This window comes from Parasaccharibacter sp. TMW2.1890 (assembly GCF_023337645.1).
Taxonomy (GTDB): domain Bacteria; phylum Pseudomonadota; class Alphaproteobacteria; order Acetobacterales; family Acetobacteraceae; genus Bombella; species Bombella apis.
The window spans coordinates 55464-170806 of sequence record NZ_NWUV01000003.1 but is presented as its reverse complement, the minus strand read 5'-3'; the positions used below and the strand labels follow the sequence as shown (position 1 = coordinate 170806).

The 115343-nt window shown below is 60.3% G+C and carries 104 protein-coding genes, 3 tRNA genes and 1 riboswitch (2 of these 108 cut by a window edge); of the genes, 51 read left to right on the top strand and 56 right to left on the bottom strand.

The window, feature by feature from the left end; translation table 11 throughout:
- Positions 1–700, bottom strand: the 5' portion of a protein-coding gene (locus tag CPA54_RS07450) for a creatininase family protein (RefSeq protein ID WP_408902150.1). It extends 191 nt beyond the left edge of the window; 700 of the gene's 891 nt are visible here — the first part of the coding sequence; the start codon lies at positions 698–700; its stop codon lies beyond the left edge, outside the window.
- A 130-nt stretch (positions 701–830) separates the two neighbouring features.
- Here CPA54_RS07450 and CPA54_RS07445 point away from each other — a divergent pair, with 130 nt between their 5' ends.
- Positions 831–1385 carry a DUF2721 domain-containing protein gene (locus tag CPA54_RS07445; RefSeq protein ID WP_227431483.1) on the top strand — a complete coding sequence of 185 codons (555 nt, stop codon included), beginning with the start codon at positions 831–833 and terminating at the stop codon, positions 1383–1385.
- On the opposite strand, the gene pstS is transcribed toward CPA54_RS07445, so the two are convergent.
- The gene (pstS, locus tag CPA54_RS07440) at positions 1336–2394 is read right to left on the bottom strand and encodes a phosphate ABC transporter substrate-binding protein PstS (RefSeq protein WP_408902149.1); all 1059 of its coding nucleotides are present in this window, start codon (positions 2392–2394) and stop codon (positions 1336–1338) included. The two genes, CPA54_RS07445 and pstS, sit on opposite strands and share 50 nt — an antisense overlap.
- A gap of 289 nt (positions 2395–2683) precedes the next feature.
- Here pstS and CPA54_RS07435 point away from each other — a divergent pair, with 289 nt between their 5' ends.
- The 7 genes from CPA54_RS07435 to CPA54_RS07405 all read left to right on the top strand — a co-directional run bounded on the left by CPA54_RS07435 (position 2684) and on the right by CPA54_RS07405 (position 11174).
- Positions 2684–4324, top strand: a complete 1641-nt coding sequence (locus CPA54_RS07435) for a hypothetical protein (RefSeq protein WP_249085977.1) — start codon at positions 2684–2686, stop codon at positions 4322–4324.
- 88 nt (positions 4325–4412) lie between these two features.
- Entirely contained in the window at positions 4413–5759 is a 1347-nt protein-coding gene (locus tag CPA54_RS07430) for a UDP-glucose/GDP-mannose dehydrogenase family protein (RefSeq protein ID WP_192848704.1), read from the top strand.
- Between the two features lie 153 nt (positions 5760–5912).
- On the top strand, positions 5913–7043 hold the full coding sequence (locus CPA54_RS07425) for a hypothetical protein (RefSeq protein WP_249085975.1): 1131 nt from the start codon (positions 5913–5915) through the stop codon (positions 7041–7043).
- A 25-nt stretch (positions 7044–7068) separates the two neighbouring features.
- Positions 7069–7854 carry an ABC transporter permease gene (locus tag CPA54_RS07420; protein WP_043559016.1) on the top strand — a complete coding sequence of 262 codons (786 nt, stop codon included), beginning with the start codon at positions 7069–7071 and terminating at the stop codon, positions 7852–7854.
- Positions 7854–8690: an ABC transporter ATP-binding protein gene (locus tag CPA54_RS07415; protein WP_249086038.1), complete on the top strand. Its 837-nt coding sequence runs from the start codon at positions 7854–7856 to the stop codon at positions 8688–8690. Before CPA54_RS07420 ends, CPA54_RS07415 begins: the two co-directional genes overlap by 1 nt.
- A gap of 1 nt (position 8691) precedes the next feature.
- On the top strand, positions 8692–10098 hold the full coding sequence (gene radA / locus CPA54_RS07410; RefSeq protein ID WP_043559018.1) for a DNA repair protein RadA: 1407 nt from the start codon (positions 8692–8694) through the stop codon (positions 10096–10098).
- Between the two features lie 83 nt (positions 10099–10181).
- Positions 10182–11174: an MIP/aquaporin family protein gene (locus CPA54_RS07405; protein WP_081562395.1), complete on the top strand. Its 993-nt coding sequence runs from the start codon at positions 10182–10184 to the stop codon at positions 11172–11174.
- A 33-nt stretch (positions 11175–11207) separates the two neighbouring features.
- On the opposite strand, the gene CPA54_RS07400 is transcribed toward CPA54_RS07405, so the two are convergent.
- Complete coding sequence (locus tag CPA54_RS07400) at positions 11208–11819, bottom strand: YigZ family protein (RefSeq protein ID WP_249086035.1); 612 nt, start codon at positions 11817–11819, stop codon at positions 11208–11210.
- A 342-nt stretch (positions 11820–12161) separates the two neighbouring features.
- Between CPA54_RS07400 and CPA54_RS07395 the strand changes: the two genes are divergently transcribed.
- From CPA54_RS07395 to CPA54_RS07385, 3 genes are all read left to right on the top strand, one after another.
- The gene (locus tag CPA54_RS07395) at positions 12162–14750 is read left to right on the top strand and encodes an MMPL family transporter (RefSeq protein ID WP_086431646.1); all 2589 of its coding nucleotides are present in this window, start codon (positions 12162–12164) and stop codon (positions 14748–14750) included.
- Positions 14751–15168: 418 nt separating this feature from the next.
- Entirely contained in the window at positions 15169–16887 is a 1719-nt protein-coding gene (locus CPA54_RS07390) for an alginate export family protein (protein WP_249085973.1), read from the top strand.
- A gap of 162 nt (positions 16888–17049) precedes the next feature.
- Entirely contained in the window at positions 17050–17544 is a 495-nt protein-coding gene (locus tag CPA54_RS07385; RefSeq protein ID WP_043559022.1) for a flavin reductase, read from the top strand.
- Positions 17545–17550: 6 nt separating this feature from the next.
- Here the strand turns inward: CPA54_RS07385 and CPA54_RS07380 are convergent, their stop codons facing one another.
- The 4 genes from CPA54_RS07380 to CPA54_RS07365 all read right to left on the bottom strand — a co-directional run bounded on the left by CPA54_RS07380 (position 17551) and on the right by CPA54_RS07365 (position 21171).
- The gene (locus tag CPA54_RS07380) at positions 17551–18840 is read right to left on the bottom strand and encodes an Nramp family divalent metal transporter (protein WP_081563321.1); all 1290 of its coding nucleotides are present in this window, start codon (positions 18838–18840) and stop codon (positions 17551–17553) included.
- A 56-nt stretch (positions 18841–18896) separates the two neighbouring features.
- Positions 18897–19145 carry a DUF3297 family protein gene (locus CPA54_RS07375; protein WP_043559024.1) on the bottom strand — a complete coding sequence of 83 codons (249 nt, stop codon included), beginning with the start codon at positions 19143–19145 and terminating at the stop codon, positions 18897–18899.
- A gap of 168 nt (positions 19146–19313) precedes the next feature.
- On the bottom strand, positions 19314–19784 hold the full coding sequence (locus CPA54_RS07370; RefSeq protein ID WP_086431576.1) for a RidA family protein: 471 nt from the start codon (positions 19782–19784) through the stop codon (positions 19314–19316).
- A 97-nt stretch (positions 19785–19881) separates the two neighbouring features.
- A complete protein-coding gene (locus CPA54_RS07365) occupies positions 19882–21171 on the bottom strand; it encodes an O-acetylhomoserine aminocarboxypropyltransferase/cysteine synthase family protein (RefSeq protein WP_249085971.1) in 1290 nt (429 codons plus the stop codon).
- Between the two features lie 235 nt (positions 21172–21406).
- On the opposite strand from CPA54_RS07365, the gene CPA54_RS07360 reads away from it, so the two are divergent.
- Complete coding sequence (locus tag CPA54_RS07360) at positions 21407–22183, top strand: alpha/beta fold hydrolase (protein WP_249085969.1); 777 nt, start codon at positions 21407–21409, stop codon at positions 22181–22183.
- Between the two features lie 82 nt (positions 22184–22265).
- Here CPA54_RS07360 and hisD read toward each other — a convergent pair whose 3' ends face one another.
- Genes hisD through gmk form a run of 3 tightly spaced genes read right to left on the bottom strand, consistent with a single transcriptional unit; the run spans position 22266 to position 24923 of the window.
- A complete protein-coding gene (gene hisD, locus CPA54_RS07355) occupies positions 22266–23558 on the bottom strand; it encodes a histidinol dehydrogenase (RefSeq protein ID WP_081562401.1) in 1293 nt (430 codons plus the stop codon).
- Positions 23558–24250, bottom strand: a complete 693-nt coding sequence (hisG, locus tag CPA54_RS07350; protein WP_043559032.1) for an ATP phosphoribosyltransferase — start codon at positions 24248–24250, stop codon at positions 23558–23560. Before hisG ends, hisD begins: the two co-directional genes overlap by 1 nt.
- Positions 24251–24299: 49 nt before the next feature.
- Positions 24300–24923, bottom strand: coding sequence for a guanylate kinase (gene gmk / locus CPA54_RS07345; protein ID WP_043559423.1), 624 nt, complete (start codon positions 24921–24923; stop codon positions 24300–24302).
- A 36-nt stretch (positions 24924–24959) separates the two neighbouring features.
- Between gmk and pqqA the strand changes: the two genes are divergently transcribed.
- The 6 genes from pqqA (at position 24960) to CPA54_RS07315 (ending at position 29496) form a co-directional block, all read left to right on the top strand.
- Positions 24960–25259: a pyrroloquinoline quinone precursor peptide PqqA gene (pqqA, locus tag CPA54_RS09220; RefSeq protein WP_332067212.1), complete on the top strand. Its 300-nt coding sequence runs from the start codon at positions 24960–24962 to the stop codon at positions 25257–25259.
- A gap of 167 nt (positions 25260–25426) precedes the next feature.
- Complete coding sequence (gene pqqB / locus CPA54_RS07335) at positions 25427–26344, top strand: pyrroloquinoline quinone biosynthesis protein PqqB (RefSeq protein ID WP_043559430.1); 918 nt, start codon at positions 25427–25429, stop codon at positions 26342–26344.
- Positions 26341–27072 (top strand): pyrroloquinoline-quinone synthase PqqC, encoded by a 732-nt coding sequence (pqqC, locus tag CPA54_RS07330; RefSeq protein ID WP_043559033.1) that lies wholly within the window; start codon positions 26341–26343, stop codon positions 27070–27072. The genes pqqB and pqqC overlap by 4 nt, the downstream gene beginning before the upstream one ends.
- A gap of 29 nt (positions 27073–27101) precedes the next feature.
- Positions 27102–27404 carry a pyrroloquinoline quinone biosynthesis peptide chaperone PqqD gene (pqqD, locus tag CPA54_RS07325; RefSeq protein WP_081562403.1) on the top strand — a complete coding sequence of 101 codons (303 nt, stop codon included), beginning with the start codon at positions 27102–27104 and terminating at the stop codon, positions 27402–27404.
- 20 nt (positions 27405–27424) lie between these two features.
- Entirely contained in the window at positions 27425–28531 is a 1107-nt protein-coding gene (gene pqqE, locus CPA54_RS07320; protein ID WP_081563322.1) for a pyrroloquinoline quinone biosynthesis protein PqqE, read from the top strand.
- 167 nt (positions 28532–28698) lie between these two features.
- Positions 28699–29496: a polyprenol monophosphomannose synthase gene (locus CPA54_RS07315; protein ID WP_081563323.1), complete on the top strand. Its 798-nt coding sequence runs from the start codon at positions 28699–28701 to the stop codon at positions 29494–29496.
- Between the two features lie 79 nt (positions 29497–29575).
- On the opposite strand, the gene rfbD is transcribed toward CPA54_RS07315, so the two are convergent.
- The 6 genes from rfbD to CPA54_RS07285 form a co-directional block, all read right to left on the bottom strand.
- On the bottom strand, positions 29576–30466 hold the full coding sequence (gene rfbD, locus CPA54_RS07310; protein ID WP_249085968.1) for a dTDP-4-dehydrorhamnose reductase: 891 nt from the start codon (positions 30464–30466) through the stop codon (positions 29576–29578).
- Positions 30467–30511: 45 nt separating this feature from the next.
- Complete coding sequence (gene rfbC / locus CPA54_RS07305) at positions 30512–31072, bottom strand: dTDP-4-dehydrorhamnose 3,5-epimerase (protein ID WP_081562405.1); 561 nt, start codon at positions 31070–31072, stop codon at positions 30512–30514.
- A 77-nt stretch (positions 31073–31149) separates the two neighbouring features.
- Positions 31150–32073 carry a glucose-1-phosphate thymidylyltransferase RfbA gene (gene rfbA / locus CPA54_RS07300; RefSeq protein WP_227449732.1) on the bottom strand — a complete coding sequence of 308 codons (924 nt, stop codon included), beginning with the start codon at positions 32071–32073 and terminating at the stop codon, positions 31150–31152.
- Positions 32070–33125 carry a dTDP-glucose 4,6-dehydratase gene (gene rfbB, locus CPA54_RS07295; protein ID WP_043559038.1) on the bottom strand — a complete coding sequence of 352 codons (1056 nt, stop codon included), beginning with the start codon at positions 33123–33125 and terminating at the stop codon, positions 32070–32072. The genes rfbA and rfbB overlap by 4 nt, the downstream gene beginning before the upstream one ends.
- Before the next feature lie 189 nt (positions 33126–33314).
- The gene (locus CPA54_RS07290) at positions 33315–34727 is read right to left on the bottom strand and encodes a mannose-1-phosphate guanylyltransferase/mannose-6-phosphate isomerase (RefSeq protein WP_081562406.1); all 1413 of its coding nucleotides are present in this window, start codon (positions 34725–34727) and stop codon (positions 33315–33317) included.
- A gap of 126 nt (positions 34728–34853) precedes the next feature.
- A complete protein-coding gene (locus CPA54_RS07285) occupies positions 34854–36203 on the bottom strand; it encodes a glycosyltransferase family 39 protein (protein ID WP_248461159.1) in 1350 nt (449 codons plus the stop codon).
- 285 nt (positions 36204–36488) lie between these two features.
- Between CPA54_RS07285 and CPA54_RS07280 the strand changes: the two genes are divergently transcribed.
- Positions 36489–37982, top strand: coding sequence for a glycosyltransferase family 39 protein (locus tag CPA54_RS07280; protein WP_249085967.1), 1494 nt, complete (start codon positions 36489–36491; stop codon positions 37980–37982).
- Between the two features lie 96 nt (positions 37983–38078).
- Here CPA54_RS07280 and CPA54_RS07275 read toward each other — a convergent pair whose 3' ends face one another.
- The 8 genes from CPA54_RS07275 to CPA54_RS07240 form a co-directional block, all read right to left on the bottom strand.
- Positions 38079–39491, bottom strand: coding sequence for a hypothetical protein (locus CPA54_RS07275; protein ID WP_081562409.1), 1413 nt, complete (start codon positions 39489–39491; stop codon positions 38079–38081).
- An 18-nt stretch (positions 39492–39509) separates the two neighbouring features.
- A complete protein-coding gene (locus CPA54_RS07270) occupies positions 39510–40451 on the bottom strand; it encodes a glycosyltransferase family 2 protein (protein ID WP_043559049.1) in 942 nt (313 codons plus the stop codon).
- Between the two features lie 269 nt (positions 40452–40720).
- On the bottom strand, positions 40721–41191 hold the full coding sequence (ribH, locus tag CPA54_RS07265; protein ID WP_043559053.1) for a 6,7-dimethyl-8-ribityllumazine synthase: 471 nt from the start codon (positions 41189–41191) through the stop codon (positions 40721–40723).
- 3 nt (positions 41192–41194) lie between these two features.
- The gene (locus CPA54_RS07260) at positions 41195–42439 is read right to left on the bottom strand and encodes a bifunctional 3,4-dihydroxy-2-butanone-4-phosphate synthase/GTP cyclohydrolase II (RefSeq protein WP_043559442.1); all 1245 of its coding nucleotides are present in this window, start codon (positions 42437–42439) and stop codon (positions 41195–41197) included.
- A gap of 5 nt (positions 42440–42444) precedes the next feature.
- A complete protein-coding gene (locus CPA54_RS07255; protein WP_081562410.1) occupies positions 42445–43095 on the bottom strand; it encodes a riboflavin synthase in 651 nt (216 codons plus the stop codon).
- 4 nt (positions 43096–43099) lie between these two features.
- Complete coding sequence (ribD, locus tag CPA54_RS07250) at positions 43100–44161, bottom strand: bifunctional diaminohydroxyphosphoribosylaminopyrimidine deaminase/5-amino-6-(5-phosphoribosylamino)uracil reductase RibD (RefSeq protein WP_249085965.1); 1062 nt, start codon at positions 44159–44161, stop codon at positions 43100–43102.
- A 92-nt stretch (positions 44162–44253) separates the two neighbouring features.
- Positions 44254–44405, bottom strand: a riboswitch (FMN riboswitch).
- A 110-nt stretch (positions 44406–44515) separates the two neighbouring features.
- Positions 44516–45040 carry a hypothetical protein gene (locus CPA54_RS07245; RefSeq protein ID WP_043559059.1) on the bottom strand — a complete coding sequence of 175 codons (525 nt, stop codon included), beginning with the start codon at positions 45038–45040 and terminating at the stop codon, positions 44516–44518.
- A gap of 98 nt (positions 45041–45138) precedes the next feature.
- Positions 45139–45882: a Crp/Fnr family transcriptional regulator gene (locus tag CPA54_RS07240; RefSeq protein ID WP_227449734.1), complete on the bottom strand. Its 744-nt coding sequence runs from the start codon at positions 45880–45882 to the stop codon at positions 45139–45141.
- A 263-nt stretch (positions 45883–46145) separates the two neighbouring features.
- Here CPA54_RS07240 and CPA54_RS07235 point away from each other — a divergent pair, with 263 nt between their 5' ends.
- The 4 genes from CPA54_RS07235 to CPA54_RS07220 all read left to right on the top strand — a co-directional run bounded on the left by CPA54_RS07235 (position 46146) and on the right by CPA54_RS07220 (position 53024).
- Complete coding sequence (locus CPA54_RS07235; protein ID WP_043559061.1) at positions 46146–47012, top strand: OmpW family protein; 867 nt, start codon at positions 46146–46148, stop codon at positions 47010–47012.
- A 226-nt stretch (positions 47013–47238) separates the two neighbouring features.
- Positions 47239–48354 (top strand): efflux RND transporter periplasmic adaptor subunit, encoded by a 1116-nt coding sequence (locus CPA54_RS07230; protein WP_193599749.1) that lies wholly within the window; start codon positions 47239–47241, stop codon positions 48352–48354.
- 16 nt (positions 48355–48370) lie between these two features.
- On the top strand, positions 48371–51463 hold the full coding sequence (locus tag CPA54_RS07225; protein ID WP_249085963.1) for an efflux RND transporter permease subunit: 3093 nt from the start codon (positions 48371–48373) through the stop codon (positions 51461–51463).
- 1 nt (position 51464) lies between these two features.
- Complete coding sequence (locus tag CPA54_RS07220) at positions 51465–53024, top strand: efflux transporter outer membrane subunit (RefSeq protein ID WP_227431479.1); 1560 nt, start codon at positions 51465–51467, stop codon at positions 53022–53024.
- 85 nt (positions 53025–53109) lie between these two features.
- On the opposite strand, the gene CPA54_RS07215 is transcribed toward CPA54_RS07220, so the two are convergent.
- The 5 genes from CPA54_RS07215 to CPA54_RS07195 form a co-directional block, all read right to left on the bottom strand.
- Positions 53110–53706 (bottom strand): histidine phosphatase family protein, encoded by a 597-nt coding sequence (locus tag CPA54_RS07215; RefSeq protein WP_043559071.1) that lies wholly within the window; start codon positions 53704–53706, stop codon positions 53110–53112.
- 89 nt (positions 53707–53795) lie between these two features.
- Positions 53796–54731 carry a ribose-phosphate pyrophosphokinase gene (locus CPA54_RS07210; RefSeq protein ID WP_249085961.1) on the bottom strand — a complete coding sequence of 312 codons (936 nt, stop codon included), beginning with the start codon at positions 54729–54731 and terminating at the stop codon, positions 53796–53798.
- 160 nt (positions 54732–54891) lie between these two features.
- Positions 54892–57129, bottom strand: coding sequence for a DnaJ domain-containing protein (locus CPA54_RS07205; protein WP_249085958.1), 2238 nt, complete (start codon positions 57127–57129; stop codon positions 54892–54894).
- Between the two features lie 225 nt (positions 57130–57354).
- Entirely contained in the window at positions 57355–58374 is a 1020-nt protein-coding gene (locus tag CPA54_RS07200) for a hypothetical protein (protein ID WP_193599751.1), read from the bottom strand.
- A gap of 119 nt (positions 58375–58493) precedes the next feature.
- Positions 58494–59657, bottom strand: a complete 1164-nt coding sequence (locus tag CPA54_RS07195) for an energy transducer TonB (protein ID WP_227449735.1) — start codon at positions 59655–59657, stop codon at positions 58494–58496.
- Between CPA54_RS07195 and CPA54_RS07190 the strand changes: the two genes are divergently transcribed.
- The 7 genes from CPA54_RS07190 (at position 59656) to CPA54_RS07160 (ending at position 63793) form a co-directional block, all read left to right on the top strand.
- Positions 59656–60315, top strand: coding sequence for a DNA-3-methyladenine glycosylase (locus CPA54_RS07190; protein ID WP_043559077.1), 660 nt, complete (start codon positions 59656–59658; stop codon positions 60313–60315). The genes CPA54_RS07195 and CPA54_RS07190 overlap by 2 nt on opposite strands.
- A 116-nt stretch (positions 60316–60431) precedes the next feature.
- Positions 60432–60650 carry a translation initiation factor IF-1 gene (gene infA / locus CPA54_RS07185; protein ID WP_043559458.1) on the top strand — a complete coding sequence of 73 codons (219 nt, stop codon included), beginning with the start codon at positions 60432–60434 and terminating at the stop codon, positions 60648–60650.
- A gap of 31 nt (positions 60651–60681) precedes the next feature.
- Positions 60682–61302, top strand: coding sequence for a Maf family nucleotide pyrophosphatase (locus tag CPA54_RS07180; protein WP_249085956.1), 621 nt, complete (start codon positions 60682–60684; stop codon positions 61300–61302).
- A 6-nt stretch (positions 61303–61308) separates the two neighbouring features.
- Positions 61309–62367: a ribonuclease E/G gene (locus tag CPA54_RS07175; RefSeq protein ID WP_249085955.1), complete on the top strand. Its 1059-nt coding sequence runs from the start codon at positions 61309–61311 to the stop codon at positions 62365–62367.
- Positions 62364–62561, top strand: coding sequence for a DNA gyrase inhibitor YacG (locus tag CPA54_RS07170; RefSeq protein WP_043559082.1), 198 nt, complete (start codon positions 62364–62366; stop codon positions 62559–62561). The genes CPA54_RS07175 and CPA54_RS07170 overlap by 4 nt, the downstream gene beginning before the upstream one ends.
- Before the next feature lie 131 nt (positions 62562–62692).
- Positions 62693–62768 (top strand) — tRNA-Phe (locus tag CPA54_RS07165).
- 164 nt (positions 62769–62932) lie between these two features.
- Entirely contained in the window at positions 62933–63793 is an 861-nt protein-coding gene (locus tag CPA54_RS07160; RefSeq protein WP_192848685.1) for an aldo/keto reductase, read from the top strand.
- A gap of 57 nt (positions 63794–63850) precedes the next feature.
- On the opposite strand, the gene CPA54_RS07155 is transcribed toward CPA54_RS07160, so the two are convergent.
- Positions 63851–65749 carry a glycoside hydrolase family 32 protein gene (locus tag CPA54_RS07155; protein WP_081562421.1) on the bottom strand — a complete coding sequence of 633 codons (1899 nt, stop codon included), beginning with the start codon at positions 65747–65749 and terminating at the stop codon, positions 63851–63853.
- A gap of 243 nt (positions 65750–65992) precedes the next feature.
- Between CPA54_RS07155 and CPA54_RS07150 the strand changes: the two genes are divergently transcribed.
- Both CPA54_RS07150 and CPA54_RS07145 read left to right on the top strand, forming a co-directional pair.
- A complete protein-coding gene (locus CPA54_RS07150) occupies positions 65993–66973 on the top strand; it encodes a bile acid:sodium symporter family protein (protein ID WP_043559087.1) in 981 nt (326 codons plus the stop codon).
- An 86-nt stretch (positions 66974–67059) separates the two neighbouring features.
- Positions 67060–67557, top strand: a complete 498-nt coding sequence (locus CPA54_RS07145) for a DUF892 family protein (protein WP_143539845.1) — start codon at positions 67060–67062, stop codon at positions 67555–67557.
- A 71-nt stretch (positions 67558–67628) separates the two neighbouring features.
- Here CPA54_RS07145 and htpG read toward each other — a convergent pair whose 3' ends face one another.
- The 6 genes from htpG to CPA54_RS07115 form a co-directional block, all read right to left on the bottom strand.
- Positions 67629–69503, bottom strand: a complete 1875-nt coding sequence (gene htpG / locus CPA54_RS07140; protein WP_086431594.1) for a molecular chaperone HtpG — start codon at positions 69501–69503, stop codon at positions 67629–67631.
- Between the two features lie 173 nt (positions 69504–69676).
- A complete protein-coding gene (locus CPA54_RS07135; RefSeq protein WP_249085953.1) occupies positions 69677–70474 on the bottom strand; it encodes an SDR family NAD(P)-dependent oxidoreductase in 798 nt (265 codons plus the stop codon).
- Between the two features lie 112 nt (positions 70475–70586).
- On the bottom strand, positions 70587–72332 hold the full coding sequence (locus CPA54_RS07130) for a Hint domain-containing protein (protein ID WP_249085951.1): 1746 nt from the start codon (positions 72330–72332) through the stop codon (positions 70587–70589).
- A gap of 282 nt (positions 72333–72614) precedes the next feature.
- Positions 72615–73394, bottom strand: a complete 780-nt coding sequence (locus tag CPA54_RS07125) for a copper resistance protein B (RefSeq protein ID WP_408734682.1) — start codon at positions 73392–73394, stop codon at positions 72615–72617.
- A gap of 161 nt (positions 73395–73555) precedes the next feature.
- Complete coding sequence (locus tag CPA54_RS07120) at positions 73556–75268, bottom strand: copper resistance system multicopper oxidase (protein WP_249085949.1); 1713 nt, start codon at positions 75266–75268, stop codon at positions 73556–73558.
- Between the two features lie 63 nt (positions 75269–75331).
- Positions 75332–75724: a hypothetical protein gene (locus CPA54_RS07115; RefSeq protein ID WP_249085946.1), complete on the bottom strand. Its 393-nt coding sequence runs from the start codon at positions 75722–75724 to the stop codon at positions 75332–75334.
- Between the two features lie 126 nt (positions 75725–75850).
- Here CPA54_RS07115 and CPA54_RS07110 point away from each other — a divergent pair, with 126 nt between their 5' ends.
- Entirely contained in the window at positions 75851–76060 is a 210-nt protein-coding gene (locus tag CPA54_RS07110; protein ID WP_249085944.1) for a heavy-metal-associated domain-containing protein, read from the top strand.
- Positions 76061–76146: 86 nt separating this feature from the next.
- Here CPA54_RS07110 and CPA54_RS07105 read toward each other — a convergent pair whose 3' ends face one another.
- Positions 76147–76449 carry a hypothetical protein gene (locus CPA54_RS07105; protein WP_152332652.1) on the bottom strand — a complete coding sequence of 101 codons (303 nt, stop codon included), beginning with the start codon at positions 76447–76449 and terminating at the stop codon, positions 76147–76149.
- A 346-nt stretch (positions 76450–76795) separates the two neighbouring features.
- Between CPA54_RS07105 and CPA54_RS07100 the strand changes: the two genes are divergently transcribed.
- Positions 76796–77206 (top strand): hypothetical protein, encoded by a 411-nt coding sequence (locus tag CPA54_RS07100; RefSeq protein WP_249085942.1) that lies wholly within the window; start codon positions 76796–76798, stop codon positions 77204–77206.
- 342 nt (positions 77207–77548) lie between these two features.
- Here the strand turns inward: CPA54_RS07100 and CPA54_RS09215 are convergent, their stop codons facing one another.
- Both CPA54_RS09215 and CPA54_RS07090 read right to left on the bottom strand, forming a co-directional pair.
- Positions 77549–79738, bottom strand: coding sequence for a peptidase domain-containing ABC transporter (locus CPA54_RS09215; protein WP_249085940.1), 2190 nt, complete (start codon positions 79736–79738; stop codon positions 77549–77551).
- Positions 79735–81135 (bottom strand): HlyD family efflux transporter periplasmic adaptor subunit, encoded by a 1401-nt coding sequence (locus tag CPA54_RS07090; RefSeq protein WP_081562429.1) that lies wholly within the window; start codon positions 81133–81135, stop codon positions 79735–79737. The genes CPA54_RS09215 and CPA54_RS07090 overlap by 4 nt, the downstream gene beginning before the upstream one ends.
- A 214-nt stretch (positions 81136–81349) precedes the next feature.
- Here CPA54_RS07090 and CPA54_RS07085 point away from each other — a divergent pair, with 214 nt between their 5' ends.
- Together CPA54_RS07085 and CPA54_RS07080 are read left to right on the top strand one after the other, a co-directional pair.
- Positions 81350–82693 (top strand): TolC family outer membrane protein, encoded by a 1344-nt coding sequence (locus CPA54_RS07085; RefSeq protein ID WP_043559475.1) that lies wholly within the window; start codon positions 81350–81352, stop codon positions 82691–82693.
- 87 nt (positions 82694–82780) lie between these two features.
- Positions 82781–84217, top strand: coding sequence for an MATE family efflux transporter (locus tag CPA54_RS07080; protein WP_081847677.1), 1437 nt, complete (start codon positions 82781–82783; stop codon positions 84215–84217).
- Here the strand turns inward: CPA54_RS07080 and CPA54_RS07075 are convergent.
- Positions 84214–86160, bottom strand: coding sequence for a prolyl oligopeptidase family serine peptidase (locus CPA54_RS07075; RefSeq protein WP_249085938.1), 1947 nt, complete (start codon positions 86158–86160; stop codon positions 84214–84216). The genes CPA54_RS07080 and CPA54_RS07075 overlap by 4 nt on opposite strands.
- Before the next feature lie 112 nt (positions 86161–86272).
- Here CPA54_RS07075 and CPA54_RS07070 point away from each other — a divergent pair, with 112 nt between their 5' ends.
- Complete coding sequence (locus CPA54_RS07070) at positions 86273–86977, top strand: DedA family protein (RefSeq protein ID WP_227449746.1); 705 nt, start codon at positions 86273–86275, stop codon at positions 86975–86977.
- 148 nt (positions 86978–87125) lie between these two features.
- Here the strand turns inward: CPA54_RS07070 and hemJ are convergent, their stop codons facing one another.
- From hemJ to hemE, 3 genes are all read right to left on the bottom strand, one after another.
- Positions 87126–87572 carry a protoporphyrinogen oxidase HemJ gene (hemJ, locus tag CPA54_RS07065; RefSeq protein WP_043559109.1) on the bottom strand — a complete coding sequence of 149 codons (447 nt, stop codon included), beginning with the start codon at positions 87570–87572 and terminating at the stop codon, positions 87126–87128.
- Positions 87573–87652: 80 nt separating this feature from the next.
- Positions 87653–88342, bottom strand: a complete 690-nt coding sequence (locus tag CPA54_RS07060; RefSeq protein WP_081562433.1) for an HAD family phosphatase — start codon at positions 88340–88342, stop codon at positions 87653–87655.
- Positions 88339–89376, bottom strand: a complete 1038-nt coding sequence (gene hemE, locus CPA54_RS07055) for a uroporphyrinogen decarboxylase (protein ID WP_043559114.1) — start codon at positions 89374–89376, stop codon at positions 88339–88341. The genes CPA54_RS07060 and hemE overlap by 4 nt, the downstream gene beginning before the upstream one ends.
- Positions 89377–89599: 223 nt before the next feature.
- Here hemE and CPA54_RS07050 point away from each other — a divergent pair, with 223 nt between their 5' ends.
- The 8 genes from CPA54_RS07050 to CPA54_RS07015 all read left to right on the top strand — a co-directional run bounded on the left by CPA54_RS07050 (position 89600) and on the right by CPA54_RS07015 (position 96200).
- Positions 89600–90190 carry a nucleoside triphosphate pyrophosphatase gene (locus CPA54_RS07050; RefSeq protein ID WP_081562434.1) on the top strand — a complete coding sequence of 197 codons (591 nt, stop codon included), beginning with the start codon at positions 89600–89602 and terminating at the stop codon, positions 90188–90190.
- A gap of 120 nt (positions 90191–90310) precedes the next feature.
- Positions 90311–90386 (top strand) — tRNA-Ala (locus CPA54_RS07045).
- 135 nt (positions 90387–90521) lie between these two features.
- A complete protein-coding gene (locus CPA54_RS07040; RefSeq protein ID WP_249085936.1) occupies positions 90522–92543 on the top strand; it encodes an FUSC family protein in 2022 nt (673 codons plus the stop codon).
- Positions 92537–92740, top strand: coding sequence for a DUF1656 domain-containing protein (locus CPA54_RS07035; RefSeq protein WP_043559119.1), 204 nt, complete (start codon positions 92537–92539; stop codon positions 92738–92740). The genes CPA54_RS07040 and CPA54_RS07035 overlap by 7 nt, the downstream gene beginning before the upstream one ends.
- 8 nt (positions 92741–92748) lie before the next feature.
- Complete coding sequence (locus CPA54_RS07030; protein WP_043559122.1) at positions 92749–93699, top strand: HlyD family secretion protein; 951 nt, start codon at positions 92749–92751, stop codon at positions 93697–93699.
- 89 nt (positions 93700–93788) lie between these two features.
- Positions 93789–94715: a metal ABC transporter solute-binding protein, Zn/Mn family gene (locus tag CPA54_RS07025; RefSeq protein WP_052348978.1), complete on the top strand. Its 927-nt coding sequence runs from the start codon at positions 93789–93791 to the stop codon at positions 94713–94715.
- Positions 94712–95371 (top strand): metal ABC transporter ATP-binding protein, encoded by a 660-nt coding sequence (locus tag CPA54_RS07020; protein WP_249085935.1) that lies wholly within the window; start codon positions 94712–94714, stop codon positions 95369–95371. The genes CPA54_RS07025 and CPA54_RS07020 overlap by 4 nt, the downstream gene beginning before the upstream one ends.
- The gene (locus CPA54_RS07015) at positions 95364–96200 is read left to right on the top strand and encodes a metal ABC transporter permease (protein WP_249085933.1); all 837 of its coding nucleotides are present in this window, start codon (positions 95364–95366) and stop codon (positions 96198–96200) included. The genes CPA54_RS07020 and CPA54_RS07015 overlap by 8 nt, the downstream gene beginning before the upstream one ends.
- Here the strand turns inward: CPA54_RS07015 and CPA54_RS07010 are convergent.
- The gene (locus CPA54_RS07010; protein ID WP_043559129.1) at positions 96187–96372 is read right to left on the bottom strand and encodes a hypothetical protein; all 186 of its coding nucleotides are present in this window, start codon (positions 96370–96372) and stop codon (positions 96187–96189) included. The genes CPA54_RS07015 and CPA54_RS07010 overlap by 14 nt on opposite strands.
- A 254-nt stretch (positions 96373–96626) precedes the next feature.
- On the opposite strand from CPA54_RS07010, the gene CPA54_RS07005 reads away from it, so the two are divergent.
- The 3 genes from CPA54_RS07005 to CPA54_RS06995 are packed head-to-tail and all read left to right on the top strand — an operon-like array spanning position 96627 to position 99578.
- A complete protein-coding gene (locus CPA54_RS07005; RefSeq protein WP_333645380.1) occupies positions 96627–97322 on the top strand; it encodes a histidine phosphatase family protein in 696 nt (231 codons plus the stop codon).
- Positions 97319–98686 (top strand): lipopolysaccharide biosynthesis protein, encoded by a 1368-nt coding sequence (locus tag CPA54_RS07000; RefSeq protein WP_052348979.1) that lies wholly within the window; start codon positions 97319–97321, stop codon positions 98684–98686. The genes CPA54_RS07005 and CPA54_RS07000 overlap by 4 nt, the downstream gene beginning before the upstream one ends.
- Complete coding sequence (locus CPA54_RS06995) at positions 98634–99578, top strand: hypothetical protein (RefSeq protein WP_143539955.1); 945 nt, start codon at positions 98634–98636, stop codon at positions 99576–99578. Before CPA54_RS07000 ends, CPA54_RS06995 begins: the two co-directional genes overlap by 53 nt.
- Before the next feature lie 54 nt (positions 99579–99632).
- Here CPA54_RS06995 and CPA54_RS06990 read toward each other — a convergent pair whose 3' ends face one another.
- The 9 genes from CPA54_RS06990 to mnmE all read right to left on the bottom strand — a co-directional run bounded on the left by CPA54_RS06990 (position 99633) and on the right by mnmE (position 107920).
- Positions 99633–101060 (bottom strand): hypothetical protein, encoded by a 1428-nt coding sequence (locus tag CPA54_RS06990; RefSeq protein WP_219811865.1) that lies wholly within the window; start codon positions 101058–101060, stop codon positions 99633–99635.
- 245 nt (positions 101061–101305) lie between these two features.
- Positions 101306–101719: a DUF805 domain-containing protein gene (locus CPA54_RS09265; protein WP_349815527.1), complete on the bottom strand. Its 414-nt coding sequence runs from the start codon at positions 101717–101719 to the stop codon at positions 101306–101308.
- A 164-nt stretch (positions 101720–101883) separates the two neighbouring features.
- Positions 101884–102234 (bottom strand): DUF3147 family protein, encoded by a 351-nt coding sequence (locus CPA54_RS06985; RefSeq protein ID WP_283163761.1) that lies wholly within the window; start codon positions 102232–102234, stop codon positions 101884–101886.
- A gap of 88 nt (positions 102235–102322) precedes the next feature.
- Positions 102323–102398 (bottom strand) — tRNA-Lys (locus CPA54_RS06980).
- An 80-nt stretch (positions 102399–102478) separates the two neighbouring features.
- A complete protein-coding gene (locus CPA54_RS06975; RefSeq protein WP_043559135.1) occupies positions 102479–103378 on the bottom strand; it encodes a ParB/RepB/Spo0J family partition protein in 900 nt (299 codons plus the stop codon).
- 5 nt (positions 103379–103383) lie between these two features.
- Complete coding sequence (locus tag CPA54_RS06970) at positions 103384–104184, bottom strand: ParA family protein (protein WP_373364558.1); 801 nt, start codon at positions 104182–104184, stop codon at positions 103384–103386.
- Positions 104168–104746, bottom strand: coding sequence for a 16S rRNA (guanine(527)-N(7))-methyltransferase RsmG (gene rsmG, locus CPA54_RS06965; protein WP_249086031.1), 579 nt, complete (start codon positions 104744–104746; stop codon positions 104168–104170). The genes CPA54_RS06970 and rsmG overlap by 17 nt, the downstream gene beginning before the upstream one ends.
- Complete coding sequence (gene mnmG, locus CPA54_RS06960; RefSeq protein ID WP_249085932.1) at positions 104746–106617, bottom strand: tRNA uridine-5-carboxymethylaminomethyl(34) synthesis enzyme MnmG; 1872 nt, start codon at positions 106615–106617, stop codon at positions 104746–104748. Before mnmG ends, rsmG begins: the two co-directional genes overlap by 1 nt.
- Before the next feature lie 10 nt (positions 106618–106627).
- Positions 106628–107920 carry a tRNA uridine-5-carboxymethylaminomethyl(34) synthesis GTPase MnmE gene (gene mnmE / locus CPA54_RS06955; RefSeq protein WP_249086029.1) on the bottom strand — a complete coding sequence of 431 codons (1293 nt, stop codon included), beginning with the start codon at positions 107918–107920 and terminating at the stop codon, positions 106628–106630.
- Between the two features lie 88 nt (positions 107921–108008).
- Here mnmE and CPA54_RS06950 point away from each other — a divergent pair, with 88 nt between their 5' ends.
- The 3 genes from CPA54_RS06950 to cydB all read left to right on the top strand — a co-directional run bounded on the left by CPA54_RS06950 (position 108009) and on the right by cydB (position 111146).
- A complete protein-coding gene (locus CPA54_RS06950) occupies positions 108009–108470 on the top strand; it encodes a methylated-DNA--[protein]-cysteine S-methyltransferase (RefSeq protein WP_103765676.1) in 462 nt (153 codons plus the stop codon).
- A 239-nt stretch (positions 108471–108709) separates the two neighbouring features.
- Entirely contained in the window at positions 108710–110125 is a 1416-nt protein-coding gene (locus tag CPA54_RS06945; RefSeq protein WP_249085931.1) for a cytochrome ubiquinol oxidase subunit I, read from the top strand.
- 1 nt (position 110126) lies between these two features.
- Entirely contained in the window at positions 110127–111146 is a 1020-nt protein-coding gene (cydB, locus tag CPA54_RS06940; protein WP_249085929.1) for a cytochrome d ubiquinol oxidase subunit II, read from the top strand.
- 228 nt (positions 111147–111374) lie between these two features.
- Here the strand turns inward: cydB and rho are convergent, their stop codons facing one another.
- The 3 genes from rho to CPA54_RS06925 form a co-directional block, all read right to left on the bottom strand.
- Positions 111375–112685: a transcription termination factor Rho gene (gene rho, locus CPA54_RS06935; protein ID WP_086431611.1), complete on the bottom strand. Its 1311-nt coding sequence runs from the start codon at positions 112683–112685 to the stop codon at positions 111375–111377.
- Between the two features lie 289 nt (positions 112686–112974).
- Positions 112975–114519, bottom strand: coding sequence for a GMC family oxidoreductase (locus tag CPA54_RS06930; protein ID WP_227431473.1), 1545 nt, complete (start codon positions 114517–114519; stop codon positions 112975–112977).
- Positions 114520–114956: 437 nt separating this feature from the next.
- Positions 114957–115343 carry the 3' portion of a gluconate 2-dehydrogenase subunit 3 family protein gene (locus tag CPA54_RS06925; protein ID WP_249085927.1) on the bottom strand. 240 nt of this gene lie beyond the right edge of the window, so only the last 387 of its 627 coding nucleotides appear in the window; its start codon lies beyond the right edge, outside the window — the gene reads right to left on this strand; it ends in the stop codon at positions 114957–114959.

Below are 115343 nucleotides of genomic sequence, written 5' to 3'. Positions count from 1 at the left end.
GGGATGTATCGCTTATGTCGGCATGTTTCCCCAAAGCCACACCATGGCCCTGTCGGCGCAGGTAATCTGCGTACTGTCCGGCCACGACGTCATAATAGGCTCCGACATACAGCACCCTTGCCGCCCCTTCACCAGCCCAGCGCCTGTTCAGCCTCTGTGCCAGGGCAGCCAGCTGGGCCTGATAACCGCCATGGTCCCCCAGCAGCACAATGGTGGTGAAGCCCTGCGCCCTTAGGCTTTCCGCCGCTCCTTCCACCAGCCCGGCAAAAACGGCTGGTGAAATGGAGAGTGTCCCGGCAAACCGCATGTGGCCTGTGCGGGGCCGGGTCGAGCCTTCCGGCACATAGGCCAGCACGGGGGCCACCAGGGTTTGCCCTACCCTGCGGGCAATCCTGTCCGCCAGAACACGGGCCCGCACATCATGCTTGCCTACTGCCATGTAAGGCCCGCTCTGCTCCGTACCACCAACCGGGATAATGACCGTTCTGGTCCCGGCTTTAAGGCCGGCGTCAATCTCCGTCCAGCTCTGGCAGGCCAGCTCCACCTGCCGGACCGCAGGCGGACAGGCCGGAGACACCCCCTCCGGCTCTTCTGCCATGGCCGAAGCCACCAGCCCGGCCAGGCAGGCCAGCAGGACCAGCGGTCGCAACCGGGACCAGCACGGATACCCGGCCACCACCTTCACAGTTCTGTTGCTCATCCAGCGCCCCTTGTGCATTATCACCCCACCCCCATGGCCCCGGTGTTCCGGATACGGGTCCTGCACAGGCCCATGGCCTGAGCGGACTTCATCCGGCATACTGTCCCGGCGTACAACCACCAGAACCGTCATGACCGTGCCCCTGCTGAACACCCTGCCCTTTCTTACCCAGATGAACAATATCGACGACGCCGCCCACATCATCCAGATGGCCCTGACCCCCGTCTTCATGCTCTCCGGCATCGGCACGCTGATCAACATCTTCAATACAAGGCTGGCCCGTGTCTCGGACCATCTGGACAATGTCAACCGTCTGCTGGCCGCCCCTCCTTCCGAGCAGGACCACCAGTACAGCTACGACACGCCGCAACGGCTGAAAACCCGCCAGAAACGCCTGACACGCCGCATTGTCGTGCTGGACCTTGCCATTATCCTCAACGGGCTGGGCGGGGCCATGACCTGTGGTGCGGCCATCGCCCTCTTTGTCGGCTCACTGGGAGATGCCACGACATCACTCTGGCTGCTGGCCCTCTTCGGCACTGCACTGGGCTGCACCGTGGCAGCCCTGCTGGCCTTTCTGGCCGATACGCTCCTCAGCTGGCATGGCCTGCGGCATGAAGGGCAGGTCTCCCTGCTTACTTCCCTGCTGCGCTCGAAGGCCAGCCACGCAAAACGGCATCACTGACCGAAGTTGGCAGCCCCACATAGCCCAGCCGGGCATTGATCTCTGCCCCATGGGCAAACCCCCAGCTGAAGAAGCGCTTCACACCCTGCCCCTCGGGCCGGTCCACGGCATCTTCCGGCACCAGAACATAGGTGGCTGACACGATGGGCCAACTCTCCGCCCCGGGCTGGTCCAGCAGATTGACGGCAAAATGGTCCTCCGCTTTCCATTCCGCTGCGGAAGCAGCGTCAATGAAGCCCTTCAGGGATGGCAGCACGAACCGCCCATCATGATTCTTCATCTGCACGATGCCCAGATGGTTCTGTGCGGCGTAGGCATATTCCACATAGCCGATGCTCCCTTCCGTCTGACGGACAAGGGCGGCAATGCCGTCATTGCCCCGTGCTCCAGCACCGCCAGCCCACTCCACAAGGGTCCCTGCGCCGATACGGGCCTCCCACTCCGGTGATGTCCGGGAAAGGTAGGATGTGAACACATAGGTCGTCCCGGCACCATCGGCCCGATGCACGGCCACAACTCCCATATCCGGCAACGTCACCCCGGGATTGAGAGCCTGGATGCGGGGGTCGTCCCAATCCGTGATGCGACCATCATACAGGGCTGCCAGTGTCGGACCGTCCAGCCGCAATGCCCCGGCGGGAACACCGGGCAGATTGACCACCAGCACCACACCACTCATGACGGTCGGAAACTGGTAGAGGTGCGTCTCTGCCAGACGGTTCGGGCTCATCGGCTTGTCGGATGCTCCAAAATCCACCGTACGTTCCACGACCTGATCCTGCCCGGCGCTGGAACCGACCGTCTGATAATTGACCTGAAGCCCTGCCTGTTCTCCCGCCGGAACGCTCCAGCTCTGATAGACGGGGGCAGCAAAGCTGGACCCTGCGCCCGTTATCTCCACATCCTCCGCACGGGCCACCCCGGCCAGGGCTGACGAAATGGGCAGCACCAGCATGAAGGCCCTGCCGCAGTTCTTCCAGCGGAGAAGACGTTTATCTGTCGGACGCATAAATCCCTCGGCACACGCAATGATCACCTGTCTGCCGTTATAGCTTCGCCGACGCTTCAGACAATAAAAATATACCAGAAGACAAAGAAAAGTCTTTTTTGACACAAAAAAATGAGTAAATAGACATGAAGGCATGTGATGACTGCGGGAGATTTTCGTGAAACTGACAAAAAAATGTAATATAAATCCCTTTCATTACAGTTTTATGACAGTAATATTTCTGTCATACAGTGCATCACACTTCGCATCATCTGCCCATGCCGCCGGCACCAATGATGCAATTGCCCTGATGGAAAAACAGATACACGCCATGCAGGCCCAGCTCGAAGCCATGAAGCAGAAACAGGCTGCCGAGAATCGGCGTGTCCGTGCTGAACTGGCCCGCCAGAGAGAACTGATTGAGGCCGACCCTTATGCCCCCCGGGAAAGGCTGCTTGGCCCGGCAGCCGCAGCGGGGCATCTGGCGTCCTCCCGGACCAGGCATGACGATGTATTCGGCCTTGGTGACAATGCCATCCTGCCCCCTTCCCGCACGGCCGGTACCCCCTATGGCGAGCTGACAGCCATTCCACCCGCCCATCCAGACCTTTACAGCCCGCTGCGCCGGGGGCAGCTCCAGATTGGCGGTATCCGCCTGACTCTGGGGGGATATCTGGAGGCCGCAGGCGTCTGGCGCTCCCGCAACAGTGCTGCCGATATTGCCAGTGCCTATAACGGCATTCCCTGGCATAACCAGCCTGCCTCCCACATGAGCGAATTCCACCAGACAGAGCGGCAGAGCCGACTGGCCCTGCTGGCAGAAGGGATGCTGACCCGGAAACTGGTAGCCGATGCCTATGTGGAGACGGATTTCCAGGGTTCCGGCTCATCATCCAACTCCCGCCAGTCAAACTCCTACGTCCTGCGTGCCCGTGTCGTTTATGGTGAACTGAAGAACCACGAAGATGGCTGGTACCTGCTGGGTGGGCAGAGCTGGTCTCTCATCACGCTCTACAACAAGGGCCTGCTGGCCCGTGACGAACAGACCCCCATGGTCATCGAGGCCCAATACGTCCCCGGCTTCAACTGGACACGCAACGCCCAGTTCCGTGCTGTCAAAACCTTCGGCAAGGAGGAACGTTACGCTGCCGGCCTGTCCATCGAAAACCCCAGTGCCGTCCCGGCTGGTGTATCTCCCTGCTCCAACGCTGCCAGACACTGCACCACGACCGACCGGCTGACCGGCACGAACGTCAACAACCCTTCCACCTACTACACGACCGACCCGGCACCGGACCTCATCGCCAAGATCGCTGCCGACCCCGGCTGGGGCCATTACGAACTTACTGGCGTCATGCGCTTCTTCCGGGACCGGACCAGCACGCTGGGAGGAGGAAGCAACCATACCCGCATCGCCGGTGGAGGCGGGGGCGGCATGGTCCTGCCCCTCATCAACAGGAAACTGTATTTCCAGGCCTCCGGCCTTGTCGGCACGGGCCTGGGCCGCTACGGCACGTCCAACATGCCGGATTATACCTACGGGCGTAACGGTGCCGTCACACCTCTGCCGGAAGCCAACCTGCTGCTCGGCCTCTATGGCAACCCTCTCAAGACCCTGAAACTCTATTCCTATGCCGGGGCAGAAACTGTCCTCAGCCGCCGTTCCTTTGATGAAGATGGCAGCCATTACGGCTATGGCAACCGTGGTTTCGACATGCGGGGCTGCTTTACAGAACTCGCCACCAACTGTGCTGCCTCCGGCAACATCCGCACAGTGGCGCAGGCAACCGGGGGGTTCTGGTACACGGCCGCCAAGGGTGATTATGGCACCCTGCTGGTGGGGGGGCAGTATTCCCACACCCATGTGCAGGCCTTCTCCGGCGTGGGGGGCAAACCCAAAAGCGACGCCGACATGGTCCTGATGTCCCTCCGCTACCAGCCCTTCAATTGAGGAGTGATGTGTTTCCCCTAGCCAGCACCGCCTGCACCTGACAGAAACAGAATGATCGTTCCATTCTTTCCAGCCCGAAGGAGACCCCATGCACATCACCATGATTGGCGGCGGTTACGTCGGGCTGGTATCAGGGGCCTGCCTGGCGGCCTTCGGGGCGAATGTAACTGTCATCGAGCATGATCCTGCACGGCTGGACCGCCTGAAAACCGGAACCATGCCCATCTATGAACCCGGGCTTGAAGAGCTGGTTGCCGCACAGCGGCAGGCGGGACGGCTGGCCTTTTCTGGTGATCTGGCCACCGCCCTCCAGAAAAGCCGGGCCGTCTTCATCGCTGTGGGAACACCCACCCGCCGGGGCAGCGGCCATGCTGACCTGAGTTACGTCCATGCCGCCGCACGGGCCATTGCCACCCATGCCCCTGACGGCCTGCTGATCGTCACGAAATCCACCGTCCCGGTCGGGACAGGGCGGCAGGTCGCCGCCATCGTGCGGCAGGCCCGGCCCGACCTGACCTTTCACATCGCCTCCAATCCCGAATTCCTGCGGGAAGGCCACGCCATTGCCGACTTCATGCAGCCGGACCGCGTCATCATCGGGCTGGAAGAACAGCTGGGCGCTCCCTCCACCGCCCGCACCCTGCTGGAAACACTTTACGCCCCCCTGTCCGGGCCAGAGGGCCGTCTGCTCTTCATGGGGCTGGAAAGTGCGGAACTGACAAAATACGCCGCCAATGCTTTCCTCGCCATGAAGGTCACTTTCGCCAACGAGATGGCCGATCTCTGCGAGGCCACGGGCGGGCAGATCACCGACGTGACCCGGGGCATGGGGATGGACCCCCGCATCGGCCCCCATTTTCTCACACCGGGGCCAGGCTATGGTGGTTCCTGCTTCCCCAAAGATACGCAGGCTCTGGCAACCTCCGCACGACAGGCCGGAACCCCCACGCAGCTCATCGAAACCACCATCGCAGCCAATGAGGCCCGCAAACGCCGCCTTGCCGAGCGCATCCTTGCTCTAGCCGGGGGTGACATCACACGCTGTACCATCGCCGTACTGGGGCTCACCTTCAAGGCCCATACGGACGACATGCGGCAGGCCCCAGCCCTGACCATCCTCCCCCTGCTGCACGAGGCCGGTGCCACGCTGCGGGCCCATGACCCGCAGGGCATGGAGACAGCCTGCACCCTGCTGCCAAAAGGCATCACCTACACCGCCACCCCTCTTCAGGCCGCCGAGGGGGCTGACATGCTGCTGGTCCTGACAGAATGGCCCACCTTTGCCGCTCTCACCCCGGACCAGCTCGCCCCCCGGATGCGTGGCAGGCTCGTGCTGGACTACCGGCAGATATGGCGGAAAGATGAATGGCTGGAAGCCGGCTTCCATTATCACTGTCTGGGCAGCGCCCCCCTGCCGCCACATACCTGCCCATAAAGCGGGCTATCCTCATGCGGTCAGGCTGCCTATAATGGTAACCATCAATGACGGAATCATGAACGGGGGCAGGCTGACAGGGCCTGCGCCCTGTCCGTTTCCGCAGGCGGTACAATCCTGCCATCTCTTGTAGCCGGGAGTTCCTGAGTGAACATGCGTAACGTCCAGACCTGTCTTTCCCTGTTGCTCGGGTGCGGCATGTGCCTTGGTGCCATGCTGGGTGGAACCCTGATGGCCAGCAGCGCTCTGGCAGCCGATGTGCGCACTCCCCTCCATGCGGACGAGCTGGACCTCAGCGTGCCCTGTGCGCAGGTCCATATCCGGGCTGATGCCGCCCTGAAAGACAGCGTGGTGGTCGAAGAGGCTACCGGCCTCACCCCGGATATCCAGACAACCCGGGACGGGACGGAAAGCCATATCCGCCTCGCCCTGCACAACTGCCCAAAGGGCGGACGGCTGACCCTGCACCTCTCCAGCGACACGGCGCTGACATTGCATGACAGCCCACAGGCCCACATCATCATCAGTGGCACACTCACCACGCTGGAAAGCAATCTGGATGATGCGTCCCTTCAGGTGGACCGTGTGGAATCGCTGGACATGTCCATCTCCGGCACGACACAGGCCCACATCCACCAGCTGAACCGTGCAGCACAGCTCAATGCCACAGGGGGGAGCCACCTTGAGGTGGATACCGCCCTTCTCTCCGCCTTTTCGGCCCAGATGTCCGACAGCAGCCATCTTTCCATTACCGAAGGGCAGATTGACAGCCTGACACTGAATGCCTCCCAGCAGGCAGATGCCTCCATCATGGCCACGGTCAACAATGCCAGCATCACCACCAGCGATGCTGCCAGCGTCACGCTCAGCAAGGTGACAGGCACCGTGCAGGATGGGGGAACAAAGCACATCACCCACGCCAGCCCGCCAGAGGCCACCCCGACAAAACAGGCCGCAGGACCGGCACCTGCCGCCCAGCCCCCCCAGCCGGATGGCCAGGCACAGGGGCTGAACAATCCTGCCGTTCCCCATGTACCGAAGCAGGCTGCCGGAACATCCACCCCTCCTGCTGGAACAGCAGCCGGACAGACGGCGGGGACACCCGTCCGGCCCGCAGTGCCCGCTGTTGCGCCCCCCGCCACACCGGCAGCAACACCCCCTGCGTCCAGCCCCGTTCCACAGGCCCCCACCCCCGCACCACCGGCATCAGCTACATCCCAGCCTGCCCCACAGGCGCCGCAGGCAGGCACCCCGGCAGGGCCGCAGAACACACCATCGCAGTGACCGGCAGAGAACAAAGGCAGACCGTGTGAGAGCTCTATCCCTTCCCTTCATCTTTCTTGGCCGTGGCATACTGGGAGGCCTGCACCATGCCGGGGCCCTCAGCCTGTTCGCCCTGCGGGGGCTGGGAGGCATTTTCCGCCTGCCCGTTTACGGGCAGGTCATTCTGTCCTGCCTAGTCGAGATCGGCTTTCTCTCGCTACCTGTCGTGGCCCTGACAGCCATATTTTCCGGTGCCGTCATCGCTTTGCAGTCCTATAGCGGCTTCAGCCAGTACCATGCCCAGAATGCCGTCGGTGGCATCGTGGTCATGTCCATCACGAAAGAGCTGGGGCCAGTTCTGGCAGGCCTCATGGTGGCTGGCCGCATCGGGGCAGCCATTGCGGCACAGATCGGCTCCATGAGGGTCACAGACCAGATTGACGCCCTGAACACACTGGCAACCGATCCAATCAAATATCTCGTCACGCCCCGCCTGGTGGCAGGTATCCTGGCCCTGCCGTTCCTCGTCCTGATCGCCGACATCCTGGGCGTTGCCGGGGGCTTCATCGTTGCAGTGGGGAAGCTTGGCTTCAGCCCCGCACTCTACATTCATGCCACCCATGCCTCCCTGCACAGCCATGACGTACTGGTCGGACTGCTGAAGGCGGCTGTCTTTGGATTTCTCATCACCCTGCTGGGCTGTTACGAAGGCTACAACAGCCGGGGTGGAGCCGAGGGTGTCGGCCGGGCGGCGACAGCAACCGTCGTCGCCTCCTCCATCCTGATTCTCGCCTTTGACTACCTGCTGACGGATCTCTTCTTTACCGCATGATGACGTCTTCCTCCTCTTCCCAGACGGCAGCACCGTCTGGCCAGCCCCGCCTCCGCATCCGTGGCCTGAGAAAATCCTTCGGAGACCGGACAATCCTCAACGGGATTGATCTGGATGTGCCAGCCGGGAAATCCACAGTCATCATCGGAGGATCCGGCAACGGAAAATCCCTGCTGTTACGCTGCATCCTGGGATTGATCGAGCCTGATGAAGGCACCATCGAGATTGATGGCGAGAACATCATCGGTGCCTCGCGCAGCCGACGTGAAACCCTGCTGAAACGAATCGGAATGCTGTTCCAGAATGCTGCGCTGTTTGACAGCATGAGCGTGATGGACAACGTCCTTTTCGGTCTCACTGCCAAGAGCCATGGCCGGCGCCGTGATCGGGCCACGCAGGAGAAGGAAGCCCTGCGCCTGCTGGAACAGGTCGGGCTGGGACCGCATGTGGCTCCGCTCAACCCGGCGGAGCTCTCCGGCGGCATGCAGAAACGTGTCGGACTGGCCCGTGCCCTGGCCGGACAACCGGACATCCTCTTCTTCGATGAACCCACGACCGGGCTGGACCCCATCATGTCCGCCGTAATCGATGGTCTCATCAGCAGCTGCGTCACCCAGCGGGGGGCCACGGCGCTGACCATCACCCATGACATGACCTCCGTCACCCGCATCGGCGACCATGCCGCCATGCTCTACGGGGGGAAGATCATCTGGCAGGGGCCGGCCAATACGCTGATGCACAGTGGCAATCCGATTGTCGATCAGTTCACCCACGGGCGGCTGGACGGCCCGATCCCCACCAGTGGCATGACGGCCAACCCTGCGGAAAAACGCTGACATGGCCCGGAAACCTGCCAGCCTGTTCGTCTGCCAGAACTGCCAGGCCCAATACCCCAAATGGACAGGCCGCTGCGAACAGTGCGGCGAGTGGAACACTCTGGAGGAAGAAACCAGAACCGCCACCCCCAGCCGTAGCGCCACCACACGAAAAGGTGCGGGCCTGAAAACGACACGGCTGGATGGCAAGGCCACCCCTCCGGCCCGGCTGGACACGAACATGGCGGAGCTGAACCGGGTGCTGGGCAGCGGGCTTGTGCCCGGCTCGGTCGTGCTGGTGGGCGGAGACCCGGGCATCGGCAAATCCACCCTCATGCTCCAGATGACCTGCGCTCTCGCCAGAGCGCAGCACAATGTCCTCTATGTCTCCGGGGAAGAGGCCATCGACCAGATCCGCCTGCGGGCACGGCGGCTGGAACTGGACCGTGACCCCAAGGCGCTGGACCAGCTGGAGCTGGCCGCCTCCATCAATGTCAATGACATCACGGCCTCGCTGGAAGAAAGACGGGCTTTTCAGGTCGTCGTCATCGACTCCATCCAGACCATGTGGCTGGAAGGCGTGGCCAGTGCCCCCGGCTCGGTCTCGCAGGTCCGCAGCTGTGCCTTCGAGCTGATCCGTCTGGCCAAGACACTGGGGTTTGTCCTCATTCTCATCGGCCATGTCACGAAAGAAGGAGCCCTTGCCGGCCCCCGTGTGCTGGAACATATGGTCGATGCCGTGCTGTATTTTGAAGGTGACCGGGGCCATCAATTCCGCATTCTCCGGGCAGCCAAGAACCGTTTCGGAGCCACGGACGAGATCGGCGTCTTCGCCATGACCGATACCGGCCTGCGGGAAGTACCCAACCCTTCCGCCCTGTTTCTGGCCGAACGGCATGGCAATATTGCCGGTTCTGCCGTTTTTGCCGGGCTGGAGGGAACACGCCCCATCCTGCTGGAGGTGCAGGTCCTGCTTTCTGCCAAAAGTGGTGATGGAGCCGCCCGCCGTGCCGTACTGGGCTGGGACAGCTCCCGACTGAACATGGTTCTGGCCGTGCTGGAGGCGCGCTGCGGACTGAAACTGGGCAGCCTGGATGTCCACCTCAACATCACCGGCGGGCTGAAGGTCACCGAACCGGCTGCCGACCTTGCCGTAGCCGCAGCCCTGATCTCCGCCGCCACGGGCCAGCCCACTGCCCCTGATGAAGCCTATTTTGGCGAGATCGGTCTTTCCGGAGAAGTCCGGCAGGTCAGCCAGACAGGCATCAGGCTGAAAGAAATTGCCAAGCTGGGCTTCCGGCAGGCAGTCATCCCCCGCCATGTAGGCACCGCCAACGCCCGCCCCAAAGCCCCTCACGCCCTCACCATTGCTGAAACGGGACATCTGAGCGACCTCGTCCGCCGCTTTTCCCCGGCTGGAAAAGATTAAATCATCTTTATTGTCTTGACCGGCCCGCCAGCAATTCTGAAACATGATGGATAGTTCCTCCATCTGTTCACAAGAGAGGCCGCATGACCATCTCTTCTCCCCCTCCGCAGCCGGACGATAAAAAGCGTTTTGCCGCCCACCACGTCCGCTTTCCCCATATCCACCTGCCTCATATCCGGTTTTCCCACCGGGAACTGGTGGACCGCCCCTTGGCTGGCAAACCTCACCCTGACCAGCCCCTCCACTGGAAACTGTATGCCATGGAGGCCATCGCCACGGCCATCATGCTGACCATCGGCATCAGCACGACCACCATCCTGGCGTCAGACCGGTCCCCCTTTGCGGCCATGCTGGCCCCGCATCCCATCATCCGCTCTGTCCTGATCGGCCTGTTCTTCGGGCTGGCAGGGACAGTCGCCACACTGTCCCCCTTCGGCAAGGTCAGCGGTGCACATCTCAACCCCTCCGTGACGCTGGCCTTCTTCCTGACGAAGAAAATCCGTTGGCCAGATGCGCTGGGTTATCTCGGGGCACAACTTGTCGGGGCCTTCAGCGGGACACTCATTTCCTGCCTGGGGATCAGCCTGCTGCTGCCTTTCTGGCAGCCCATGGTCAGCCAGATCAATTATGCCGGAACATTCCCTTCCAGCAATTACGGCCTCGGCCTTGCCGCCCTGATGGAAGCCATCGCCACGGCGGGACTGATCATGATCATCTATTTCACGGCCTCACGCCCGAAATTGCAGCATCTGACGACATGGATCTGCGCCTTCTATTTTGCCGTCACCAACCCGTTGATCGCCGGGTTCTCCGGCAACAGCACGAATTTCATGCGGACACTGGCCCCCGATACGCTGGCCCATAACCTGCATGGTGTGTGGATCTATCTTGTCGGCCCCTTCATTGGCTCTGCGCTGGCACTCCAGCTTGCCCGCATGCTCTTCTCCATGCATGGGCTGAAAGAGGCCCGGATCGTCAATTTCGGCCATCACGGGCGTGTTCCCCGCTACACGGCACCTGAAGCCACCGGCCCCTCACCGGAAGAGCTCAAACGGCAGGACAGAAAGAAAAACTGACAGAAACGGGAGCGAAAGCAGAAGCCCCGTCTCTTACCCTTCCGGTTCCCCGTCCAGCACCCGGACGGGTTCCTGCCCCCGTGTCAGGTCCCGCAACCAGGCCTCCACGGCCATGCGCTCCTGCACGGGGACAGCCAGCTCCATCGTGGCACCAGCCGCTCCAAAATCGCAGCGCCGTGTTTCCACATTCCAGCCCGGCAGTTTGGCTTCCACCTCAGCAAAAACGGGAAAGGGGCAATGAAAGCCAAGGCGGATACGCTCCACCCGCTCGATCCTGGCGGCCTCCCGCAGGCAGGCCGCTGCCGCACCGCCATAGGCCCGGACCAGACCACCGGCCCCCAGCTTGATGCCTCCAAACCAGCGGGTCACGACCACCATGACCCCGTCAAAGTCCTGCCCTTCTATGGCTGAAAGAATCGGACGGCCCGCCGTACCGGATGGCTCGCCATCGTCACTGACACGATACCGCTCTCCCACACGGAAGGCCCAGCAGTTATGGGTGGCATCCGGCACGGCCACCTCTGCCAGAAAGGCCATCGCTCCTGCCTCGTCCTCCACAGGGGCGGCCAGAGTCCGGAACACGCTATGGCGGATGATGCTTTCATGCTCGGCAATGCCGTCCAATGTCCAGGTCATGCCGCCCATTCTGCCGCAGAATACTCCTGCTGTCAGCCAGAAAGCCTGCACGGGCACAAGAACACCACCACGGACCGGGCAGCCATGAGCCCTCCCCTTCATTCCCTCGCCACCTCATGCAGGGGATAGAAAAAAGCCCCCCTTCAGGCTAGTAATTCCTGTGCGCATGGTATCCGCAGGGATGGTCCCTCCGCCCCGAATGGCCAGAAAACGCCATCCGTCATGCGTCCCGGCAGGGGCCTCCCGGCTGCCCTGCCAGGTTCCTTCCGGTCCGGCCGAGACGCCTTCTGGCCCCGGCCTTTCTGTTATATGCAGGGTGCCTGCACGGTCACAAAGAGGTCAGATTTCCCCATGCTTTCCACTCTGACAAGCCGCCTCAATGCGTTCTGCGGCCGTCATGTCACCCTTGTCCTGACCATCTTCATGCTCCTCTGCGTGGGATCAGCCTGGCTGAGCATGACCCAGCTGGGCATCACGACAGAGACGGACAGGCTGTTTGCCGACACGCTGCCATGGAAGCAGAAAAACCGTCAGATAGAGAGCCTCTTCCCCGGCGAGAAGAACACCCTCGTCGCCATCATCAGCGCTGCCACGCCGGAAGAAGGCCGGGAAACCGCCAATGCCCTTACGGCTGTCCTTTCCCGGGACACGACCCATTTCGACCGGGTGGACCAGCCGGATGCCAACCCTTTCTACACCCGGAATGCCTTCCTCTTCATCGATACGAAGCAGCTGGAACCGCTGATGGATTCCACCATTGCTGCACAGCCCTTCCTTGGCATGTTGGCAGCAGACCCCTCGGCCCGTGGGCTGTTTGGCACATTCAGCCTCATGGCCACGGCCATACGCAGCAATCAGCCCATCCCTGCCAGTTTCAATACCGCTCTTGATGGCCTGACACGGACCCTCAACGATGGTCTTGCTGGCCATGCTGTTCCTCTTTCATGGGAAAAGCTGCTGGCCGGTGGCCTGAGCGACCTAGGCAGCCATTACCAGTTTGTCGTCACCCACCCGAAACCTGACTTCACCTCCTTCGAACCGTCCGAAGCCGCTACGGCGGCCATGCGGACCGCACTGGACAGCCTGCCTACTGTAAAGGCTGGTCGGGCCCATGCGCTCATCACCGGAGAAGCCAAGCTGAGTGATGAGGAATTCTCCACCGTGGCCCAGGGCATGATCATCGGGCTGTTCATCTCCCTCGCCCTTGTCACGCTCTGGCTCCTGCTGGCCGTCCGCTCGCTGCGGGTGGTCATTCCCATCCTCCTCACGCTCATCATCGGACTGCTGCTGACAACCGGCTTTGCCACACTGGCCGTTGGTACCCTCAACATGATCTCCGTGGCCTTTGCCATCCTGTTTGTCGGCATTGCCGTGGATTTTGCCATCCAGTTCGGCGTGCGTTTCCGCTGCCAGAAGGATGAACAGGGGCGGCCTCTCTCCCCCCTCGCCGCACTGGACCGCACAGGCCTGGAAAGTGGCGGCCAAATATTTGTTGCCTCTCTGGCCACCGCAGCGGGCTTTCTTGCCTTCACGCCCACCAATTTTGTCGGCGTGGCCCAGCTGGGGCTGATTGCCGGTGGCGGCATGGTGATCGCTTTCATCTGCACGCTGACGCTGCTGCCTGCCCTGCTGCGATTCTTCCGGGCCATGCCGGGGGACAACCTCCGGGGATTCACCTGTCTTGAACCACTGGACAGGGCCCTGCACCGTTTCCGCCTGCCCGTGCTGGCCATCTTTGCCGTGCTGGGGCTCATCGGAGCCGGGCTGGCGCCATCCCTCATGTTCGATGCCGACCCGCTCCATACCAAAAATCCCAATACGGAAGGCATGAAGGCCCTGAGCCTGCTTGAGGAGAACCCTCTCACCACACCCTACAATGCCCAGGTGCTTGTCCCCGACACGGCAACGGCAGGCCGGCTGGCCGCCGCTCTTGGCAAGCTGGACAGCGTGCATGATGTTCTCTGGCTGGGAGCTCTGGTCCCGGACGATCAGGAAACGAAACTCCAGCTGATTCATGAAGCTGCCGACATCCTGCTGCCCACGCTTTCCGTTGCCCATCCGGCACCGCCCCCCTCGGCAGCGGACCTCCGGGCAGCAGCTCTCAAAGCGGCACATGATTTTGATGGGCTGGATGACAGGCTTTCCCCTTCCCTGAAAGCCCTTCATGCAGCGCTGGAACACCTCTCCACAGCACCCGATGCCACGCTGATGGCCACCAATGAAGCCCTGACACGTTTCCTGCCGGGAGAGCTGAGCCAGCTGAAGGCGCTGCTCGCCCCGTCCCCCATCACCCTTGATACCATCCCCAAAGACATACGCAGCGACTATATTGCCTCCACAGGGGCTTACCGGCTGATCATCCACCCCAATGGGCGCATGTCCGAAACGAAAACACTCCACCATTTCGTGCATGAGCTGGAAAGCGTAACCCCGGACATCTGCGGCCCTGCGCTGGAGATCATCGCCAGTGCGCAGACCATCACACACGCCTTCATCACGGCGGCCCTGTGTGCCATCGTGGCCATCGCGCTGATCCTCTTCGCCACGCTGCGCCGCCTGCTGGATACGCTGCTTGTCCTGCTTCCGCTGCTGCTTTCCTCCCTGCTGACCGTCATTCTGATCATCACGGTGCCGGAGCAGCTCAATTACGCCAACATCATCGCCCTGCCGCTGCTGCTGGGCGTTGGTGTTTCCTTCAACATCTATTTTGTCATGAACTGGCGTGCGGGCCTTCAGAACCAGCTTTCATCCCCAACAGCCCGGGCCGTGCTGTTTTCTGCCCTGACAACCGGCTCCGCCTTCGGCTCACTGGCAGCTTCAGCCCATCCGGGGACAGCCAGCATGGGCCGGCTGCTGCTGCTCTCTCTTGGCTGTACGCTGGTCTGCACCCTTCTGTTCATCCCGGCCCTGCTACCACGCCACCGAACGACAAAAGACTGACCGACTGAAAGGTGAACAGCCTCACCTTCTGCTGGATCATCCCTGACACCTGCCCATGCTGGCAGATGTCAGGGGCTCACCGTTCCGTGAAAAAAGTCAAGTGCATCTTATATGAAAATCACAGAGAAAAGGAAATCCTATAAATAAATAGGTAATAAATTTCCCCCCTGCCCTTCTTTTTCAGGGCAGGACATCTGATCAACATCAAAGAATAATCCACTGTTTTATAATGATAATCTCAAGAAAAAACCACGGATGGAGCAGGTCCGTTTTTTCCGTCTGAAAGGTTTTTCATGTTATTGTAAAAGGTTTATTCTGTAAGAACCTTTTGCACATTCTTGCCCTAAATCAATGTTGAGGGGCATTTTTTCCCGTCTTCTTCCGCTCAGCAATTCACAGACGAGCCTGACAGAAGACAATGAGACATTTCTCCCTCTCCCGCACCATCCTATGTACCACACTTCTGGCAACAGGTTTCGGCACTGCTTTTTCCTCCGCTCATGCTGAAACCTCCACACTGGATGCACCACAACAGCGCAGCATTCTGGACCGCATCATGCACACGGCTCCCGGTGGTTGCCCCAAGGATGACGGAAAAACCACCCCCAACCCCTACGGCGTCTGGGCACGGGGCGATGGCAGCGAGACGGGCTTCGGCCCGGTCTCCCAGTATGGCACACCCGCCGGGATGGACAGCATCAGTGCCCCCGGGAAAGGCATCTGCGACAGGGGCGATCCCTTCGATTCCTACAAACACATGAAGCTGAATGACAGCGGGTCCATCTGGCTCAGCCTGGCTGGGGAAACACGCCTCAACAACTGGTATGACAAACGCCCCGTTTTCGGTGCGGCCATCGACCCCACCACCTCCATGAAGGCACGGCCCTTCAATTCAGGCCGCTTTGCCGTCCGCAACCTCTGGAGTGCCGACCTGCATCTAGGCCAGCACGTGCGCTTCTTCGGCCAGCTCATCAATGCCGATGCTGGCGGGTGGCGTGGATACAGCTATGACGGTACGTTCCGCAAAAACCTGGACCTGCAACAGGCTTTTGTGGAACTCAGCGGCAAGGCTGCAGGGGGGCATGGCGGCTTCATTTTCGGTCGCCAGCAGTTCCTGGATGCCCCGGATTACATGATCGGCAACCGTGACGTGCTGAACGTACCGCTCAGCTGGGATGGTTTCCGCATCTATGAACACTGGAACCGGGTCCGTTTTGACGGCTTCTACTTCATCAACACAAAAAACAACCATACGGACAGCTTCCGTGGCGGCAATTCCCTCTTCCACGACACGCTGGATTACAAGACACGGCTGTACGGGGCCAATGTCACCATCGCTCCGCCTGATTTCCACTTTCTCGGCGAGAAGGGCTATTCTTTCATCAACCTTTTCTATTACGGTTATGAAATAAATGGCGGCCCTGCCCAGCAGACCGTGATGTACAACGCCTCCGCCCTCGGCCACACGAAGCGCAACAATTTCGGCCTGCGCTGGCATGGTGAGGCCGGTCCCATCAGCTTCTCTTTCGGCGGGGCCTACCAGCAGGGCACGTTCTACCAGTCCTACAACAGGGCCAACCATTATGACCGCATGAACCGCAACGTGAATGCCTGGTCCATGAACGGTACGGTGGATTACCACTTCCGCCATGTCATGTGGCATCCGACCATTGGTGTGCAGGGTGATGCCTATTCCGGCGGTGGTGCCCGTGGAACGACCGGCAGCGTGAACACCTACATCGAGCCCTTTGGTGTGAACACCAACTATCTGGACCCGACCAACTACCTGACCGGCCAGAACCTGATCGACTTCGCCCCCAAGGCCAGCTTCTCACCCACCAGCTACCTGACCTTCCAGCTGAAGCTGCCCATCTACTGGCGTTACAGCACAGGGGATGACACCTATTCCATCTATGGCCGCAACATCTTCCAGCGGCAGTTCACCTCCGGCATGTTCAACTCCTACAATCATGATTCCTTTGTCGGCATTGCTCCGCAGATGGCCGCCAGCCTGCGCCTCGGCCCGCATCTGACATGGGATCACCACGTCGTCCGCTTCCTCACCTCCCATGCCATGCATCAGGTTGGTGCCCGCGACGCAACCTACTATCAGTCCTCCCTGACACTGACCTACTGAGCACCGGCGTCACACGCCCTTTCCCAGATCGCTCCTGCCGTGATACCACGCAGGGGCGATCTGCGTTCCCACCTCTCGGGAATGGCATTTGCATCCCTGTGACAATGAGTCCATAATCAGTCCTTCATTGGTCCTGTTTTATCACTACCAGAAGGGTCCGCCATGCAGGCTGTCTTTCGCAACGCCATGAGCCGCCTTGGCTCCCCTGTCGTTCTTGTCACGACTGATGGTCCAGCAGGCCGGCATGGGCTGACTGTCTCTGCCATTACCAGCGTGACGGACACGCCTCCCACTGTTCTGGTCTGCCTGAACCGCAGCAACCAGTCCCATAGGGCCTTTCTGGAAAATGGCAGGCTGGGCATCAGCATTCTCGGCAAGGGGCATGACACTCTTGCCTGCGCTTTCGCCAACAGCACCCTTTCTTCTACAGACCGTTTCGGTCACGGAACATGGCAGACTGGTCCGCTTGGCTCACCTCTTCTGGATGGCGCCCTTGCCACGCTCGACTGTACGATAGACGATACCCACAGCATCGGCACACATGACGTGCTGATCTGCCGTGTGCATACCATCACCGTCAAAGACGGGGCTGGTCACGGTCTGACATGGTTCGACCGCAGCTTCCATTATCTGCCCCCGAAATGCACACCCTGCTGACACGCTTCAGAAAAGGGCATCTCCCAGCAGCTTGATGTTCAGTCCGACAATCACCAGCACAACCAGCCAGGACAGCACAGCCAGAAGAGGGGAAAGATGGAATCGCCCCATATGCTTCCGGCTGGACACGAACCAGACCAGCGGAACCATGGCGAAAGGCAGCTGCATGGACAGCACGACCTGACTGAACACCAGCAGGTCACCCACCTTGCCCTGCCCGAAAATGGCGATCACGACAATGACGGGCAGAACAGCCAGCCCCCGGGTCAGCAGACGCCGTGCCCAGTAGGGCAGACGAAGATGCAGGAAGCCTTCCATGACAATCTGCCCGGCCAGCGTCCCCGTCACGGTGGAGTTGGTACCCGCAGCAAGCAGGGCTACGGCAAACAGTGTGGAGGCCAGCCCGAACCCCAGCACGGGGGAGAGGAGCTTCCACGCATCGCTGATCTCCGCCACGTCCTGATGCCCCGTGCCATGGAACGCCGCTGCTGCCACGATCAGGATGGCTGCATTGATGAAGAGGGCAAGCGTCAGGGCCAGTGTACTGTCCCATGTAGCCCAGCGCAGCGCATCCTCCCGCCCTTCATCCGTGCGGGTATAGGTACGGCTTTTGACCAGCGAAGAATGAAGATAAAGGTTGTGGGGCATGACAGTCGCCCCGATGATGCCTATGGCCACATAGAGCATACCCGGATTGGTAAAAACCTCTGACGAGGGGAGAAACCCTTTCAGCACCGCTCCAACAGGCGGGGCCGCTGCGACAAGCTGCACACCAAAACAGACAGCAATGATCCCCAGCAGGGTGATGACGAAAGCTTCCAACGCTCTCATGCCCCGCCGCATGAGCAGCAGGACAATGAACACGTCCAGCACGGAAATCAGCGTTCCGGCCATGATGGAGATGCCGAACAGCAGATTCAGGGCCACAGCCGTGCCGATGACCTCCGCCAGATCACAGGCGATGATGGCCAGTTCACAGGTCAACCAGAGAGGCAGGCTCAGCCCCCGGGGCAGCCAGTCCCGGCAGGCCTGTGCAAGGTCTTTCCCCGTGACGATCCCCAGCCGGGCGGCAAGGGCCTGAAGCAGGACGGCCATGATGTTGGCCAGCAGAATGACGGACAGCAGCCGATAACCGAACTGGGCCCCGCCCTGGAGGTCGGTCGCCCAGTTGCCGGGGTCCATGTACCCCACGGCCACCATGTAGCCCGGCCCCACGAACGCCAGAAACCGGCGGAACCAGAAGCTCGCCCTTTCCGGCACTGTGACGGCACCGTGTCCGGCATCCCCCACAGGCATGGCAGCATCAGCCTCTTTCACGGTTCCGCCCCTCCCGTCATCCGCACCTGCCTGGCTCAGGCATCGGCCTTGTCCTTGAACCACACCTCAACCGGACCAGTCAGCTTCAGTGTCATGGGCCGACCACGACGGTCCAGCGTCCGCCCGACGGACACACGGATCCAGCCTTCACTGATGCAATATTCCTCAACATTGGTCTTCTCTTCTCCCCTGAAGCGGACCCCAATACCACGGAGCAGAATCTCCTCATTGAAGTACGGGCTGTCCGGGTAGATCGAGAGACGATCAGGAACTGTATCACTCATCCGTCAATTCATCCTTTTACAGAGTATTGCCACACCACCACGGCACGCTTCTGGTGATGATGATCCTCCTCCATAACAGGCAACCAGCCAAAAAGAACCCCCCAATATGATACGGGCCGCCCCCCCTCAGGGATGGACGGCCCGTCCTCATATCTGACAACCGGACAATCAGACGACCTCAAACATCGCTTCAACCTCAACTGGCGCATTCAGCGGCAGGCTGGGCACCCCGACGGTGGAGCGGGCATGCTGCCCGACTTCCCCGGCGAAAACCTCCGCTGCCAGATCAGACGCCCCGTTCATCACGGCAGCATGATCGGTAAAGTCCGGCGTGCAGGCCATGAAGCCCCCAAGACGCACGACACGGCGCACCCGGGACAGATCACCATTCAGGGCCGTGTTCAGCTGGGCCAGAATGTTGATGAAACAGGCCCGGGCACAAGCCGTCCCCGCCTGATTGGAGACCTCGGCCCCCAGTTTGCCGGTAATCAGCAGCTTGCCATCCACCAGCGGCAGCTGCCCCGACACGACCAGCAGATTCCCCGTCCGCACGACCGGCAGATAATTGGCAACCGGGGCTGCCGCCACGGGCAATTCGATGTTCAGTGCAGCAAGGCGGCTTTCTGGTGTGGACATGATGATCTTCCTTTCCTGTTCATCACTTCATTGAATGGGCTGACCGTCACACTGCGCCGTAAAGAAAGCCTTGCCAAGAGGAAGAGACGGAAAACACCCTTCATCCCGCTGCACGATCCAGTGCCTGAGCCAGATCAGCCAGAATATCCTCGGGATGTTCCAGCCCGACAGACAGACGGACATAGCCCGGCGATACACCAGCCGCCTTCTGTTCCGCCTCGCTCAGCTGTGCATGTGTGGTGGACGCCGGATGGATGGCCAGACTCCGGGCATCCCCAATATTCGCCACATGATAGAAAAGCTCCAGCGCATCAATGAAACGCTGACCCGCTTCCCGGCCACCGGGCAGCTCGAATCCGACAAGTCCACCCAGTCCTCCTTTCAGGACGGCTTCGGCCCGCTGACGGGCCTCCCCCTCCTGCACGGCAGGATGGATCACACGCTCCACATCACAACGCGCCTGCAGGAACTGCACCACCTTCAACGCATTCTCGCAATGGCGGGGCATCCGCAGGGGCAACGTCTCCACACCCTGAATGAGCTGGAACGCATTGAAAGGCGACAGAGCCGCCCCGCCATCCCGCAGCAGCACGGCCCGGGCCCGCAGCGCATAGGCCACCGGCCCCAGCGGGCGGGCGGCCTCCGTCCAGATGGCACCATGATAGCTGGGGTCAGGCCGTGTCAGCAGTGGATGACGCTGCCCCCAGTCAAACTGGCCACCATCAATGATCAGCCCGCCAATGGATGTCCCATGCCCGCCAATATATTTGGTGGCCGAATAAACCGTAATGGCAGCCCCCTGCTCCAGCGGGCGGGCCAGCAGAGGGGCTGCGGTATTATCCACAATCAGCGGAATCCCCTGCGCCCGCCCCGCCTTGGCAATGGCCGCCATGGGCGGCACAACCAGCTTGGGATTCGGCAGGGTTTCCAGATACCAGGCCCGTGTCCGCTCATCGCTGGCCGCCTCAAAAGCAGCCGGGTCAGAAGGGTCCACGAAACGGACCTCCACACCCATGTTCTTCAGCGTATGGGCAAACAGATTCCATGTTCCGCCATACAGGTCCGTCCCGCTGACAATATTGTCCCCTGCTTCTGCCAGTGTCTGTATCGCCACGGTTGCCGCCGCCTGGCCGGACGCCACAGCTACGGAGGCCGCACCACCCTCCAGCGCCGCCATGCGTTTTTCAAACACATCCACGGTCGGATTGGTCAGGCGGGAATAGATCATGCCCACATCCTTCAGCGCAAAACGGTCCGCAGCCTGCTGGCTGCTCTCGAACTGATAGGATGTTGTCTGATGGATGGGTGGCACGACCGATCCCGTTACCGGGTCTGCCCGCCAGCCTGCATGAAGGGCCAGTGTTTCAGGGTGCTGTATCTTCCGGACCATTGGAGCGTCTCCTTGCGTGCATCATGAGATCGGCTCCACCGTGCCCGAGAATGCCCCCGTCCGTCCAGCACCGCGCTCCATGCCTTCTCTGCCGCAGCTCCTGCCAGAACCATTTCTTTACAGAAATGAAGAAACTGCAATAGCTCTCATAGGTAATATAGGATTGATTTTATCCAGAATGACTCTATAAGCAGCGCTTCTTCCTGTTTTTTCAGTCCGTTAAAGAGTTACAGTCATGCAACTTGCTTCCCTTGTTCGCAATGAGACGGGTGTGGACAATGCACCGACAGTTGTCATGCTTCATGGGGTTTTTGGGCGGGCCCGCAACCTCGGCATTCTCCAGAGAGCCTTGAGTCCCTATTTCAACACGGTTGCGTTTGATCTCCGATGCCATGGCGACAGCCCCCATGCGCCCATTTCCTACCCGGAAATGGCCAAGGACGTGCTGGAAAGCATGGATGCCCTGGGCATTGGAGACGCCTACATCGTGGGGCACTCCATGGGCGGCAAGACGGCCATGGCCACTGCGCTGACGGCACCGGAGCGCTTCAGGAAACTTCTGGTAGCGGACATTGCCCCGGACATCATGATCCACGGTCAGCACGATCTGGCGCAGCAGCTGTACCACACGCCGCTCCCGGCCCTGAACAGCCATGCCGAAATCCGCAAGTTCCTTCATGATCTGACAGAAGACCCTTCCGTTGGCGAGCTGATCGCCCAGCACATCACGCCCGGCAACCCGGCCCGGTGGAACATCGGCGTGACGGACATCGTCGCGAGCTTCCCCGTCATCCAGTCCTGGCCGGATGTCTTCAAGGGCAAGACGTGGGACGGTCCGGCCCTGTTCATCCGGGGCGGAAACTCTCCCTACATCAAGCCGCAGCATCATGATGTCATCCGGAGTTACTTCCCCCAGGCGGACATCAAGACCATTCCCAACACCGGGCACTGGCTGCATGTGGAAGACCCGACCAGCTTCAACAGCCTGATGCTGGAGTTCCTGCGGGGCTGAGCACGGCCTTCCTCCAGTCCCGAACGAAAAAGGGCCGCTCCCATGCCGGGGCGGCCCTTTCTTCATGACAGGGTCTCCTGCCTCACCCCTGCTTCAGACGTTCCGACAGGCTCATGGCATGGGCGTCCAGCCCTTCCTCCCGGGCAAGAATCACACCGGCGGGGCCGACCTTCTTCAGCCCCTCCATATCCGTCTCGATGGATGTCGTCCGCTTCAGGAAGTCATAGACGGAAAGACCGGAGGCAAAACGGGCTGTGCGGCTGGTCGGCAGGACATGGTTGGGACCACCGACATAATCCCCGACTGCCTCCGGGCAGAACCGCCCCATGAAGATCGCCCCAGCGTGACGGACCTTCCTGCTGAAGGCTCTCGGGTCATCCAGCAGGACCTCCAGATGTTCAGGGGCAAATTCGTTTACCACCTCGGCCGCCTCATCTTCCGACCGGACAATCACGACTGCCCCACAATCCTCCCAGCTTCTGCGGGCGATCTTCGCCCGGGGGAGTGTTTTCAGTTCTTCTTCCACTGCCACAATGACCCTGTCGGCAAAGGCTTCATCCTGCGTGATCAGGACGGACTGCGCCTGCTCGTCATGTTCTGCCTGTGCCAGAAGATCAATCGCTACCAGACGGGGATCATTGCTGCCATCCGCCACCACCACGACCTCGGACGGACCGGCAATGCTGTCGATTCCCACATGGCCGAACACCTGCCGCTTGGCTTCCGCCACGAAGGCGTTGCCCGGCCCCACGATGCGGTCCACCGGGGCGATGCTCTGCGTGCCATAGGCCAGGGCACCCACGGCCTGCGCCCCGCCAATGCGGTAAATCTCCGTCACGCCACAAAGCCGGGCCGCCTCCATGACCAGCGGATTCAGCACGCCATCCGGTGTCGGCACGCACATGGCCAGCCGTCTGACACCAGCCACATGAGCCGGAAGGGCGTTCATCAGCACGGAGGACGGATAGGCCGCCTTGCCACCGGGCACGTAGAGGCCGGCGGCATCCAGTGCCGTCCAGCGCATCCCCAGCCGCAGCCCGGCATCATCCGTATAATCGAGGTCCCTGGGCAGCTGGGCCTCATGAAACGCCCGGATGCGCTCTGCCGCCAGGGCAAGGGCCTCCTTCGTCTCCGGGGCAACACGGTCTGCCGTCTCCCTGATCTCCGCCTCACTGATGCGCAGCTGGTCGGGGGTCAGGGCCAGCCGGTCGAACCGCTCCGTATAGTCACAGAGAGCTTCATCGCCCCGTTTCTGCACGTCGGCCAGAATGGCCCGTACCGGCTCCGCCACGGAGCCGCTCTGCTCACCACGGCGGGCCAGAACGGCCTTCAGCTCCGTTGCGAACTGCGGGGATGTCGTATTCAGGCGTTTCATCAGATGGACTCTCCCTTCCGGGCAGACTGGGCAACGGCAGACCGGAACCGTTCGATCAGGCTGCCGACTTCCTCGGGGCGGGTTTTCAGGGCGATGCGGTTCACGATCAGGCGGCTGGTCACATGGGCGATGGTTTCCACCTCTTCCAGCCCATTGGCCCGCAGGGTGGAGCCTGTATCCACAAGGTCCACGATCACGTCGGCCATATCCAGCGCCGGGGCCAGCTCCATCGCCCCATGCAGATGCACGATCTCGGCATTGATGGCGCGGGAAGCGAAATGGCGGCGGGCAATGGCCGGATATTTGGTCGCCACCCGCAGTCGGGACCGTCCTTCCGGCGGCTCTTCATCCCCGCTTCCCTTCGGGCGGGCCACAGCGATGCGGCACCCGCCAATGCCAAGGTCCAGTGGTGCATAGAGATCGGGATAATCGAACTCCATCAGGACATCCGCCCCGCAGACACCAATATCAGCCCCACCATAGGCCACGAAGGTTGCCACATCGAAGGACCGGACCCGCACGACATCCAGCCCCGGCTCGGACGTGGGAAAACGGAGGCGGCGGCTGCTCTCATCGAGACAGTCCTGCGCCGGTTCAAACCCCGTATGATGCAGGACAGGACGTAGGGCCTTGAGGATCCGCCCCTTGGGGAGGGCCAGAATAAGCGGCGTCTTCGCCTGCATATCAGTCATCAGTAAGCTCCTGCTTGCAACATACGGGGCCAGCTTATCAGAGCCGCTTTCAGCCCGCTACTGGCCAGAGGGCGGCAACATCCCGGCGGCGGGCACGGGCCAGACGGCTGGCCGACAGCACGGCCCGTGCCTCTTCCACAGCCCGGTCCAGATCATCATTGACCAGAACGTAATCAAACTCCGGCCAGTGCGAAATCTCGCTCATGGCGGCCTTCATGCGGGAGGCGATTTCCTCCTCACTGTCCGAGTTCCGCCCACGCAGGCGGGACTCCAGCTCTTCCAGCGAGGGAGGCAGGACGAACAGCCCCACCACATCATCCGGCATGGCCCGGCGCATCAGGCGGCAGCCCTGCCAGTCAATGTCCAGAATCACGTCACGCCCGGCGGCAAGAGCTTCCTCCAGCGGCGCACGGGGAGTGCCGTACCCACGGCCGAATACCTCTGCCCACTCCAGCAGCTCACCATTGGCCGCCATGTGGCGGAATGTTTCCAGATCACGGAAGTAATAATGAACGCCCTCTTCCTCACCGGGGCGGGGGGAGCGGGTCGTGACGGACACGGACGTGAAGATGGTCGGGTCAGCCTTGCGGAGAGCCTGCGCTATGGTGGATTTTCCCGCCCCTGATGGTGCCGAAATTACCAGACACACGCCCCGTCGTGACTGCTCAACCATACCCTGCCTCATCCGCTTCCCTGTTCTGCCGTCCGGATGGCCTGCCCATCCACGGCCTCCGTTCCTGCCAGAAAAACACCTCCTTTGCCAGCAGAGGCCCGCTGTCACCCCACCGCATGGCCGGAATACCGTCAGGCCCGGGCTGCCTCTCATGTTTCTTCTGGCATTTCCGGCTGTTTCTGCTCTATCCTGCCTTGGCAGGTTCGTTTCCTGTCCGGGACACGGCCTGTATTGACCATAAAAAGGAGTCCCATCATGGCATGGAACACACCGAAAGTAACCGAGATCCCTCTGGGCGGCGAAATCAACTCCTATGTCTGCGGCGAGAAGAAGTAATCTCCGCACGGGCATATGCGTGACAGGGAGGTGTTGGCAGACATGCCTGACCTCCCTGTTTCCGCACCTGATGGATCGGCGGGGCAGGTCCGTAGCCTGAGAGCGTCGCAGGTGCATAATACGGACACAACCAGCTGCTGCACTGCTGGGGAAAGGTGGTCTCTGTCGTGCTTGATGTCATTATTCTGGGCGCCGGTGCCGGTGGCGGTTTCCCGCAATGGAACTCCGCTGCACCGGGCTGCCTTCAGGCCCGTGAGGGCAGAAAAGCCAAGCCTCGCACGCAGGCCTCTCTGGCCGTCAGCGGTGATGGGGTTCACTGGTTCCTGCTCAATGCCTCACCGGACCTGCGCCAGCAGATTCTCGCCACCCCGGCCCTCCAGCAGCATGGCAGTACCCGTGGGACGCCGATCCAGGGGGTCATTCTTGCAGGGGCGGAAATTGATGCGATTACCGGCCTGCTGACCCTGCGGGAACGAGAACCCTTCACTCTGATGGGCAGCCCGTCTACCCTGGCCCAGCTGGACCGCAATCCCATTTTTGAAGCGCTGGACCGCAGCATCATTCCCCGTATCGCCCTTTCGGAAGGCACGACGGTGCCACTTCTCCTGAAGAACGGAGCCCCATCTGGCCTTGTGCTGGAAGTTTTCACCGTTCCCGGCAAGGCGCCCCTTTATGCCGAGGCGGAAGGCACAAAGCCTGACGACACGCTGGGTCTCTCCATCTCCGATGGACAAAAGACCATGCTCTTCGTCCCCGGCTGTGCCGAGATCACGCAGGCCCTGAAGGACCGTGCCAGCCGGGCTGACCTGCTCTTTTTTGACGGGACGCTCTGGCAGGATGACGAGATGATCCGCACGGGCCTCAGCCCCAAGAGCGGGCACCGCATGGGGCATGTCTCCATGAATGAAACAGACGGCCCGCTCCGACAGTTTGCTGCCTGTACAAGGCCGAAGAAATTCTTCGTCCATATCAACAATTCCAATCCTGTCCTCCTGGAAGACAGCCCCCAGCGTCAGGCAGCCGAGCAGGCGGGCTGGGTCATTGGTGAAGACGGGATGAGACTCAAGACCGAGGGACCGTCATGAACACTCTCCTTTCTCCTGACGAGCTGGAAGCCCGCCTCCGTGCTATCGGGGCGGAGCGCTATCACCGCCAGCACCCGCTTCACAAAGCCATGTATGAAGGCAGGCTGACCAAGGGTCAGCTACAGGCATGGGCCCTGAACCGCTATTATTATCAGGCCCAGATCCCCCGGAAGGATGCCACCCTGCTCGCCCGCCTGCCCACGACAGAGCTGCGCCGTGAATGGCGCCGCCGGATTGAAGACCATGACGGTACGGCCGAAAGCCCCGGCGGCATTGCCCGCTGGCTGAAGCTGACCAACGGCCTGGGGCTTGATGATGACTATGTGACGAGCCTGAAGGGCCTGCTGCCTGCCACGCTGTTTGCCGTGGATGCCTACGTGGCCTTCGTGCGGGACCGCTCCATCCTGGCGGCCATTGCCTCCTCCCTGACAGAACTCTTCTCACCGACCATCATCGGGGAACGCATGGAGGGGATGCTCCGCAACTATCCCTACATCTCAGAAGATACGCTGGCCTACTTCAAACCCCGCCTGACACAGGCCCCGCAGGATTCCACCTTTGCGCTGAATTACGTCAAGGAACATGCCCGCACGCCGGAGCAGCAGCGGGAGGTCCTCGGTGCACTGGAGTTCAAATGCGCCATCCTCTGGCAGCTGCTTGATGCTCTGGACCATGCCTATGTGGAAGGTCATGTTCCGCCCGGTGCGTTCGTCCCTGAAACACCCTGATTCCTCTCCTGCCCGTCTGAAAGCTGTCCATGTCCTCCCCATTGCCCACACCACCTGTCAGAGTGACTGAAGATGACTGTCCCGGTTTCAGCCGGGGTTACCGCCTCCAGCATGACAGGGTGCGGGAGCAATGGGTGATCCAGGCCCCCGAGCGGGCCCTGCTGGCAGACCCCATTGCTGTTGCCATCCTCCAGGAGCTGGATGGACAGACCCGTCTCGGTACGGTCATCGACCGGCTGGCAGCACGCTACGAGGCCCCCAGGGAACAGATTGCCACGGATGTGCTCGCCCTGCTCTCCGAGCTGACGGAGAAGAGGATTCTCCGACTGTGAGCGGGACACCAGACAGCCCCATGACAGACGGAACCTCCACGCCTCCCCCGGCTCCCATGAGCCTGCTGGCCGAGCTGACACACCGCTGCCCGCTCTCCTGCCCCTACTGTTCCAACCCTGTGGAGCTGGAGCGCAAGGCACAGGAACTTGGCACGGAAGACTGGCTGCGTGTGCTGGAGGAGGCAGCCGGAATGGGCGTCCTTCAGGTCCATTTCTCTGGCGGGGAGCCCATGGCCCGCCCGGACCTCTACACCCTCATCTCCCATGCCCACAGGCTGAACCTCTATACCAACCTGATCACGTCTGGTGTTCTCATCACACCTGAAACCATGAAACGGCTTGATGAAAGCGGGCTGGACCATGTGCAGCTCTCCTTTCAGGATACCGATGGACCAGAAGCGGACCGGCTGAGCGATTTTAAAAGCGTCCAGCCCCGCAAGCTGGAGGCAGCCCGCCTCATCACGCAGGCCGGCATCCCCCTGACGCTGAACTTCGTACTGCAGAAGGCCAACATTTCCCGCATTCCTGCCATGTTTGCTCTCGCCCGCCAGCTTGATGCCCAGCGTGTCGAGATGGCCCATACCCAGTATTATGGCTGGGCCCTGAAAAACCGGGCAGCCCTGCTACCATCCCGCACACAGCTGGAAGAGGCGGGCCGCCATGTCGAGGCCGAAATGGCAAAAGGCGGGCTGGCCATTGATTATGTCACGCCAGATTATTATGCCGAACGCCCCAAACCCTGCATGGGGGGCTGGGGGCAACGCTTTCTCAACGTCTCACCCTCCGGCCATGTCCTGCCCTGCCATGCAGCGGAAACAATCCCCTCCCTGCACTTCGACAATGTGCGGGATCATTCACTCAGCCATATCTGGTACCACTCACAGGCTTTCACCCTCTTCCGGGGAACTGACTGGATGCCGGAGCCCTGTGCCTCCTGCGCCCGCAAGGAAATTGACTGGGGCGGATGCCGCTGCCAGGCACTGGCCCTGCTCGGAGATGCCTCCCAGACCGACCCTGTCTGCTCCCTCTCTCCCCATCGCCACCTGATTGATGACGCCATTGCAGAAGCAGAACAGACTGACGAACAGGCGTTCATCTATCGTCGTATGGGCCAAAAGACTTTCTGAACAGCCCCCTGTCTCCAGAAGCACCAGAACTTCATTTACACATCTGAAATAATGGGAAGCAGTTCCATTAACAAGATATTATGGCATCCCGCACGGGCAGGGTCATTACCTTGCGCTCACCTGTCATCCCCCTTATTAGTGGACATCCCCCTCACATGGAATCTGCTATGACCGCCCCTGAGATCAGCATCATCATCCCATGCTACAATGAGGTCGAGAACGTTGTCCCCGTCGTAGATGCTCTGGAGACCGTCCTGAGTGGCATGACATGGGAGGTTGTCTTCGTGGATGACAACTCCCCCGATGGCACGATGGAAGCTGTCCGCCAGCTGGCCCAGAAGAAACCCTACGTGCGGGGGCTGCTGCGTATTGGTCGGCGAGGGCTGTCCTCCGCCGTGATTGAAGGGGCCCTCAGCGTGTCTGCTCCCCTGATTGCTGTCATGGACGGCGATCTCCAGCATGATGAAGGCTGTCTGCCCCACATGATTGCCGCCCTGCGGGATGGTCGGGCAGATATCGCCGTTGCCAGCCGGCACATCACGGGTGGCAGCAATGAGGGGCTTTCCAGCGTCTGGCGCCGCTTTCTCTCCAATACCGGCATCTGGACAGCCCGCCAGCTTCTCAATGTCCCCCTGACAGACCCGATGAGCGGCTTTTTTGCCATGCGGCGTTCCGTCTTCATGGACCGTGCCCCCCGGCTGGATGGCACGGGCTTCAAAATCCTTCTGGACATCATGATCGCCCGGCCTGAACCTCTGCGGGTTCAGGAAATTCCCATGAATTTCCGGGACAGGGCCCATGGGGAAAGCAAGCTGGATTCTGGCGTCATGCTCTCCTTTGCACGGATGCTGACCAAACACAGCTTCCGCCGTCGTCCCCGGCTGACCTATGGCACGACAGCTCTTGCGGGTGCCGGGCTCTTCTGGGCTGGATGGCGCCTGCTGTCCCGCAAACGATCAGCCTGATTCACAACGCCACCGCTGATATGAAAAAAGGCCGCCCCATTGGGAACGGCCTTTTTTCATCCCCTTCGGCAGGGCCTCTTCAGGCCTCAGGCTTCAGCAGGGTTCTGACTGTCCGGGCCACACTGTCACGCCAGTCTGGCATTTTCTGCCCGAAAACACGCTCCAGCCTGCCATTGTCCAGGCGGGAATCCGCCGGGCGGGCCGCCGGTGTGGGCCAGTCTGCCGTAGTGATGGCCTCTACCTTCGGCATGGGCTGGCCATGACGGGCGGCTTCCTCCAGAGCGTGGCAGGCAAGCTCATGCCATGTGGCCTCACCAGCGCCCGTGGCATGATAAATACCAGCATAGGAATCCTGCCAGCCTGTCTGTCTGATCGTCCCGATGATGCCCAGAATCACAGCGGCCAGATCATCGGACGAGGTCGGGTTTCCCCGCTGATCCCCCACCACACGCAGGTGGGGATTCTTTGCCCCCGCATTCAGCATCGTCTTGACGAAATTCTTGCCATGAGCGGAGTAGACCCATGCCGTCCGCAGGATGATGCTCTGGGGCTGCGCTTTCAGAACAGCCGTCTCCCCATCAGCCTTGGTCCGTCCATAAACCGTGACAGGATTGATCGGATCACTCTCCAGATAGGGCGCTCCCTTCCGGCCATCAAAGACATAATCCGTCGAGACGTGAATGAACGGAATCCCCCGGCGGGCAGCCTCCTCAGCCAGACGGGCCGGGCCAGCATGGTTGCCCTGCCGGGCCCCTTCCTGTTCCGTTTCAGCCAGATCGACCGCCGTCCAGGCCGCCGCATTGACAATAATATCAGGCTGGTATGTCTCAATGGCCGCAGCCAATGTCTCCGGGGCTGCAAAATCCACCTCCGGGCGGCCAACGGTCACGACATGCCTCCCGCCCTGATCTCTCAAGGACGTGGCAAGCTGGCCTGTCCGGCCGATCACAAGAATGGAAGGCTTCGTCATGATGAAGACCCTTTCATGCCAGAAAACACGTAGCCCGCACGGGACTCACCGGTACTCGAACCACCCCTTGGCAGCCTCGAAGGAAGGGGCTTCCAGGTCTTTCTCCGAGAGAACAGCCTCCCCCGGGGCCACCGGCCAGTCGATCCCGATCTGGCTGCAATCCCAGCGCACGGACCGCTCGGATGCCTTGTCATAAAAACCGGTGCATTTGTACTGCACCTCGGTATTTTCCTCCAACGTGACAAAACCATGCAGGAACCCGACAGGCAGCCAGAGCTGGGACCAGTTTTCAGCCGACAGTTCAACACCGACCCACTGGCCGTAAGTCGGTGAGCCAGTGCGTGCATCTACCGCCACGTCCCAGATGGCCCCCCGTGTCACCCGCACCAGCTTGCCTTGCCCATGAGGGGCCAGCTGGCAGTGCAGCCCACGCACCACACCCTTCTGACGGGACAGACTCTGGTTGTCCTGCACGAACGTATCAGGAATGCCAGCCGCAGCCATGCTCTTCTGATTGTATGTCTCGGAGAAGAACCCTCGATTATCCCCAAAACGGGCCGGCGTCACCTTCACGATGCCGGGCAGGGACAGTGCCTCAACCTTCATCTCGTCATCTCCTCATCTCTCTGTTTCATGGCCCGATACAGGAGCCTCCCGGACGGGCAGAACCGGGGCAGGCAGCCTCACACCACTACCGGCCCACTCTCTGCTGCCACATAAAGCAGCATCTGCCCAAGCGGCGTTTTCTTCATCCTGGTGCCTGTCTCCAGAAGCTGCGCATGGGAGATGAATCCCATGCGATAGGCTGCCTCCGTTGGTGAACCAACCAGCAGCCCCTGCCGGGACTGGATGGCCTGCACGAACGTACCGGCCTGCATCAGGCTGTCCGGTGTTCCAGCATCCAGCCACGCACACCCACGGGCCAGCCGGTCCACCTCCAGCGTTCCTTCCTCCAGATAGATGCGGTTCAGATCCGTGATCTCCAGTTCACCACGATCACTGGGACGCACCCGACGGGCAAAGTCGCACACCCGCCCATCATAGAAATACAGCCCTGTCACCGCCCACTGGGAGGGAGGTGTGACCGGTTTTTCAATAATATCAAGCGCCCGCCCAGCCTCATCAAATGCCACAACGCCATAACGCTCCGGGTCCCGCACCTGATAGGCGAATACCGTCGCACCATGAGACCGCTGTGTGGCATCCCGCAACATATGTCGCAGCCCATCAGCAAAAATGAGGTTGTCCCCCAGAATCAGGGCACAAGGCGCACCATTGATCCAGTCTTCGGCAATATGAAAAGCCTGTGCAATCCCCTCCGGCTTCGGCTGGACACGATAGGTGAAAGTCACGCCAAACTGCTCACCCGTGCCCAGCAGACGCTGGAACTGCGCCTGATCATCCGGCGTGGTGATGATCATGATATCCCGTATCCCTGCCAGGATCAGGGTCGTCAGCGGATAATAGATCATCGGCTTGTCATAGACAGGCAGAAGCTGCTTGGAGACAGCCAGCGTCATCGGGTACAGGCGCGTCCCGGACCCACCGGACAGCAGGATACCCTTTGTCGGCGGTTGGTCAGTCGTTTCTTTCAGCATACCCGTCATGCCTCAGCTCCCAGTCTCCGGCCATCGTACCGCTGGCGGCGCAGGCGCTGCCACCATGCCCTGTTATCCAGATACCACTGGACAGTCCTGCGCAGGCCTGTCTCGAAATCGTGCTCCGCCTCCCAGTCGAGACAGCGCTCGGCATGGCTGGGATCAATCTCATACCGGAAGTCATGCCCCGGCCTGTCACTGACAAAAGTGATCAGCCGCTCCCTCGGGCCGGCCGGGTCCGGCTCCAGCTCATCCAGCAGGGCGCATATCCTGCGCACAACCTCCAGATTGCTACGGGGCTGCCTGGCCCCGATGGCGTAAGTCTCACCCGGTCTGCCATGCTCCACAGCCCGGACCAGTGCCCTGGCGTGATCCTCCACAAAGAGCCAGTCCCGCAGATTCTCGCCCTTGCCGTAAACAGGCAGGGGCTTGCCCTCCAGCGCATTGATGATCATGAGCGGGATCAGTTTTTCCGGGAAATGCCAGGGCCCGTAATTGTTGGTCGTGTTCGTCACGAAGGCCGGAAAACCATAGGTATGGTACCAGGCCCGCACCAGATGGTCGGAAGCCGCCTTGCTGGCCGAATACGGGCTGCGGGGATCGTAGGCCGTCTCCTCCGTAAAAGGAGGATCCTCCGGTGACAGATGACCGAAAACCTCGTCCGTCGAGATGTGAAGAAACCGGAATCCAGCCTTCTTCGCCCCATCCAGCCCCATCCAGTACCGGCGGGCTACATCCAGCAGACAATACGTCCCCACGATGTTGGTCTGAATGAAGGCACCCGGCCCCTCGATGGAGCGGTCAACATGGCTCTCTGCTGCCAGATGCATGATGGCATCCGGCTGGAACTCTGCCAGAGCCTTCTCCACGGCTGGCTGGTCATTGATGGAAATACGCACATGACGGTAGCGTGGATCGGACGCCACGGCAGCCACCGTCTCCTCGGAGGCTGCATAGGTCATGCAGTCCACATTGAGAACCTGATGACTGGTCCCCTCCATGAGGTGCCGCACGACAGCGGACCCTATGAAGCCGCATCCACCTGTTACCGCAACCCTCATCATGCCTCCTCATCCATCAATCTGTCGGGGGAACTTTACCCAAAAGCCCCCCACTGCCGACAATATTCCCGCTACCCTCTGTTCATAATAAACATATCAGGCAAAAAAACGGTTTCCATTCCTGAAAGTCCACCCGATACATGGGCCACATGTCCGGGCTCCTGCCAGTAATAGTAACGATGATGGCACCTACCGCTGATACACGTCATCCAGACGGACGATGTCATCCTCTCCCAGATAAGGGCCGGACTGCACCTCGATCAGCGTGACAGGGATGCGACCCGGATTCTCCAGCCTGTGTACGCAGCCAAGCGGCAGATAGATGCTCTCATTCTCCCGCACCGTGATCTGCTCGTCATCCCGTGTCACGAGGGCCGTACCCGCCACGACAACCCAGTGCTCCGAACGGTGGAAGTGCTTCTGGAGGGACAATTTCTCCCCGGGACTGACATGGATCCTCTTCACCTGGAAACGGTCCCCCTGGATGAGACTCTCATAGAATCCCCATGGGCGGTACATGCGGACATGCTGTTCCGCCTCCGTATGGCCCTCATCCCGCAGGCGTGACACCATGTGCTTGATGTCCTGCGCCCGCTCCCGATGTGACACCATGACGGCATCCCCCGTCACGATGATGATGAGATCATCCACACCGGTCACGGTCGCCACGATGCCATCGGACTTGACGTAACAGTTCCGGGCACGGTCCAGAAACACGTTGCCCTGTACGGCATTACCGTTTTCATCTTTGGGGGTCAGCTCCCAGACGGCATCCCAGCTGCCGACATCCATCCAGGAGAAACTGGACGGCACGACTGCGGCACGATCCGTCCGCTCCGCCACGGCATAATCCACGGAAATGGATGGGGCACGGGAAAAAGTTTCTCCGGCCAGCTGAACAAAGCCAAGGTCGCAGCTGGTTTCCTGCACTGCACGGGACACGGCCTCATGAATGGCCGGTTCGTATTTTTTCAGTTCCTCAAGGAAGACACGGGCACGGGCCACAAACATTCCCGAGTTCCAGAGATGCTGCCCATCACTGGCAAGGACCTTGGCCCTTTCGGCATCCGGCTTCTCCAGAAAACGGGCAATGTGATAGGCATTCTCCTGCCCATCCAGGAGGGGGCCCTGCTGGATGTATCCATAGCCCGTTTCTGCCCGGTTCGGCCGGATGCCAAAGGTCACGATATAATCCTGCCGGGCGGCCTCACAGGCCTGCTCCAGCGCCTGCTTCAGCGCTTCCTGCCCCTCTATGGCAGCATCGGCTGGCATGAACCAGAGAATGGCCTCCTCATCCTGCCGGGCCTGCCAGAAAGCGGCAGCAGCCATGGCAGCAGCAGAATTGCGGGCAACCGGTTCAAGAATGATACTCGCTGCCTCGATGCCTGTCTGCCGCAGCTGCTCAGCCATGATGAAGCGATGCTCACGATTCCCCACCACAATGGGGGCGGCCTCCAGCCCAAGCGCCCGTGTCCGCTGCACAGTTTCCTGAAACGGCGTGTCCTTGCTCAGCAGAGCACAGAACTGCTTGGGATAGCTTTTACGGGAGACCGGCCAAAGTCGTGTTCCGGACCCACCGGAGAGAACAACAGGAACAATCATCGCACACCTTTCCAGCGCAGGCTGTCATCCAGCCTCTGGTCATAAAAATCATGTTAGCTATTATGATACCATGTTCATGCGGCTACCGGATAGAGCCGCCGCCACAACTCTGGCAGCTTCCCTGCCTCAATGGACGTATCCGAGAAGAATCAGCTCACCATTATCCATGACTGGCCGATAACCAGCCTTCGCCAGCCAGCTATCCACGGTGAGATTGCCGCTGCTATAATGGGCCGAGGTACCGTAAAGCTGCACAAGGGAAAACCGGTGCTGGGCGATCACGCTACGCAGGGCCACAATATCCTGATTTTTCTTCAGCGCCTGTGAAAGATTGAACCCATCAATGGCATCACGGCTATTCGCCCAGTAGCACAGGGCCATATCCGTACAGAGCAGGGATGTGCTGTGCATCTTCAGCGCCTGTATGTAGGTCTGCCACTCACGGTCTTTCAGACTGACCGTCTGGACCTGCCTGTAAGAAGTCACCCCCCACAGCGGCAGCAGGAACAGCAGGGGCAGGCTCATCACGCAGCAGGCCCGGACAAAGCGCCGCTTCTGCTCCGGCCCCTCTGGAAGACGGGCCAGCCCGATCCCGCACAACAGGGTCGCCGCCACAAAGGCATCGAACATGCAATTGCAATCAACACCTTCGCCCAGCGATTCAAGACAGCCGAACAGACAGCCGAACGCCAGAAACAACCCCACCAGACAGGCCGGGTCCTGCCATTTCAGGGAGCGCCATTGCCGGAAGAAGAGCCCAAGCCCGACCAGAAGCATCCCCCCCATGAGGGGCAGCTGCCGCAGGCCATGAATGACCCGCCCCAACCGGATGACCCGCTGATGGAGAAAAACATCCCGGAAAAAACTGACCCCGTAAACCTCGTAGCAGCTGGCAAACCCGACCAGCAGCAGCCCGGCCGCCATCATGCCCCAGAGGACGGCTTTTTTCAGGTCGATGCAGAGCAGCCAGACAGACAGGGCCAGCGGCAAGGCCACGAGATTATGCTTGGTAAAGCCCCCCAGCACGATCAGGACAGCACAGAGAAACAGGCGCCGCCATGTCAGGTCAGCCACATTCCGGCTGACCGCCACGTACAGCCCCCCCAACATCAGGGCCTGGGCCAGCCATTGTGGGTCATTCATCCCGAAATAACCCTGAAAGGCTGTATTCGCCGTGACAAGGAACAGGGATGCCGTGGCCAGGGCCACCGGAAGTCTGCCTGTCACGACCTGGATGATGCGGACGATCAACACGGCCGATGCAAGAACGGACAGGCAGGACAGGATGCGGCCTGTAATGATGGCATCGAACCCGAGCCGGACCAGCCCGCCCATCAATACAAAAGAAAGAGGCGGGTAATTGTTGAAAACAAAACCCCGGTCCGATGAATAAAGCTGGTGATCTCCACCGGCTGTCCAGCTGGCCAGCTGGGCATTCCACCCCTCATTGACGTCCAGCGGGACATGATGGAACATGACAAGTACAGTCCGGAGACATGTCAGAAGAAACAGAACTGCCCAGGCCAGACACCAGGGCCATACAAAACTGTCCTCTTTTTTAGACATGAACGGATCCAACCCCTGAAAAAAACATCGTCTTATTCCTAACACTTCCTTTACAAAGGGCCCTGTAGCACAAAAAAATATAACGATTTACTGCCTGAAACAGCCAAATATATTTGACCCCATGCGTCCTGCGTATAGAATGCGTTCTCGTTTTCTTCTAAAGAAAATCGTCCTTATACTTAACTGGCCACCTGCATGTCATATAATTCACTCCGGGACCGCCTTGCCCGGTCACTGGACAGCAAGTACGTAGCGTACTCTCTACTGTTTGTCATGGCAATCCTGACCCGTTTCATGGTGTTCGGGAATCCCTTCATCTTCGCTGATGAAGAATTCTATATGCTTGTCGGTGGCAGAATGCTGCATGGCGAACTGCCCTATGTCGACATATGGGACAGAAAACCCATCGGCATCTTTCTGCTCTATGAACTTTTCCACCTTTTCGGTCCTTACCGCATCTGGGCCTATCAGGCCATTGCCCTGCTGAGTGCCTGGGCGACGTCCATCCTGTGCATGAAGGTCGCCCGCCTCATCGCCCCGGTCGGAGGGGCCCTCTGTACTGGCTGTCTCTATCTGGTCTGGATTGCCAACTCACAGGGCTGCGGCGGCCAGACGCCCATCTTCTATAATCTGCTGGTCGTCTGGGCCATCCTGCTGGTCGCACGGTTCATGGCCGGGCAGGCCCGCCTCACCCTGTTCCAGACGGGAGCGGGAGTCATGCTGCTGTTTGGCATCGCTCTCCAGCTGAAAACATCTGTCGTTTTTGAAGGCATCTATGTCGGGCTGTTCCTGATGGGACTGACCTACCGGCAGGGCGGTACCCTGAAGCAGGTCATGGGCCATGCCATCATCTGGTGTGGGCTTGCCCTCGTGCCAACACTGGCTGTCATGCTGTTCTATGCGCTGGACGGCCACTTCCAGGAATGGTGGTTTGCCAACACCGTCTCCATCTTCCTGAAAAAACCCATCCCGGCTGCCTCTCTGCACCAGTGGTTGCATAATGTATACTGGTGCCTTGTCATGCTGGGCATCCTGCTCGGCACGACAGTCCTACGCTTTCTCTTCAGAAAACAGACCGCCCACTGCCAGCCTCTCTCCCTTTTCCTTGGCGGGTGGGCGTGGACAGCCTTTGCCGGTTTTGCCCTCTTCAACACCTTTACCAAACACTATTCCCTGCCCCTTTATCCGGCCTTTTTCATAACCGCAGCACCACTCTGGGCCTCCCCTTTCAGCCGTCTCTGGCTCGTGCTGCTGCTGGTATGGGGGGGCATCCGCACCTACGACACAGAAAAGAAGATCAACCGTGCCAGCGATCTTTCCACCCTGCGGCAGGCCGTCTCCCGTCTTTCATCCCCTGTCGGCTGTGTCTTCAATTACGACACGCCGGATATTCTGCTGGACAGTGTCCCTTATTGCCATCTGACACGCTTCCCCTTTTCGGCCCATCTCAGCACCGATACGGAACGGAACGCTCTGGGCATCGACCCTGTGCAGGAGACCGAAGCCATACTGGCCCAGAAACCCCTCTACATTCTCCTCTCTGCCGACGATACCGAGCATGACATGTCCATCAACCGGGATACCTATGCTGTTCTCACAAGAGAGCTCAAACAGCATTATGAGATGATCTACGAACATCCCCCACGCTATGCCTTCAGCGGGTTCATAATCTACAGGCGGATCCGTTGACCCTCCCGCAGGCGCCATGATTGCAAAAGGCGGCTTCTCCCTCTCCCGGAGAAGCCGCCTTTTTTTGATCTTCAGGCAGGAGAACTTCCTGCTTTTTCAGAAAACCCGATGGTAGTAATAAGAAAAGATACCGTCCTTGATGTAGAGATAGGCAGGGCCGAGCTCACTTTCCCCATACAGGAAAATATTGAGATTGGATGAGACAACGCTGACAACCAGCAGGGCAACCAGAATCTTTTTCAGAGCCCGTACATCCTTCAGGTTGTTGTACAGATAGACACAGCCAAGCGTCCCGAGGAAAACGATATCCGGGTAGAATTCCGCCCGGTACCGGTAATTCATACTGATGGCAATCATCATCAGGAAAGCCGGTATTGCCAAGGATACGGCGACAGAAGCAAGCGCTGCCCGATTGATGGGAAACACACGGCCCTTGCGGAGCAGCCCGACAATCAGCAGCGCACCACAGAGCAGCATGAAACCATCTGTCAGAAAGAAGCTGCTGGGTGGCAGCTCATTCGCATCAATCAGCCGCGTGAAACTATCCTGAAGAACGTAATGCCCGTCAGCCTTCTGGAAAATCCACACCGGTACAAAGAAATAGACAATCCCCAGATAGAATCTCTGAAGATTGAACAGCCCATAAGTTTTGGTCCGCACGATGCGGCTGGGAAACTCCACATTGTAGAGGTACAGGTCGTAATTGGCGAAGGTAAGCGGATTGCCCCATCGTCTGTAATTCACATATGCCGTCACGATGATGGCCAGAACGGAGATGACTGTCGGCACAACGAGAGACAGCAGCGTGACGCCCTCATCCTTCGTCCTGAAGCTGCGGCACCATCTGTAAAAATGGATGATGAGAAAACAGAGCAGCGCCACATACAGCCCGATCCCCATCGAAACACGGGTCAACAGCGCACAGCCCGCCGCAACGGCCATGCAGACCCCACCATATCGCCAGTACTCCTTCTCGCAGAGGACACGGATGGCGCAGTACACAAACCATGAAGCGAAGGCCAGAGCCCAGAAGCAGACCTCCTGATACAGGCTGTGTTCAAAAAAACAGACCTGTTCACCCGAAAAAGCAAGGGCAATGGCCAGACAGAGCGAAACCCAGGACGTACCTCCAAGGTAACGCTCCGACACGAAACGCCATGTCCTGTAATTGAAAAACAGGATCATCAGCAGGGCCATGATGGATGAAAGACGGGTGATGTCCCAATGCAGCCCATTGGGGAACAGCAGGACTGGCAACCTCAGCAGGGAGGGGAAAATGCCCCAGTAAGCATACACTTTCCCATTCCGGAGGAAACCCTCCTCTTCCACGGTCTTCGGGTCCACATCAAAATGGCCATGCAGCATGTGATCGATCATGCTGTTGAAAGTCAGCCGCAGCCCACCGGGCCGGTATTCTATCGGCAGATGGGACCATGACAGAATACCCATGATGCTCCACACGATGGCGGCACACCATATGACCGTGGTCACGTTTTTCTTGCAGAACATCACAGCGCTCCCGGCAGCTCAGCGCCTGTCTGGAAAGACGGCAGGATAGGAAAGATAGGTCAGCCTCTTCTGCTCTTTCCGGGCAATGGCAATCGTGTCGAGGATCAACCCACAGACAAAACTCAGGAAAGAGAGCAGCACCAGAGCCGTGGCCAGCAGGGCTGTTGGCAGGCGGGGGACGACACCCTGCCGGAGATAGAAGGAAACGACAGGAATCCCCAACCCAAGCCCCAGGACAAACAGGACAGCCGCAATGGAGGAAAACAGCAGAAACGGCTTTTCCAGCTTCACGATCTGGACGATCGTGCAGAGTATCCTGATACCGTCCTTGTAAGTGCTCAGTTTGGACACGCTGCCCGGTGGCCGCTCGACATAAGCCGTCTTCAGCTCACCGACAGGCAACCCCAGCTCCAGCGCATGAATGGTAAACTCGGTTTCCGTCTCGAACCCCTGGGACAAGGCCGGGAATGACTTGACGAACCGCTTTGAGAAAACCCGATAGCCGGACAGCATGTCCGTAAGGCGGCGCCCGAAAATCATGGTCACCAGCCCCGTCAGCATCCGGTTGCCCAATACATGACCCATGCGATACGCCGCCGGACGGTCCGTGACACGAGCTCCATTGACCATGTCCAGACCATGCTCATACGCATGCTCCAGCAGCCTGGGGGCCGCCTCGGCCTCGTAGGTCTCATCACCATCAATCAGGATGTAGAAATCTGCATCAATGTCGGAGAACATCCGCCGGACGACGTACCCTTTCCCCTGCATCCGCTCTGTCCGGACAATTGCCCCTGCGGCCCGGGCAACGTCCACTGTCCGGTCGGTGGAATTGTTGTCATAGACATAAATCTCCGCCCCCGGCATGTGCCTCGTGAATTTCTCCACAACATGCCCCACTGTCATTTCTTCATTGTAACAGGGGATGAGGACGGCCACCTTTATGGTCTCAAAATCCACGCAAACCTCTTTCCGAACATTTCAGGACAATAAAATTCCATACAGGTATCAGTCACTCTGTCTATGATGTCGGGCACAGAAACGCAACAATCCTGCCAGAAGCATTATATGGGGACTTCTATTGCACGATTGTTAAATACCTCGCCGTTCTCCATCAAATATCAGGCCACCTCCGGGCCCATGAAGCGCGTCAACCAATGACCTGGCGGCAACATTCCTGACCTGTCTCCACAGGGCAGGAATGTTTCCTGCCATACAGGAGGGCCAGATCACTTCCGCAGGAAGGCCACCGTCTCAAAGCAGGCCGCAGCGGCCTCACGGCCCTTGTTGTGCTCATCCCCCCGGGAGCGCACGATGGCCTGTTCGTCCGTATAGGTTGTCAGAATACCGAAAGAAATCGGCACATCATTCGCCAGCTGGGCCTGCATGATGCCAACAGTGGCCCCCATGGAAATGAACTCGAAATGAGCCGTATCCCCCTTGATGACACAGCCGAGGCAGATCACCCCCTCATAGATACCCTTACGGGCAAGGTGCTGGGCCATGATGGGCAGCTCGAACGCACCGGGGGCCTCATAGACATCCACCGTCTCATCAATGCCACGTTCCTTCAGCCACTCCAGCGCACCATCACGCAGACCGCCCGTCACATCAGGATTGAAGCGGCTGACCAGCAGGGCCAGTCTTGGCGCTGGATTGAGTTTCAGGCCTTCCGGGGCCGTAGCGATATGTTTGCTCATGGTTCAGCTCTCCTGCAGCATATGCCCCATACGGGTGCGTTTCGTTTCCAGATAATGGCGGTTGAACGGATTGGATGGCACGACAAGCCGTTCCACGGCTTCCACCACCAGTCCGGCCTCCGTCAGGCCACGCTCTTTTTCCGGGTTGTTCGTCAGCAGGCGCAGGCGGGTCACGCCGAGACTGGCCAACATATGGGCCGCCATATCCCAGCGGCGGGCATCAGCGGGCAGACCAAGCGCCTCATTGGCATCAACCGTGTCCATGCCCTGATCCTGAAGCTCATAGGCCCGTATCTTGTTGGCCAGACCGATCCCCCGGCCCTCATGCCCCCGCAGATAGAGCAGCACGCCTGATTCCGCCGCCGCAATCCGCTTCAGGGCTTCCCGCAGCTGTGGGCCACAGTCGCAGCGCAGCGACCCCAGCGCATCCCCCGTCACACATTCCGAATGAAGGCGGACCAGCGGCACGGTCTGGTCAGGCTTCCCTTTCACAAGGGCCAGATGTTCCACACCATCAGCTCCACGGAAGGCATGGACACGCAGATCCTCTCCACCACACACGGTCGGCAGGTCGGCCACGGCAAGCTGGGCTTCCTCCGACAATGGCGCTTCTGCCATGTCCAGAGCTCCGACATCACCCCGCCCATGTTCAGCAATCCAGCGGCGCATTTCGGCAATGCTGATGAGCGGCAGACCGTGCCGACGGGCATAGTGACGCAGCTCCGGCAGGCGCATCATCGTGCCATCCTCGGCCATGATCTCACAGATCACACCAGCCGGACGCAGACCTGCCAGCCGCATGAGGTCAACAGCTCCTTCCGTATGCCCCTCCCGGGCCATCACGCCATCAGGGTTGGCCCGCAGGGGGAACATGTGACCGGGGGAGATGATGTCCGCCGGTGTCGCATCCGGCGCAGATGCCACCTGAATCGTATGGGCACGCTCGGCAGCGGAAATGCCCGTCGTCACGCCGTGGGCGGCCTCGATGGACACGGTGAAGGCCGTGCCCCGCGGGTCCTGATTCTTCGCCACCATGGGAGACAGGCCAAGCCGGTCTATCTGGTCAGCCTCAAGGGACAGGCAGATCAGCCCGCAGGCCTGACGGGCCATGAAATTGATGGTCTCCTGCGTGGCAAACTGGGCTGGCAGAATGAGATCACCTTCATTCTCCCGATCCTCATCATCCACCATCACGACCATGCGGCCAGCCCGCACGGCGGCGATGGCGGCCTTCAGGTTTGAAGACAGGCTGCTCACCGGGCATCTCCCCTGTAACGCAGTTCCTCTTCCGGCGTGTGGCGCAGGAGCGTCTCCACATATTTGGCCATCATGTCCACTTCCAGATTCACCTTCGCCCCGATGGCCAGCGTGGAAAGGTCCGTATGGGTCCATGTATGGGGAATGATCATCAGGCTGATCTCAAAGCCTTCCTGCCCGTCATGGCGCACATCATCATGCACCTCATTCACCGTCAGGCTGATGCCATTGATGGTGATGGACCCTTTCTCGATGACATAGCGGCGCAGGGAAGCAGGCATGAAAATCCGCAGATGATGTGATTCCCCAGCTTCGGCAACATGGGTCAGCCTGCCTACCGCATCGACATGCCCCTGCACGATATGGCCGGAAAGCCGTGTATTGAGGCTGACGGCCCGTTCCAGATTCACCCGGGCCCCCTCCACGAGGTCACCCAGAGCCGTCCGGGCCAGCGTCTCACCACTCAGATGGAAATCCGCCACACCCTCGGGCGTGAAACGGGTCACGGTCAGGCACACGCCATTGGTGGCGATGCTTTCACCTTCCGTCAGATCGGTAAAATGGGTGGCGATCCGTACATCCATGGCCCTGTCCCGCAGGGACACGGACTGCACGTCGCCAACACGTTCGATGATTCCTGAAAACATGGTCTTAGTCCCCATATTGGCACAGAAGCTGGATCGGGCTCCGCTTGTCCGCACTCTCTTCACGCAGGGTAATGGAAAGCTGGTCGTCCCTGTCGGCCCCCTCATGACGGATGGTCAGCCAGTCATCCCACAGGCCCGCCTCCCGCACGCCGGCCAGCAGGGCAGGGCCGGCCTCGATCAGGGTCCAGTTGATGTCCATCTGCCCCAGAAGGGCAGGCAGGGATGACAGGTCACGGCACTGTTCCACATGGAACCCGTCCGCCTCCCGGGCCTGACGCCAGGCGGCTGGAAGACGGCCCTGCCGGTCCAGCACGATCAGGGGCCGGGGTGCCCGCCCGGCGTGATCGGACACATGCCGCACGGTAAAGGACGGGTCATCAGCCAGAACGGTCCCGATCCCCGTCACCACGGCGTCACAGGCCCGCCGGAGCTGATGGGCCAGCCGCAGGGATGCGGACGAGGTGAAGGTCTTCTGCCCTTCCGGAGGAATCATGCTGCCGTGCCCGTCCAGAGCCTGCTTCACACTCAGCCACGGGCGGCCCTGCGTCACACGGCAGGCAAACGGTGCGAGAAGTGCGGCACAGTCCTGCGCCAGAGAGCGCAGCCCGGGTTCATCGGCCAGAAAATGCACCTGTTTCGGAGAGAGGCCCCCAGCCAGATGGTCCGCTCCCCCTCTGGCCTGCGGGTTGGGGTCCCGGGCACCGATCCACACGGTCCGCACGGGACTGTTCTTCAGCCGGTCGCTACAGGGAGGAGTCCGGCCATGATGGTTGCAGGGTTCCAGCGTCACCAGGGCAGTGCGGACCTGCTCCAGCACGCCTTTCTCCCGGGCCTGCTCCAGCGCCATGACCTCGGCATGAGGCTGGCCCGCAGCGGGATGTGCTCCCACGGCGAGCAGGTGCCCTTCACCATCCAGCAGGGCGCAGCCCACCGCCGGATTGGGAGCGGTCGCCCCCATCTTCTGCACGGCCGCCTTCACGGCCTCCCGGAAACCGGCCCGCACGCTCTCCAGCGGCGGGGGCGGGCTGTCCGTTCTTCGTGTCCCACTCGACACATCTGTCATCATCAGTCCCCAATCGTCTCAGGGACGTTCGCGGCGACGTCACGCCTTCCCCCCTCACGGAAAGGCGGCATCCCCCCTCCCGCGATGGACAGGAAGAACGTTCTCTCTCATCCGGACTCTGACCGTCGGCCCCGGATTCACACCGGGTCTGCTTGTCCCCTGCACGGATGCAGGGCGCTCGCGGGCTGAGGCAGCCAAAGCCACCAACACCGCCGGTAGGGAATTCCACCCTGCCCCGAGAACGTCTATCTCAATCATGCCCTATATGGAGGCACTCCCCCCAAAGAGCAAGAGGCCGCCCCAATGGGAGCGGCCTCTCTCATCACCCTGTCCTATCAGGACCGATCCTGTAGAAGATCAGAAACCGCCCTTCAGGGAATGGACGAAGTCCTTGCCGGACTGCACCGTGCTGTCGTGCATCTCCTTCAGGCTCTTCTTCTGGGCGTCAAGCTGAGACTTCTGGGCATCAAGCTGGTCCTTGATGCGCTGCTTCTCCTCAGCCGGCGCATTCCTGTACCTGTCGCGCACATCCTTGATCTGCTGCTTGCGATCATCAATGTTCTTCTGGATCTCGGCCTTCTTGTCAGCGGCAAGGTTCTTGTACTTGTCCTGAAGGTTCTGCAGACGCTCCTGACGCTGCTTCACGTCGGACTGGAGGGCATCCATGCGCTTCTGGATGCGGGCACGGGCACGCTCCGGAGCGCCAGCATACTTCTCCTGCAGGGCCTGCAGCTTGGCGTTTTCGTTCTGGATGGACTTCGTCACGCTGTCCATGCTGCTCTGGATGGCCAGCGGATCATTCGGATCATAAGCATGAGCCTGAGGCAGCAGGGCAAAGGACGAGGCAAGCAGTGAAACTGTAAACAGAGTGCGGATCTTCATGAAGCAGCTCCTAGAATGAGTACCGGATGCGTCCATTCACTACACCACGAGGTTACATCCCCAAAGTTAAAAAAAGGCCATGCCACACTCCTGAAGGCTCAGCTCCGCTTTATGCCACCAGCCATGTCGCTCAGCAGCCCCGGTGACAGAAGCGTGACGGAACTGGCCCCCCTGATGCTGATCAGCCCCTCTTTCCTGAACAGGCTGAACGTCCGGCTCACCGTTTCGATCGTCAACCCCAGATAATCGGCAATGTCTGTCCGGGACATGGGCAGGGGCAGTGTCAGCGGGCCGTGCTCATCCTTCAGCGCATGGGCACAGCAGGGGCTGGCCTGTTCGACAAGGAAACTGGCCAGACGCTCACGGGCTGTCTTGCGCCCCAGAAGCATGAGCCGCGCCTGCATCTTGACCAGCTCGCTGGAAGCCTCCTGCTGGAGGCGACCATGCAGACGGGGGAAGCGCTCCACGAGACGGTCGATGGCAGAATGGGGGAACCGGCAGAGTGTCACCTCTCCCAGAGCTTCTGCGGTGAAGGCATAACTCTCTGAGGAGGCCAGCCCCAGAAAATCTCCCACTTCTGCAAAACCGACAATCTGCCGACGCCCATCAGGCATGAGACTGAACAGCTTGGCCCGGCCGCCTGTCAGCACATAAAAATCGTGCGCCGGTGCGCCTTCCTGTATGAAACAGCGCCCCGCCTGAACAACCACCCGGGAAGATTCCGCCACAAGGGCAGGAAGGTCCTGGTCCTCAATGACGTTGCAGATACTGACCGAACGGCCAGGGCAGCGACCACACCGTTCCCGAACGGCCTCCATGAGGCTGCGACCTGTTTCCACCATTATCTTTCCTGTCTCACTATAGCCGGTGTCAGAGTTAGCGGGTTACCCCCCCCTTGGAAAAGAAACCTTCCTTATGACAGTGATAAGAAAAGCCCCATTTTTTGATATAGATCAATTTCTAGAATATTTTCAGTTAATGCCCTATTACAGTTATAAATTTTTTCTTGTTTTCGAGGCAGATCATTCTTATAGGCGGGGAAGGAACAATTACATTTTGTCCATTTTCGCCACGCCGTTGTAACTCATCGAGGATTCTAGGAAAAATGAGCCGCACCTTCACCCGGATGGCCACAGCTGCGCTGTTTGCTCTTGGGTCTGTCTCCTTCGCCGTTGCCCAGACAGCAGCGCCAGGAGCCCACACCTCCGTATCCGCATCCAGCACCATGCAGGCTGCTCCGGATGCTTCCGTGCATCTTCATGCTCCGGATGACCATCGCTGCGGCATTTTCCAGACCTGTGCCAATACCAAGATCGGCCTTGGCAAAGGGGACTTCGTTGTCCGCCTCTCCGCTCTCGGCGTAATCACCAACAACACCGGCTCCCGCGTCAAGCTGAATGCCAGCTCACCTGCGGCAGCTCTGGCTGGTGGCAGCATCTTCCGCCACAATGTAAGCGTGACCAACCAGGTCATGCCGGAACTGACGCTTGAATATTTCCTGACGGACCACCTCTCCCTGGACCTCATTGCTTCTTCCACCCGTCATGAAGCCGCTGCCCATGTCGGCAACCTGGGCAAGCTGGATGCTGGCAGCTTCTGGATTCTCCCCCCGACACTGACAGCCGCCTACCACTTCCGCCCGCACAAGCGTTTCAACCCCTATGCCGGTCTTGGCATCACGGTGGCCATCTTCCACAACATGCATCAGGCCACCAATCTGGGTGGGGCCTTCAACGGGGCCGTGTTTGATGCCATGCACATGAAAACCAACGTCGGGCCGAGCTTCAACCTCGGGTTTGATTACCAGCTGGTCGGCAACTGGTTCTTCAACTTCGATATCAAACAGATCCTTCTGTTCAATCAGAGCGTTCATCTGAGCCAGCGCGGCAACCCCATTACTGGTGGTCGGGTCCGTGTTCATGATGACGTGCATCCGACTGTTGTTGGTGCCGGTATCGAATACCGCTTCTGATCTTTTCACAACAACATCAGATCATTCGGGAAAGGGGCCGCAGAGTAATTGCGGCCCCTTTTTCATATAGTCGCAATACTGGACAGCAATTACTCATCACGACAGCCATCATCCATAAAGTTCGAATATTACGGTACAGATACAATACCGTGACAAATCACGGCGCATGTGTCAGAAGGGAACGAATTTTGCCCTGGCAGTCAGAAGAACGGAGAACATCCCAATAATGCGTGTCTCACGTAACATGATTATTACTGGCATCGTCCTGATCGTTCTTCTGCTTCTCTGGGGTGTGTGGTCTCTCGTCCCCCACCGGGTCATAGAGACTGCCCCACCGCCCGCTGTTACTCACAACGGTGACCTGCTGCGCATCAGGCCCGGAGGGCCGCTGGATGGCCAGCTGACTGTCGAGCCCGTCGCGGAAACCCTCTCCCCCCATCAGGTAGAGCTTCCAGCACAGATCATCGCCTCCCCCGGCCAGAGCGTGGACATCCATTCCCCGGTCGTCGGGCGGGTGGCCAACCTGTATGTGCAGACAGGCCAGCATGTACAGAAAGGCGATGTTCTTGCCATCCTGTATTCCGGTGACCTGGCACAGGCATGGTCAGATGACCGCAAAGCACAGGCAACCCTCACCCTTACCCGGCTGGCCTATCGCCGTGCTGTTGGCGTGCTGAATGCGGGAGGCAATGCCGTAAAAGACATGCAATCTGCCAGAAACGATCTGGAACAGGCCCAGGCCGAAGCCACCCGTGCCCATCTGCGCCTTCAGGCTCTCGGCACAGACGGCAATGCCGGCTACCAACCACTGGTAGCGCCTGTCTCCGGCATCGTCACCGCCATATCCACCGGCATCGGCCAGAATGTGACAGACATGACAGCAACCCTGATGAACGTCGCCAATCTGGACACTGTCTGGATCCAGGCCAGCCTGCCGGAATCCCTCCTGCCCATGCTCGGTGCAAGCATGACGCTGGAAGCCCCCTTCCCCGGCCAGACATGCCATGGACCCGTCACCTCGCTGGACGGCACCGTCCATACTGATACCCGCCGCCTGAATCTCTATCTGCGCTGCAACAACACCCAGGGGGCGCTGCGCCCCGGACAGTTCACCACCGCCACGCTGAACATCACCCAGCAGGCCCAGCCCCTCCTGCCCAAAACAGCCCTGCTGATGGACAATGACCAGGTTTCCGTCTTTGTGGAGACAGCCCCCAACACCTACCGCCGCCGCTTCATCACCATCAGCTACGAGGAAGGAGAGTCCGTACGCATTCTCTCCGGCCTGAAAGCTGGTGAGCGTATCATCACGCATGGGGCCATCCTGCTCAATGATTACTGAGGACCGCTGAGCAGTCATGTTCATCGAGAAATTCATCACATGGTGCTTTGGTCACCGCAAGGCCGTCGCTTTTCTTACCGCAGCTCTGTTCGTCACCGGAATGCTGGCGTGGAAACAGCTGCCCGTGGAAGCCTACCCGGACCTCGGCCCGGCCAGTGTTCTGGTCACCACGCAGGTCAACGGTCTTGCTGCCGAGGAGATGGAACATCAGGTCACCACGCCTGTCGAGCGTGAACTGGCAGCCGTCCCCGGTGTTGTGGAGAGCCGCTCCAGCACGACATTCGGCCTCTCGCTCATCACGCTCATCTTCAAGGATGGAGAGGACATCTACCGTGCCCGCCAGCTGGTGCAGAGCCAGCTTGACGGCCTCCAGCTGACAGGCGGTGCCCAGCCCTCCCTTGGCCCCATCTCCGGGGCCAGCGGAGAAATCTACCGCTACACGGTCGAGTCCGACGATCAGGACCTCATGACCATCTCCGACGTGCAGCGGTGGGAGATCATTCCCGCCCTCCAGCGGGTGCCCGGCGTGGTGAACATCGACAATTTCGGCGGTTTCACCCGGGAATATCAGCTGATCCTCGACCCCAACGCCCTCATCCGCTTTGGCATCAGCATCAGCGATGTGATGAACGCCATCCGCAACAGCAATGCCAATGCTGGTGGTGGCCGCGTCACCCGTGGTGAGCAGTCCTACATTATCCGTGGCGTGGGGCAGATCCACTCTCTGGAGGACATGCGCAACACCGTCATCGGCCATCATGATGGTATTCCCATTTTCCTCTCCGAGCTGGGACGGATCGAATTCGGCCATCAGGTCCGGGAAGGGATGCTTGGGAAAAACGGCAATCCGGATACGATCGAAGGGGTCGTGACCATGCTGCGGGGCGCCAATCCCTCACAGGTGCTGGATGACCTGCACGCTGCCGTCGCCAAGCTCCAGACACAGCTCAAACCCAAACATATCCGCATTGTTCCGTATCTGGACCGTGACAACCTCGTAAAATCCACAACGGACAAGGTCAGCGAAACGATTCTTGAGGGGATCGGCCTCGTGCTGGTCATCCTGACCTTCTTCCTGGGCTCGCCCCGCAGTGCCGCCATCACGGCGGTGACCATTCCCTTTGCGCTGTCATTCGCCTTCATCCTCATGCGGGCCTGCGGCATGGCGGCCAACCTTTTCTCCCTCGGAGCCGTGGATTTTGGCGTGATCGTCGATGGAGCCATCGTCATCACCGAGGTCATCCTCCGCCACAGGGAGGAGCACCCCAACCTCCCGCTGAACCAGCCGGACATTCTTGCCATCACCCGCCGTGCGGGCCGGGCCATCTTCGCCTCCACCATCATCATCGTGGTGGCCTACAGTCCCCTCTTCGCCTTTGAAGGCAGCGAGGCCAAAATCTTCCGCCCCATGGCCTGGACAGTCAGCTTCGCCCTGCTGGGAGCGCTGCTCTGCGCCCTGGCCCTGACACCCACCATGTCCTTCCTGGCCCTGCGCAAGCCACGGCCCATCTGGCACAACAGGCCACTGGACTGGCTGCACAAATATTATGACGCCCTGCTCCGCCATCTGATTGATCACCCTGTCATCCCCTTCGTCAGTGCCGGACTGGCACTGGTGACCGTCATTGCCCTTGGGGTCACGACGGGCCGGGAGTTCCTGCCTGACCTTGATGAAGGGGCGCTGTGGCTCCAGGTGCAGATGCCAACGGGCATCTCACTGGAAAAAGGGCAGGAAAAGGCTTCGGAAATCCGTCGTGCGGTACGGGAGTTCCCGGAGACATCCTATGCCATAACGCAGCTTGGTCGCTCGGATGATGGTACGGACCCATGGACGCCCTCCCACATCGAAATGCCCGTTGGCCTGACGCCCTACAACCAGTGGGCCCACGGCGAGACCAAAGCCGAGTTCATCACGAAACTCCGGGCCCGCCTGAACAAGATCGCTGGCATTTCCTTCTCCATCAGTCAGCCGATCGAGGACAATCTCAGCGATCAGCTTGGCGGAGCGCACAGCCCGCTGGTCATGCGCATCTATGGGGACGACCTCTCGGGCCTGCGTACCCTTGGCAAGCAGGTCGTCCAGCAGCTCTGGCAGGTACCCGGCACCGTGCAGGCCGACATCTTCCAGGAACCCAAGATTCCACAGATTGCAATCACACCAGACCGGCTGAAAGCCGCCCGTTATGGCATCAGCATCAATGATGTAACGGATGTCATCAACAGCGCCATCGGCGATGCCCCGCTGACCAGCGTGATTGAGGGCGACCGCTTCTACAATGCGACCCTGCGCATCGACAACACGCAGCGTTCCAACCTCCAGCTGCTGGGCCAGATTCCCATGATTACGGGTGATGGCAGTGCCATCCCTCTGGCTGAAATTGCCCATATCCGTCTCCAGATGGGTGAAAGCAGCATCGCCCATGAGATGGGCGAACGGCAGATCACCCTTCAGGTGGATAATGGCAACCGGCCCATGTCCCTCTACCTTGACGATGCCCAGAAGCTCATCGACCAGAACGTCCATTACGACCACCAGAAGTTCCGTCTGGAATGGGCCGGAACCTTCCAGGAGGCCCAGCACGCCCAGGTCCGCCTCGTGGCAGCCCTGGGCGTCATGTTCGCCGTCATGCTGGGGCTGCTCTATGCGGAGTTCCAGAAGTTCCGCCATGCGCTGCTCATCATCGGCATTGTGCCACTTGCCGCCCTGGGCGGGCTGATCGCCCTGCATCTACGGGCCGAAACACTGAACATTGCCACGGCGGTCGGCTTCATCGCCCTGTTTGGTGTGGCCATCCAGAACGGGATCATCATGGTATCCAACATCAACCGTCATCTTGGTGCTGGTGGCAACATACGGGAGGCCACCCGGCTGGGAGCAACCGAACGCTTCCGCCCCGTGCTGATGACAGCAACCGTGGCCAGTGTCGGGATGCTGCCCGCCGCTCTGGCCACAGGTGTGGGAACCGATGTGCAGCGTGGCCTGGCAACGGTCGTTGTCGGTGGGCTGGGCATTGCCACCCTGCTGACCCTCTTCATCCTGCCAGTCTGCTTCTGCCGTCTGGAAGAATGGGTCAGCCGCAGGACCAGCCAGAAAGAGCAGGAGGCCTGACATGAAACAGCATTCCACCCCCTGCATGAGGGGCCGTTCCTCCCGATTGCTGGCCAGTGTTCTTCTTGGCGGCATGGCTGCCGGATTGGGGGGCTGCATTGTCGGCCCTTCCTCCAAGGACATTCCCCCCCTGCCAGAGAGGACAGGATACAGCCAGAAGAACATCACCCAGTCTGAAGCTGGACGGGACAGAAGCAGCGACAGCCTCCTCCACCGCCAGCAGTTCATCTCCGGGGCAGATGTTCCCGGCAGATGGTGGGAGGCCTTCCAGAATCCCCGTCTGAACCAGATGGTGGAGCTGGCCCTGACCAACAACCAGACATTGAAAGCCATGCAGGCTGGCCTACGGGCAGCATGGGAGCAGCGCCGTGTTGAGGGGGCGTCACTCTATCCGAGCATTTCTGCCCAGTTCATTCCGACACGCAACAAGACCTCCAAGGCACTCTCGCCCGTGCCGAACAATAATGAATGGCTCTATAATCTGCACACGGCCCAGCTGAACATCGGCTATGTGCCCGATCTCTGGGGTGGCTCCCGCCTTGCCATTCGCAACGCCAAAGCCCAGGCGGATATCCAGCGCTTCCAGCTGGAGGCCACGACGCTGACGATGATCTCCAACATCGTCAACACGGCCATCACCGAGGCGGGTCTCCGTGAGCAGATCCGTGCCAAGGAAGTTCTGATCGCCCAGCAGACAGCCATGGTCCGCATCAATCAGAATCAGGTCGGCCTGGGGGACCAGTCCCGCCAGAGCCAGCTCCTGCTGCGGGATTCGCTGGCGCAACTTCAGGCGGATCTACCCCCTCTCCGGACACAGCTTGCCCAGACCCGGGACCAGCTGGCCACTCTGGTGGGCCTCAGCCCCAATGCAGACCTGCCCATCTTCGAGCTGAAAGACTTCACCCTGCCGCATCAGCTGCCCGTCAGCCTGCCGGCCCAGCTCCTCCTGCAACGGCCTGACATCGCCTCTGCACAGGCGCAGATCCGCTCTGCCGGGGCGCAGCTCGGCATTGCCATTGCCAACCGCCTCCCCAATGTGCAGCTGAGTGCCCTGCCTGGCGAGGCTGTGGACAGCATGAGCAAGATGTTCAAGCCTGGGATGGGCAACTGGATGCTGGCTGCCACGGTCACCCAACCCATTTTCCAGGGAGGGTCACTGCTTCATGCCCAGCGGGAGGCCAAAGCCAATTACGAACAGGCCAAGGAATATTACAAGGCTGCCATCATGTCTGCCGTCAGCGATGTGGCAGACAGCCTCCATGCCGTAGAGCTGGATGGCAGCACACTTCTGGCCGACCAGAATGGGTTGGACGCCGCCACACAGGCCCTGCACATTGCAGAAGCCCAGCACAGGCTGGGGGACAACAGCCAGATTGACGTGGCACAGGCCCGCATGGCCGTGGCGCAGGACCAGATTTCCGTCGCACAGGACAAGGTCACCCGCCTTTCCGACACGGTCGGCCTGTTCCAGGCTCTCGGCGGGGGATGGTGGAACCGCAATGACCTCGGTGTCAGCCCGAAGGATGCCAAACGCCTCTCCACCACGCTTGTGCCGTGGTAAGCTGACGGCCGCCAAACCATCCAGACATGAAAAAGGCCGCTTCCTGACAGAGACGGAAGCGGCCTTTTCTTCAGCGGGGGAAATCTCAGGCCGAAAGCAGTTTCAGCACCCAGCCTTCTTCCTCCGGCGTGGCCTTCAGCGGTACGGCATTGGGCAGACGGACATTGATCTCCAGCCCCATGGCTGCCCGCAGCCCACGGAACAATGCCCCATGCGCCACGATCAGGGGGGCTCCCTCTCCAGCCTCCTGCGCCCTGTTGAGCGCCTGGACACCACGGGTCTTCAGCGTGAGGAAATCCTCACCCTTTTCCGGGACAAACGTGCCGTTGATCCATGTATTGTACCAGTCTCCCATCGGCTGGCCTTCCTGCACACCAAAGCTGACCTCCTGAAGGTCTGCATCCTTTATCAGCGGCAGATCAAGGCCCGTCCGATCCCGGATCGCATCCCGCACATGCTCGGCTGTGACGAAAGCCCGCTTGAGCGGAGAGCTTACGATATGCGTGAAGGGCCGCATCCCCGCCTCGAACAGGTCTGCCAGCTGGCGGCCTGCCAGGCGGGCCTGTGTCAGGCCGGTCTCATTCAGGGGAATATCCGTCCGCCCCTGGGAGAGATGGCGTGCATTCCAGTCCGTTTCACCATGACGGAGAAACCAGTACGGTTCTGCCCGAAGCTGTGTCATTTCCTGACCCTCCCCAAAATCCCGTCAGAGCGTGGCGGGACCTGTCTCATGCCCCTGGCCACGCAAAGCACCTCTCAATCAAAAAGATCTCAGTCAAAAAGAGTGGAGACCGAGCTTTCATCCGCCACGGCCCGGATGGCACGGCCCAGCAGATTGGCCGTAGGAATCTGCCGGATGTTGGACGTTGCCTTCAGCTCATCCGTCGCAGGGATGCTGTCTGTCAGGGTCAGCATGGAAAGCGGGCTGCTCTGCACCCGCTTGCAGGCATTGCCTGTCAGCACACCATGCGTCACATAGGCCTCCACCCCGGCAGCACCGTGCTTCATCAGGGCTTCAGCAGCATTGCAGAGAGACCCGCCGCTATCAATGATGTCATCCACCAGTACGCAGAAACGGCCGGACACATCGCCAATCACATTCATCACTTCAGACACACCAGCGCGCTCACGACGCTTGTCGATGATGGCCAGGTCCACATTCAGCCTGCGGGCCAGCTGACGGGCCCGCACCACCCCACCCACATCCGGCGAAACGATCATCAGTTTTCCCGGGTCCTGGTGACGGGAAATCAGGTCCCGCACAAAGAGCGGTGCTGCGTAGAGGTTGTCCGTGGGAATATCGAAAAAACCCTGAATCTGCATGGCATGCAGGTCCATCGTCAAGATGCGGTTGGCACCCGCTTCTGTCAGCAGATTGGCGACAAGCTTGGCACTGATGGGCGTGCGGGGACCGGACTTGCGGTCCTGCCGGGCATAGCCAAAATAAGGCATCACCGCCGTGACACGGCGTGCAGAGCCGCGCCGCAGGGCATCCAGCACGACAAGAAGTTCCATCAGATGATCATTGGTTGGCATGCAGGTGCTCTGAAGGACAAACATGTCCTCCCCACGCACGTTTTCCTGAATCTCGACAAACACCTCACCATCCGCAAAGCGGCGAATGGATGTCTTGCACAAAGGGATTTCAAGCTCATCAGCCACAGCCTGGGCCAGAGGCAGGTTACTGTTGCAGGCAACGATCTTCATGACGGGTACTTTTCATAGAAGGACGGTAAGATGCGGTTCAGCTCCTTCTATCAGCCCGCCCGATCAATGTCATGATTTTCCAGCAGACCTATTTCGGAACGATTAATTTACCACCTGTTTACCATGAAATGCCGTATGCTCTCCCGTCCACGCCCACAGGTCAGAACCGCCGGTACTGCCGCACATAACGATAGGCCTGTGTGATTTCCGCCGTCCGGCGGACAGCCTCCTGATAGACGTCCCCGCCAACATGGGCAAAACGGTCTGGATGGTGCTGCTTGACAAGCCGCCTGTAGGCACTGGTGATCTCCTCATTGGAAGCCCCCTCGGAGACCTCCAGCACAACATGCCAGGCCCTGTCCGCAGGGGGCGCATTTCTGGCCCGCTGCCAGTCCCGCCGGGCTTGTTCACGCCGCCGCTCTGCCTCTTCCCTCTCCCAGGCTCTCTGCTGTTCCTGCCGCCGCCGCTTTCTGGCCGTCTCTGCCCTGTTCACCTGAAGCAGCAGACCGTGCACATGCACCGAACAACGCCGGAAATCCTGCCATGAACGGCCAGCCTCCAGCTCCTCCAGCACGTTCCGGGCGGTCTCGCCACCCATCGGCTGCACCAGCGCAGACAGAAACCGGAACGCCTCCCGCAGGCGCCGGGCCACGAGATGGTCCAGCAGAAGCTGACCATCAGCAAGAGCCAGCTCGCTGATCCAGCCAGCCCACATCATCCCGACCGCCTGATACGCTTCCTGCTCCCTGCTGGAGGCGAAGCCGGAAGGTGGCGGATCCGTCTCAGGTTCCGGTTTCTGCCGGGACGTCCGGCCTGTCTTTTCCGAGAACTGTTTCAGTGTTTTGGCATAGCGGTAGGCTTCGGTGATCTTCTTGCTTTTTACCACGGCTGCCTCGTAGGCAGCACCTCCCTCCTGCGCAAAGCGGTCCGGGTGATGCTGCTTCATCAACCGCCTGTATGAGGCCGTGATCTCCTCGGCAGAGGCCGTTGCAGAAACCTCCAGCACGATATGCCAGGGCTCATCCTCCGGTGGGGCGGAGCCGGACTGTCTGGCCCGGCGATAGGCCTGTTCCCGCTCCTGCTGCTCCTGCGCCGCCTCTTCACTGCCTGCCTGAAAATGCTCCCGCAGAAACGCCAGAACCTCTATGGAAAAACGCTGGAAGCCTTTCCAGCTCTTTTCCTGCCGGGCCTGAAAGAACAGGGCCCGCAGGGAGGCAGGCAAAGACCCTGCCTCCCTTTCCAGCAGAGCCTTCAGAAAATCGAAAGCGTCATCCCTGCGCTTCTCCAGAAGAAGTTCGATGAGATCCTTTATAGGGCGAACCCCTGTCCCCTCATAAAAGCTGCTCCACAACAGTCCGGACTGCTGATAGGCCTCCTCTTCCTCCCTGGACGGAAACTCTGACGACTGGGCGGAATCATCCTTCTTTTCTGCAGAGCGGAGGCCATTCACAATCAGACCGACAATCAAAAAAAGCAGCCCCTTCCAGCTGAACAGCCAGGTGATGAAGCTCCAGATCAACCGGACGAGCCTTACGGGCAAAAGAAGGATGAAGATCAACACGTGCCAGACGCCCGCCAGAACGGCCCCGCACATATGAATGACAGCCCCCAGCAACCAGAACGGCACGGACAGCAGGGAAAAAAGTCCCCCCGCCGTTTCATGATCCTCTGTCTGGGGAGATGCAGCCTCCTGCTGGGGAGCCGTACTGTCTGGAGACGGCGGGGATGGCTGAGGCCCGGCCGCACCGGCTGTTCCACTCTGCCGCAGGATGGACGCAACCAGTCCATCCCCGCCGACTGTGCCTGCCTCTGCCTGACGGGGTGCAGCACGTTCAGGTGGGGACGGAGAAGCCTCAGATGGGGCCGGAGCAACAGCCAGGTCCGGCATCAGCACCCTGGCATCATCATCTCCCAGAAATCCGTCCCGGCTGGGCTGCCCGGCCTGCTCCTGCCAGCGCAGGATGGCCCGCCGGGTCGCCTCGCCATATACGCCATCCGGCACGACGGCAGCCGGCAGAAAGCCGAGCGCCTGCAGTTTTCTTTGCAGGGCAATATGGGCATCAATCGGACGGGTCGCTTCCTCATGCGCACGACCTGTCAGGCGGGAGCGGTATCTGTCCGCAACCTGCGCCACAACCCGCTGGTAGCATTGGGCCTGGCTCTCCCCCTGCACACCCGCCGGTGGAAAACACGCCTGCAACGGTGCAAGATCATGGATCAGCTCCACCTTCAGCTGGGGAAGACTGTAGGCCGCACTCTGATGGCGCAGGGCATAATAGGCCTGATCCAGAACCAGTTCACTTCTGGCTGAATCAGAATCCGAACAGAGAAGAACCTGTCCCGGTTCGTTCCTGTCCATCCGGCTACAGTCAAAGTCAGGATGATAAACGTCGGCCAATACAGGCTGACAATGCACAACGGCCCATGAAACCAGTAGACATTTCAGAAAAATGGAACGCATGACAGGCCAGCAAATATCAATCTGCAACCTGTATAAGTTGGTTGATACACCCTGTCCATTCGAGGAAACGTCTATCCTGTGCGGGATTTCAGAGAAACGGGGACACTCCCTGTAGCAGGAAATGTCCCCGTTCCGTCTGTTCCCAGAAAGGCCGGGCTGCCATCATCTGGGGGCACTGCCCTCCGGCTCCGGCCCTGCAACGAATTTTTTCATGCCATCCTTCTCACGGGACGCATCCCCGCCAATATCGGACGGAGCCGTCGCCGCCTTGCGAGACCGGCCTGAATAGTTGGTAACGATGGTCTTCACCGCTTCGGCAGCCTCCTGCGCCGCAGCACCGGCCACATCAGCCCATGGGCCATCCAGAGAATGTGCGGGAACATCATGAACCTGAGTGGCCGCCCCGGCCTCCACGCCCTGTGGGGTTGTCACGTGCCAGACGATGGTAACCTGCTGTTTCGGCCCCTCTCCCGGCGGAGGAGCATCCGGTGAAGGCTTGATGCTGACCACGGTTTTCACGATGTAATCCGCCCCAGTGCGTGTGGTCTGCACACTGTTGTGGCTGTCCGGCAGCATCATGTAGAACGCCTCGGCCAGAGACTTGTTGCCATCACCCGGGGCGCCCTGTACCCCCTCGAAACAGATGCGGGCCGAACGGTGCATGAGACTCTGCGGGTCATCCATCATCATGCGGGTCTGTATCTCTGTCAGCTCACGGGCGATTTCCGGGGCCATCTGGAGGGCCACCGTGTTCAGGGCCGCCGGGTCGGCGCTGCGCCAGCCTTCCTCATCAATCACGGCACCAAAGCCACGGGCCTTCACCTTGCCATCCGGCCCGACAATCGCATAGCGGGGGCGGATACCCCCATTCTCCGCCCGGACAGCCCCCAGCCTGACCCACCAGTCCCCCGGCTCCGGCACCTTCGCCACGGCAGGAATGGATTGCCCCACCAGGGCGATCACGACATCCCGTGCCCACATGGCCGTAGGCGCCCGCCATGGCGCTTTCTCTGGCACGGGAACAGGCACGGCCAGCCGGGCAGGCGGAATGTTGTCCCTGACAAGATGCTGGGCCTGATTGCCCGGATTATGGGCAAATGGCTTGTACACCTGCAGGCACCCCCCCAGTCCGAGGAGAGGCACACACAGCCCTGAGAGCAGCAGCTTACGACAGAAGCGCATGAACAGCCCACTTTCCCTGCAATATTTCTGGACAAGAGCCGACCGGACCCGACCGGCAGGCCCCGCAACTTAACGCCCTTTCCCTCTCCTGACCACAGGGGGAGCGCTGGCCAGAGCCCCTAATGGCGGATCAGCATGTAATGGATCGTCACATCCAGATCAAAATGGTCACCCTGCATGTCCGGCGGAACGGGAGGGAGCTGCGCCCCCTGGAACATGCCTGTCGTGGCGGCATCCAGCGCATAAGAGTTTGATGAATCCGTCAGCCGCACACGGATGACCTTCCCGCTCCTGTCAATCACTACATGGACGGAGGATGGCCCCTCCTCCCCGTTCTGCACAGCCTCATCGGGGTAGAACATGTGGTTCCGCACCCAACGGTCAATCTCGCTCCCATAATCGGAGCTGACACCCCGGACGCTGCTGCTCGTCTTGTACGGCGCATTGATCTGCCCATTCAGGCTGAGCGGCCCGAGAGAGAAATCGACCGGCCCCCGTGTCCCCCCATGGCGCCCCCGCTTGTGAGGATGCAAGGCTGGCTCACCATCAAAGGACAGATCCATCGGGTGAGCGAAAGGGTTCGTCTCGCTCTGCCGGGTCATACGCTGATGCGTCGGGGTTGCCCGGCTCCGGCGGGGGCGACGGGGAGCAGCCCTGGAGAGCGGCTTTTCCGACATCTCCGCACGGGTCAGCTCCCCGGTAGGTGAGGGGGCCGTCGGCGGGGAAGACGGCGTGTGAGGCGTCGGCTCCATCGGGGCTGGGGTTGCCTCCTCCGGCGTGGTCGGCGCTGGAGCGCTGGCCGCACCACCAACCTCATGTGTCGGCTCCCCCTTCATGCTGTGCTTTGCCGGAGGGGCATCAAACACCATCTCCACCTGCGGCTGCTGTGCACCATTTGGCGTACCATGCACGGCAGCGCTGGTCTGCATCATCAGCCAGAGGGCAATGCCATGGACACTGGCCGCCAGAAACAGCGGCCCGAACAGTGGTGGATCGACCAGAACCTGCGTCCGCCGCATGGGGGTGCGCGCTTCAGTCCGCAACCCGGCCACGGGTTCGGCATGATCTCCCAGCCGCTCCCGGCGCCTCTGCAAAGGGGCGTCCTGCATCGTCACGGGCGGAAAACCCGCTGGCAAAAAGAGGGGCGCAGACTGATAAGGATCATGACCCCTCCCTTGTGCCTCAAAAAGGGCCATATTGTCATCACCGGAAAAGTGCCCCACCGCTACTTTTGTGTAACCCCCTTCCACCACCATCAGCCCCATGAAGAAAGTCCGTTCCATGCATCCACCTGCCTGCCTTGCCCGGGATGCCGATCTGGCAGCCTTCATCGCCACCGTCGGCCCCTGCCGCCTGCACGAACAGGCTGCGCCAGACCCGCAGACAGTCGATCCCTATGCCTCACTCATCAAGGCTGTGACGGGCCAGCAGCTCCACAATGCTGCGGCCAGGACCATCTTCAGGCGTCTCTGCGCCCTTGGGGCCGACCATGACGAAAACGGGCCGCCCCCTGCACCACAGGAACTTCTGGCCCTTGATGATGCCACCCTGCGCCGCTGCGGCCTTTCCGCCACCAAGGCCGCCAGCCTGCGGGCCATCGCCCGGGGGCGGCTGGACGGGCTGGTACCCAGCCTCGCTGAAGCCCGCCAGCTGGATGACGCCACACTGATAAAACAGCTGACAGCCCTGCGTGGCGTGGGACAATGGACAGTCGAAATGCTGCTCATCTTCCATCTCAACAGGCCGGATGTCCTGCCAGCGGGCGATCTTGGCGTTCAGGAAGGATGGAAGAGGCTGAAAAAACTGCCTGTCCGCCCCACACCCCGCCAGCTGCGGGACGCCACGATGGGCTTCAGTCCCCATCGCTCCACACTGGCATGGTACTGCTGGCAGGCCAAAGCCCGCCTGCCTGATCCCGCTCCACCCAGCAAAAAACCTTGACGTCCCACCTCCGTGCCCGCACATAATGCGCCGTCATGACGGGGCTGCAGGCCAGGCCTCTCCAGAGCTGGCCCGTGGCCCACACAGTTTCTACCCACTTCCTGCAAGGGATATTCATGCCTAAAGAAGACCTGATCGAATTTACCGGCACGGTGACTGAGCTTCTGCCCAATGCCATGTTCCGCGTCACGCTGGACAATGAGCACACCATTCTCGCCCATACGAGCGGCAAGATGCGCAAGAATCGCATCCGCGTGCTGGCCGGTGACCGGGTCAATGTCGAGATGACCCCTTACGACCTCAGCAAGGGTCGCATCACCTTCCGCTTCAAGTAAGACAGCGGAAGACAGGACCATCTCTTCCCTCATGGCTGATTCCTCCCGGCCCGCCCTCATCCTGGCCTCTGCCTCGCCCCGCCGCATCGCCCTGCTCCGCCAGATCGGGGTGGAGCCGGATGCTGTCTGCCCGGCAGACCTGGATGAAACCCCGCAGAAGGACGAACTTCCCCGTCCCCATGCGCTGCGGCTGGCCCGGGCCAAGGCGGCCCATGTCGCCGCCCGCCATGATGGTCCCGCCCTCATCATCGGGGCTGACACGGTCGTGGCGGCCGGGCGGCGCATCCTGCCCAAAGCAGAAGATGCCGAGACAGCCCGCCGCTGCCTCACCCTTCTCTCCGGCCGCCGCCACAAGGTTTTCACCGCCGTGGTCTGCCAGCCGACAGCAGACTGGACCGAAGGCCGCTACTGCGAGCGTGTGGTAGAAAGCCACGTCATCTTCAATCGCCTGACACCCCGGCAGATTGACGCCCTCATCGAAGGGGGAGACTGGCACGGCAAGGCTGGTGGCTATGGCCTTCAGGGGCAGGCGGCCGCCTTCATCCGACAGGTCGGGGGAAGCCCCTCCAGCGTGATCGGCCTGCCCCTGTTCGAGACCGCCCAGCTGCTCCGGGGTCAGCCCCTGCCCGCCGGACAGCACTGGCTGCGCTGACACGGCATGGAAATCCGTCTTGCCAGTGCGCCCGGAGAAATCCGCATCGCCCTGCTGAAGGACGATGCGCTGCTGGATGCTGCCCTCTGGCGGCCCGGTGCGCCGGATGGCTGGGGGGATGTCCATATCGTCCGCATCACCGCCCATGCGCCAGCCCTGGGCGGGGCTTTCGTCGAGCTGGCCAGTCCAGCCTGTACGGGCTTCATGAAAGGGCGCAAACTCCCTCCCGAAGGCAGTCTCGTCCGTGCCCAGGTGACCCGTTCGGCACAGAATGGCAAGGGCCTGCGCCTGCGTGCCCTCCCATGGCCGGAGGACATGGAGGCCGGAACTGCCCCCCGCCGTCTCACATCCGGTCCCACGCCACTGGATGAGATTCTGGGGCTGGCCCCATCAGACTGCCCCATCCTGACCGACAGTGCCGCCCTGGCGGCCCGGTTGCCGCCCCGTCTTCATGCCCGCCTGCACCGGGTAAGCCGCAGCTTTGATGAGGTTCTGGAGGCCGACTGGGCCGCCCTGACCAGCCCGGATGCCCAGGTCGGACCGCTGACAGCCCATATCACGCCCACCCATGCCCTCACCGCCATTGATCTGGACGCCCATCAGACCCCGGACTTTGCCGCCAATCTGGCCTGTTTCGGCCCACTCCTGCGGGAAATCCGGCTGCGCAATCTCTCCGGTACCATCCTGATCGACCCGGCAGGTGTCCGCAGCAGCAAACGGCCCGCCCTTGTCCCGTTCCTCCGCAAGGCAGCGGACAGGGAGCAGGACCCGCTCCAGCCCCGCATCACCGGCATCACGCCCGGTGGCCTGCTGGAAATGACCCGCCCCCGCCATCGGGCCCCGCTGCATGAGCTGTACGCCTCACCCCACGGGCAAGGGCTGGCCATCCTCCAGCGCATCGCCAGTGAGGGGCTGAAGGGCGACCGGCTCCACGCACCACCAGCCATCATCCAGGCACTTGAAGCCGATTCCGGGGCGCTGGAAGACCTCTTCCATCTCACAGGCCATCGCCTTACCCTCCTCAGTCATCCCGTGCCTCCATCATCCTGCTGGAGTCTCTCATGAGCTGCCCGATCTGCCAGAAACCCACCATGCCCGCCTTCCGCCCGTTCTGCTCCCAGCACTGCGCTGATGTGGACCTTGGCCGTTGGTTCAAGGGGGATTACCGTGTGCCGTCCCTGCGGCAGGACAACGACCCGGAAGAACTGGAGGCCGAGGCCGCACGGCTGGCGGAGGAAACCTCCCGCCACAGGCCCTGATCCCGGGGGCCATAACCCGCTGAATCAGCCCGCTGATCCGTGCATTTTCTTCTGCAAAGAGGGTTGATAACCCGCCCTGCATAGGGTAAACCCCTCTCCATAGCCGGGTGGCCCTGCTGCCATGGCCCGGTGCCCAAGTAGCTCAGTTGGTAGAGCATGCGACTGAAAATCGCAGTGTCGGTGGTTCGATCCCGCCCTTGGGCACCATTTTTTATTCCCTGAAAAACTGGCTGACGTCCGCCACAAAGCGCCTCTTCTCCCATGGCGTGGCAGAACCTCCGTGCGAAATGCCTTTTCCTCCGTCCGGCACAGGCTTACCCTGTGCACACGGGGGCGAGTCCGCTCGTCCGTGCCCAAGGGAAGGATATCATATGACCACGACTCCCTATCCTACTGTCACACTCAGAAACGGCATCACGCTTCCAGCGCTCGGCATGGGCACATGGCGTATGGGCGATGATGCAGCCCTGCGGGCCCACGAAGTCCACAGCCTGCAGAGCGGGCTGGATTCTGGCCTCAGAATCATCGATACGGCAGAAATGTACGGCCATGGCCGCTCAGAAGAAGTGGTCGGCGAAGCCCTGCGGGGGCGAAGGGATCAGGCATTTCTCATCAGCAAGGTCCTGCCGGGCAATGCCACCTCCAGAGGAACGATAGAAGCCTGCGAACGCTCGCTTAGACATCTCAACACGGACCATCTGGACCTTTATCTCCTGCACTGGCCCGGTTCCACTCCCTTCACCGAAACGCTCTACGCCTTTGAAACACTGAAGGAACGGGGGCTGATCCGGGACTGGGGGGTTTCCAATTTCGATACGGCCGACATGAACGATCTGGCTGAGCTGGGAGCCTATCCTCTCGTCAACCAGATTCTCTACAGCCTGGAATATCGTGGCACGGAGTATGACCTGCTGCCACGGGACGAACAGGCGCACATCACCAGCATGGCCTATTGCCCGATCGGCCAAGGGGGCGAGCTGCTGCATCACCCTGCCCTGCGGGCCATTGCCCACCAGCATGAAACCAGCCTCGGCCGCGCCACACCGGCGCAGATTGCCCTGGCATGGGTGCTGCGTCGCAGGAACATGATCGCCATTCCCAAAGCCGGCACGCCCCATCATCAGGCCCTCAACATCGCCGCTCAGGAAATCCGGCTCTCCCATGACGATCTGGCGGCCCTTGATGCAGCCTTCCCGCCACCTGATGGCAAGGAAACGCTGGCTGTCATCTGACAGAAACGGCGCCCCTCCCACCTTCGGGGCAGAGAGGGGCGCCAGAACAAAGGGCCGTTACCCCTGTTCCATGCGGTCCATCGTCTGCCGCAGGGGATACAGAGCCATCTGATGAATGACAGCTGCCGCATTGGTGACCTGGAAACTCAGCGTCTCCAGAGGGTTGGCCGGATAGATCAGGGCCGTGCCGACGGACATGCCCTCATTGGCGAAGACCTCCAGCGTACAGGCATCCAGCACGATCCGCAGGTTGAAACGGCGGCTGCCCGGGACAAGGGCAGAAGAGAAGGTGCCCGTGAAGAAGGGATGGGTAAAGCCATGCAGGTTGCTCCTGTCCAGCCAGAGCTGGCAGGAGAAACCATCAAAACCGATGCTCAGGCTCTCTCCCTGATGGTTGGAGAAGGCCACGACAAAACGTCCGGCACGCCCATGGTCTCCATCTGGCAGGGTACTGCCCCGGTCTTCCAGAGAGACATCCAGCAGCAGCTCCACGGCCTCGCCGGTAGGCAGAGACACCTGCCGACTGCTCTGGGGCTCCAGACGGGACAGGGTGAATGGGATGGCAGGACGCCGCAGGGCCTCCAGAGCATAAGGAGTCTGGGCGATACGCAGCCAGCCTGACGTGTCACGCCGCAGCACAACCTTGCGAGGAATGGTCATGACGCCACGCCAGCTTTTGTTGGGCAGCTCCTCACAATATTGCCAGTTGTCCAGCCAGGCGACATAGACCGTCTGGTTGCCCGGCATGTTCTCGTAAGTCTGGAGGGCGTAGCTGTCCTTGCCGAAATCTGTCAGATCCACGATCGTATCATCCGGCGTGAAGCGCTCACCATCGAACTGGCCGACAAAATACTGCGTGATGCTGCCCCCCTGCGGCCCACCAGGATTGATGGACACGAACAGGACCCAGCGTTTTTCACCGGGCGTCTCGCCTTCCACCTCTACCTCGGCCAGCCCCGGACATTCATAATCCACGCCAGTAATGCCAGATGGGCCAAAATCACTCAGATGCATCCAATGTTTCAGGTCGAATGACCCATAAAAGGACACCTTGTGCTCCCGGGAGCGCACCACGACCATGACCCATTTTTCAGTCGGGGCATGCCAGAACACCTTGGGGTCACGGAAGGAATTGTGCCCGATATCCAGCACCGGGTTCCCTTCATAATCCTTCAGCGTCTGCCCTCCGTCAGGGCTCCAGGCAATATACTGTGTCTGCCGCTGCGGCGTTGCCCGTGTATAGATGGCGACCAGGCCACCCGCCATTGGCGGCAGGGCCGGAGACATGGGGACGGGTGACTGCTCGCGGGAGACAGGATCATCCCCCAGCTCCTTCAGCAGGCTGGGGGAGGAATTCGCCCCTTTCAGAAGATCGTGCGACTGCCTGTCCACAAGGCGCCGTGCCTGCTCATCCTCCGGCAGTGACGGAAAAAGCTGGGCGGCCTTCTGGGCAGCTGTCTCGACCGACCCCGGCTGAGGCTTGTCCTGCGTGCGGGGCGGAAACAGACCAGAACGGTTGTCCCTGTCCAGCACGGCACAGCCGCTGTAGGCCTCTCCGGCTTCCGTCTCCCGAATCGCAATCGGCAGATCCTGCCATGTATAGAGGTCCGTGCTGACGGCATGGCCCCAGTGCACATGGCCTGCATAAGGCCCAAATGGATTGTACTGGTAATAGAGATGGTAATAGCGTCCATCAAAGATCAGCCCGTTCGGATCATTCATGAACCCGGTGGAGGGTGAAAAATGGATGCGGGGGCGGTACTGCTTGTCGGCCAGTGTCTCATGCACGGGCTGCGGAGCCGCCGCCGCCGCATTGCCCGGCTCGGCATGGGCATTGTTGGGCTGTGCCGGTGCGGCGCTGCCTCCACCCCCAACGGCTGCACGGGCTCTGCCATTGCCCAGAAGGGCACCTGCCGCCAGAAATGATCCCAGAACCATACGTCGATTGACGGTCATCCTCTGACCCCCCTCTCTACGATCTGATGGAGATGGCCCTGTCCGAAGGCCTGCCGGGAAAATGCCTCTTTCCAGCCCTCTCTGGCAAGCCATTCCTTGACCGTGACACGGAACGGACATCTTTCCCTGGTGCCACGCATTGGCAGCCCGGACCTTCTGTTTTACCGTCCCTCTGTACCAGCGGCCCCATACAGGGCACGCTTTCGCCACCATGATGCCACAGCCTTGCAGGGACACCGCCCGATGAAACGCCTTGATCCTTTCCTGATGTGCCTGATCGGCGCTGTTCTGCTGGCCTCCTTCCTGCCCTGCCCTGTTGTGTGGCAGCCCTGGCTCTCCCGCCTGACATCACTGCTCATCATGCTGATGTTCTTCTTCCAGGGAGCAAAGCTGAAACGCCGTGCATTGCTCGACAGCGTGAAAAACTGGCGGTTGCAGGGCTGCACGCTGCTCATCACCTTTGCCGTGTTCCCCCTGCTCGGGGCAGGCATGTACTGGCTTGCCTACCGGCTGTCCTCCACCGGTTTTCTGGGGCCGGACCTCTGGGCCGGGATGCTGTTCCTCTGCTGCCTGCCCTCCACCATACAGTCCTCCATTGCCCTGACCTCCATGGCCCGGGGCAACGTCCCGGCCGCCATCTGTGCGGCTACGGTCTCGAACATTCTGGGCATCCTCATCACCCCCCTGCTCTGTGGCCTTTTCTTTGATCACGGCAGCAGTGGCGGGTCTGGTCTTCAGACCATCCTGAACGTGGCAGAAGAACTGCTCCTGCCCTTCATTCTGGGCCAGTGCGTGCAACGCTGGCTGGGGCCGGTTGTCCACCGCCACAAGTTTCTCATCTCATGCAGTGACCGTGGCTCAATCATCGTGCTGGTCTATTCCGCCTTCAGTGCAGCGGTGCTTCAGGGGCTGTGGCATCGCATTCCGCTCATCCTGCTGGCCGGTGTCGGGGTGGCGGATGCCCTGCTGCTCGCCCTGGCCCTCGGGCTCACCTATCTGCTGGGCCGGATGATGGGCCAGAGCATCGAGGATGACATCACATTACAGTTCTGCGGCTCCAAGAAGGCCCTGACATCCGGCGTGACCATGGCCAGCGTCATCTTTCCCGGTTCGGCCGGAATCATCGTCCTGCCGCTGATGATCTTCCACCAGCTCCAGCTCTTTGTCTGCACCGTCATCGCCCGCCATTATGCGCAACGCCCCCAGCAGCCGCACGAAACCTGACCAGCTCCACTGGAACGGGCTTGCCTTCCGCCGAAGGACAGGGCACCCATGGAGGTTCCCTTCCCCTTTTCGTCATGGAGACAGACGTGCCACGTCATCCTGCCGAACAGCCCTCCATACGCCGTACTTACCGTGACCGCCTCCATGCCCATCTGGTCCTGACGGGCACGTTGCGGGAGAGCCTGCTGGAGCTGCTCAGCCGTCCGGCCGCTCCACCCCCTCTCCAGCACTGGATCACCACCATCCTGGACCAGAACCGGGAGCAGGAGCGGCAGGTCGCCCACCTCCTCCGCACGCATGGGGAAAAACCCCGCAACGACTCCGACACGCTCTCTGGCCTGCTGGACACGGTGGTGACCTGCTTTCCCTCGGGGGATGTTCCCGTCCATCTTCTGGGCGTGATGCTGGACATTGCGGGCTGCATCGCCCGGCTGCGTACCTCCCTTGCCCTGCTCCTGCTGCTGGCAGAAAAACTCTCCCTGACAGAGGATGCCGCCATCCTCACGGAGCTGCGCCAGAACAGCCGGAATGCGTCCCGCAGCCTCAAGGAAGTCCTGCCTGCACTGCTGACGGACGAAGACTGAGGCTCAACAGAAAAGGGGCTGCACGACCCGGCGTGCAGCCCCTTCCTTTTCATCAGACGATCTGCCTGAGATTACTTTTCGACAGTCCCGGCAAGCAGGCCTGCGAGCGTGCGGGCAAAGCCGCTGGGGTCGGGCAGGGCCTCGCCTTCCTGAACACGGGCAAGGTCCAGAAGGATGCGGGCATGTTCTGCGACGCTCTCGCCCTTCTCCACACGTTCGGCCAGCGCACGGATGAGCGGATGGCGGGGGTTGATCTCCAGCACCGGCGGCAGGGCAGGCATCTCCTGACCGGAACGGCGCATGAGACGCTGCATGGCCAGGTCCGGCCCACCCTCGCTCGTCATCACCACGGCACTGCCTGTCAGACGCACGGTGCTGCGAACATCCTTCACAGCCTCACCAAGAGCGTCCTTCAGGGCGGGGGTCAGCTTCTCGACATTGGCTGCTTCACCCTGCTCCTCGGCTTCCGGTGCGAACTTCTCGAGATCACCATGCGCCTGGGCCACGGAACGGAAGGTCTTGTCCTTGTAGGAATGGAGACGGTCCGGCCAGAAGCTGTCCACGGCATCAGACAGCAGCAGGACTTCCAGCCCACGGGCACGGAACCCTTCCAGCTGGGCGGAAGCCCTGAGGGCCTTCAGATTGTCCCCGACCAGATAATAGATGGTCTCCTGCTCCGGCTTCATGCGGCTGATATAATCGTCCAGCGTCGTCAGCTCATCATCATGTGTGGAGTGGAAGCGGGAGAACTCGGCGATTTCCTGCCGGTGTTCGGAATCTTCCCACAGCCCTTCCTTGATGACGAGGCCGAAATTGTTCCAGAAACCGGTGAAGGACTCGCCACCTTCCTGCGCCCGTTTCTTGATCTCGCTGATGACACGCTTGGTCACGGCCTTGCGGATGCGGGCCAGAACCGGAGTGGACTGGAGCATCTCGCGAGAGACGTTCAGCGGCAGGTCATCCGTATCGACCACACCCTGCACGAAACGCAGCCAGTTCGGCACCAGACTGGCTTCATCCGTGATGAACATGCGCTTCACATGCAGGTGCAGGCGGCTCTCACGGCTGCTCTGCTCCATGAAGTCGAACGGACGGGCACCGGGGAGGAACAGCAGGGAGGCGAACTCGACCGTGCCTTCGGCCTTCCAGTGCAGCGTGGCGTACGGCTCATCAAACGCACGGGCCACATGGCGGTAGAACTCGGTGTATTCCTCGGACGTGATCTCGGATTTTGGACGCAGCCAGAGGGCCTTGCCCTCATTGATGGTCTCTTCCTTCTCCTTGCCATCCTCGTCCGGCTCGTGCAGCACGACTGGCCAGGCGATGTGATCGGCCCATTTGCGGATGATGCCACGCAGACGCCACGGATCAATGAATTCCTCAGCATCATCCTTCATGTGCAGGACGATGTCCGTGCCCGGGCGGTCACGCTCGGCAGGGCCAAGGCTGTAGGAGCCCTTGCCTTCGGACACCCAGCGGGCGGCCACATCCTCACCGGCACGGCGGGAGACGACATCCACCTTGTCCGCCACCATGAAGGCGGAATAGAAACCCACACCGAACTGACCGATCAGGTTCGGACGCTCCTCCGGCTTGGCATTGCTCAGCTTCTCACCAAACGCCTTGGTGCCGGAACGGGCAATGGTGCCAAGATTCTGGGTCAGCTCTTCCGGGCTCATCCCCAGTCCGTCATCGGACAGCGTGATGGTCTTTGCGTCCTTGTCGGTGGAAATATGGATGGACGGGACTTCCGGCAGGGACAGGGCCGGGTTGGTCAGGGCCTCGAACCGCCGCTTGTCCATGGCATCAGCCGCATTGGCGACCAGCTCACGCAGAAAGATTTCCCGATCGGAATAAAGGGAATGGACAACCAGATCGAGCAGCTGCCCGACCTCGGCACTGAAACTGTGCTGCTGCATCTCCGCTGCGTTTTTGCCATCACTCATGATGCGTTGCTCTCCTCCAAAATGGCAGGCTCCGTATGTGCTCCATCTTCGGCGGCCAGCCTGCCCCGCCGCTGAAAGATGGAGCAGATATGGGAGAGGCCTCCCCGGCTTTCAAGCATCCCCGCACCGGGGGAGACCTCAAGCTCCAGCATCATGATGACGGGATGTATGGCCTAGACGAGACCGAGCGATGTTCCTTCATCCACCACGATGGCCGAGCCGTGCAGTGCCACCGCCCCCGGGCTGGCAAGGAACTGCACCACGGCAGCGATGTCCTCCGGCGAGGAGAAGGTCCGCTTGCTGGGATTGGCCTCCGCCACGGCCCTGAGGGCATCCGCCTGTGAGGGATCGTTGATCAGTGCATCATGCATGGATGTCTTCACACGGCCCGGTTCCACGGCATTGATGTTGATGCCCAGCGGGCCGAGCTCGAGGGCCAGACTGCGGACCAGAGCCGTGGCCGCCGCCTTGCTGGCGGCATAGCCCGCATAGCCGGCAAAACTGTAAAATCCGCAGATGGACGAAATGGCCACGACCTTCCCGCCCGACACGTCACCCTCTTTCCGCCGGATGAAAGGCAGGGCGGCCTGCACGATGTGCCACATGCCATTGACGTTGATGCGCATCACCCTGTCGAACGCATCGGGTGTTTCATCCGTGATGGGCGTGTTGAAGAAAACACCTGCGGAATGGACCAGCACGTCCAGCAGGCCCACCCTGTCGCTGATGGTCTTCAGCAGGGCCTTCACGGCATCAAAATCCGTGATGTTCACCCCATGAGCACAGACCTGCACGTCGTGCCCGGCCTCACGCCCGGCAGCCTGCACCGCCTGCACGGCCTTGGTGTAGTCACGCTCCGGGCTGCTGCCCAGCAGGATGAGGCTGTCCCCCGCCCGGGCGAACGTCTCCGCAATTGCCAGCCCGATACCGGACGTTCCCCCGGTTACCAGTACGGTTCTGCCCTGTGCCATGATCCAGCTCCTCCCCTATATCTCATCACGCATGGCCCTGAATGGCCATCGCACCCAGATAATGGGCAGGTCGGCATGGCTTGTCCACCAGGCCGCCCCGGAGCCGGTCCTGTCAGAACATCCCTCCCCCCAGACGGATTCCTTCGGTCGGACGGGCTTTGGCAAGATACGGCCCTCCTGCCAGGACCTCGACCGACACGAACAGCGGCTGTTTCCTGCCCGGATGCACCGGCAGCACGAGGCGGGCCGCCCCGTTTGTCCAGCGGCAGGGGGCAGCCTCCTGTACATCCCAGCCATCCTGCCGGGGTGCGGAGAGGAATTCCGTCACGTTTTTCCGTTCTCCATCCTCCCAGAAGAGCTGTATCTGGCTGACAAGCACCCCGAGCCAGCGTCTGTCATCCACAAACGGACCGATGACATCACAGGGGCGACTGACACGGGAGACAAGCAATATCTCGTTGCATCCTTCGGAAAGGCGGAACAGGTAACGCTGCCCCGCCTGCCGCACCAGCGGCAGGGTCTCACCGGAAGGAGTCAGGGCGATCAGATCCGGCTCATCCACCAGCTCGCCCAGCTTCTCCATCCGGCCTCCAGACCGCCGCCGGATCGCCTCATGCAGGGGCTCCACAAATGTCCGGCTGACCCCCAGCGGAGCGGCGGCATCCGTCTCCCAACAGCCCCGGGCCCCTTCCGCCCACTGCCCCGCCTGGAAGACAAATCCCTGCCGGTTGCCCGTATCCAGGTAACTTTCTGTCAGGGCTCCATCCGCCTCGACAATGGCGTGCGGCTCTACGGCGAAATGCCAGTACTCGTACTCCTCAAGACTCCGGTCATAGACAATGGAACTGCCGTTGACCAACATGCGGACCGGCACGAAGTGCCCTTCCAGCAGGAGGCAGTGCTCCGACGTCACCAGCATGTCCTTGTGGGGGATATTGGCCCCCAGGGCGCCACGACGGATGCGCACTGGCCAGCCAGCTTCATCATCTGGCAGAGCTGGCTGAACAGTCACACGGCCCTGGCCTACCCACTTTACCCGCCTGAAGCCCTGCGGCTGGCCATCCGGTGCAAAAACGGCCACGGCATCCCCCACCGTCAGCACCTCCACGGGCACGTCACCCGTCTCGGTCCGGATCAGGCTGCCAGCCAGATAGCAGGTGATGACACCATTCCTGCCATCATCATGACCGTTGTTGCGGCTGAACGTATAGCCATACCCCGTGAGCCCACCCAACAAATCCGTCTGCGGTTTGCCATTGACCCTCAGATTGAACGGGTCCCCTTCCAGCGTGGTCGTCCGTCCGACGTTGATGAGGCCCAGTGCGCTCACGCCATCACCAATCACGGTCTGGTTCGTCGAAGGCTTATAGACAGCTCCCACCGACTGGGTGTTGGGGAAATCCATGACAAAATTGGGCGGAATTCTGGTTGTGGGATTGCCCTGCGCATCCACGAATTTCACGGGGAAATCGACACTCACGCCAAAGCCCTGTGGCTCTATCCGCAGCTCGCCAGCATTGGGGCCTACCGTGATGGTCGAGCCCAGCGAAGCACTGAGCAGGGTGGACTGGATAACCAGCCGCCCTCCATTCAGGGTCAGCCCGTTCACCACCCCGACATTGACCAGGCCACCCCCGACATAGGCCGTGGCCCCGCCCTGGACGGTAATGGTACAGTCTCCCCGCAACTGACCCAGGATCGATGACAGATCAACCTTCACCGGGTCATTGGGCGGTGTTTGATCTGTTCGGGTTACGACAATGGAAGAAATGGCCCCCAAGCCCACCAGGCTGGAAAGAGACCCGCTGCTGTAAACGGTAGCCGTTCCGGCTGACACCCTGACCAACGCCGTTGCCATAAGATAACCTGACCTTCATCATGTTCGACGACAGGGCCGCCTTAAGGCAACAGGGGTTAAAAAAAGATTACAGGCAAGCTCCTGTTGATCACATAATGTTGAAATAAACCATTTTCCGCTCTCATATTAACGGAATATTTACAGCAACCTTTTCCTGAAACACCCCAGAAAGAACTTAATCTGGGAAAGAATCTGTCACAGTAACCTGTTTTTCTTTAAAAAAGGGGAGGGAACAGCCCGCCGGCCAAGCCAGAGCCGGCAGGGCAGGCTGTTACCATTATTTCAGAACCAGCTCCTGATTCCGAACGTGAAACGGGCCTCACTTGCCCGCTCGCCTCGCTTCCGGGCCATGTGGCGTCCCTGGGTGAGGGGGGAATCATATGTAACAGCCACATAGGGAGCCATCTTGCGCCAGACCTCATAACGCAGGCGCAACCCGGTATCGATGTCCGACAGGCCTGATCCGACCTGTCGCCGGGGATCAGCCCGGCTATACAGATTCAGCTCCACCTGTGGCTGGAGAATCAGCCTGTTGGTCAGCAGGATGTCGTAAGACCCTTCAAACCGTCCCGCCACGCCACGGTCACTGAAATAACCGGTCGCCTGCACCTCAAACTGGTACAGGGCCAGTCCCTCCACACCAACCGCTCCCCAGGCACGTGTCGGACCACTGTCCAGGTCCAGCCGGAGGCCCCCCTGAAGGTTGAAATAAGTGGATATGGCCCGGCTGTAGAGCAGTTCCTGGTCTCCGTCACGGACCCTGCCTTTCGTCATGGTGCCTTCACTCTTCAGCCAGAGGCGGTTGTAGTCACCACCATACCAGGCCTCCCCATCCCAACGGAGTGAGGACCGGCCACCCGCCTGGTAGCGCCCCTCAAACTCATCCAGCACACCATGGAACCAGCGGCCCATGTCCATGGCCTGCATATGATGGCCAATATCCACGACAGGGCCGGGGGCATCAACAGCCCTGTAAACGACATGCGGTGTTTTCTTCCGCACCTGGTGAGGCGCTGGCGGGGCTTTCTGCACAGCCGGAGGCGCCGTGGTCGGCATCTCCATGTCTGCCATGTCCGACATATCCATATCATCCATGGCCATTCCGGACATGTCATGAGCCATCGTCTGGCCCGGTCGGGCCGATCCAGCCATATCATCCATGGCCTGGGCTGGCAGGGCCAGAAAGCAGGCGACAAGCCCCAGGGGCAGCATGTCTTTTCCCATCATGAGATGACCACCTCCCGGAACATGCCTGTCTGCATGTGATACATGAGATGGCAGTGATAAGCCCACACACCCGGCGCATCCGCCGTGACCAGAACACTCATGCGGGACCCCGGCTGTGAAATGACGGTATGTTTCAGGGGACGGTGCTGGTCATCCGCCCCATTTTCCAGCTCACTCCACAGGCCATGAAGGTGAAGGGGATGTTCCATCATCGTGTCATTGATGACCGTGAACCGGACCCGCTCACCACGGGCCAGATGGATCGGCCCGGATTCGGAATATTTCCGGCCATTGAACCCCCATATGTACCGTTCCATGTTGCCTGTGAGGTGCAGGATGATTTCTCGTGAAGGCGGTCGCTGGTCTGGCGGCGGACGCAACGCCACCAGATCACTGTAGGCCAGAACCCGGCGGCCCGTTCCCTCCAGCCCATCTCCCGGACTGCCGACACGCTCCACCGGATGGGTGGCGATGTTCTGGTTTTCCACATTCAGGGGGGGCGGACCGGGATCATCAATTTCATCCGCCGGAGTCCGCTCCACGGGAGGGGACAGGGGCATGTCCACCATCGCCTTCATGCCCTTCATCATGGGCATGGCCATGCCCATGTCCCCCATCCCCCGCACGGGCCGGGGGTCCATGGGAGGGACAGGCCCCAACAGACCAGGGCGAGGTGTCAGCGTGCCACGGGCATGGCCGGTGCGGTCCTCGCTCTGGGCAAAGATCGTGTAAGGCTGTGCCTGCAACGGCGTCACCATCACGACATATGTTTCCCCTGGAGCAATGCGGAACTCATCCACCGGCACGGGCACGACAGGATTCCCGTCCGCCTCCACAACCTGCATCTCCAGCCCCGGGATGCGGACATCAAACAGCGTCATGGCCGCGGCATTGATGACCCGCAGGCACACACGCTCACCGGGGCGGAACAGGCCGCTCCATCCCTGTGCCGGGGCCTCACCATTCATGAGATAGGTATAGATGGCACCGCTGACATCCGAGATGTCCGTTGCACTCATCCTCATGCGGGACCATTGCAGGCGACTCTTCAGAGCGGGTATCAGCCCTCCAGCCCGGCGGCTTTCCTCCGGCAGGGACGCAAGGCTGCGCTGCCGGAAATTGTAGTAATCATCCTGCATCTTGAGATTGTTGATGATCTGGCTGGCAGACACATCCGACCAATCCGACAGCAGGACCGTATGATCCCTGTCCGCCCTCGGCAGCAGCGAAGCACCAGCTGGCTCGATAATCAGGGCACCATAGAGACCGGATGATTCCTGGTGCCCCATATGGCTGTGATACCAGTATGTCCCACTCTGAAGGACCGGAAAGGAATAGGTGAACCGTCCGCCTGCCGGAATCCCGGCAAAACTCAACCCCGGAACACCATCCTGATCACTTGGCAGGCGGACACCATGCCAGTGCAGGGATGTTGGCTCATCCATGTGATTATGAACGTGGATGCGGACGTCCCGCCCTTCCTGCCAACGCAGAACCGGGCCGGGCATCTGGCCATTGACGCAATATCCTACCCCGGTGCGGCCTGCGATACGGACATTGCGGCGGGTGATGTGCAGGTCCATCTCCAGCGGGGGTGCTGCCCCGGCCGTGGCGGCCGCAGCCCGGCCCAGCCCTGGAAGAGCCATGAGCGGACCAGCTGCGCCCAGCCCGCCCAGAAACTGGCGGCGCAGCAAAACATGACGTGACATGACAAACTACCTGAAAAACGTGACACAGAAATGCCGCCCGGAAACAGGCAGCACAGAGACAGGTCAGACAGGCAGGATTGCTGGAGGGCGCCAGGGAAGCACGACAGCAGAACGCAGCAGCAGCCTGACATCGTGAAACAGGACCGCCCTCTGCCAGAGACCGGCCGGTTCCAGCCTCTGCCCCTCCGGCAACAGGCCGGCTTCACAGACAGCATGGTGACTCTGGCAGCAGGGAGCGATATCCTCTTCCGCATCCGGCCGGGAAGAAACAGCCGCCTCCATCACCATGCCCCCCCCCGGCGGAACCATCACGGCATCAGGAGAAGCGATGTCACGGGCAGGCAGAAGCTGATGCGCAGGCGCGGACATCATCATGCCGTCCACCATGGGCATGGGCATGGGCATGACAAAAGACGGCAGCTGCATCATCAGGTACAGCACCACTCCCGTCATCATGCAAAAAAACCGCCCAACAGACATGAAATGCCTTTTCTCGCTCCGGAACGGACACCAGATCAGGAAGGTTCCTCCCCTGTGGGAAGACAGTCCCCTGCCATCCCTTATCATGAAACGGGATTTTTTATGAGCGAAACCCTCGTCCTCCCTCTCACCGGCCTGAAATGTGATGGCTGTGTCCGCTCTCTGACCCGTGCCCTTGAAGCCTCTCCAGCCATCGAGACGGCCACCGTCACGCTCGACCCGCCACAGGCACACATCATTTTCACTGGCCCCGCCCTCTCCAGGGAAGACTGTGCGCTCCTCATCCAGAAGGCCGGTTTCGGGACGGCCTGAAGAAAAAACCACCGGGGTCCATGGCCCCCCGGTGGTTCTTCAATATCCATGTCACCGCCCTGGACAGGCGGTCATGTCATGGCGGATCAGAAAAGTCCGCCGCCCTTGGGCAACAGGCTGCCTGTCAGGAAGGCCTGCACCGCACCGTCGCGGTAGCCCTGCGTCCCGACATAACCACCGGACAGACCCAGCATTGCGCCCGTCAGGCCACCAACCGTCAGTCCCAGGATCACGCCGACAGCCTCGGCGATCACGCCGACACCGATGACACCGCCCGTACCGTTGGCACCACCATTGGCACCACCCGTGAGACCACCAACGGCTGCGCCGACGATACCATCCACGACGCCGCCAACGAGGCTGTCCGCAAAACCAAGCGAAGCGCGCACAGGAAAAAGACCAGTGCTGCTATTGCTGCTTCCTGAAGAAGCTGTCCCGTCGCGGTAGCCGAAAAGACCACCACCAGATACCGCGCCAAGCTCGTTAAAAGAAAGTTCACGCATCATCCAGAACCTTATCGAAATAACCCGCACCCAACAGCAGATGCGAGTGATACTTAAAAGCAATTAAATTATGTTATAATTATGGTCTAACACTGTAATAATTTTTTTTTATACAATTTTACCGCTTTTCATACTATTTTTCTTCTTTATTCACGTTTTTTTCAAAAAAATAGTACAAGAATACTCCCGGTTCATATCATATGAACCACATTCTTTCTTTTTGAGGTACACAATGCGTGAATTGAGCGTTGCGGAACTGGATTCCGTTTCCGGTGGCGGCTTCCTGGGTAACCTTCTTGGTTTTGGCAACAATCAGGCTGCCAATCAGGCAGCTGGTCGCGGTACATCTTCCGGTCTCGGTGACTCCATCATCGGTGCTATTGCCGGGGCTGCCATTGGCGCAAACAGCGGTATGATCATCGGCGGTATCCATGGTGGTGACGGCGGTGGCGTTCTGGGCATTGGATCTATCGGTCAGGCTGTTGGTCTGGTCGTTCCGACGCTCATGGGGGCTATCAACGGTGGTATCCTTGGTGCGATCTATGGCTTCAGCAATGGCCAGACATGGATCAACCAGCTTATCCAGGGCACGGCCAATGGTACAATTGGCCAGGGTCCGAATGCAGCAGCCATCCGGATCTGATACCAAGTCTTCATCAATGTATCCTTGAAGTCTGAGGAACACCCGTCAAGCCTCCCGGGCTTGGCGGGTGTTTTTTATGACGCCCACCACATTATGTCTGCAAAAGTAACTCACACTCCTCTCTCCATATTCAAGGTTCTTATTAGATCGTTCTGATGATCTGCAGACACTCCGGACGCAGATTCCTAAAAGAACGCGGCCATATTTTGCAATTGATCGCACCCCCCCTCACCAAAGACCAAAAACACAAATAACTTTATCCGCAATAATAAAAAGCGCCTGCCGACATGTGATCATGTCCAATCATCCATCCCCCCCCTCCTGCTTCCCCCGGAACCAGCATCAGTCCGGGCTGGGGCTTGGCAGACCGGTCACGATGGCCGACGTTTCTTTCGCCAGAGTGTCCACGATCTCCTGCGGCAACCCCATGGCAAAAATCCTGTCTGCCCTCTCTGCCGTGCCAGGGCGATGCGTCACGATCACCCTCGTGATGGGCAGTTCATTCAGAACCGCCTCCACAGCCTGCTCGGAAGCAGGATCAAGGTTGCTGGTCGCTTCATCAAGGAAAAGGATGCGAGGGGCCTGATACAGCGCCCGGGCCAGAATCAGGCGCTGCCTCTGCCCACCAGAAAGCGTGCTGCCCATCTCGCCCACAATGGTTTCAAAGGTCATCGGCATTCGCTGGATGTCCTCATATATCTGTGCATTCCTTGCACAGTCGGCCACCCATTCCATATCCATCTCATCGTCAAAGCCGGAAATATTTTCCGCAATGCTGCCAGAGAAAAGAATGTCATCCTGAAGAACACCGGCAATCCGGGCGCGGTAAGCGTCCCTGTTGGCGGCCTTCAGCTCCATGCCTTTCCAGAATATCTGGCCCTCTTCCGGCTGGATGAGCCCCATCAGCAGCCCCAGGAGGGTGGATTTGCCACAGCCGGACGGACCGATGATCGCCAGGCTCTCTCCGGGATGGACCTTGAGATTCAGGTTGCGGAAAACCCACGCATCTTCCTTGCCATACCGGTAGCCAAGATTGCGACATTCCAGCATGGGAATGTCCGGATTCTCCATGCCGTCATCATCGGAAACACCCGCCGTTTCGCCCAGCGGACTGTCTGCTTCGTTCCCTTCAGCCTCGGCCAGAGCAATGTCGGACAGACGGTCACACTGGACCTTGAGGTTCTTGATCTTGAACACGACGCTGATCAGATTGCCCACCCGGCCACAGAACTGGTCACGATAGCTCATGAAGGCCATGAGCATACCGATGGACATGGCACCGGACATCACCATCCTGGCCCCCAGCACAAGGGTTGCCACCTTGTCCAGAGCGACCAGGAATTCCTGTGCACGGGCAAAAATGAGATCATACCGCTGGATACGCAGCCCGGCATTGATGTTGTCAATCATCCGGTTGGTCCAGACAACCGTCCGGCGCCGCTGCAACCCCATCAGCTTGATGCTGCGGATACCCCGCAGGGTTTCGATGAAATGCCCCTGCTGTGCAGCCGAATGAACCAGCGATTCCTCGGTCATTTCCTTGTACGGACCATACTGGATGAACCGCACGACCAGATCCACCAGCACGGTGATGGTCACCAGCGCTGCCAGCCATTTGCCGTACATGATGATCATCACCAGCATACCGATAGCCATGATGCCATCCAGAATGCTCTGCACCAGATCCGTCGTGAAGGTATGCTGGATGGCCCCGAGACTGCCAAAGCGGGACATGATGTCACCGGCCCCACGCTTGGCAAAAAAGTCCTGCGGAAGGCTGAGCAGGTGGGTGAACAGGCTGACATTCCACTGCAGGGAAATGCGGGTGGAGAAAATCATCACCAGCCATGTGCGGAAGGTAGAGATCACACCCTGCACGATGACGAGAATGAGCATCCCGGCAGCGATGGTCCAGAGAAGGGACTTGTCCCCCGTTGTCAGCACTTCATCAATGACGACCTGCCCCAGCATGGGGTTGATCAGGGCCAGGACTTCCAGCCCCAGGGACAGCCCTCCAAGGGTCCAGAGGACCGTCTTCAGCCCCACGATGTGGCGGAACATGTCCCCCACCTTCAACAGGCGGCGGTCATCCTTCTTCTCGAACTTCGTCTCAGGCGTCAGCTCCAGCGCCACACCCGTAAAGTGGCGGGACACTTCCTCAAGGGATATCTTCCGTTCACCACGGGCCGGGTCATTGATGACGATACCGGTATCCGTCACCTTCGTCATGACAACGAAATGATTGAAGTCCCAGTGCAGGATGCAAGGACGGGCCAGCTTGCCAAGGTCGTCCAGCTCCAGCCGGACAGGCCGGCAGTGCAGCCCGTAACGTCCGGCAATTGTCATCAGGGCCCGCAGGTTGAGCCCCGTACCGGAGACAGACGTCTCCCGCCTGATGGAAACAAGGTCAACCAGCCGCCCATAATGGCACAGCACCATGGCCAGACAGGCCAGTCCGCACTCTGCAATTTCTGTCTGAAGGATGACGGGAACCTTACGCCGGAAACCAGTATGGATAGTATGGAGATTCACGGCGTCCCCTTCGTGTCATTCTGTCTGGATGGAGCAGGTGAGGGCGTATCCGGCTGGGCGGCACTATCGGCCAGGGACCGTGCCGGTGCACCACCACCCGATATGGAGCGGACCGTATCCACCATGGATACGACCGGGTCGAGCAGCCACTGGTAGAGTTTGCGCTGGTCGATGGCGATTTCGGCATCCACGGCCATGCCGGGCTTCAGTTTTTCATGCTTGCCATAAGCAATGACGAATTCCTGGTTCGGACGGACACGGATACGGTACACATCCGCCCCCGGCTGGGGCGCAGAAGCACTGCCACCCTGCTGCCCTGTCCGGGCAGCGTAGTTGCTCCGCTCCGGCAGAGGCGCCTTGGTAACCTCCACCACTTCGCCCTCATAAAGACCAAAACGCTGGTACGGATAGGCAGCATATTTCAGCAGAACATGCTGCCCGGGCCGAACAAACCCTATGGCCTGGCTGTTCACGTAAAGTTCTGCCTGCAGGGTCGCCCTGTCGGGCAGGATGCTCAGCAGGGACTGCCCCGGATTGACACGCTGGCCTACAACCGTGCGGATACCATCAACCGTACCGCTCACACGGGCATTGATGACCCCCATGCTCTGCCCATGCGCCTGGATGAGCTGCCTCTGCACGTCCGAAAGGCGGACAGCGAGATCATTCATGTCCTCGGCCACCTTGTACTGGTGCCGGTTGATCCGGTACTGAAGATCCGCCATATGCCCGTTCATCTCAACCAGCGTCCGCAATGTCTGGGACTGCGTGTCCATGAACTGCACATAGCTGAACAGCTGACTCTGAAACTGCGTTTCCGTCACGAGGTGGCGGTCCATGGCTGTCCGCATCTCATTCATGGCCCGCTCGATCAACGGCAGGGACTTCTTGTCCCGTCCTGACTGCTCCTGCAACATGCCATACTGCTGACGCAGGGACTCCAGCTCATCCTTCAGGGAGGAGAGCTCCACGGGCGCATCAGCAGCGAGCAGATTCTGGCGATGTTCCAGCAGGTCCTTCTGTCGGCGCAGCCCTTCGACAAGCTGCTGCCCGGTGGCCCCATCCTCCGACCAGCTGGAAACATCCACGCTGAAGAGCCGTTCCCCCGCCGCAACATGATCGCCCTCATGAATGTGGATGGCCGCAACGACACCACCCTGATCTGCCTCCGCAACGACCAGCCCCTCTGGTGGCAGCATGACACCATTGGCATGGATGCGCCGCGTATAAGACCCGAAAAAAACGTAAATCCCCACACAGATAACGAGCGCCACCGTACAGAGCGCTGCAATTTTACCCGAGAGAGGCTCGATCAACTGGACGGAGCCGATCCACGCCTCCTGCCGCCATTTCAGGGCCTCCCCCCTGAAAAGCGGGCTTGCTGAGTCTTCCGCCATACACCACACAGTACAGTTAAACAAAACGATAAGGAAATATTAATAATTTTCAGGAATAATACTATAGTGGTCCACAAAACAAGCAAGTCGTTAAATGGCTAATGCTTTATTAATTTAGGGTTAATGACTTATGTATCTTTTCTTTTGCTTGCCAGAGAAAAGACACGCCTTTCGTCTGATAGCGTCCATCGGGCTCTTTTCGCCGCTTCCTGCCATGGCGGCAGACCCGGACCCTGCTCCTGCGCCCGTCACGCATCTCTCCCTGCCGGAAGCCATGGCCATTGCCTATCGCTCCAACCCGCAGATACTCCGTGAGCAGGCCATATTGCGGCAGACTGATGAATCCATGCCGGAGGCCCTGTCCGGATGGCGGCCCACCGTGAGCGGAAGTGCGACCGCCAACTACAACGAGTCCAACTACGTCACCTTCCCGTATGGCGGGAGCTTCCGGTACAATCAGAAATTCAGGGCCCCCGGCTATGCAGCGGGCGTGACCATCACCGAGCCCATCTTCCGCGGAGGCAAGACATGGGCTTCCATGCACAAGGCCCGCAGCTCCATCCTCGGGGAACGGGCACACCTTGTGGACATCGAGCAGCAGCTCTTCGTCAATGTTGTTTCCGCCTATGTTGCCGTCACACAGGCCCGGGCCCTGCTGACCCTGACACGGGAAAATGAACACACGCTGGAAGGGCAGGTCCAGCTGACTACACGACAGCTTGCCCTGAACCAGGCCACCCGCACCGATGCCCTCCAGGCGGAATCACAGTTTGAGGCAGCACAGGCCTCCACCCGTCAGGCCGAGGGACAGGTCCGCGTGGCAGAGGCAACGTTCCAGCGTGTCATAGGTATCATTCCGCCAGAGAAACTGTCTCCAGCGGAGCGGCTTCCGTCCCCTTTCGTTTCGGAGGCGCAAATAAACCAGCTGGCCATCAATGACCTTCCCCAGGTCATGCAGGCCCAGTACCAGCTGGAATCAGCAAAACATGATGTCCGGCTGGCCATCGCCGACCTGCTGCCCCAGATATCCGCCCAGGCCTCCTACCAGAGGCAGGTGAACCAGGGGAACGGCAAATTCTCGGAAGACGCCACAGCCGTGATGCTTCAGGCCTCTCTTCCGCTCTATCAGGGCGGTGCGGAATATGCCCGCATCCGTGCCGCCAAGCAGGCCGTTGATGCAGCTCTCCACAATCTGGCCGAACAGCGGCGTGAGGCCCGCGAGAATGCCATGAGCGCCTGGCAGAAACTGACAGCCGACAGCGACCAGCTCGCCCGCAACCAGAAAGCCGTCGCCACCGGTGTGGAGGCCCTCCATGCCATCCAGCAGCAGGAACTGCTGGGCGTACGGACCACCTTTGAAGTTCTCCAGCAGCAGGAACTGCTCTTCGACCAGCAGAAAACCCTCGTCCAGAATGCAGCCAACCTGATTGAGGATTCCTACCATCTGGCCGCTGCGACAGGCCATCTGACAGCCAAAGAGCTCAACCTGCACGTCTCCCTGTATGACCCGCGCGCCCATTACCATCAGGTGAAATGGAAACTCATCGGAATGGAGTAAGTCTCCTCCCCCAGACATGGCAGACACGCTGCTTTCCTTTCATTCTGCACTGGCCCTGCCCCGGCAAACAGGGCAGAATGAAGAGCCATGCAGCCGAAGCCTGATCCTACCCTCACCCCGGTTTCTTCCCCCGTCACTCCTGCCGGGGGCAAGGAGTCCCCCTGCGCCCGGCAGAGAGCCAGACGGGCCAGATTCGTACATGGCAGCATCATGCGCCATGTCGTCACCATGGCCGGGACAGGCGCCATCGGGCTGATGGCCGTCTTTTTCGTGGACCTGCTCAATTTCTTCTACATCTCACACCTGCATGACCCGACGCTGACAGCGGCCATCGCCTTCGCCACCTCTCTGGGGTTCGTGCAGGTGGCCGTCTCTCTGGGCATGTCCATCGGGCTGGGAGCCAGCACCGGCCGGCTTATCGGGGCCTGCCGCCATTTCCGGGCCAGACGGCAGGCTTCCGCCTTTCTGGTGCTCATGCTCGCTGTCACCAGCACGCTGGGATTGATCACGGCCTTTCTGGCCCGCCCCCTGCTGGCCCTGCTCGGCGCCCATGGTGCAGCGCTGGAACACGCCACGCATTTTCTCTACATCACCTCCCCCGCCCTGCCGCTGGTCTGCCTCGGCATGGCTCTCTCCTCCCTGCTGCGGGCCGTGGGGGATGCCAGAAGTGCCATGCGGGTCACCCTGACAGGGGCCGCCTGCACGGTCATCGTGGACCCCATCCTGATCTTTGGCCTGCATCTGGGGCTGGAAGGGGCGGCCATCAGCACGGTCCTGTCCCGCTGTGTCATCTCTCTCAGCGGGTTCCTCAATCTCCGGGGGCATGACATGCTGGAGCGGCCCCGCCTGAGGACGATCCCCAATGCCAGCCGGGCCATAGGGGCCATTGCCCTGCCCGCCATCGGCACCAACATGGCCACCCCTATCGGAAATCTCATCGTCACGCACGCCATGTCCCGTTTCGGGCTGGAGGCCGTCTCCGGGCAGGCCGTGGTGGACCGCATGGTGCCGGTCGCCTTTGCCTTCGTCTTTGCCCTGACAGGCTCCGTCGGCCCCATCATGGCCCAGAATCTGGGAGCACGGCAGCCGGACCGGGTGAAAGAGACCTTTCTCTGCGCCCTCAAGCTCACGGCCCTCTGTGTCGGGCTGGACTGGCTGGTCTTTGCCCTTGGCGAGCCGCTGATCCTCCAGATATTCCATGTCCAGGGCACGGGGGTGGAGCTGGTACGGCTCTTCTGCCACTGGGCCGTGGCCAGCTACATGTTTGTCGGGCTGCTCTTCGTCTCCAACACGGCTTTCAACAATCTGGGGCACCCCCTCTACTCCACAGCTTTCAACTGGAGCAGGGCCACAGTGGGGACCATTCCCTTCATAGCCATCGGCATCCATTACGGGCCCAAAGGGGTGATGATCGGTCAGGCCCTGGGCGTCACGCTTATCGGCTCACTGGCCCTTGTCGCTGCCCTCACCGTCATCCACCGCCTCGGCCAGACGCTGCCCCAGCGGAAGGGGAAAATGCGCTAGCCTCTCCTGCCAGCGAACACGTCCCGGTAGAAAGCCAGCTCCCGGGCAAGGGAATCCGCAATCACCCCGGCATCCCGGAAGCCGTGCCCTTCACCCGGATAGACATGCAGCGACGAGGCCGGAAGCTGCTTCTGCAAAGCCTGCCCCTGAGACAGCGGCACGACACGGTCTGCATCCCCATGAAGGAACAGGACGGGAGCCGTGATCTTCTCCGGCCATGACAGGGGAGACCGGGCCAGATACACGGCCTCCTCCTCCGGCCACGGCGCCACGAGACCATCCAGATACCGGGCCTCGAAACGGTGAGTCTCCTCGGCCAGAGCCCGAAGGTCCGTCACGCCATAAAGCGATGTGCCCGCCACGAACAGGTCGGACCGGGCCAGAGCGGAAAGGACCGTCAGCCCCCCGGCACTGCTGCCCCGGATGACACAGCGTTGCGGGTCCACCAGCCCCTGCTCGATCACCCCCTGAACGGCCCGGCAGCAGTCCTGCACGTCCAGCACGCCCCACTGGCCATCCAGTGCCGCCCGATAGGCCCGGCCAAAACCGGTGGACCCACGATAATTGACATCCAGCACCGCAAAGCCCCGGGATGTCCACCACTGGACCTTGAAGGACAGGTCCGTCCGGGCCTGCCCGGTCGGCCCTCCATGAACGATCACCACAAGAGGGGGCTTTCCCGCCACCTTTTCACAGTGCGGCCCCCGGGCGGGAGGGTAGAACTGGGCATGGAGCGGCCCCGGCCCGTTCTCCACGGGAAAGGACAGCGTCTCCGGCAGGGCGATGTCCGCCGCAACCACATGAGGCGGCATCTCCCAGGCCCTGCGGATGACCTCCCGGTCTTCCGCACCTCCGTCCAGCGTGCCGAGCATCAGGGCAGGGGGACCATCCGGCGGGCTGTTCAGCCATGCAAAGCGTGAGCCTCCCTCCAGCGGCACGGGAACATCATCCGGCACGGCCCCTGCCAGCACGTCCCGCCAGCCTGAAGCCGGTTCATGCAGCAGGGTTACCGGCACGCCCTGCCGCACACCACGGGCCAGCAGCCGCCCCCCCGGCAGGGCCGCACAGCAGGACTGCCCGAACACCCAGGCAGGCAGCCCCACCTCGGCCGGAGCCGGGGGCAGGGGACAGGCCCGCCATGCCGTGCCGCCCCCGGTGATGTCTTCCGGCTCGAAAGCAACCGGCGTCCAGTGCCGGTCAGACTCAGGCAAGGCACCAGCCGGAGCGGCATCGGACAGCGCATGAAGCCGCCGCCCATCCCAGAACGGCCCCATGACGCTACAGTCCTGCCCCGTTCCACCAGTCAGGCAGACCGTCCCGCCCGCACCGGACAGGTCCGTCACATACAGGCCCGTTTCCGTCCACGGCATATGCGGATTCTGCCATGCGATGAAGGCCAGAAACCGCCCATCAGGTGAAAGCCGGGGCGACATGTAAAAATCCGCCCCACTCTGGAGGGAGTGGAGCCGCCCCTGTGCATCAACCTCCACAAGGTCGGCCTTTTCCTCCCCGGAGGGCGTTTCCACTTCCCGCACGCAGACGAGCCGTCCGTCCTGAAGGGACAGGTCCGCATAACGGCATGTCACGCCATCATCACCGGCAGCCGGGCAGAGCGGTTGGGCAGCCTGACCGTTGCGGCTCCGCCAGAGGCCACCCTGCCTGCTGTCGCTGAACAGCACGACCATGTCCGACCCATGACGTTCCGCAGCCCAGGCCCCACCACCATAGACATGCATGTCCGTACCCACCTGGGCCTCTGGTGGGGTGAGATCGTGCAGGGTGCCATCCGGCGCACGCCCAACCACGACACTGCGGCCCTGTTCATCCGGCCGCCGCTCCAGCCAGAGCACCCATCCCGCCACGGCCCTAATCTCCGACAGGCTGCGTGTCCGGCGTGTCATCAGCTCCGGCGTGACCCAGGGCAGGGAAGGGGCTGCTGTCATGATGTCTCTCCTGCAAAAAACGTTCTTGCCTTATTTCTGCCTACCCCAGTATTCTGACAGGAGAAAGCACTGGCAGGCCGTTGCTGGACCGGGTTTCTTCTGACTGGACTTGGTGCGGCGCAGTGCCCCCTTTCTAGAGGAAGCCCATCCCCTGATACAGCATCTCTCCGCCTTTCTTGAGCATCTCCCCCCGCTTTATGCCTATCTGACACTAGGGTTTATCATTCTGCTGGAAAGCACGGGGATTCCCCTGCCAGCCGAGAGCCTGCTCATCTTCGCCTCCCTCTATGCCTCCCACACGCACCACTTCACACCGGAGGGGCTGATCATCGCCGCTGTCAGCGGGGCCATCATCGGGGACAATGTCGGATACCTCATCGGCCATCAGCTCGGTTATCATCTGCTGGAAAAACACGGGCGCAAAATCGGCCTGCACAAGGACCGCCTCACCCTTGGCCGCTATCTCTTCCGCCGGTTTGGCGGAGCGGGCGTGCTGCTGGGCCGTTTCATCGCTTTCCTGCGCATTCTCATCGCCCTCCTCGCCGGGGCCTCCCGGATGCCCTGGCTGCCCTTCTCAATTTACAATGCCCTTGGCGGGCTGCTCTGGGGAACATGCTATGTTCTCGTCCCCTACGAACTGGGCAGCCAGATCGACAGCTTTACGGGGCCTCTCGGCATCGGGCTTGCCGTTGTCATGCTGGCAGTGCTGGGCGGGTCGTTCCTTTTTCTCCGCCACCACGAACATGCCCTCATCAGGAAAGCCCTTGCCGATGAGAAACGGCGTGAGGCCAGAAAGAAACGGGCGCATCAGCACTGATCGGGCAGGAGACGTTTCCTGCCCGTGACCATCGTGGGTCTCCTGCCGCTTTGCACTGTCTTCTGCCTGAAGAGCCAGCCGGAAGAGAACAGATACGGCTTCTGCCCTCATTCCCACTGAAGCCTGAGGGAGGGGAATCCCCCTCCCTTTATGGGCGCACCACGATCATGATGACGATGAGGACCATCAGGATGGTCGGAATCTCATTGGCAATGCGATAGAAACGCTCACCATGCCGGTTACGCCCGGCAGCAAAATCACGGCGCCAGACAGAGCAGGCCCCGTGGAACATGAACATGCCCAACAGGCAGAAAACCTTGACCCACCACCAACCGGAGGACCAGCTCACCACCCCCGGGAGAGAGGCCATCAGAGCACCGGTAAAAAAGGTCACAATCATGGCCGGTGCCATGATCTGCTTCTGAAGGCGACGCTCCATCAGGCTGAAACGGGTACTTTCCTCAGAGCCTGCTTTTATCTGCGTATGATAGACGAACAGCCGGGGCAGATAGAACAGTCCTGCCATCCATGACACGAAAGCCATGATGTGCAGTGAGACAAACCAGTTCAGATGCTTCAGCAGAAACAGTGCCATAATCCCGTTACCTTCCGTTCTTCCCGCCTCCATCATGGGGCGGTCTTCCCGCACATCAGGCAGCCTCTCCGGCTGTCATGTCATTTCCGGGCCAGAGCCGCCTCAAGAAGGGGCATGACCTCATCGAGATGCTCCACCCGCACGAATCCCTCCACGGGCCAGAAGCCCGGCAGGGGATGGGATGCCGGACGCAGCAGGATGCAGGACATGCCGGCCCGGCGGGCTGCTTCCGCCCCCGTGTCACTGTCCTCGATCACCACCGTTTCCTCCGGCCGGACACCTTCCACCTCGGCCCCATGCAGATAGACGGCCGGGTCCGGTTTGGGATGCCCCATATCGGCAGCCGAATGGATGCGGGCCTCCGGCAGGAGGCGATCCATCCCGGTAAAACCGAATTTTGCCTCCATCTCCGCCATGGATGAGTTGGAGCCGACACGGACAGGAACATGCCGTGCCGCCAGAGCCTCCAGCAGGGGAACGGCCCCAGCCACGGGTTCCGTACCTTCCTTCATGAGCCTGACAAGATTGTCCCGCATTTTCGTGTGGGTGCCCGGGGGCAGGGGATGGCCCAGCTCCGCCTCCAGCTCCTTCACTACCTGCGGCAGGGCCTTGCCCGCAAAGCGGGCCAGCCCTTCCTCATCGGAAATGTTCAGGCCCAGCGAGCGGGCAAACCCCGCCGTCGCCCGGCAGGATGGCCCTTCACTGTCAATCAGCACGCCATCACAATCAAAAATGACCAGCTTCAGCCCTGGCCGTAATGCGTTTTTCATGACTGGATGTCCCTGATCGTCTCAACCAGCGTGGCCACATGCTCCGGCGGCGTGGTCTTGATGACACCATGTCCCAGATTGAACACATGTGGCCGCCCCCTGAGGCTGTCCCGGATGCGGCGGGCTTCTGCCTTCAGGGCCTCGCCACCATTCAGCAGGATCATCGGGTCGAGATTGCCCTGGAGGGTCACTGTCTCGGGCACCATTTCAGCCACCTTGGCCATGTCCGCCACCGTATCGAGGGCCAGGGCATTGATGCCGGTCTTCCCGGCATATTCCGCCACCATGACACCGCCCAGACGGGGGAAGCCGATCAGCGGCACGTCAGGATGGCGGGCACGGATATGGGCGACGATCTGCCGTGTCGGCTCGATCACATGACGGCGGAAAGCCTCCGGCGGCAGGATACCCCCCCAGGAATCGAACAGCATGACTGCTTCCGCTCCGGCCTCGATCTGGCCGCACAGCATCTCTGCCGTATTGCGGGTCAGACTCTCCATCAGCCTGTCGAACAGGGCCGGATTCTTCTGCATCATCGCCCGGATATGGGCGAAATCACGGGAGCTGCCTCCTTCGACCATGTAGCAGGCCACCGTAAAGGGGCTGCCCGCAAAGCCGAGCAGGGTCGTCTCCTCCGGCAGTTCCACACGCAGGCGGCGCAGGGCCTCCCGCACGGGGGCCACCGCTTCCATCATCCGGCCTTCATCCAGCCGGGCAAGGTCAGACTCGCTGCGGATGGGCGTCATCACCGGGCCACGCCCTTCCTCAAAGCGCAGGTCCTGCCCCATGGCCCAGGGGAGGATGAGGATGTCCGAAAACAGGATCGCTCCATCCATGCCATAGCGACGGATGGGTTGCAGGGTCAGCTCCACAGCGATATCGGGCGTCATGCAGCGTGTGATGAAGTCCGCCTGCTCCCGCATGGCCCGGAACTCCGGCAGGTAACGCCCTGCCTGTCGCATCAGCCAGACAGGCGGCGGCCAGACGGCCTCGCCCCGCAAGGCCCGCAGAAGCGGCTTGCCCTGTTTGTCCATCCCTGAAGGAACTGCTCTGTCCTGCTGTGTCATGCCTGCGCCTTGTCCAACATCCCGAAAAAAGGGAAGGGAAGATACCCCCTCCCACGGCCATAGCCATGATGGCACCCATACGGCTATCCTTGCCCCGCTGGGGCGGAAGGCGTCAACTATGGAATGAAGCTCTGTCATGCGGTGGCATGATATGATAGCGGCTGCCCGATCATTTACACGGAGGGTCCCCATGCCTGTTCTTGCCAGCGGTTCTGCCATCCGGCTTCAGCTTCTTCATGCCGCCGGAGTCCCTGTCACGGCCAGCCCGGTTGATGTGGATGAAGACGCCCTGCGTCGGCAGGCCGAAGCGCAAGGTCTCTCCCTGCGGGACACGGCCCTTGCCCTGGCCCAGGCCAAGGCAGAAGCAGCCTCCGGCCAGCACCCCGGACGGTTCATCATCGCTGCAGACCAGATTCTGGAGCTGGAAGGCCGGGCCTTCGCCAAACCGGCTGACCTGACCGAGGCCCGCACCCATCTTCTGGCCCTGCGGGGCCGGACCCATGCCCTCCATGCCGCCGTGACCCTCTGGAGGGACGGTCAGCCCCTCTGGTCCCACATCAGCAGCCCGACCCTGACCATGCGCTCCTTTTCGGAGGTGTTTCTGGACGATTATCTCCAGCAGGAAGGGAACGTTCTGCTCTCCTGCGTAGGGTGCTACCGGATCGAAGGGCTGGGCATCCAGCTTTTTGACACTGTAACCGGGAGCAGTGATGCCATTGCCGGGCTGCCGCTCATCCCGCTGCTGGCTGCCCTGCGACAGCATGGTATCCTGCCTGGCTGACAGGCAGCAGGAAGCCCGTGCAATAATTTATGGAAAAAATTGCATCTTCCCCCTTGCCTTTTCCTCCCATGTGGGGATATATGCTCCCCACACGGTGCGTCATCGACACACTGCAAAAGTGGGGCCATAGCTCAGTTGGGAGAGCGCTTGAATGGCATTCAAGAGGTCGTCGGTTCGATCCCGATTGGCTCCACCAGATATCCTCTTACAAATTGTTCCATGTGAAGCATCAGCCGGCTTACCTGCCTGATGACAGTGCCTGTCCCGGCCTTGGCTGCTCTGCTGTTTCATGCCCGGTCGTGCGTTTTTCCTGATGCAGGCACCCCTTGCCATGATGTCCCGTCTCCGGGTGGCCGCAGGCAGCATCTTTCCACCAGGCTGGTGGGGCTTCACCCTGCGCATCTGGGCAGCGCTCGTGCTGGCCCTGCTGGTTGCCTTCTGGGCGCAGATTGATTCTCCCGCCAGTGCTGCCGTGACCGTCATGCTGCTGGCACAACCCCTGCGGGGGCAGGCCCTGAGCAAAGCCTTCTACCGGGTGGTCGGCACTCTGGTTGGTGGTGTCGTGGCCCTCTGCCTTGTCTCCATGTTCGGGCAGGAACGCCAGCTTCTGCTGGGTGGTTGTGCTGTCTGGATGGCCATATGCGCCTATGCTGGCACGTTGCGCCGAGGATTCCGGGCCTATGGGGCCGTCCTTTCAGGCTATGTCGTGGCCCTGATCGCCATTTCCCACATTGATGCCCCCCAGAATGCCTTTGATGTCACGGTGGCCCGTGTCTCCACCGTGATGATCGGCGTTGCCGCCATTGCCACGGTCGCCCTGCTTTCCGGTACACCGCATGTCTGGCAAAGACTCGTGCGCAGTCTGCAGAAAACGGCAGCCGAAGTACGCCATGAAACCCGTCTCGCCCTTGATGACACCGTGCCAACCCTTTCCCCGCTGGAAACCATAGCGCTTTCCAGCACGGTCTTTGCCCTGACCCACCAGGTGCATGATACACGCACGGAACTGACCCGAGGTCGGCTGCGCGCAAAAGGGGCACAGGTCTGTCTCATTGGCATGGTGACGGCCCTGTCCTGCTGCCGCAGCCTGCTGGCTCTCATGCGCCAGGCCACCATCGCCCCCGCCGTGCTGGCCCTGACACGCTTCGACATACACGCCCCTTCTGGCACGGACAGAGAAACCATCCTGGCAGACCTGCTCGGCCGCCTGCCGCCAGAGGCCCCCCGGCTGACCCTGGCCGATGCCTGGCGCATGGAGCGCACGGCCAGCCTGATTGCCAGCCGTCACATCAGCCGCAAAGGTCTCAACACGCTGCTGAAGGCAGCCCCACTGGGCCAGGTAAAAACCATGAGCCGGTTCGCCTTCCACCCGGACAGGATCGCAGCTCTCATCAATGCCATCAGGGTGCTGCTCTGTTTCAGTGCGGCAGCGGCCCTCTTCATCGGCAGCGGCCTGCCCAATGCCGCCACGGCACTCTCTCAATGCGCCATGCTGCTCTGCCTGGGCATCACCCAGCCCAACAGTGCCGCTTTCGGCCGGGGTATCCTGATCGGAACACCGCTGGGCATCCTGACGGCGGGGCTGACCTCGTTCTTCATCCTGCCGCATGTCAACACCATGATGGGCATGGCCATTGTCATGCTCTTCCAGGTCATGTTCAGCTGCCTGCTCATCATCAATCCCGCAACGGCGGCCGCAGGCTCACATTACGGCGCCTTTTTCTTCGTCTTTCTGGGGCTGAACAATCACCATGACTACAACCTTCTTGCCTTTGTGGACCGCAACACCTTCTATCTCTGTGCGGCTGGCATCACCGCCTTCTTCCTCATCCTGTTCCTGCCGCCACGGCCACGGCGGACCCGCTTCCGCATCACTCTCTCCATCGCCAGGGAGCTGGAACGCCAGTTTGCCGCCCGGTCACCATCCTTCACACCAGCCCTGCTGAGCCGCAAATATGACCGGCTCCACCAGCTCTACATGCTGAGCCAGACCATCAGCCAGGAGAAGAAAGGCAAGGCAGCCTGGAGGGTCTGCCAGCGTTTCATCAGTCTGGCAGACCTCACCACAGCCCTGGCCCGGCTGGAGCTGGACCTCAAGACGGCCCGCCAGTACACGGAACTGGCACCACTGGCGGACACCATGCAGAGGAGCCTGACCCGCATGAAGCTCTTTTCACTGGCAGACCATCTGCCCCTCATGGCAGAGAAGATGCTCTCCCGGGCGCCAGCCTCCAGCGGGCCTGCCCATGTTGCAGCGGTTCTATGTGCTGCAGGGCTGGAGGAAGTCCGCTTCCTCCTCCAGCAGAACGGATCCGCGCTCCGCCATTACGGAATAGGGCGCAGGCGATGGTAACACGCCACCTTGTCATCAATCTGGATGGGCTGTTCGTGTCCTCCTTCATCATCGACCTGGCCCTGGCCCTGCTGGGGACCTTCCTGCTCCGCCTCATGCTCCAGTGGATGAGGCTCTGGCGTTTCTTCGCCAACCCGCCTCTGGCACAGTTTGCCATCATGATCTGCCTGCTCGGCCTGTTCACCATCCTGCTATAAGGCTGCCAGTGTTTACCCGTGCCTACCGCCTCATCCGTTTTGCTGTCACGGCTTCCATCCTCTGCGTGGCCGGGTTCGTGGCTGTTGTCCTCTGGGACTATTACACCGCCGCCCCGTGGACCCGTAACGGGCAAGTGCGTGTACAGGTGGCCAATATTGCTCCCCGTGTCTCCGGGCAGATCATCACCGTTCCTGTCCATGACAACCAGCAGGTCCATGCTGGAGACGTGCTGTATGTCATCGACCCGTTCGACTATCAGGTCGCCCTCGAAAAAGCCGATGCCGATGTGAACAAGGCCAAGGCGGACCTCGAGTTCCGCCTGAATCAGGCCCGGTGGCGGCATGCCATCCCGGGAGCGGCCGTCTCGCAGGAAGAAAAGACGCAGTATGAAGCTCTGGCACAGCAGGCCCGGGCCATCTACAGCACAGCCCTTGCCCAGCGCAGACAGGCCCAGATCAATCTGGACCGCACGACCGTCCGCAGCTCCATAGACGGCATCATCACAAACCTGACCATGAGGCCGGGGGACTATGCCTCCGCCGGGCAGGTGAACATTCATGTCATCGACACGAATTCATTCTGGGTGGATGGGTATTTCGAGGAAGTGAAGGTCCATGACCTCAGCGTGGGAGACCCTGTCCGCATGGATCTGATGGGCTATCACACCCCGCTTTATGGGCATGTCCACAGCATCACCCGTGGCATTGCAAGCAGGAACGCCCTGACCAATGCCCTCGGCCTGCCCACCGTGGACCCTGTTTATACATGGGTGCGGCTGGCCCAGCGTATTCCCGTCCGCATCAGCCTGGATTCCATCCCGCCGGACCTCAACCTCGCTGCCGGCATGACCGTCACCGTTACAGCCATTTCCGAGAAAGGGAACAGGCGGCGGCGCAGCAACGAGGATGCCTTCCAGCATCTCAGTGACGATCTCCGCCATCTGTTCGGGCACAAATGAGAGAAGGGGAGGGGAGGACCGTGCCTTTTCAGACAAACGAAATGTTATTATATAACATCCACGTCTGCTGATGGCCCTGAAAGGCTTCCATGTTCACGGTGCGTTTTCTCCCCTGCCTGCCGCTTTTTCTGACATTGCTGACAGGCCTGCTGCCCCTTCCTTCCCGGGCCAGCACGGAAACGGGACCGGACCGACCAGCCCCCCTGCTGAGCTGCGTGGAACCCGTCTGGTGCGATATCGCCCAGCAGATTGGTGGCCCAGCGCTACGGACACGCTCGCTCATCACCAGCGAGGGGCTGGACCCGCACCATCTCCAGCCTTCACCCCTCATGGCCCGCCAGCTGGCAGCCAGTGATGCCGTGCTGCTCAATGGAGCCACCTATGATGACTGGGCCATGAAGCTGCTTCCCGCCTCTGTGAAGCTCTTCCTTGCTGCCAGTCAGGGGGGCTGGCAGACCGGAGAAGACCCGCATCTCTTTTTTGATCTCCCCACGGTCCGGAATACGGCCCGACAGATCGCCGTCTGGCTTGCCGGGCTTCGCCCCCAGGCCCAGCAGGACATCGACAGGCGCCTCGCCCTGTTCGAACAGCAGATCGACCAGATCGCCACCCGCCAGCAGGCCATCCAGCAGAGAGACCATGGCGCCCCCTTCGCCATGACCGAACCAGCCGGGGAACGTCTCCTGCTGGCGGCTGGGCTGGTCATGACAGACCAGAGCTGGGCCCGTGCCCTGATGAACGAATCCGGTCTGTCCCCCCGTGACACCGCCATGCTGGAAACAGCCCTGCACGAGAAGACCATCCGCTTTCTGGTCAGCAATCCGGCCATCAGCGCCCCACAGGCGAGCAGAATGGAGGACATGGCCCGTCAGTCCGGCATTCCAGTCCTTGCCATCGGGGAAAGCCTGCCCACCGGGCAGCACTGGCAGGACTGGCTGAACGGCATCCTCACATCGCTCGAACAGGCCCTGTACCAGACAGCGCCCCGCAACACCCCGCTACCCCCCCATCCATGAAGGAAGCCCGCCTTACCTGCCGGGATGTCAGCCTCCAGGCAGGGGGCCATCCTGTCCTGCATCATGCCACTCTTGATGTTCCCCTGGAGGGCCTGACCATCCTGCGTGGACAGAATGGAGCCGGAAAAACCTGTTTTCTCCGAGCCCTCATGGGGCTGCTTCCCCTACAGGGGGGGAAGCTTCTCATCAATGGCCACCCACCCGCCAGAGCCCGCCGCCATTGTGGGTACATGCCGCAGAAGGCTGACGACACGGCGCCCATGCTGCCAGTCATCAGCCATGTCATGGCCTGTCTGGATGGCACGCACTGGGGCTTTCCTGCCCCTCGCAAAACCCGCAGGAAAGCCAGGGCCCTTCTGGCTGAAGTCGGGGCCCTGCCTCTGGCCTCACGCCCGCTCGGAGCGCTTTCTGGCGGCGAAAGACAGCGTGTTGCCCTTGCACAGGCCCTTGCCGGCTCCCCGAGGCTGCTCATTCTTGACGAACCCTTTGCCGCCCTGGATCGTGCCAGCCATGAAGCGCTGCTCCAGCTTTTCAGCCAGCTTCACCAGCAGAAAAAGGTCAGTCTGTTCATCACGGTTCATGGGCCGCTACAGACCACTGGCCTTGACCTGCCCATGAGAGAGATCACTCTGTCAAAGGGAGCGCTGCATGTCTGAGACCAATCCCTTTTCTTTCCCCTTCATGCAGCATGCCTTTCTGGGCTGTTTTCTCGTTTCGATGCTGGCTGGCACGCTGGGCTGGCTCATGCTGCTGCGGCGACAGGCTTTTGCAGCCCATGCCCTGCCGCATATCGGCTTCAGTGGAGCAGCAGCGGCCGTGTGGCTGCATCTCCCCCCACTGGCAGGCATGATGGCCGCCAGCATGGTGGGCGGTCTCTTCATGGGGCAGGAACAGCGGGGCAGACAGCATCCCACCCAGCGGGACACGATGACCGGCCTCATTCTGGCCGCCAGCCTGGGGATTGGTGTCTGGTGTCTTCATGAAGCGAATGAAGCGTCTTCCCAGACAACGACCCTGCTTTTTGGCGATGTTCTGGGGCTGGATGGCCCAACCCTTGGCATGCTGGCAGGGCTGGTCTCTGTCTGTCTTGGAGGAGTGGCCATCCTCTGGCGCCCCCTGCTTTTCAGCAGCCTTTGCCCCAGCCTGGCAGAGGCACAGGGCCTCTCGCCAACCCGGCTGGGCCAGCTCTTCCTCCTGCTTGCCGCCCTCGCTGCGGCGGCCTGTGCGGAAATCGCCGGAGCACTGCTCTGTTTCAGCCTGATGGTCGGCCCCGCTGCCGCTGCCCTGAAGCTGGAGCTCCCTCCCTTCCGGGGCATGGTCTGCTCCGTTCTGGGGGCGCTTCTGCTCTCATGGGGCGGGCTGCTCCTCGCCTGGTACAGCGACATTCCCCTGCCATTCTGGATCAGTCTGGGCGGTGTCGGCCTCTACCTGCTGGCTGGAACCGTCATGACCCGGAAAGCCTTGCGTCCTGTCAGAAATCCTTGAGGTTCATCAGGATCAGATGGACGCCGATAAGGATGGCAACAATGACGACATGAAACAGGATCACCCATTTGCCATCCAGCACGAATACTTCATTGTCGCTCTTCGGCCAGACCGTGCGGAACAGCCTGACCCAGAAACCCGGAGCCATGACCGGCCCTGCTGAAAGTTTCATGTCCGTCTCTCTCCTTCGTGGCTTTCTGGCCTGTTCCCCGCCTGACGGGGCCATGCCTATCAGATAGCTGTCCCGGCGTCAGAACGGAATGAAAAACCGCATCCAGGACCGCAACAGTTTTCACAAATTATGAAACTTCTCCTTGAGAGCTGTTTCTTTCCCCGCTATGCGCCTTATCATGAATCTGTGATCAGCCTGTCAGCCCTCCCCCGGCAAACCGACACAGCTGTCTGACCCATTCGAGAGGTTTTTTTGTGACGCAGCCCGCCATGCCAGACCCTCAGGAGCATTTTCTGGATGGACCGGACCTCCCCGCCGGTGTGACACGTTTCTGGCTGGTGCGTCATGCCATCGTGGAAGAAGCAGCACGACAGACCATGTACGGCACGCTGGACGTGCCCCTCTGTCCCCAGCATCTCCGCAGCCAGAAGCCCGCCTACGAGGCCTTGGCCCGGCGCCTGCCCCGCAAGGCGACATGGTTTTCCTCCCCCCTCCAGCGGGCCCGCGACACCGGCCTGACCATTCAGAAAGCCGGCAATTTCTCCACTCCCATGAGGATTGACCCCGCCTTCATTGAACAGTCCATCGGGCAATGGAACGGTACCCCCCACGACACGTTTCCATCCCTGCTCAGAAAACCGGCTCCCCCTTTCTGGTCCATCGCAGCAGATGAACGTCCACCAGAGGGTGAAAGCATGGTGGATGTCCGCCAGCGCATCGGCCTGGCGCTGGAAAGCCATGCCCGACAGAATGCCGGAAAAGACATGGTCATTCTTAGCCATGGCGGCGCCATTCGCATGGCTCTTGCCCACTGTCTGGACATCCCCGTGGAAACGGCCCTGCGCTTCTGCATCCAGAATCTTTCCCTGAGCATCATCGAACATATTGCCGGGCACTGGCGGGTTGTTGCCATCAATGAACTGCCTGCCTTCCACGAGCCCGCAGAATGAAAGGGTGGTTCAAGGATGATCTTTTCCGCGTTGTTCTGAAAAATGCGGGAAAGCTGGGATCGACCAAACTCATCGGGGCTGTCATGGGCCTCGTCGCACTGGTCGTGACCGGGCGAACACTGCGCCCGCATGATTTCGGCGTTCTGACACTGATAGCCTCCTACATCGAAACGATTGCCGCCATCGGCCAGTTCCAGAGCTGGCAGATTGTCCTGCATTATGCTGCTGTTCCCTGGCAGAAGGGAGAGCGCAAGACTGTCCAGACCAGCATCAGCCTGGCCATGGGGCTGGATATCTGTGCGGGGCTTCTCTCCATGGTGTTCGGCATGGTGGCCTTCCTCTGTCTGGGCAAAGTGCTGGGTGTCCATGACAAGCCAACCCTGCTGATCCTGCTCTACTGCACGCTGATCCCCGGCATGGGCAGCACGGCCGCCTACGGCATCCTCCGCCTTTTCGACCGCATAGACCTCGTCTCCCGGCAGCAGCTCATCACGCCAGCTGTCCGGGCTGTCTGCTGCCTGCTGGCATGGGGCAGTGGCATGAAGCTGGCCGGTTTCGTCATCGCCTGGTACCTGGCTCTTCTGGCTGGCCAGATATATCTCTGGGCCACGGCCCTGCTGGAACTGAAACGCCATGACCTGCTGAAAGGGCTGCGCCCCAGCATCCTGAAGGCAGCCCGGCAGATGCCAAAGGGCATGTGGGGCTTCGTCTGGACCGCCAACATCACCACCCTGCTGGAAACGGTCTGGGAGCCGATCAGCAAACTGCTGGTCGGCAAGATCGTCAGCACATCGGCAGCCGGCCTCTATTCCCTCGCCATGGAGTTTCTGGATGCTGTCCAGCGGCCTGCAAAACTGCTGGAGAAAAGCTACTACCCCGAAGTCGTTCTCATGGATCCACGGACCTCCGCCCCATGGAAGCTGGCCCTGCGGACCAGCGTCCTTTCCGGCGCACTGGGCATGCTGGCCATGCTGGTTGTCTATATCGGGGGGAAACCCGTCATCAGCATGTTCGGTCACCGCTTTGGCGATGCCGCAACCCTGATGATGTGGATGTCTCCGGCTCTGGTCTTCTTCACCGCCGGGCTGCCAATGGAAGGCGTGCTCTACACGGCGGGACGCTCCCATTACATCATGCTGGCCCAGCTCGTTTCCGTGATTCTTTACGTCCCGCTGCTTGTCTACATGGGCCATCACTACGGCCTGAACGGCGCCGGGCTTGCCTATGCCCTGGGCATGTTCTTTGCTACCATGACCACGTTCGCCATAATGGGTATAACCTATCTGCGCCGCAACAGGATCATCCTCCCTCATGAAAGGGAGATCCGCCAGACCGACAGCCTGCCCGCCTCGCCCGGCAGCTGATACCTTGCCAGGAGATGCCAGCCCAGCCATGCCCATTTTCCCTTTCCGCCCTTCTGCCAGCCGCCGCAGCACACCGGCTTTCCCTCAGAAGATGCTGGATACCGTCTTTGAGCATGTTCTCCTTGATGACGTTCCCCACCCTGACACCCCCCTGCCCGAGGATGTCCTGCCCGCCTGTGAGAAGACTGAAATCCGGGATGGCTACAATCTCTGCTGGCAGCTTCTCGAACATGGCGTGGACCGCAAGGCCTTCCGTCGCCTGATCCTGAAGATTGCCCTCTCTGGCACAGCCAGCAAGGACGAACAGCTGGCCTTCAAATACGCACGGGCCAAATTCAAGCACATGCGCTTTGCCTGTGCCAATTTCACCAGGCAGCACCGTTATCCGCTCCTGCTGCATGTTGTCACCATCATCATGGGCAACATGCAGGATGCCTTCAAAAACCACCAGCGGCGGGCTACGCTGATCAACGGCCTCATCCTCTGGGTCGTGCTCTCACCGGTCTATTACTGGCTGATCGCCGCCCCCATCGCCCTCTGGAAAGAAGACAGTACGGCAGGCATCATCGCTTACCAGAAGAAAGAAAATGCCAGACTGGCAAAACTGATACGCACGCTGGATGCCACAACCGGCCATGAATTCCATGTCATGCGCAAGATCATCAGCCGCCGGGTGGCCTTCAATGACACACTGCGCACGATCCGCCCCTCCAGAGCGCTGGACCAGCTTTCAGAATATCTCGCCACGATCAACGGCATGATGGGCGATTTCCATGACGGGCTGATCGAGAAAAAACTGGAGGGAACGCAGGATTACCGGCGGGACCGCTTCCAATCCCCGGAGGGAATTCCCCAGCGCATCCGGGCCTTCCTGGAACGCAGCCCACACTGAACGCCCGCCCCTTGCGGCAAGGCCCATCCAGAAAAACGGATGGGCCTTCCTGCTTCAGACAAGCCCGTGCCGTGCCAGAATATCCAGCACGTCCTGCCGCACAGCTTCGTAAGACTGGCGGGCATCGACCTCAACCAGCGGAGCATGATTGAAATTCAGCTGCGGCATCAGCTCCGCCTTGATCCGCAGGGCCTCGAGGTCATGGTCCGGTTTGCGGCCATGGGCTGTTTCCGCATCCACATTCAGCCGGATGACCAGATCAGGCCGGAAGGCCACGATCCGACGATAGATGCCACGTTCCAGCCAGGCCAGAAACCGGATCAGCGGATTGCTGCTATAAGCCGCTGAAAGACCAGGACCATCACACTGGCCAGGAATTTCCATTTGCGGGTAACGGTCCGTCACCACCAGAAATCCCTTCTCGACCGCCCGCCTGACCCGTAGAAAGCGCTTCAGCCGCACCAGAGAAAAGACAAACAGAACAAGACCCGTCATCAGGCCCGGCATTTTTTCACCCTTGGTCCGGGCCTTCTTGGCCTTGCCGTTCAGCTTCTTCTCCAACGCTGGACCAATAAGGGGCAGAGCCCCGATCCGCCGCCCAAGATCACCCGAACCAAGACCAAGATACCCATAAACGGTTGGACGTGTTTCAGAAAAATGCTGGACCAGAGACTGGCTGATACTGGACTTGCCAGACCCATCACACCCAACCAGCGAAACCAGACAGCCTGCCCGGGGCTGCGCAGCCAATCCCTGGCCGGAACGGGGATAGAGTGCCAGCACCTTGCGGACTGTTTCTTCTGCCTGTGCCAGCACCTGCGCCAGCGGCTCGGTGGCATCGATATCAACGATGGGAGCACCAGAAAAATCCAGCCGGGCAAGGTCTTCAATCTTGCGGGCCAGCTTGAAAGAAACATGGTCCGGCTTGCGTTGCAGGGCCGTCTCCAGGTCAACATTCAGCCGTATGACGACATCTGGCCGGAAACGGGCCATCCGTGCATAAAGCGCCCGCTCCACCCGGCTGAAAATCCGCAGCAGGACGCCATCCCGGTTCAGATTGGCCAGAGTGGGGCCATCCATGGGGCCGGGCACACTGTTCTGCGGATAACGATCCGTCAGCACGGCCATGCCCCGTTCATGTTTGCACCGCATGAGTGCGAAACGAAACACACGCCGCATGGACAGAACGAAACCCGACACGGCCGCCAGCACGCCTGCTTTTTTGCCGGTCTGTATCCGGCTGTTTTCTTTCCTGGCCTTGCCTGTCACATACGGGCCAATGAAGGGCAGGGGGGCAAGCGTACGCTCCAGATTACCTGCCTGCTTGCCGAGATGGCAAAAAGCCGTCGGCCGCTCGGCCTGCAACAGCGCCAGCAGGGCCGTCCCCACGGTGGACTTCCCACTTCCATCACACCCGACCAGGGCTATCACCGGCTGATGCCGCCCTGCGACTGGCCGAGGCTTGAAATCGCTTACACGCATAGCACTCTCATCTTCTCTGACGCTGCCATCCTATCCTGTCCTGCCTGTCCATAACAGACTTATGGCCGGCCTGCCCGCATAAAGTGCCCTGATCCAGCCATATATCCTTAACATGAGGAAACACGTCATCATCATGAAACGGTCTGCCCATAAAAAATGGCTGGCAACCTCCATGAGGATGCCAGCCATCGAAACTTGCTGAATATCGCTTGTGCCTTTCTCAGGACATGAAACAGATTTTACTCTCAGCCTCTGCCGTTACCAGGCGGAGGACCAAACCTGTTGTTCCCCGGCGTCCCCGGCTGACACAAAAAAATGAGAGTAGCGATCGGGCAAAGCAGGAATGGGATAATGGGAAGGAAAACGAGTGGGGACAGATGTCCCCCTGACGGATTTAATTTATACAGGAACGCAACATAGTAAACGATCACTGAGAAGGATGCTGACGGCAGCCATACCCACCAACCGGACCGACCAGTATCATGTAACCGTCGCATCCCAACAGCTATACCCGGTAAAAACATTAAAATAGAAAAAACAATCCATGGAAATATACTACCAAATATATAATAGATTATTTCAATAACAAAATAAAAAATACATTCAAAAAGCCTAAAATACCAGTATTCAGGACAAGTTGCCCGTCCGCTGAATGTCACCTAATTTTTTATACCTTTTATGAAATAGCCGAACGGATTGGCACTCTTCACGTTTCATCCTCCAGAAAGAAAGAGTAATTTTTCAAAAAAAATAAATGAAAAGTCAACGCAGAGTAACGTCAGTCAAGACGCAGAATAATCATGAGCATGTCCTGTCTGACCATTTACAGAGCCATACCATAACGTCGGGCGCACCAGACCACGACAAGATAAAGCAGAACCGTCAATACACAGCCAACCGCCAGACTGCCCCAGAAAGGCCAGCCTCGCCGCAGGAGGGCGGGAATGAGCAGAAACATGGGCAGGGATGGCAGAACGTACCAGAAAGTCGCCTCACTATGAGTGGCCATCAGCTCACGGTCCGGTTTCTCAGCCCAGAGAAAAATCATCCCCAGAACAGACACAAGCGGCAGGGACGCAATGAGCGCACCCAAAGCAGGAAGGCGACGGGCCACCGTGGCAATGGAGGCCACGAGCACGGCGGACAGAGCGGTTTTTAGGAGAAAGAGGATCATCTTCTTTCCAGCAGAAAACGCAGAGCGGGTGTCCTGCCGCTGGCATCCGGAAAGTTTTCGACATCTTTTCAGGGGAACCGGCCGATTGTGGTGGGCACACTAGGGCTCGAACCTAGGACCCGCTGATTAAGAGTCAGCTGCTCTACCAACTGAGCTATGTGCCCACAATCGGTAACCGATGGATGGTTATCTATCAGCCTTCATGAAGGCTGACAAGGGGATTTTAAATATTTTCTCAAAAAAATCAGCTCTGTCCGGTCAGACGGGCCATGAGGGCCTCAAACTGCTCCAGAGAGGAATAGTTGATCTTCAGCGATCCACTTTTCCCATTGAAGCGTATCTGCGTCTTCAGCCCGAAACGGGCGGAGAGGTCTTCCTCCAGCCGGGTGATCTCCGGAGCCGGGGCCGCCACAGCTTTCTCCTCGCTCGCCGCCTTGTTCAGCCGGGCCACGAGGTCTTCCGTCTGGCGGACATTCAGTCCCTTTGCCAGCACCTCAGCCATACCGGCCACGGGATCGGGATGACCGAGCAGGGCACGGGCGTGACCGGCACTCAGCCCACCATCCCGCAGCTGGACCAGAACAGCCTCCGGCAGGTTCAGCAGGCGCATGGTATTGGTAATGTGGGAACGGGACTTGCCAATCGCCCCGGCCAGTTCCTCCTGCGTCAGGCTATAATCCTGCAGCAGCCGTTGCAGCCCCATTGCTTCCTCAACAGGGTTGAGATCCGACCGCTGGAGATTCTCGACCATGGCCGCCGCCATGGCATCCGTATCATCAAGCTGACGGATATAGACGGGCACCTCATGCAGGCCCGCCTTCTGCGAAGCCCGCCAGCGGCGTTCACCAGCAATGATCTGATACCGCCCCTTCTGCTCGGGGTCCGGTCTCACAAGAATGGGCTGGATCACCCCGCGGGAGCGGATGGAATCCGCAAGCTCGGCCAGCCGGTCTTCATTCATGTCCCGACGCGGCTGGAACGGACTGGGAGCGAGCAGATCCACCCCCAGACTTCCAGGCTGGGACGGAGCCTGAACCTCACCCTGCGGGGCCCCAACACGGGCCAGATTGGGCGCCTGATCCCCCAGAAGAGCGGCCAGACCCCGGCCAAGTTTGCGGGAGGAGGGGGATGCCTTCTTTGCCATGGTGCTCAGCCTTTCTTCTTCAGCCGTTTCAGCAGCTCGGCCCCCAGATCCTCATAGGCCAGTGCCCCAGTGGAACTGCGGGCATAATCCATGACAGGCCGCCCATGACTCTGTGCTTCGGAAATACGGATATTACGGGGAATCATCGTTTTGAAGACCTGATCACCAAAGAAGCCACGAGCATCCTCCGCCACCAGAGCAGAGAGATTGTTGCGAGTATCGAACATCGTCAGCACGATCCCTTCCAGATGCAGGTCCGCATTGAAGGCAAGACGCACCCGCTCGATGGAACGGACCAGCTGGCTGATCCCCTCCAGAGCGAAGAACTCGCACTGCAACGGCACCAGAACGCTCTGGGCCACGACAAGCGCATTGAGGGTCAACAGCCCCAGGCTGGGCGGGCAGTCGATCAGAATGATGTCATACCGGTTAAGCAACGGTTTCAGGGCATCCCGCAGCCGGTATTCCCGCCGGTCCTGGTCGATCATCTCCAGCTCGGCTCCGGCCAGGTCGCCATTGGCAGGCATGACATCCAGCTTCGGCACCACGCTGGAACGGAGAAGCGTCTCCGCCGGGGCATCCTCCAGCAAGGCGCCATAGGTGCCACGGCCACGCTCATCATAATCCAGCCCGAGGCCTGTTGACGCATTGCCCTGCGGGTCAAGGTCCACCAGCAGGACACGCTTGCGCTGCGCCAGAGCTGCCGCCAGATTCAGGCTGGTCGTCGTTTTGCCGACACCCCCCTTCTGGTTGGCAATGGCGATGATGTGCGGTGTATGTGAAGCAGCTTTAGACACGTCTGAAATCACTGATCCTGAGAAGGACCCCGTCTGGGTCTGTTCGGCTTGGGAGACTTTCATATCTCATGTGCCAGTCAGAACGGGCACTGGTCAACTCATCTGACGCTTTTCTTCCCTTGAGGAAAAGACAATACCCTTCCTCCTTCAGCAGAGGCCGTGCCCAGTCGAGCAACTGGGGCAGGGGGGCCAGCGCACGGGCTGTCACAATGTCCGCCGGTTCCACCTCTGCCTGCTCGATCCGTTTTGCCAGCACGGTGACACGGGCACCACATTCCCGTGCCGCTTCCCGCAGGAAGGCGCATTTCCGCTGGTCGGACTCAATCAGCGTGACCGGGTTTCCTGTTGCGATCGCCACGATCAGCCCGGGGAAACCACCGCCAGAACCAAGGTCCGTTATCCGCACACCAGCCGCAACATGCGGGACGAGCTGGAGACTGTCCTCAATGTGACGCTGGCGGAGGTGGGCGATATCCTTCGGGCTGACAAGATTGATCTTCTCATTCCAGCAGGTCAGCAGGCTGGCAAAATGGGCGAGCTTCTTTTCTGTTTCATGTGAAACATGCGTCATCATGTACGGCTCCTGACATGGGCAAGCAGGGCAATGAGGGCAGCGGGCGTCACACCCCGGACACGCCCCGCAGCGGCGAAATCGACCGGACGGGCAGCCCCCAGCCGCTCCTGCATTTCCTGGCTCAGCCCCCCGATCGCCCCGTAATCCAGATCATCCGGCAGGCGCAAGGCCGCCTCACTCTTCAGCTGCTGGATTTCCCGCTCCTGCCTGCGCAGATAGCCACCATAGCGGGCCTCTGTCTGCACATGCCGCCCGATACGGACCGGCAGAGCGGCAAACCATGGAGAGAGACTGGCAATCCGTGTCTCATCGGCCTGTGTCGCCAGTACATCCAGCAGGCTGCGCCGCCGTCCATCCTGCGAGACCTCGATGCCATGCTCCCGCAGGTGCTGGGGCAGGAAGGCCGGTTTCCGGGCTTCCCCCATCGCTTCATCAATCTGGCGCACCGTCTCACGGAAGGCCGCCTCACGTTCTGTGCCAACACATCCGGCCTCGATGGCCTTTGGTGTCAGGCGCAGGTCCGCATTGTCCGCCCGCAGGAGAAGGCGATATTCCGCCCGTGAGGTGAACATGCGATAGGGTTCGCTGATACCATGCAGAGTCAGGTCATCAATCAGCACGCCAAGGTAGGATTCCTCCCGTCCCAGCGTCAGGGGCTCGCTGCCTGCCACGGCCCGGGCAGCGTTCAGACCGGCCAGAAGACCCTGTGCGCCCGCTTCCTCATACCCTGTCGTGCCATTGATCTGCCCGGCGAGATACAGGCCGGGCAAAGCCCGCAGCTCCAGAGACGGACGCAGCTCCCGTGGGTCAACATAATCATACTCAACGGCATAGCCGGGGGTGACGATGCGGGCCGTCTCCAGCCCCGGCATGGAAGCGATCATCTGCGCCTGCACCTCGGCAGGCAGGGAGGTGCTGATGCCGTTGGGGTAGACCAGCTCCCCACCCGGATTGCCCGGCAGAGCCTCCGGCTCCAGAAACACCTGATGACTGTCCCGCCCTGCGAAACGGACGATCTTGTCCTCGATGGACGGGCAGTAGCGGGGACCCCGCCCGGTGATCTCACCGCCATACATGGCCGAAAGATGCAGGTTGTCCTCAATGATCCTGTGTGTCTGCGGGGTTGTCTGCGTGATGCGGCAGACGATCTGTCTATTGGGCAGGGAGGCTGTCAGCGTACTGAAGGCCTCCGGCTCGGCATCGCCCTCATCGGCAGGCAGGGCCTCCCAGTCGATGCTGTCACGGGCCAGACGGGGCGGGGTGCCTGTTTTCAGGCGGCCCATTTTCAGCCCCAGGGCTTCCAGCCGTTCCCCAAGCTGCGTGGCGGGCGCATCGCCAATGCGTCCGGCTGGCTGGCTGACCCGCCCCGTATGGATCACGCCCCGCAGGAAGGTGCCGCTTGTCAGCACGACCGCCCCGGCGGAAAAACGGCGGCCATCCTCACAGATCACACCCCGGACATGGCCCTTCTCGACAATCAGGTCGCCCACGGCCCCGGCCAGCATGGTCAGGTTTGGTGTGGCCGCCAGAAGGTCCTGTATGGCGGCCCGGTAAAGCGAGCGGTCCGCCTGCGCCCGTGGCCCATGTACCGCTGGCCCTTTGGAACGGTTCAGCAGCTTGAAATGAATTCCCGCCCGGTCTGCCGCCTTGCCCATGAGACCATCAAAGGCATCAATCTCCCGCACGAGATGGCCCTTGCCGATGCCTCCGATGGCCGGATTGCAGGACATGCTGCCTACGGTGTCCAGCCTGTGCGTCAGCAGCAATGTCCGGGCCCCGAAGCGGGCAGCGGCAGCGGCGGCTTCCGTCCCGGCATGACCGCCCCCCACCACGATGACATCATAGGTTTGCGCAGGTGATGTGCTCATTGAGGTAACGTCACTTTCCTATACAGAACTGGCCAAAAATCGTATCAAGCAGGGCTTCCACATCCACATGGCCCGTCAGTCGGCCAAGGGCCTGCATGGCCAGACGCAGCTCCTCTCCTCGCACCTCCGGCCATGGGGCTTCCAGCGCACGGGTCATATGTTCCTGTGCCTCCTTCAGCCCTGCCCGATGGCGGGCACGGGTCAGGGGCGGGGTGCCACGCTGAGCCATGAGACGGGCCAGATGAGCTTTCAGCCATGCCTTCAGAGGGGCCAGACCGGCTTCATCCTTCGTATGGATGCCAAGCTCACCCTCCCGTGCCGGGGCGAGGTCCGTCTTCGTCCGCAGCCTTATGGCGTGATCCGCCAGCAGGGGCGTCTCATCCCCCGGCCCGACAAGATGAAAGAGCAGATCGGCCTCTTTCACGTGCCGCATGGTCCGGCGGATGCCTTCCGCCTCGATCTCATCCTCCGTCTCCCGCACGCCTGCCGTATCAATCAGCCGGACACGGATGCCCTCTATCATCCAGTCCACGGCGATGGCATCCCGTGTCGTACCCGCCTTCTGCGTGACGATGGCAGCATCCTGACCACTCAACGCATTCAGCAGGCTGGATTTTCCCACATTCGGTGCCCCCGCCAGAACGATCTTCAGACCATCACGGACGATCTCGCCCCGTTCATCGGCCAGATGGGCCTGCATCTCTTCCGCCAGGGTCCGGCAGTCACCCAGCAGGGCGTCTTCCACCTCCGGGGGGAGTTCCTCATCCGGGAAATCGATCAGGGCTTCCTGCTGGGCCAGAACCTGCCGCAGGCGGGACGCCCATTCCGTGTAAAGCTGGCTCAGGGCACCATCAGCCTGTTTCAGGGCCTGATGCCGCTGGGCCTGCGTATCGGCTTCAATCAGATCGGCTATGGCCTCGGCCTGCAACAGGTCCATCCGTCCTGCCTGCACGGCCCGACGGGTGAACTCTCCCGGTTCGGCAGGGCGGGCACCAAAGGAAACAAGGGCCTGCGCCACTGCCTCCACGATGGCCGGACCGGCATGAAGATGCAGCTCGAAGCTGTCTTCCCCCGTATAGGACCGAGGCCCCGGCAGCCAGAGGACGAGAGCGTGATCCAGCACGTCACCTTCATGCCGCAAGGCCCGCAGGCTGGCATGACGGGGAGCTGGCAGGGCACCACAGAGAGCCGCCAGCAGGGCCGCACTCTCCGGCCCGCTGACCCGCATGACCGCAATCGCCCCCTGCACCGGGCCTGTCGCCAACGCAAAAACCGTCTGGGTGGAAATGCTGGATGATGTCATGCCGCCTTTCATACAGCACTCATGCCCGAAAAGCAGCGGGCCAAAGAAAGAATTGACGCTCTCCCGCAAAAGGGGCAGCCTGACAGCCATGCCACAGCTTTCTTTCCATTCTCCCCTCGGTGCCCTGACCCTCAGCGAAGAAGAGGGGCAGATCGTCTCCCTTGATGAAGGCTGGGGCCGGGACCAGAGTGAGACGCCCCTCCTGCTGAAAGTGCGGGACATGATGCAGGATTATTTTGATGGAGAGCCGGTGGATTTCCAGTCCATTCCACTGATGCTTGATGGCACGGCCTATCAGAAACGTGTCTGGGCGGCCCTGCGTGCCATTCCGCACGGGCAGACCCGGACCTATGGCGACCTGGCCGAAACTGTCGGCGGAAGCCCGCAGTCCATCGGTCAGGCCGTGGCCCGCAACCCGCTGCTCATTCTCATTCCCTGCCACCGTGTCCTGCCCTCCCACGGCAGGGGCCATGGTGACTATAGCGGGTTTGAAGGCGCAGAGAGCAAGGCCTTCCTGCTGGGGTTGGAACAAGAAGCATCCAGTTCCTGAAACACGGGATCATCCAGCCTTACCTTATTGCCAAAGCTGATCATCACATGATCTTACAAAAATATGATGGCAAATTTTCATCACCTGCCATCGGCCTGACCCCGCAAAAAATGACGGGAATTTTTTATTTAAAAAATATTTATAAGAAGAAAAATAAAATCAATTGTTGAAAACTCGCCAAAATCAATAATGAAAAAATGTCAAATTCCTCCCATTCCAACGAAAAGGAATGATTATATATGGTTAATGACCATGAGTTACCTCTCACAATCGCACGAATACAATTCGCCTTTACCGTTGGCGTACATATAATATTCCCAGCATTTTCGATCGGTCTATCTGTATTCCTCACCTTTCTTGAAGGCATGTGGTTAAAAACGAATGATAACCGTTATTTGAATCTCTTTAAATACTGGTTGAAAATCTTCTCCATCGTCTTCGGCATGGGGGTCGTCTCTGGCATCGTGATGGCCTACGAGTTCGGTACCAACTGGGCAGGCTTCTCTGCCAAGGCAGGGCCCATCACAGGCGTGCTTCTCTCTTACGAAGTCATGACGGCCTTCTTTATGGAGGCTGGTTTCCTTGGTGTCATGCTGTTCGGGCTGAACCGTGTCGGCCGCAGAATGCATTTCTTTGCAACCTGTGCCGTCACTACAGGAACGCTGATCTCCATGACATGGATCCTTGCATCCAACTCATGGATGCAAACCCCACAAGGCTATGTCATTGACCAAAAGACAGGCCATTTCCTGCCCCATGACTGGCTGGCCATCATCTTCAATCCATCCTTTCCCTACCGGATCACCCATATGGGGCTGGCTGCCATGCTTTCAGTGGCCTTCACGGTAGCTGCCGCAGGTGCATGGCATCTGCTCAAGGCCAAAAAGGGAGGTACACAGGCAGACAGTACGATCCGCCTCATGTTCTCCCTGTCCCTCTGGATGATTGTCATCACAGCCCCTCTCCAGATCATAGCGGGCGACATGCATGGGCTGAACACCCTGAAATATCAGCCCGCCAAGATTGCCGCCATGGAAGGCGACTGGACAAGCGAAACACGAGCCCCTGAACTGTTGTTCGGCATCCCGAACATGAAGACAGAACGTACGGATTACGCCATAGGGATTCCGCTACTGGGCTCCTTCATCCTGACCCATGATATCAACGGCAAGGTGCCCGGCCTGAAAGATTATCCGGCAGACCAGCGGGCCCCGGCACCAATCGTGTTCTTTTCTTTCCGCATCATGATTGCCCTAGGGGGGCTTATGCTGCTCTGCGGCCTCTGGTCACTCTGGCTGCGGCGCCGACAGCGTTTGTTCGACCATCCTCTTTTCCTGCGGGTGATACTCACCATGGCACCAGCTGGGTTTCTGGCTCTGCTCTGTGGCTGGGTTACGACAGAAGTCGGGCGGCAACCATGGACGGTCTATGGCCTGCTTCGCACGAAAGACAGCGCCTCACCGCTGGCACTCTCCAGCCTGTCTTTTTCCATGCTGTTTTTTGTTGCGGTCTATCTCTTTGTTTTCGGCTCAGGCCTCCTGATGCTCATCCGCCTGCTACGGGCCACCCCAGAAGCTGCTGACAACACCAACGATGACATCATGATCCTAGGTAGCCATCATCATACGATCTCTCAGAACAAGGATGCGTCATAACATGTCCGGCCTTGCATTCTATCTTCCCTTCATCTGGGCGTTCATCGTCATTCTGGCCATTTCGGTCTACGTCATCCTTGATGGCTTTGACTTGGGAATTGGCATGCTCTTTGCTTTCGAGAAAAAGCCGGAGCATCGTGACATCATGATCAACACGATTGCCCCCGTCTGGGATGGTAATGAAACATGGATGGTTCTGGGTGGAGCAACCCTGTTCGGTGTTTTCCCCGGTGCTTACAGCACGCTGCTGCCTGCCTTCTATATCCCCATCATCATCATGCTGGGGGCTTTGATCTTCCGTGGTGTTGCATTCGAGTTCCGCATCATGGCGCACTCACCCAACCATCGGGCCTTCTGGAATACGGGCTTCATGGCAGGGTCCACACTTGCCGCTTTCTGTCAGGGCTGCATTCTTGGCGGGTACGTTCAGGGGGTGCATACAAGCCACGGTGCCTTTGCCGGAGGAGCCATGGACTGGCTGACACCGTTCAGCGTTCTTTGTGGCCTGTCCGTTGTTACAGGTTATGCTCTTCTTGGTACGACCTGGCTCGTTTGGCGCACATCCGATGAACTGGAAGCACGATGCCGCCGCTGGTCCAAAAGATTATCCATTCTGATGATTCTCTGCATCATTGCCGTTAGCTGCTGGACGCCGTTTCTCCATGCGCCCTATCTCCATCACTGGATTGCCTTTCCGAACATTCTGTTCGGCCTGCCTGTTCCTCTACTGGTGGCACTGGCCGGTTTCCTGATGTGGCGGACCCTAGACAAGGAACACGCCATCACGCCTTTCCTGTGCGCCATTGGATGGTTCCTGCTCAGCTTGGTTGGCCTGGCCATTACCATCTGGCCCTACGCTGTACCACCAACCCTGACCCTGTGGGATGTGGCATCTCCAGTTCCCAGCCAGCTTTTCCAGCTCGTCGGGACCGTCATCCTACTCCCCATCATCACGGGATATTCGATCTATTCCTACTATCTTTTCCGTGGAAAGGTCACAAAAGCCGATGAATATCACTAAGTTCACCACATACGATGAGAAGAAGGTGCCAGCCTCCTTCTCCAAACGTCTAGCGTGGTTCTTGGCCCTCTGGGGAATGGGCACTCTTGCCATCATCTTGATGGCAAGCTTCCTTCACCTTCTGATCCCCCATGGCTGATGGTCTGACATGGACTTCACCTACAGAAAAGGGAGGGCCATATGCATGGCCCTCCCTTTTCTTTCATGGACAACAGACCAGGCTGTTAATCAGTTGTTCATCGCATCGAAGAAGTCCTGATTGGTCTTGCTGTAACGCAGCTTGTCCAGCAGGAAGTCCATGGCATCCATCGTGCCCATCGGGGCAAGGATGCGGCGCAGGACCCACATCTTGGAAAGAGAGGCCCGGTCCACCAGCAGCTCTTCCTTGCGGGTGCCGGACTTGGTGATGTCGATGGCCGGGAAGGTGCGCTTGTCTGCCAGCTTGCGGTCCAGCATCAGCTCGGAGTTGCCCGTGCCCTTGAACTCTTCAAAGATGACCTCATCCATGCGGGAGCCTGTATCAATCAGGGCCGTGGCAATGATGGTCAGGGAGCCACCTTCCTCGATGTTACGGGCCGCACCGAAGAAACGCTTCGGCCGCTGGAGGGCGTTGGCATCCACACCACCGGTCAGCACCTTGCCGGATGAGGGAACGACCGTGTTATAGGCCCGGGCCAGACGGGTAATGGAATCCAGCAGGATGACCACATCACGCTTATGCTCGACAAGGCGTTTGGCCTTTTCCAGCACCATTTCCGTCACCTGCACATGGCGGTGGGCCGGTTCATCAAAGGTGGAGGAAACGACCTCACCACGAACGGACCGGGCCATGTCCGTCACTTCCTCAGGTCGTTCATCAATCAGCAGAACGATAAGGAACACATCCGGGTGATTGGCAGAAATGGAAGCAGCAATGCTCTGAAGCATCACCGTCTTACCCGTTCTCGGCGGTGCAACGATCAGGGCACGCTGCCCCATGCCGATGGGAGAGACCAGATCAATCACACGGGAGGTGTAATCCTTCTGGTCCTTGCGATCACGCCCCTTGCCCTTGGCAGGGGCCGGAGCAGCGCCAGCTTCCCCTGTCGGCTCGGTTTCCATGCGGAGACGGCGCTCGGGGAAGAGGGGGGTCAGGTTGTCGAAATTGATACGGGCACGGACCTGCTCCGGTGCCTCAAAATTGATGGTATTGACCTTCTGGAGGGCAAAATAGCGCTCTCCATCCCGGGGCGCCCGGATCTCACCCTCCACCGTATCACCAGGCCGCAGGGCAAAGCGGCGCACCTGGGCCGGAGACACATAGATATCATCCGGGCCGGGCAGATAATTGGCTTCCGGGCTGCGCAGAAAGCCGAAACCATCCGGCAGGATCTCGAGCGTTCCTTCGCCATAAATGGCCTGCTCACGCTCGGCGAGAGTCTTGAGGATGGCAAACATCATGTCCTGCTTGCGCAGGGATGATGCATTTTCGACCTCCAGCTCTTCAGCAAAAGCCAGCAGATCAGCAGGGGATTTCTTCTTCAGTTCGGCGAGATGCATGAAATGATGCGCCTTGATATGCCCCGGTGGGGTAACTAATCGGAATAGACGAAAAACCAGAATACAGGCCGGGTACCCGCACGGCAGGACCATGCGCCACGGGGCATGCCGGACCTCAGGGACAGTCAGGGCTGCCGCCCCACAGGGAACTGGCAAAACTGCCTTCCGGTGCGAAGGAGATGACCCGGAAGGCAAAGCAGGACGCCGCCACCATCAGGTCGGCTTTCTTCCTAGGTGAAAGAGGGCCGCACTGTCAAGCGGGCCCTCCTTGCGGGGCAGGGCCAGCCTTTCAGACCACTTTCAGCATGGCATCCGCCGTACGCAGGGCAAGGGCCATGATTGTCAGGGCCGGATTGGCCGCACCGGAACTCGGGAAGGTGGAGTGGTCGCTGATCCACAGATTGTCGATGTCGAAACTGCGCCCATATGGATTGACCACGGCCGCTCCTGCATCGGTTCCCATCCGGCAGGTGCCGATCATGTGTGCGGCCCGGCTGATGACACGGATGTCCTTCGCCCCGATGGACTCCCACATCTTCACCATCAGGCGGGATGCATGGCGATGCATGGCGTCCTCATTGGGGCCGTATGTATGGTCGATCCGTGGTTTGGGCAGACCGAAAGCGTCTTTTTCATCAGACAGGGTCACACGGTTTTCATCCCGTGGCAGGCTTTCCCCGTGCATCCCGATACCCGCACTGTAATTGTAGGCTGCCAGCGTGCGGCTGAGGGCCTCACCACGGCGCCCATCCGCCCGGACCAGATTGGCAGCCCATGTGAGCGGCATCATGCCCAGGGACTGGAGCAGATACCCTCCCGCAAAGTCGGCATCCTTTGGCCTCAGCATGTCTTCGGAAATGGTCAGGGATGGGTAACCCTTGTTGGGCCGGGTTTCTTCATCAAACACACCCCAGACCTGCGTGGATACATGCGTCATGTAATTGCGTCCCACCTGCCCGGAACTGTTCGCCAGACCGTTGTTCAGCAGCAGGCGGGCCGTTTCCACCGCTCCGGCAGACAGGACAACAGCCCGGCATTTCTGCCGTTCCTCCCGTCCGTCACGGACATAGATGACCGCCGTGATCCGCCCCTGGCTGTCCCGCTCAAACCCCGTCGCCATGCAGCCAGGACGCAGTTCAGCCCCATGGGCACAGGCCAGTGGCAGATAGGTGTTGTCCACGCCCGATTTCGCCCCGTTCCGGCAACCCTGATGACAGGCACCGCAATTCACGCAGGCTTCCCGTCGGCCAAAATGAGGCTGGTCATGAGCTTTCGTGATGACAGCCAGAGGACCATCTGCATGACGCAGCCCTACATTGTCACAGGCCTGACGCATCTTCAGGGCGGCATTGTTGGGTGCTGCGGGCGGATAGGCATAATGGCGGCTCTCATCCCAGGGATAAGACGCTGGGCCACTCACACCTATGAAGCGCTCTACCTCTTCCACGTAAGGCTGAAGCTCTTCGGCCCCGAAAGGCCAGTCCACCCCTTTCCCGCTCTCACTGTACAGGCGGTAATCCCGGGGATCCATGCGCGGCAGGAAAGCCCCGTAATGAAGCAGGGACCCCCCAATCCCTGTTCCACTGTTATTACCCCCAAAGGCCTGCGGTGTTCCCCCACCAGATAGACGCTCATGCAGCCAGTACAGTTCCTGTGCTGTCGGCTCATCCGGCGTGTGGGACCTGGCCTTGAAAGAAGGGCCGGCTTCCAGCGCCACGACCTTCCGCCCTGCCATGGCAAGTCGCGCAATGAGCGGTGCGCCGCCCGCGCCCGTCCCGATGACGACAACATCGGCAGTTTCCTGTGAAAAATCATTATGCGTTTTCTGCATCATGCAACTGTTTCCATCACTTATGGATCAAAGATGTTCGTACTGGGGTACATGGGGACAGTACGGCCCGAAGCGGGAGAGGTACCGAGTACCGGGGACGGTACTGTACCCCCTTATGAAACGGGGATTGTACACAGCCTCATTGTGGAAAAAGAGGGATAACGTTCTGCACCCCTTGCTCTAACTTGCCTTCAGAGGTTGTACACACTGTGAGTAAGCTGGGGTACATTTTTCGAAAGCCGGGTACCCCGGTTTCCACAAGGTCTTTCAACAACATCTAAATCTAAGATTTGTAAATTCATATGTTGTGTTGTCTGGCTGTCCTTTCTTCCATTCCAGCTCCAGACTGGCTTGCCGCCATGAAGAAAGACCTTGGTTCATGTCCCTACGATCCCTTTTTCCTGTTTCTTCCAGAGGCGGAAAAGCCCTGAAATTCTCCTTCATGCCATTTTTGAAAAACGGCGCTCATTTTCCGGCTCAAAAGCCTCTTTTTTGGTCAGTGATTCAGCCGAAAACCCTTGAATTTCCTTGTCTCCACCAGTCAGGCTGGAGGAAATTCCAAGCCGTTCCTGTGCAATCGGATGCGCCAGAAACGCTGCAACGATCTGGTTGCGGAGATCACCACTCCACAACTTCATCTGTGAGGCTGAAAAAGGCGCCTGAGCATTGACCGGCAGGGAGCCATCAAAAGCCCTGTCCAGCAGCGTACCACGCTGATCCGTGTCAAGAGAGGCATAATCCTGTCCAAAAAGGCCCCGGGCATACAGTTCCAGAGAGGCAAGACCATCTTCCCAGGCGGCCATATCTGTCGGCAGATCGGCAAAACG

What these genes read in the sequence shown, in the direction of transcription:
- CPA54_RS07445 (WP_227431483.1), top strand. Translation starts at nt 831, where the DNA reads ATGACCGTGCCCCTGCTGAACACCCTGCCCTTTCTTACCCAGATGAAC.
- pstS (WP_408902149.1), bottom strand. Translation starts at nt 2,394, where the DNA reads ATGCGTCCGACAGATAAACGTCTTCTCCGCTGGAAGAACTGCGGCAGG.
- CPA54_RS07435 (WP_249085977.1), top strand. Translation starts at nt 2,684, where the DNA reads ATGGAAAAACAGATACACGCCATGCAGGCCCAGCTCGAAGCCATGAAG.
- CPA54_RS07430 (WP_192848704.1), top strand. Translation starts at nt 4,413, where the DNA reads ATGCACATCACCATGATTGGCGGCGGTTACGTCGGGCTGGTATCAGGG.
- CPA54_RS07425 (WP_249085975.1), top strand. Translation starts at nt 5,913, where the DNA reads ATGCGTAACGTCCAGACCTGTCTTTCCCTGTTGCTCGGGTGCGGCATG.
- CPA54_RS07415 (WP_249086038.1), top strand. Translation starts at nt 7,854, where the DNA reads ATGACGTCTTCCTCCTCTTCCCAGACGGCAGCACCGTCTGGCCAGCCC.
- radA (WP_043559018.1), top strand. Translation starts at nt 8,692, where the DNA reads ATGGCCCGGAAACCTGCCAGCCTGTTCGTCTGCCAGAACTGCCAGGCC.
- CPA54_RS07405 (WP_081562395.1), top strand. Translation starts at nt 10,182, where the DNA reads ATGACCATCTCTTCTCCCCCTCCGCAGCCGGACGATAAAAAGCGTTTT.
- CPA54_RS07400 (WP_249086035.1), bottom strand. Translation starts at nt 11,819, where the DNA reads ATGGGCGGCATGACCTGGACATTGGACGGCATTGCCGAGCATGAAAGC.
- CPA54_RS07395 (WP_086431646.1), top strand. Translation starts at nt 12,162, where the DNA reads ATGCTTTCCACTCTGACAAGCCGCCTCAATGCGTTCTGCGGCCGTCAT.
- CPA54_RS07390 (WP_249085973.1), top strand. Translation starts at nt 15,169, where the DNA reads ATGAGACATTTCTCCCTCTCCCGCACCATCCTATGTACCACACTTCTG.
- CPA54_RS07385 (WP_043559022.1), top strand. Translation starts at nt 17,050, where the DNA reads ATGCAGGCTGTCTTTCGCAACGCCATGAGCCGCCTTGGCTCCCCTGTC.
- CPA54_RS07380 (WP_081563321.1), bottom strand. Translation starts at nt 18,840, where the DNA reads ATGCCTGTGGGGGATGCCGGACACGGTGCCGTCACAGTGCCGGAAAGG.
- CPA54_RS07375 (WP_043559024.1), bottom strand. Translation starts at nt 19,145, where the DNA reads ATGAGTGATACAGTTCCTGATCGTCTCTCGATCTACCCGGACAGCCCG.
- CPA54_RS07365 (WP_249085971.1), bottom strand. Translation starts at nt 21,171, where the DNA reads ATGGTCCGGAAGATACAGCACCCTGAAACACTGGCCCTTCATGCAGGC.
- CPA54_RS07360 (WP_249085969.1), top strand. Translation starts at nt 21,407, where the DNA reads ATGCAACTTGCTTCCCTTGTTCGCAATGAGACGGGTGTGGACAATGCA.
- hisD (WP_081562401.1), bottom strand. Translation starts at nt 23,558, where the DNA reads ATGAAACGCCTGAATACGACATCCCCGCAGTTCGCAACGGAGCTGAAG.
- hisG (WP_043559032.1), bottom strand. Translation starts at nt 24,250, where the DNA reads ATGACTGATATGCAGGCGAAGACGCCGCTTATTCTGGCCCTCCCCAAG.
- gmk (WP_043559423.1), bottom strand. Translation starts at nt 24,923, where the DNA reads ATGGTTGAGCAGTCACGACGGGGCGTGTGTCTGGTAATTTCGGCACCA.
- pqqA (WP_332067212.1), top strand. Translation starts at nt 24,960, where the DNA reads ATGGCCTGCCCATCCACGGCCTCCGTTCCTGCCAGAAAAACACCTCCT.
- pqqC (WP_043559033.1), top strand. Translation starts at nt 26,341, where the DNA reads ATGAACACTCTCCTTTCTCCTGACGAGCTGGAAGCCCGCCTCCGTGCT.
- pqqD (WP_081562403.1), top strand. Translation starts at nt 27,102, where the DNA reads ATGTCCTCCCCATTGCCCACACCACCTGTCAGAGTGACTGAAGATGAC.
- pqqE (WP_081563322.1), top strand. Translation starts at nt 27,425, where the DNA reads ATGACAGACGGAACCTCCACGCCTCCCCCGGCTCCCATGAGCCTGCTG.
- CPA54_RS07315 (WP_081563323.1), top strand. Translation starts at nt 28,699, where the DNA reads ATGACCGCCCCTGAGATCAGCATCATCATCCCATGCTACAATGAGGTC.
- rfbD (WP_249085968.1), bottom strand. Translation starts at nt 30,466, where the DNA reads ATGACGAAGCCTTCCATTCTTGTGATCGGCCGGACAGGCCAGCTTGCC.
- rfbC (WP_081562405.1), bottom strand. Translation starts at nt 31,072, where the DNA reads ATGAAGGTTGAGGCACTGTCCCTGCCCGGCATCGTGAAGGTGACGCCG.
- rfbA (WP_227449732.1), bottom strand. Translation starts at nt 32,073, where the DNA reads ATGACGGGTATGCTGAAAGAAACGACTGACCAACCGCCGACAAAGGGT.
- rfbB (WP_043559038.1), bottom strand. Translation starts at nt 33,125, where the DNA reads ATGAGGGTTGCGGTAACAGGTGGATGCGGCTTCATAGGGTCCGCTGTC.
- CPA54_RS07290 (WP_081562406.1), bottom strand. Translation starts at nt 34,727, where the DNA reads ATGATTGTTCCTGTTGTTCTCTCCGGTGGGTCCGGAACACGACTTTGG.
- CPA54_RS07285 (WP_248461159.1), bottom strand. Translation starts at nt 36,203, where the DNA reads ATGTTCCATCATGTCCCGCTGGACGTCAATGAGGGGTGGAATGCCCAG.
- CPA54_RS07280 (WP_249085967.1), top strand. Translation starts at nt 36,489, where the DNA reads ATGTCATATAATTCACTCCGGGACCGCCTTGCCCGGTCACTGGACAGC.
- CPA54_RS07275 (WP_081562409.1), bottom strand. Translation starts at nt 39,491, where the DNA reads ATGTTCTGCAAGAAAAACGTGACCACGGTCATATGGTGTGCCGCCATC.
- ribH (WP_043559053.1), bottom strand. Translation starts at nt 41,191, where the DNA reads ATGAGCAAACATATCGCTACGGCCCCGGAAGGCCTGAAACTCAATCCA.
- CPA54_RS07255 (WP_081562410.1), bottom strand. Translation starts at nt 43,095, where the DNA reads ATGTTTTCAGGAATCATCGAACGTGTTGGCGACGTGCAGTCCGTGTCC.
- ribD (WP_249085965.1), bottom strand. Translation starts at nt 44,161, where the DNA reads ATGATGACAGATGTGTCGAGTGGGACACGAAGAACGGACAGCCCGCCC.
- CPA54_RS07245 (WP_043559059.1), bottom strand. Translation starts at nt 45,040, where the DNA reads ATGAAGATCCGCACTCTGTTTACAGTTTCACTGCTTGCCTCGTCCTTT.
- CPA54_RS07240 (WP_227449734.1), bottom strand. Translation starts at nt 45,882, where the DNA reads ATGGTGGAAACAGGTCGCAGCCTCATGGAGGCCGTTCGGGAACGGTGT.
- CPA54_RS07235 (WP_043559061.1), top strand. Translation starts at nt 46,146, where the DNA reads ATGAGCCGCACCTTCACCCGGATGGCCACAGCTGCGCTGTTTGCTCTT.
- CPA54_RS07230 (WP_193599749.1), top strand. Translation starts at nt 47,239, where the DNA reads ATGCGTGTCTCACGTAACATGATTATTACTGGCATCGTCCTGATCGTT.
- CPA54_RS07225 (WP_249085963.1), top strand. Translation starts at nt 48,371, where the DNA reads ATGTTCATCGAGAAATTCATCACATGGTGCTTTGGTCACCGCAAGGCC.
- CPA54_RS07220 (WP_227431479.1), top strand. Translation starts at nt 51,465, where the DNA reads ATGAAACAGCATTCCACCCCCTGCATGAGGGGCCGTTCCTCCCGATTG.
- CPA54_RS07215 (WP_043559071.1), bottom strand. Translation starts at nt 53,706, where the DNA reads ATGACACAGCTTCGGGCAGAACCGTACTGGTTTCTCCGTCATGGTGAA.
- CPA54_RS07210 (WP_249085961.1), bottom strand. Translation starts at nt 54,731, where the DNA reads ATGAAGATCGTTGCCTGCAACAGTAACCTGCCTCTGGCCCAGGCTGTG.
- CPA54_RS07200 (WP_193599751.1), bottom strand. Translation starts at nt 58,374, where the DNA reads ATGCGCTTCTGTCGTAAGCTGCTGCTCTCAGGGCTGTGTGTGCCTCTC.
- CPA54_RS07190 (WP_043559077.1), top strand. Translation starts at nt 59,656, where the DNA reads ATGCATCCACCTGCCTGCCTTGCCCGGGATGCCGATCTGGCAGCCTTC.
- CPA54_RS07195 (WP_227449735.1), bottom strand. Translation starts at nt 59,657, where the DNA reads ATGGAACGGACTTTCTTCATGGGGCTGATGGTGGTGGAAGGGGGTTAC.
- infA (WP_043559458.1), top strand. Translation starts at nt 60,432, where the DNA reads ATGCCTAAAGAAGACCTGATCGAATTTACCGGCACGGTGACTGAGCTT.
- CPA54_RS07180 (WP_249085956.1), top strand. Translation starts at nt 60,682, where the DNA reads ATGGCTGATTCCTCCCGGCCCGCCCTCATCCTGGCCTCTGCCTCGCCC.
- CPA54_RS07175 (WP_249085955.1), top strand. Translation starts at nt 61,309, where the DNA reads ATGGAAATCCGTCTTGCCAGTGCGCCCGGAGAAATCCGCATCGCCCTG.
- CPA54_RS07170 (WP_043559082.1), top strand. Translation starts at nt 62,364, where the DNA reads ATGAGCTGCCCGATCTGCCAGAAACCCACCATGCCCGCCTTCCGCCCG.
- CPA54_RS07160 (WP_192848685.1), top strand. Translation starts at nt 62,933, where the DNA reads ATGACCACGACTCCCTATCCTACTGTCACACTCAGAAACGGCATCACG.
- CPA54_RS07155 (WP_081562421.1), bottom strand. Translation starts at nt 65,749, where the DNA reads ATGACCGTCAATCGACGTATGGTTCTGGGATCATTTCTGGCGGCAGGT.
- CPA54_RS07150 (WP_043559087.1), top strand. Translation starts at nt 65,993, where the DNA reads ATGAAACGCCTTGATCCTTTCCTGATGTGCCTGATCGGCGCTGTTCTG.
- htpG (WP_086431594.1), bottom strand. Translation starts at nt 69,503, where the DNA reads ATGAGTGATGGCAAAAACGCAGCGGAGATGCAGCAGCACAGTTTCAGT.
- CPA54_RS07135 (WP_249085953.1), bottom strand. Translation starts at nt 70,474, where the DNA reads ATGGCACAGGGCAGAACCGTACTGGTAACCGGGGGAACGTCCGGTATC.
- CPA54_RS07130 (WP_249085951.1), bottom strand. Translation starts at nt 72,332, where the DNA reads ATGGCAACGGCGTTGGTCAGGGTGTCAGCCGGAACGGCTACCGTTTAC.
- CPA54_RS07125 (WP_408734682.1), bottom strand. Translation starts at nt 73,394, where the DNA reads ATGGAGATGCCGACCACGGCGCCTCCGGCTGTGCAGAAAGCCCCGCCA.
- CPA54_RS07120 (WP_249085949.1), bottom strand. Translation starts at nt 75,268, where the DNA reads ATGTCACGTCATGTTTTGCTGCGCCGCCAGTTTCTGGGCGGGCTGGGC.
- CPA54_RS07115 (WP_249085946.1), bottom strand. Translation starts at nt 75,724, where the DNA reads ATGATGACGGGAGTGGTGCTGTACCTGATGATGCAGCTGCCGTCTTTT.
- CPA54_RS07110 (WP_249085944.1), top strand. Translation starts at nt 75,851, where the DNA reads ATGAGCGAAACCCTCGTCCTCCCTCTCACCGGCCTGAAATGTGATGGC.
- CPA54_RS07100 (WP_249085942.1), top strand. Translation starts at nt 76,796, where the DNA reads ATGCGTGAATTGAGCGTTGCGGAACTGGATTCCGTTTCCGGTGGCGGC.
- CPA54_RS07090 (WP_081562429.1), bottom strand. Translation starts at nt 81,135, where the DNA reads ATGGCGGAAGACTCAGCAAGCCCGCTTTTCAGGGGGGAGGCCCTGAAA.
- CPA54_RS07085 (WP_043559475.1), top strand. Translation starts at nt 81,350, where the DNA reads ATGGCGGCAGACCCGGACCCTGCTCCTGCGCCCGTCACGCATCTCTCC.
- CPA54_RS07080 (WP_081847677.1), top strand. Translation starts at nt 82,781, where the DNA reads ATGCAGCCGAAGCCTGATCCTACCCTCACCCCGGTTTCTTCCCCCGTC.
- CPA54_RS07075 (WP_249085938.1), bottom strand. Translation starts at nt 86,160, where the DNA reads ATGACAGCAGCCCCTTCCCTGCCCTGGGTCACGCCGGAGCTGATGACA.
- hemJ (WP_043559109.1), bottom strand. Translation starts at nt 87,572, where the DNA reads ATGGCACTGTTTCTGCTGAAGCATCTGAACTGGTTTGTCTCACTGCAC.
- CPA54_RS07060 (WP_081562433.1), bottom strand. Translation starts at nt 88,342, where the DNA reads ATGAAAAACGCATTACGGCCAGGGCTGAAGCTGGTCATTTTTGATTGT.
- hemE (WP_043559114.1), bottom strand. Translation starts at nt 89,376, where the DNA reads ATGGACAAACAGGGCAAGCCGCTTCTGCGGGCCTTGCGGGGCGAGGCC.
- CPA54_RS07050 (WP_081562434.1), top strand. Translation starts at nt 89,600, where the DNA reads ATGCCTGTTCTTGCCAGCGGTTCTGCCATCCGGCTTCAGCTTCTTCAT.
- CPA54_RS07040 (WP_249085936.1), top strand. Translation starts at nt 90,522, where the DNA reads ATGATGTCCCGTCTCCGGGTGGCCGCAGGCAGCATCTTTCCACCAGGC.
- CPA54_RS07035 (WP_043559119.1), top strand. Translation starts at nt 92,537, where the DNA reads ATGGTAACACGCCACCTTGTCATCAATCTGGATGGGCTGTTCGTGTCC.
- CPA54_RS07025 (WP_052348978.1), top strand. Translation starts at nt 93,789, where the DNA reads ATGTTCACGGTGCGTTTTCTCCCCTGCCTGCCGCTTTTTCTGACATTG.
- CPA54_RS07020 (WP_249085935.1), top strand. Translation starts at nt 94,712, where the DNA reads ATGAAGGAAGCCCGCCTTACCTGCCGGGATGTCAGCCTCCAGGCAGGG.
- CPA54_RS07015 (WP_249085933.1), top strand. Translation starts at nt 95,364, where the DNA reads ATGTCTGAGACCAATCCCTTTTCTTTCCCCTTCATGCAGCATGCCTTT.
- CPA54_RS07010 (WP_043559129.1), bottom strand. Translation starts at nt 96,372, where the DNA reads ATGAAACTTTCAGCAGGGCCGGTCATGGCTCCGGGTTTCTGGGTCAGG.
- CPA54_RS07000 (WP_052348979.1), top strand. Translation starts at nt 97,319, where the DNA reads ATGAAAGGGTGGTTCAAGGATGATCTTTTCCGCGTTGTTCTGAAAAAT.
- CPA54_RS06995 (WP_143539955.1), top strand. Translation starts at nt 98,634, where the DNA reads ATGAAAGGGAGATCCGCCAGACCGACAGCCTGCCCGCCTCGCCCGGCA.
- CPA54_RS06990 (WP_219811865.1), bottom strand. Translation starts at nt 101,060, where the DNA reads ATGCGTGTAAGCGATTTCAAGCCTCGGCCAGTCGCAGGGCGGCATCAG.
- CPA54_RS06985 (WP_283163761.1), bottom strand. Translation starts at nt 102,234, where the DNA reads ATGATCCTCTTTCTCCTAAAAACCGCTCTGTCCGCCGTGCTCGTGGCC.
- CPA54_RS06975 (WP_043559135.1), bottom strand. Translation starts at nt 103,378, where the DNA reads ATGGCAAAGAAGGCATCCCCCTCCTCCCGCAAACTTGGCCGGGGTCTG.
- rsmG (WP_249086031.1), bottom strand. Translation starts at nt 104,746, where the DNA reads ATGACGCATGTTTCACATGAAACAGAAAAGAAGCTCGCCCATTTTGCC.
- mnmG (WP_249085932.1), bottom strand. Translation starts at nt 106,617, where the DNA reads ATGAGCACATCACCTGCGCAAACCTATGATGTCATCGTGGTGGGGGGC.
- mnmE (WP_249086029.1), bottom strand. Translation starts at nt 107,920, where the DNA reads ATGACATCATCCAGCATTTCCACCCAGACGGTTTTTGCGTTGGCGACA.
- CPA54_RS06950 (WP_103765676.1), top strand. Translation starts at nt 108,009, where the DNA reads ATGCCACAGCTTTCTTTCCATTCTCCCCTCGGTGCCCTGACCCTCAGC.
- CPA54_RS06945 (WP_249085931.1), top strand. Translation starts at nt 108,710, where the DNA reads ATGGTTAATGACCATGAGTTACCTCTCACAATCGCACGAATACAATTC.
- cydB (WP_249085929.1), top strand. Translation starts at nt 110,127, where the DNA reads ATGTCCGGCCTTGCATTCTATCTTCCCTTCATCTGGGCGTTCATCGTC.
- rho (WP_086431611.1), bottom strand. Translation starts at nt 112,685, where the DNA reads ATGCATCTCGCCGAACTGAAGAAGAAATCCCCTGCTGATCTGCTGGCT.
- CPA54_RS06930 (WP_227431473.1), bottom strand. Translation starts at nt 114,519, where the DNA reads ATGATGCAGAAAACGCATAATGATTTTTCACAGGAAACTGCCGATGTT.